This is a genomic window from Alteromonas sp. 5NS40-0096 (genome assembly GCF_057544385.1).
In genome coordinates, this window is record NZ_BAAJLQ010000008.1 from 1 (window position 1) to 115,343 (window position 115,343).

General features: G+C 46.1%; 102 protein-coding genes, 8 tRNA genes and 1 pseudogene (1 of these 111 running past the window's edge). 76 read left to right on the plus strand and 35 right to left on the minus strand.

What is annotated here, in order from left to right; translation table 11 throughout:
* From AC27G9_RS18810 to AC27G9_RS18820, 3 genes and pseudogenes are all read left to right on the plus strand, one after another.
* Positions 1-655 (plus strand): RHS repeat-associated core domain-containing protein (locus tag AC27G9_RS18810; protein ID WP_487076031.1); only part of this gene is annotated, 655 nt, incomplete at its 5' end.
* Entirely contained in the window at positions 656-1,219 is a 564-nt protein-coding gene (locus AC27G9_RS18815) for a hypothetical protein (RefSeq protein ID WP_487076032.1), read from the plus strand.
* 223 nt (positions 1,220-1,442) lie between these two features.
* Positions 1,443-1,646, plus strand: a pseudogene (locus AC27G9_RS18820) (hypothetical protein); the annotation flags it as partial.
* Positions 1,647-1,662: 16 nt separating this feature from the next.
* Here the strand turns inward: AC27G9_RS18820 and AC27G9_RS18825 are convergent.
* Positions 1,663-2,580 carry a LysR family transcriptional regulator gene (locus AC27G9_RS18825; protein WP_487076033.1) on the minus strand — a complete coding sequence of 306 codons (918 nt, stop codon included), beginning with the start codon at positions 2,578-2,580 and terminating at the stop codon, positions 1,663-1,665.
* A gap of 132 nt (positions 2,581-2,712) precedes the next feature.
* Here AC27G9_RS18825 and AC27G9_RS18830 point away from each other — a divergent pair, with 132 nt between their 5' ends.
* Complete coding sequence (locus AC27G9_RS18830) at positions 2,713-4,164, plus strand: NAD-dependent succinate-semialdehyde dehydrogenase (protein ID WP_487076034.1); 1,452 nt, start codon at positions 2,713-2,715, stop codon at positions 4,162-4,164.
* A 101-nt stretch (positions 4,165-4,265) separates the two neighbouring features.
* Here the strand turns inward: AC27G9_RS18830 and AC27G9_RS18835 are convergent, their stop codons facing one another.
* The 6 genes from AC27G9_RS18835 to AC27G9_RS18860 form a co-directional block, all read right to left on the minus strand.
* Positions 4,266-5,066 (minus strand): hypothetical protein, encoded by an 801-nt coding sequence (locus tag AC27G9_RS18835; protein WP_487076035.1) that lies wholly within the window; start codon positions 5,064-5,066, stop codon positions 4,266-4,268.
* Positions 5,067-5,141: 75 nt separating this feature from the next.
* On the minus strand, positions 5,142-6,017 hold the full coding sequence (gene nadK / locus AC27G9_RS18840) for an NAD(+) kinase (RefSeq protein WP_487076036.1): 876 nt from the start codon (positions 6,015-6,017) through the stop codon (positions 5,142-5,144).
* A 112-nt stretch (positions 6,018-6,129) separates the two neighbouring features.
* A complete protein-coding gene (locus AC27G9_RS18845; RefSeq protein WP_487076037.1) occupies positions 6,130-6,897 on the minus strand; it encodes a 3-hydroxybutyrate dehydrogenase in 768 nt (255 codons plus the stop codon).
* 8 nt (positions 6,898-6,905) lie between these two features.
* Positions 6,906-7,901 carry an extracellular catalytic domain type 2 short-chain-length polyhydroxyalkanoate depolymerase gene (locus AC27G9_RS18850; RefSeq protein WP_487076038.1) on the minus strand — a complete coding sequence of 332 codons (996 nt, stop codon included), beginning with the start codon at positions 7,899-7,901 and terminating at the stop codon, positions 6,906-6,908.
* A gap of 5 nt (positions 7,902-7,906) precedes the next feature.
* Positions 7,907-9,061: an E22 family MetX-like putative esterase gene (locus AC27G9_RS18855; protein WP_487076159.1), complete on the minus strand. Its 1,155-nt coding sequence runs from the start codon at positions 9,059-9,061 to the stop codon at positions 7,907-7,909.
* Between the two features lie 59 nt (positions 9,062-9,120).
* Positions 9,121-10,416, minus strand: a complete 1,296-nt coding sequence (locus AC27G9_RS18860) for a GntP family permease (protein ID WP_487076039.1) — start codon at positions 10,414-10,416, stop codon at positions 9,121-9,123.
* Between the two features lie 263 nt (positions 10,417-10,679).
* On the opposite strand from AC27G9_RS18860, the gene AC27G9_RS18865 reads away from it, so the two are divergent.
* Both AC27G9_RS18865 and AC27G9_RS18870 read left to right on the plus strand, forming a co-directional pair.
* A complete protein-coding gene (locus AC27G9_RS18865) occupies positions 10,680-12,944 on the plus strand; it encodes a TonB-dependent receptor (protein WP_487076160.1) in 2,265 nt (754 codons plus the stop codon).
* 123 nt (positions 12,945-13,067) lie between these two features.
* Positions 13,068-13,709, plus strand: coding sequence for a response regulator (locus AC27G9_RS18870; RefSeq protein ID WP_487076161.1), 642 nt, complete (start codon positions 13,068-13,070; stop codon positions 13,707-13,709).
* Positions 13,710-13,747: 38 nt separating this feature from the next.
* Here the strand turns inward: AC27G9_RS18870 and AC27G9_RS18875 are convergent.
* The 3 genes from AC27G9_RS18875 to AC27G9_RS18885 all read right to left on the minus strand — a co-directional run bounded on the left by AC27G9_RS18875 (position 13,748) and on the right by AC27G9_RS18885 (position 17,703).
* Positions 13,748-13,824, minus strand: a tRNA-Ile gene (locus AC27G9_RS18875).
* A gap of 6 nt (positions 13,825-13,830) precedes the next feature.
* Complete coding sequence (locus AC27G9_RS18880; RefSeq protein ID WP_487076040.1) at positions 13,831-14,049, minus strand: helix-turn-helix domain-containing protein; 219 nt, start codon at positions 14,047-14,049, stop codon at positions 13,831-13,833.
* 267 nt (positions 14,050-14,316) lie between these two features.
* A complete protein-coding gene (locus AC27G9_RS18885) occupies positions 14,317-17,703 on the minus strand; it encodes a hybrid sensor histidine kinase/response regulator (protein ID WP_487076041.1) in 3,387 nt (1,128 codons plus the stop codon).
* Between the two features lie 281 nt (positions 17,704-17,984).
* Between AC27G9_RS18885 and grpE the strand changes: the two genes are divergently transcribed.
* From grpE to AC27G9_RS18915, 6 genes are all read left to right on the plus strand, one after another.
* On the plus strand, positions 17,985-18,608 hold the full coding sequence (gene grpE, locus AC27G9_RS18890; protein WP_487076042.1) for a nucleotide exchange factor GrpE: 624 nt from the start codon (positions 17,985-17,987) through the stop codon (positions 18,606-18,608).
* A 96-nt stretch (positions 18,609-18,704) separates the two neighbouring features.
* The gene (gene dnaK / locus AC27G9_RS18895; protein ID WP_487076043.1) at positions 18,705-20,624 is read left to right on the plus strand and encodes a molecular chaperone DnaK; all 1,920 of its coding nucleotides are present in this window, start codon (positions 18,705-18,707) and stop codon (positions 20,622-20,624) included.
* 147 nt (positions 20,625-20,771) lie between these two features.
* Complete coding sequence (gene dnaJ / locus AC27G9_RS18900) at positions 20,772-21,908, plus strand: molecular chaperone DnaJ (RefSeq protein ID WP_487076044.1); 1,137 nt, start codon at positions 20,772-20,774, stop codon at positions 21,906-21,908.
* A gap of 277 nt (positions 21,909-22,185) precedes the next feature.
* Positions 22,186-22,656 (plus strand): c-type cytochrome, encoded by a 471-nt coding sequence (locus tag AC27G9_RS18905; protein WP_487076045.1) that lies wholly within the window; start codon positions 22,186-22,188, stop codon positions 22,654-22,656.
* 229 nt (positions 22,657-22,885) lie between these two features.
* Positions 22,886-25,459 (plus strand): putative bifunctional diguanylate cyclase/phosphodiesterase, encoded by a 2,574-nt coding sequence (locus AC27G9_RS18910; RefSeq protein WP_487076046.1) that lies wholly within the window; start codon positions 22,886-22,888, stop codon positions 25,457-25,459.
* 195 nt (positions 25,460-25,654) lie between these two features.
* Positions 25,655-27,547, plus strand: coding sequence for a propionyl-CoA synthetase (locus AC27G9_RS18915; protein WP_487076047.1), 1,893 nt, complete (start codon positions 25,655-25,657; stop codon positions 27,545-27,547).
* Here AC27G9_RS18915 and AC27G9_RS18920 read toward each other — a convergent pair.
* Complete coding sequence (locus tag AC27G9_RS18920; RefSeq protein ID WP_487076048.1) at positions 27,544-28,218, minus strand: cytochrome b/b6 domain-containing protein; 675 nt, start codon at positions 28,216-28,218, stop codon at positions 27,544-27,546. The genes AC27G9_RS18915 and AC27G9_RS18920 overlap by 4 nt on opposite strands.
* A 184-nt stretch (positions 28,219-28,402) precedes the next feature.
* Between AC27G9_RS18920 and dapB the strand changes: the two genes are divergently transcribed.
* The 7 genes from dapB (at position 28,403) to AC27G9_RS18955 (ending at position 35,896) form a co-directional block, all read left to right on the plus strand.
* Positions 28,403-29,206 carry a 4-hydroxy-tetrahydrodipicolinate reductase gene (gene dapB / locus AC27G9_RS18925; protein ID WP_487076049.1) on the plus strand — a complete coding sequence of 268 codons (804 nt, stop codon included), beginning with the start codon at positions 28,403-28,405 and terminating at the stop codon, positions 29,204-29,206.
* Positions 29,207-29,638: 432 nt separating this feature from the next.
* Positions 29,639-30,769: a glutamine-hydrolyzing carbamoyl-phosphate synthase small subunit gene (gene carA / locus AC27G9_RS18930; protein ID WP_487076050.1), complete on the plus strand. Its 1,131-nt coding sequence runs from the start codon at positions 29,639-29,641 to the stop codon at positions 30,767-30,769.
* A gap of 12 nt (positions 30,770-30,781) precedes the next feature.
* Positions 30,782-34,003, plus strand: coding sequence for a carbamoyl-phosphate synthase large subunit (gene carB, locus AC27G9_RS18935; protein ID WP_487076051.1), 3,222 nt, complete (start codon positions 30,782-30,784; stop codon positions 34,001-34,003).
* Between the two features lie 102 nt (positions 34,004-34,105).
* Positions 34,106-34,582: a transcription elongation factor GreA gene (greA, locus tag AC27G9_RS18940; protein WP_487076052.1), complete on the plus strand. Its 477-nt coding sequence runs from the start codon at positions 34,106-34,108 to the stop codon at positions 34,580-34,582.
* Between the two features lie 78 nt (positions 34,583-34,660).
* Positions 34,661-35,206, plus strand: coding sequence for an NUDIX domain-containing protein (locus tag AC27G9_RS18945; RefSeq protein WP_487076053.1), 546 nt, complete (start codon positions 34,661-34,663; stop codon positions 35,204-35,206).
* Between the two features lie 31 nt (positions 35,207-35,237).
* Positions 35,238-35,492 (plus strand): hypothetical protein, encoded by a 255-nt coding sequence (locus AC27G9_RS18950; protein WP_487076054.1) that lies wholly within the window; start codon positions 35,238-35,240, stop codon positions 35,490-35,492.
* Between the two features lie 44 nt (positions 35,493-35,536).
* Entirely contained in the window at positions 35,537-35,896 is a 360-nt protein-coding gene (locus AC27G9_RS18955; protein ID WP_487076055.1) for a hypothetical protein, read from the plus strand.
* Between the two features lie 71 nt (positions 35,897-35,967).
* Here the strand turns inward: AC27G9_RS18955 and AC27G9_RS18960 are convergent, their stop codons facing one another.
* A complete protein-coding gene (locus AC27G9_RS18960) occupies positions 35,968-36,879 on the minus strand; it encodes a 2OG-Fe(II) oxygenase family protein (RefSeq protein WP_487076056.1) in 912 nt (303 codons plus the stop codon).
* Positions 36,880-36,990: 111 nt separating this feature from the next.
* The gene (locus AC27G9_RS18965; RefSeq protein WP_487076057.1) at positions 36,991-37,935 is read right to left on the minus strand and encodes an SDR family oxidoreductase; all 945 of its coding nucleotides are present in this window, start codon (positions 37,933-37,935) and stop codon (positions 36,991-36,993) included.
* Positions 37,936-38,064: 129 nt separating this feature from the next.
* Here AC27G9_RS18965 and AC27G9_RS18970 point away from each other — a divergent pair, with 129 nt between their 5' ends.
* From AC27G9_RS18970 to AC27G9_RS18980, 3 genes are all read left to right on the plus strand, one after another.
* The gene (locus AC27G9_RS18970; RefSeq protein WP_487076058.1) at positions 38,065-38,970 is read left to right on the plus strand and encodes an AraC family transcriptional regulator; all 906 of its coding nucleotides are present in this window, start codon (positions 38,065-38,067) and stop codon (positions 38,968-38,970) included.
* 340 nt (positions 38,971-39,310) lie between these two features.
* On the plus strand, positions 39,311-40,930 hold the full coding sequence (locus tag AC27G9_RS18975; protein ID WP_487076059.1) for a methyl-accepting chemotaxis protein: 1,620 nt from the start codon (positions 39,311-39,313) through the stop codon (positions 40,928-40,930).
* 58 nt (positions 40,931-40,988) lie between these two features.
* Positions 40,989-41,903, plus strand: a complete 915-nt coding sequence (locus AC27G9_RS18980; RefSeq protein ID WP_487076060.1) for a histone deacetylase family protein — start codon at positions 40,989-40,991, stop codon at positions 41,901-41,903.
* Here AC27G9_RS18980 and AC27G9_RS18985 read toward each other — a convergent pair.
* The 3 genes from AC27G9_RS18985 to tsaA all read right to left on the minus strand — a co-directional run bounded on the left by AC27G9_RS18985 (position 41,893) and on the right by tsaA (position 45,301).
* The gene (locus tag AC27G9_RS18985) at positions 41,893-42,732 is read right to left on the minus strand and encodes an MBL fold metallo-hydrolase (protein ID WP_487076061.1); all 840 of its coding nucleotides are present in this window, start codon (positions 42,730-42,732) and stop codon (positions 41,893-41,895) included. The two genes, AC27G9_RS18980 and AC27G9_RS18985, sit on opposite strands and share 11 nt — an antisense overlap.
* A 46-nt stretch (positions 42,733-42,778) precedes the next feature.
* Complete coding sequence (locus tag AC27G9_RS18990; protein WP_487076062.1) at positions 42,779-44,461, minus strand: proline--tRNA ligase; 1,683 nt, start codon at positions 44,459-44,461, stop codon at positions 42,779-42,781.
* 114 nt (positions 44,462-44,575) lie between these two features.
* Positions 44,576-45,301 carry a tRNA (N6-threonylcarbamoyladenosine(37)-N6)-methyltransferase TrmO gene (gene tsaA / locus AC27G9_RS18995; RefSeq protein WP_487076063.1) on the minus strand — a complete coding sequence of 242 codons (726 nt, stop codon included), beginning with the start codon at positions 45,299-45,301 and terminating at the stop codon, positions 44,576-44,578.
* 428 nt (positions 45,302-45,729) lie between these two features.
* On the opposite strand from tsaA, the gene AC27G9_RS19000 reads away from it, so the two are divergent.
* The 4 genes from AC27G9_RS19000 to AC27G9_RS19015 are packed head-to-tail and all read left to right on the plus strand — an operon-like array spanning position 45,730 to position 50,211.
* Positions 45,730-46,656: an ABC transporter ATP-binding protein gene (locus AC27G9_RS19000; protein ID WP_487076064.1), complete on the plus strand. Its 927-nt coding sequence runs from the start codon at positions 45,730-45,732 to the stop codon at positions 46,654-46,656.
* A complete protein-coding gene (locus tag AC27G9_RS19005; protein ID WP_487076065.1) occupies positions 46,653-47,387 on the plus strand; it encodes an ABC transporter permease subunit in 735 nt (244 codons plus the stop codon). Before AC27G9_RS19000 ends, AC27G9_RS19005 begins: the two co-directional genes overlap by 4 nt.
* A 2-nt stretch (positions 47,388-47,389) precedes the next feature.
* The gene (locus tag AC27G9_RS19010) at positions 47,390-49,237 is read left to right on the plus strand and encodes a GldG family protein (protein ID WP_487076066.1); all 1,848 of its coding nucleotides are present in this window, start codon (positions 47,390-47,392) and stop codon (positions 49,235-49,237) included.
* Positions 49,237-50,211: a DUF4340 domain-containing protein gene (locus AC27G9_RS19015; protein WP_487076067.1), complete on the plus strand. Its 975-nt coding sequence runs from the start codon at positions 49,237-49,239 to the stop codon at positions 50,209-50,211. Before AC27G9_RS19010 ends, AC27G9_RS19015 begins: the two co-directional genes overlap by 1 nt.
* A gap of 28 nt (positions 50,212-50,239) precedes the next feature.
* Here the strand turns inward: AC27G9_RS19015 and AC27G9_RS19020 are convergent, their stop codons facing one another.
* The gene (locus AC27G9_RS19020; protein WP_487076068.1) at positions 50,240-50,794 is read right to left on the minus strand and encodes a DUF1415 domain-containing protein; all 555 of its coding nucleotides are present in this window, start codon (positions 50,792-50,794) and stop codon (positions 50,240-50,242) included.
* The gene (gene folD / locus AC27G9_RS19025; RefSeq protein ID WP_487076069.1) at positions 50,794-51,648 is read right to left on the minus strand and encodes a bifunctional methylenetetrahydrofolate dehydrogenase/methenyltetrahydrofolate cyclohydrolase FolD; all 855 of its coding nucleotides are present in this window, start codon (positions 51,646-51,648) and stop codon (positions 50,794-50,796) included. The genes AC27G9_RS19020 and folD overlap by 1 nt, the downstream gene beginning before the upstream one ends.
* 238 nt (positions 51,649-51,886) lie before the next feature.
* Here folD and AC27G9_RS19030 point away from each other — a divergent pair.
* The 17 genes from AC27G9_RS19030 (at position 51,887) to AC27G9_RS19110 (ending at position 64,082) form a co-directional block, all read left to right on the plus strand.
* Positions 51,887-51,963: transfer RNA gene (locus AC27G9_RS19030), tRNA-Pro, on the plus strand.
* A 26-nt stretch (positions 51,964-51,989) separates the two neighbouring features.
* A tRNA-Arg gene (locus AC27G9_RS19035) sits at positions 51,990-52,066 on the plus strand.
* A 30-nt stretch (positions 52,067-52,096) separates the two neighbouring features.
* Positions 52,097-52,172 (plus strand) — tRNA-His (locus AC27G9_RS19040).
* 6 nt (positions 52,173-52,178) lie between these two features.
* A tRNA-Leu gene (locus AC27G9_RS19045) sits at positions 52,179-52,263 on the plus strand.
* A gap of 23 nt (positions 52,264-52,286) precedes the next feature.
* Positions 52,287-52,363 (plus strand) — tRNA-Pro (locus AC27G9_RS19050).
* Between the two features lie 55 nt (positions 52,364-52,418).
* A tRNA-His gene (locus AC27G9_RS19055) sits at positions 52,419-52,494 on the plus strand.
* Positions 52,495-52,500: 6 nt separating this feature from the next.
* Positions 52,501-52,585, plus strand: a tRNA-Leu gene (locus AC27G9_RS19060).
* Between the two features lie 259 nt (positions 52,586-52,844).
* The gene (gene tig / locus AC27G9_RS19065) at positions 52,845-54,149 is read left to right on the plus strand and encodes a trigger factor (protein WP_487076070.1); all 1,305 of its coding nucleotides are present in this window, start codon (positions 52,845-52,847) and stop codon (positions 54,147-54,149) included.
* 98 nt (positions 54,150-54,247) lie between these two features.
* Complete coding sequence (gene clpP, locus AC27G9_RS19070) at positions 54,248-54,877, plus strand: ATP-dependent Clp endopeptidase proteolytic subunit ClpP (protein ID WP_487076071.1); 630 nt, start codon at positions 54,248-54,250, stop codon at positions 54,875-54,877.
* Positions 54,878-54,946: 69 nt separating this feature from the next.
* Positions 54,947-56,221 (plus strand): ATP-dependent protease ATP-binding subunit ClpX, encoded by a 1,275-nt coding sequence (gene clpX / locus AC27G9_RS19075; protein ID WP_487076072.1) that lies wholly within the window; start codon positions 54,947-54,949, stop codon positions 56,219-56,221.
* A 321-nt stretch (positions 56,222-56,542) separates the two neighbouring features.
* A complete protein-coding gene (lon, locus tag AC27G9_RS19080) occupies positions 56,543-58,897 on the plus strand; it encodes an endopeptidase La (RefSeq protein ID WP_487076073.1) in 2,355 nt (784 codons plus the stop codon).
* 318 nt (positions 58,898-59,215) lie between these two features.
* Complete coding sequence (gene hupB / locus AC27G9_RS19085; RefSeq protein ID WP_012518978.1) at positions 59,216-59,488, plus strand: nucleoid-associated protein HU-beta; 273 nt, start codon at positions 59,216-59,218, stop codon at positions 59,486-59,488.
* 244 nt (positions 59,489-59,732) lie between these two features.
* Positions 59,733-61,619: a SurA N-terminal domain-containing protein gene (locus AC27G9_RS19090; protein ID WP_487076074.1), complete on the plus strand. Its 1,887-nt coding sequence runs from the start codon at positions 59,733-59,735 to the stop codon at positions 61,617-61,619.
* A gap of 136 nt (positions 61,620-61,755) precedes the next feature.
* Positions 61,756-62,310, plus strand: coding sequence for a PH domain-containing protein (locus AC27G9_RS19095; RefSeq protein WP_487076075.1), 555 nt, complete (start codon positions 61,756-61,758; stop codon positions 62,308-62,310).
* A gap of 1 nt (position 62,311) precedes the next feature.
* Positions 62,312-62,722: an RDD family protein gene (locus AC27G9_RS19100; protein WP_487076076.1), complete on the plus strand. Its 411-nt coding sequence runs from the start codon at positions 62,312-62,314 to the stop codon at positions 62,720-62,722.
* Between the two features lie 191 nt (positions 62,723-62,913).
* Positions 62,914-63,354 carry a hypothetical protein gene (locus tag AC27G9_RS19105; protein WP_487076077.1) on the plus strand — a complete coding sequence of 147 codons (441 nt, stop codon included), beginning with the start codon at positions 62,914-62,916 and terminating at the stop codon, positions 63,352-63,354.
* An 86-nt stretch (positions 63,355-63,440) separates the two neighbouring features.
* Complete coding sequence (locus tag AC27G9_RS19110; RefSeq protein WP_487076078.1) at positions 63,441-64,082, plus strand: LysE family translocator; 642 nt, start codon at positions 63,441-63,443, stop codon at positions 64,080-64,082.
* Here AC27G9_RS19110 and AC27G9_RS19115 read toward each other — a convergent pair whose 3' ends face one another.
* Positions 64,083-64,253 (minus strand): hypothetical protein, encoded by a 171-nt coding sequence (locus tag AC27G9_RS19115; protein WP_487076079.1) that lies wholly within the window; start codon positions 64,251-64,253, stop codon positions 64,083-64,085. It abuts the gene before it with no gap.
* A 172-nt stretch (positions 64,254-64,425) separates the two neighbouring features.
* Here AC27G9_RS19115 and dapE point away from each other — a divergent pair, with 172 nt between their 5' ends.
* Positions 64,426-65,664: a succinyl-diaminopimelate desuccinylase gene (gene dapE / locus AC27G9_RS19120; protein ID WP_487076080.1), complete on the plus strand. Its 1,239-nt coding sequence runs from the start codon at positions 64,426-64,428 to the stop codon at positions 65,662-65,664.
* A 192-nt stretch (positions 65,665-65,856) separates the two neighbouring features.
* Here dapE and olsF read toward each other — a convergent pair whose 3' ends face one another.
* The 3 genes from olsF to rpsT all read right to left on the minus strand — a co-directional run bounded on the left by olsF (position 65,857) and on the right by rpsT (position 69,002).
* Positions 65,857-67,575, minus strand: coding sequence for a bifunctional ornithine lipid synthase OlsF (gene olsF / locus AC27G9_RS19125; RefSeq protein WP_487076081.1), 1,719 nt, complete (start codon positions 67,573-67,575; stop codon positions 65,857-65,859).
* Positions 67,576-67,754: 179 nt separating this feature from the next.
* Positions 67,755-68,555 carry a UDP-2,3-diacylglucosamine diphosphatase gene (locus AC27G9_RS19130; protein WP_487076082.1) on the minus strand — a complete coding sequence of 267 codons (801 nt, stop codon included), beginning with the start codon at positions 68,553-68,555 and terminating at the stop codon, positions 67,755-67,757.
* A 183-nt stretch (positions 68,556-68,738) separates the two neighbouring features.
* Positions 68,739-69,002: a 30S ribosomal protein S20 gene (gene rpsT / locus AC27G9_RS19135; protein WP_487076083.1), complete on the minus strand. Its 264-nt coding sequence runs from the start codon at positions 69,000-69,002 to the stop codon at positions 68,739-68,741.
* A gap of 191 nt (positions 69,003-69,193) precedes the next feature.
* Here rpsT and AC27G9_RS19140 point away from each other — a divergent pair, with 191 nt between their 5' ends.
* The 12 genes from AC27G9_RS19140 (at position 69,194) to AC27G9_RS19195 (ending at position 83,980) form a co-directional block, all read left to right on the plus strand.
* The gene (locus tag AC27G9_RS19140) at positions 69,194-69,628 is read left to right on the plus strand and encodes a CBS domain-containing protein (protein WP_487076084.1); all 435 of its coding nucleotides are present in this window, start codon (positions 69,194-69,196) and stop codon (positions 69,626-69,628) included.
* A gap of 108 nt (positions 69,629-69,736) precedes the next feature.
* A complete protein-coding gene (gene murJ, locus AC27G9_RS19145; RefSeq protein ID WP_487076085.1) occupies positions 69,737-71,293 on the plus strand; it encodes a murein biosynthesis integral membrane protein MurJ in 1,557 nt (518 codons plus the stop codon).
* Between the two features lie 152 nt (positions 71,294-71,445).
* A complete protein-coding gene (ribF, locus tag AC27G9_RS19150; RefSeq protein ID WP_487076086.1) occupies positions 71,446-72,369 on the plus strand; it encodes a bifunctional riboflavin kinase/FAD synthetase in 924 nt (307 codons plus the stop codon).
* Between the two features lie 56 nt (positions 72,370-72,425).
* Positions 72,426-75,248, plus strand: a complete 2,823-nt coding sequence (gene ileS / locus AC27G9_RS19155; protein WP_487076087.1) for an isoleucine--tRNA ligase — start codon at positions 72,426-72,428, stop codon at positions 75,246-75,248.
* A complete protein-coding gene (gene lspA / locus AC27G9_RS19160) occupies positions 75,241-75,759 on the plus strand; it encodes a signal peptidase II (RefSeq protein WP_487076088.1) in 519 nt (172 codons plus the stop codon). Before ileS ends, lspA begins: the two co-directional genes overlap by 8 nt.
* Positions 75,760-75,767: 8 nt before the next feature.
* A complete protein-coding gene (gene fkpB / locus AC27G9_RS19165; RefSeq protein ID WP_487076089.1) occupies positions 75,768-76,223 on the plus strand; it encodes an FKBP-type peptidyl-prolyl cis-trans isomerase in 456 nt (151 codons plus the stop codon).
* Positions 76,224-76,232: 9 nt separating this feature from the next.
* Entirely contained in the window at positions 76,233-77,177 is a 945-nt protein-coding gene (gene ispH / locus AC27G9_RS19170; RefSeq protein ID WP_487076090.1) for a 4-hydroxy-3-methylbut-2-enyl diphosphate reductase, read from the plus strand.
* Positions 77,178-77,352: 175 nt separating this feature from the next.
* Complete coding sequence (locus AC27G9_RS19175; protein ID WP_487076162.1) at positions 77,353-78,006, plus strand: pilus assembly protein PilV; 654 nt, start codon at positions 77,353-77,355, stop codon at positions 78,004-78,006.
* A complete protein-coding gene (locus tag AC27G9_RS19180) occupies positions 78,003-78,845 on the plus strand; it encodes a PilW family protein (RefSeq protein ID WP_487076091.1) in 843 nt (280 codons plus the stop codon). The genes AC27G9_RS19175 and AC27G9_RS19180 overlap by 4 nt, the downstream gene beginning before the upstream one ends.
* Positions 78,842-79,408, plus strand: coding sequence for a PilX N-terminal domain-containing pilus assembly protein (locus AC27G9_RS19185; RefSeq protein WP_487076092.1), 567 nt, complete (start codon positions 78,842-78,844; stop codon positions 79,406-79,408). The genes AC27G9_RS19180 and AC27G9_RS19185 overlap by 4 nt, the downstream gene beginning before the upstream one ends.
* Before the next feature lie 13 nt (positions 79,409-79,421).
* Positions 79,422-83,495, plus strand: coding sequence for a PilC/PilY family type IV pilus protein (locus AC27G9_RS19190; protein ID WP_487076093.1), 4,074 nt, complete (start codon positions 79,422-79,424; stop codon positions 83,493-83,495).
* An 8-nt stretch (positions 83,496-83,503) separates the two neighbouring features.
* On the plus strand, positions 83,504-83,980 hold the full coding sequence (locus AC27G9_RS19195) for a type IV pilin protein (RefSeq protein ID WP_487076094.1): 477 nt from the start codon (positions 83,504-83,506) through the stop codon (positions 83,978-83,980).
* 8 nt (positions 83,981-83,988) lie between these two features.
* Here AC27G9_RS19195 and AC27G9_RS19200 read toward each other — a convergent pair whose 3' ends face one another.
* The 5 genes from AC27G9_RS19200 to AC27G9_RS19220 all read right to left on the minus strand — a co-directional run bounded on the left by AC27G9_RS19200 (position 83,989) and on the right by AC27G9_RS19220 (position 87,016).
* A complete protein-coding gene (locus AC27G9_RS19200; protein ID WP_487076095.1) occupies positions 83,989-84,435 on the minus strand; it encodes a type IV pilus modification PilV family protein in 447 nt (148 codons plus the stop codon).
* Positions 84,420-85,250, minus strand: coding sequence for a hypothetical protein (locus AC27G9_RS19205; protein WP_487076096.1), 831 nt, complete (start codon positions 85,248-85,250; stop codon positions 84,420-84,422). Before AC27G9_RS19205 ends, AC27G9_RS19200 begins: the two co-directional genes overlap by 16 nt.
* A complete protein-coding gene (locus tag AC27G9_RS19210) occupies positions 85,247-85,831 on the minus strand; it encodes a hypothetical protein (protein ID WP_487076097.1) in 585 nt (194 codons plus the stop codon). Before AC27G9_RS19210 ends, AC27G9_RS19205 begins: the two co-directional genes overlap by 4 nt.
* Positions 85,821-86,345, minus strand: a complete 525-nt coding sequence (locus AC27G9_RS19215) for a GspH/FimT family protein (protein ID WP_487076098.1) — start codon at positions 86,343-86,345, stop codon at positions 85,821-85,823. Before AC27G9_RS19215 ends, AC27G9_RS19210 begins: the two co-directional genes overlap by 11 nt.
* 119 nt (positions 86,346-86,464) lie before the next feature.
* Positions 86,465-87,016, minus strand: a complete 552-nt coding sequence (locus tag AC27G9_RS19220) for a GspH/FimT family pseudopilin (protein ID WP_487076099.1) — start codon at positions 87,014-87,016, stop codon at positions 86,465-86,467.
* A 303-nt stretch (positions 87,017-87,319) separates the two neighbouring features.
* Here AC27G9_RS19220 and nadE point away from each other — a divergent pair, with 303 nt between their 5' ends.
* Positions 87,320-88,153, plus strand: a complete 834-nt coding sequence (nadE, locus tag AC27G9_RS19225) for an ammonia-dependent NAD(+) synthetase (protein WP_487076100.1) — start codon at positions 87,320-87,322, stop codon at positions 88,151-88,153.
* Positions 88,154-88,159: 6 nt separating this feature from the next.
* Entirely contained in the window at positions 88,160-88,498 is a 339-nt protein-coding gene (locus AC27G9_RS19230) for a P-II family nitrogen regulator (protein ID WP_487076101.1), read from the plus strand.
* A gap of 68 nt (positions 88,499-88,566) precedes the next feature.
* On the opposite strand, the gene AC27G9_RS19235 is transcribed toward AC27G9_RS19230, so the two are convergent.
* From AC27G9_RS19235 to ygfZ, 3 genes are all read right to left on the minus strand, one after another.
* Positions 88,567-89,319, minus strand: a complete 753-nt coding sequence (locus tag AC27G9_RS19235) for a MipA/OmpV family protein (protein ID WP_487076102.1) — start codon at positions 89,317-89,319, stop codon at positions 88,567-88,569.
* 143 nt (positions 89,320-89,462) lie between these two features.
* Positions 89,463-89,939, minus strand: a complete 477-nt coding sequence (locus AC27G9_RS19240) for an FKBP-type peptidyl-prolyl cis-trans isomerase (RefSeq protein ID WP_487076103.1) — start codon at positions 89,937-89,939, stop codon at positions 89,463-89,465.
* A gap of 62 nt (positions 89,940-90,001) precedes the next feature.
* Positions 90,002-90,961: a CAF17-like 4Fe-4S cluster assembly/insertion protein YgfZ gene (ygfZ, locus tag AC27G9_RS19245; protein WP_487076104.1), complete on the minus strand. Its 960-nt coding sequence runs from the start codon at positions 90,959-90,961 to the stop codon at positions 90,002-90,004.
* A gap of 201 nt (positions 90,962-91,162) precedes the next feature.
* On the opposite strand from ygfZ, the gene AC27G9_RS19250 reads away from it, so the two are divergent.
* Both AC27G9_RS19250 and AC27G9_RS19255 read left to right on the plus strand, forming a co-directional pair.
* A complete protein-coding gene (locus tag AC27G9_RS19250; RefSeq protein WP_487076105.1) occupies positions 91,163-91,414 on the plus strand; it encodes an FAD assembly factor SdhE in 252 nt (83 codons plus the stop codon).
* A gap of 423 nt (positions 91,415-91,837) precedes the next feature.
* Positions 91,838-92,752: a MaoC/PaaZ C-terminal domain-containing protein gene (locus AC27G9_RS19255; RefSeq protein ID WP_487076106.1), complete on the plus strand. Its 915-nt coding sequence runs from the start codon at positions 91,838-91,840 to the stop codon at positions 92,750-92,752.
* On the opposite strand, the gene nadB is transcribed toward AC27G9_RS19255, so the two are convergent.
* Positions 92,749-94,404, minus strand: a complete 1,656-nt coding sequence (gene nadB / locus AC27G9_RS19260) for an L-aspartate oxidase (RefSeq protein WP_487076107.1) — start codon at positions 94,402-94,404, stop codon at positions 92,749-92,751. The two genes, AC27G9_RS19255 and nadB, sit on opposite strands and share 4 nt — an antisense overlap.
* A 206-nt stretch (positions 94,405-94,610) precedes the next feature.
* Between nadB and rpoE the strand changes: the two genes are divergently transcribed.
* The 10 genes from rpoE (at position 94,611) to AC27G9_RS19310 (ending at position 103,408) form a co-directional block, all read left to right on the plus strand.
* Entirely contained in the window at positions 94,611-95,189 is a 579-nt protein-coding gene (gene rpoE / locus AC27G9_RS19265) for an RNA polymerase sigma factor RpoE (protein ID WP_487076108.1), read from the plus strand.
* 104 nt (positions 95,190-95,293) lie between these two features.
* Positions 95,294-95,875 carry a sigma-E factor negative regulatory protein gene (locus tag AC27G9_RS19270; RefSeq protein ID WP_487076109.1) on the plus strand — a complete coding sequence of 194 codons (582 nt, stop codon included), beginning with the start codon at positions 95,294-95,296 and terminating at the stop codon, positions 95,873-95,875.
* The gene (locus tag AC27G9_RS19275) at positions 95,875-96,936 is read left to right on the plus strand and encodes a MucB/RseB C-terminal domain-containing protein (RefSeq protein WP_487076110.1); all 1,062 of its coding nucleotides are present in this window, start codon (positions 95,875-95,877) and stop codon (positions 96,934-96,936) included. The genes AC27G9_RS19270 and AC27G9_RS19275 overlap by 1 nt, the downstream gene beginning before the upstream one ends.
* On the plus strand, positions 96,933-97,376 hold the full coding sequence (locus AC27G9_RS19280) for a SoxR reducing system RseC family protein (RefSeq protein ID WP_487076111.1): 444 nt from the start codon (positions 96,933-96,935) through the stop codon (positions 97,374-97,376). The genes AC27G9_RS19275 and AC27G9_RS19280 overlap by 4 nt, the downstream gene beginning before the upstream one ends.
* A 297-nt stretch (positions 97,377-97,673) precedes the next feature.
* Entirely contained in the window at positions 97,674-99,470 is a 1,797-nt protein-coding gene (lepA, locus tag AC27G9_RS19285; protein WP_487076112.1) for a translation elongation factor 4, read from the plus strand.
* The gene (lepB, locus tag AC27G9_RS19290; RefSeq protein ID WP_487076113.1) at positions 99,470-100,381 is read left to right on the plus strand and encodes a signal peptidase I; all 912 of its coding nucleotides are present in this window, start codon (positions 99,470-99,472) and stop codon (positions 100,379-100,381) included. Before lepA ends, lepB begins: the two co-directional genes overlap by 1 nt.
* Entirely contained in the window at positions 100,381-101,070 is a 690-nt protein-coding gene (rnc, locus tag AC27G9_RS19295) for a ribonuclease III (protein ID WP_487076114.1), read from the plus strand. The genes lepB and rnc overlap by 1 nt, the downstream gene beginning before the upstream one ends.
* Positions 101,063-101,971: a GTPase Era gene (gene era, locus AC27G9_RS19300; protein WP_487076115.1), complete on the plus strand. Its 909-nt coding sequence runs from the start codon at positions 101,063-101,065 to the stop codon at positions 101,969-101,971. The genes rnc and era overlap by 8 nt, the downstream gene beginning before the upstream one ends.
* Positions 101,972-101,976: 5 nt before the next feature.
* Positions 101,977-102,615, plus strand: coding sequence for a pyridoxamine 5'-phosphate oxidase (pdxH, locus tag AC27G9_RS19305; RefSeq protein WP_487076116.1), 639 nt, complete (start codon positions 101,977-101,979; stop codon positions 102,613-102,615).
* A 10-nt stretch (positions 102,616-102,625) separates the two neighbouring features.
* Entirely contained in the window at positions 102,626-103,408 is a 783-nt protein-coding gene (locus tag AC27G9_RS19310) for a TatD family hydrolase (protein ID WP_487076117.1), read from the plus strand.
* Here the strand turns inward: AC27G9_RS19310 and AC27G9_RS19315 are convergent.
* Positions 103,405-104,022 carry a hypothetical protein gene (locus AC27G9_RS19315; protein WP_487076118.1) on the minus strand — a complete coding sequence of 206 codons (618 nt, stop codon included), beginning with the start codon at positions 104,020-104,022 and terminating at the stop codon, positions 103,405-103,407. The genes AC27G9_RS19310 and AC27G9_RS19315 overlap by 4 nt on opposite strands.
* A 318-nt stretch (positions 104,023-104,340) precedes the next feature.
* Here AC27G9_RS19315 and serB point away from each other — a divergent pair, with 318 nt between their 5' ends.
* The gene (gene serB, locus AC27G9_RS19320; RefSeq protein ID WP_487076119.1) at positions 104,341-105,342 is read left to right on the plus strand and encodes a phosphoserine phosphatase SerB; all 1,002 of its coding nucleotides are present in this window, start codon (positions 104,341-104,343) and stop codon (positions 105,340-105,342) included.
* Positions 105,343-105,354: 12 nt separating this feature from the next.
* On the opposite strand, the gene AC27G9_RS19325 is transcribed toward serB, so the two are convergent.
* Positions 105,355-107,880 (minus strand): PilZ domain-containing protein, encoded by a 2,526-nt coding sequence (locus tag AC27G9_RS19325; RefSeq protein ID WP_487076120.1) that lies wholly within the window; start codon positions 107,878-107,880, stop codon positions 105,355-105,357.
* 193 nt (positions 107,881-108,073) lie between these two features.
* Between AC27G9_RS19325 and radA the strand changes: the two genes are divergently transcribed.
* A complete protein-coding gene (gene radA, locus AC27G9_RS19330) occupies positions 108,074-109,438 on the plus strand; it encodes a DNA repair protein RadA (protein ID WP_487076121.1) in 1,365 nt (454 codons plus the stop codon).
* On the opposite strand, the gene AC27G9_RS19335 is transcribed toward radA, so the two are convergent.
* Positions 109,405-109,827, minus strand: coding sequence for a PilZ domain-containing protein (locus AC27G9_RS19335; RefSeq protein WP_487076122.1), 423 nt, complete (start codon positions 109,825-109,827; stop codon positions 109,405-109,407). The two genes, radA and AC27G9_RS19335, sit on opposite strands and share 34 nt — an antisense overlap.
* A 311-nt stretch (positions 109,828-110,138) precedes the next feature.
* The gene (ettA, locus tag AC27G9_RS19340; protein WP_487076123.1) at positions 110,139-111,806 is read right to left on the minus strand and encodes an energy-dependent translational throttle protein EttA; all 1,668 of its coding nucleotides are present in this window, start codon (positions 111,804-111,806) and stop codon (positions 110,139-110,141) included.
* 215 nt (positions 111,807-112,021) lie between these two features.
* Between ettA and lpxD the strand changes: the two genes are divergently transcribed.
* From lpxD to ribD, 4 genes are all read left to right on the plus strand, one after another.
* Entirely contained in the window at positions 112,022-113,041 is a 1,020-nt protein-coding gene (lpxD, locus tag AC27G9_RS19345; protein WP_487076124.1) for a UDP-3-O-(3-hydroxymyristoyl)glucosamine N-acyltransferase, read from the plus strand.
* A 149-nt stretch (positions 113,042-113,190) separates the two neighbouring features.
* Entirely contained in the window at positions 113,191-114,447 is a 1,257-nt protein-coding gene (glyA, locus tag AC27G9_RS19350) for a serine hydroxymethyltransferase (RefSeq protein ID WP_487076125.1), read from the plus strand.
* 48 nt (positions 114,448-114,495) lie between these two features.
* Positions 114,496-114,945 (plus strand): transcriptional regulator NrdR, encoded by a 450-nt coding sequence (gene nrdR / locus AC27G9_RS19355; protein WP_487076126.1) that lies wholly within the window; start codon positions 114,496-114,498, stop codon positions 114,943-114,945.
* Positions 114,946-114,953: 8 nt separating this feature from the next.
* Positions 114,954-115,343 carry the 5' portion of a bifunctional diaminohydroxyphosphoribosylaminopyrimidine deaminase/5-amino-6-(5-phosphoribosylamino)uracil reductase RibD gene (gene ribD, locus AC27G9_RS19360; protein ID WP_487076127.1) on the plus strand. It continues 753 nt past the right edge of the window, so only the first 390 of its 1,143 coding nucleotides appear in the window; its start codon is at positions 114,954-114,956; its stop codon lies beyond the right edge, outside the window.

A 115,343-nucleotide genomic window follows, 5' to 3' on the forward strand; every position in this document is an offset into this window, starting at 1 on the left:
ACTGGTGTATATGCAAGCAAGGTACTATGATTCAGTGGTTGGGCGATTTTTGAGCAATGATCCTGTAGGGTATTCGCAAGAAAACCCAGTAATGTCATTCAATCGATACATGTATGTTAACAACAACCCACTCAACTATACTGATCCTGATGGCGAGTTCTTACAGTTCGTTGGCGCGATTATCGGTGCTGCCTCGTCATACAAAGCTGCAAGAAAAGCGGGAGCTACGCAAGGCCAGGCACTTACTGCCGCTGCTTTTGGCGGTGCTGTAGGTTTTTTCACTGGAGGCATAGGGAGTGCTGTAGCTTCGACTTCGATTAAGGCTACAATCTCGAGCGCTGTTAATGCTTCTGCAGGACAAGTTGCTACGACGCTTGTTAGTAGCACTGTAACCGGTGCTATATCAGGTGCAGCAGGTGAACTAATTGGTGGAGGTAATGGTTCTCAACCACCTTCACAGCAAGCCATAATTGATGCTGCTGTTTCTGGAGGCTTGACCGGCGCTTTAGGAGGGGGAGCTGCTACCGTCATTGGCGGTGCTGGAGGGTCAATTGCCGCGTTGTTGTTAACAAGTGATACATTGACTGGCGCGAACGCATCAGAGTCGACTCAACAACAGGAATCTCATGAAGAAGCTCAACGTGGAAATCAATAAATGAAAATTGGAACGAAATCTAAAGTATCACTACGGAGTATCTCAGACTGGTTGGAACAGACTTTCGATGGGTTTAGTATTCGTTCAAAATTGATAATAGGTTGGTTTGTTTTTGTTACTGGTCTAACTATTTCGACTGGGTTGTTGAGTAGTGTCCAACCGATGCCTGATAAATCGGAGCTATTTTGGGAAGCTGGAGATTTAAAATTTGATTACCTAACAGAATCTCTTACTTTTCGATCCTTCATTAGAGGGACTGTCACTCTTTGCCAAACAGATTGGATCAACTTTAAAGATGTTTCAGAAATATTGGAGGGCCACGAACATTCGAATGTAGAACTAAATCTATATGTCCGCGATTTAGAAAATGAAAATCTTCACTGCCTCAAAGCATATGGACTGACAGTAAACAACGATCCGTTAGTAAATATCGAAGATGTTAGAGATTCAAAAGTATTCACGAAACGGTTGCATAAAGTAATCGCATTGATAGTCATGCTATACGGTGTATATCAGATTCTTTCTGCAAGAAGAAACCAAGAACGGAGAAAAAACGAAGAATAGGCACTCCCTAATATAGATTTGAATCCCTGAGTCTTTAGTTAGAATTGCCCCCCAATAGTTGGATATTGCAACTATTGGGGCTTTTTATGTTTAAAGACATAAGAAAATTTGAGCGAGTAGTCACTGAATCAGCAAACATATTTGGTCAATATACGCTTTCAACACTGCCCAATCTCAGCTCTGCAACAATGAGATATTAGTGCTTTGTTATTTGCTGTCATGAGGCTTTACTCATCCAGAGTTGAATGCCAGTGCTTTGGCTATGTTGCAGCCTCAAGTTGAAGATTGCATGGCAGGGTATTCCACAAGTAGAACTTGTGAAATTGGCTTAAGCCATCATTCAGGCATTGATTATCAGTCTATTGTTTATTTAGTGGATAAGTGCACAACACCGATCAATTCAAAGATGCAACCCTTACCACAGTAATAGGATTGAAGGGGCCTCATTGATTGAAGTGTTGTTCAAACAGCGACTGAGCCAAGTGTACTTTTTTGACTTCCCTTGGGTTCTTGCGGGTCACTAAGCTCAGTGTAAATTGATAGTTGTTAACATCGGGCCCCAGAAGGCGTATTTGTTGGTTTTCCAATTCACTCTGTATGTAGCTTTTTGGCATGTATCCAATGTAGCTACCCGACATGATCAACGTTTTTCTGGTGCTGAATTGATAAGCGTTGGCAGCCAGGTTTAGCTTTTGTAGTTGTTCACGGCCAACGGGGTCGATATCCAGCCCAGGATGAATGGCGGGATATTGGCTGAGAATTGATTCTGTCACTTGTTGTTCAGGTAGGCCAAATAGCGGGTGCTGGCGCGAGCAGCACAAGTAAATTTCTTCAGAAGAGATTGCCTGATAATCCAAACCATCAATGCGATGATAAGGAGGAAGCAGGCCGATGTGTGCTTTGTCTTGCAGCAATTTACGCTCAATGTTGGCAACACTTTCTGTGTCAAAACTGATTCGCAAATTTGGTGCTTGCTCGTGCAGCGCGGCAATAACATTAGCGATAGTTTGTTGATTAGTGTCGCCAAACATGTCAGTACATAAAATCACAAGCTCGCCGTTGAGTTGATCTCCTAAATTACTCACCAGCAGAGCGAAATCATCCATGCTGTCAAACAAGTCAATTAGCCCATGATAAACTTGTTGGCCGTTGTCCGTTAGCGAAAATCCCCCTCGGCCACGCAAACATAGCTTAAAGCCCATGCGAGTTTCTAGGCTACTAATATGCACGCTGATTGTTGAGCGACCAACGCCTAGTACCGATTCTGCCGCTGCAAACCCACCACATTCCACAACGGTTTTGAAAATTCGGAGCAGGCGAATGTCATATTGGGCGAGTGGTTTGGCGTTTGAATGCTTCATATACAAAGTTTGATATACTTAAAACTAAACATTGAATGTTTGGTATTTAAACCTTTGCGGAGCTGGGTTTCAATAGTCAGATGAAAATTGGACGCTTTGTGTTCACGGTAATATCACTATTGGAGTGTTTGCATGATTAATTTGCACGACAACAACCTTTTAAAAACGTGCTCTTATGTCGATGGGCAATGGCTATCGAGTGAAACGACATTTACGGTAACCAACCCAGCTAACCCTGAGCAATCTATCGACGTTGCTGATGCTGGCGCAGATATTGCCGAACGAGCGGTAGTCGCCGCTGCTGCGGGATTAAAAACATGGCGTGAAAAAAGTGCCAACGACAGAGCGGTAATATTGCGTAAGTGGTTTGATTTGATGATCCAGGCCAAGGCTGATTTAGGTAAAATCCTAACGTGGGAGCAGGGTAAACCTTGGCTTGAGGCCCAAGGCGAAATAGCCTATGGCGCTTCTTTTATTGAGTGGTTTGCCGAAGAGGCCAAACGCGTTTATGGCGACACCATTCCCAGCCCTTCTGGCGATAAACGAATCGTCGTGATTAAACAACCAGTCGGCGTTGTGACTTCTATTACGCCGTGGAATTTCCCCAACGCAATGATTGCTCGCAAAGCCGCTGCTGCACTGGCGGCAGGGTGCAGCTTCGTTGTCAAACCCGCGTCAGAAACACCGCTTTCAGCGTTAGCTATGGCAGAACTTGCAGAGCGTGCGGGTGTACCTGCTGGCGTATTTAACGTCGTCGTAGGTACGCAATCTAGAGAAATTGGCAATGTCCTAACCCAGCATCCTGATGTCGCAAAATTCACTTTCACAGGGTCAACTGGCGTAGGTAAACAACTTATCAAACAGTGCGCTGACGGCGTTAAAAAGGTTTCTATGGAGCTTGGTGGCAATGCGCCATTTATCGTTTTTAACGATGCCGATGTTGCCGAAGCAGTAAAAGGTGCCATGGGCTCTAAGTATCGAAACGCTGGGCAAACTTGTGTATGTACAAACCGTATTTTTGTGCAATCCGGAGTACTCAGTGCGTTTGAAGAGGCTTTTGTAGAAGCCGTCAATCAACTTTCTATGGGCGATGGCATGGAACCGGGCACTGACATTGGTCCTTTGGTTAATGACAAGGCATGCAACGATGTACATCACTTGGTGACAGCGTCAGTGGCACAAGGAGCAAAAGTTTTAACTGGAGGAGAAGTGCCGCAACACGGCTTCTACCAGCCAACAGTACTCACCCAAGTTTCGAATGATATGCCAATTGCACGAGAAGAGATCTTTGGGCCAGTCTCACCAATCATTCCCTTTGAATCCGAAGAGGAAGCCATCGCTTTGGCCAATGATACGGAATATGGCTTAGCGGCTTATTTTTATTCCCGAGATATTGGCCGAATTTGGCGAGTGGCGGAAGCCCTTGACTACGGCATGGTTGGGATTAACGAAGGTATGATTTCTAACGCAGCCGCGCCGTTTGGCGGTGTTAAACAATCTGGGAATGGCCGTGAAGGCTCTAAATATGGCCTCGATGACTATTTAGAAGTGAAGTATTTGTGCCTCGGAGGTATACAAAAGTAAAGCCTGTGCCAAAGGAAAAGGGGAGAGGGAGTCATCGTTTCTAGTGTGTTACACCTCCCTATATCGCCTTCTTCCCCATTTTTACCCTAGCAGTCCACGTTTTACTGATAGCCAAGCATTTCAATGATGTAGTCTGCTTCAGGTAACGCTGGGGTATTTTGAAGTGCATTGATGACATAACCTTGATAACTGGGTGTTGCCATCACGTTTTGAATATCGAGAATAACCTGTTTGCCTACTGCGGATTTGGAACAGGCGATGTAGCCCTCTACTGGTGTTTTGGCCTCAACAAGCGCGTAGGTAAACACAGGCGTCGTATTTTTATCAACCAATTGGCGGCTCTTGAAAACCGAGGCATATTCAATAATGCCGTCGAGCTTGCCTTGTAAAAGCATAGTGTGGAGCCGTTCGGCCTTTTGGCTACCAGCGCCCTGGTAAAAGTGGCGACTGCCGTTTCGTATCAGCCTATCGATCTGCTCGGAATAGCGGCGCCCGTTTATCACGCCAATTTGCATCGGCCTATCTTCAAGGAGTTGACTCAGCGAAATCTCAGAAGTCCAAGGCAATGGCTTGGTAACGATGAGTCGGTTGGGTGGATAGATGATAAGCGGTGAGGCGGCATAGTAGGCAAGGTTGACGCGTTCTGGGGATTTTTGCTTGTTATATAGGCAGAGGTTACTGTTCTGCTCGAGCAATCGCCATTCTCTTTCTCTGCTGGCGAGTTCGTAGTTAAAATCGTATTTATCGCTCAGCGATTCGGTGATTTGGTACATAAACCCCGACACTAAGTCGGCTTTTTGAATACCGCCCTCTGGAATCAAATCCGTTGCTATATTAACGCGCTGTTTTGCTTCCACTGCACAGCTTAAGATCAATGAAGTGATCAATAAGATGTGTCGCATAGTTACCTCACTCAGACTACTTTGTAATCCTAGTGAACAATCGCGTTTATCGCTAGGTAAAAACGTCTGCGCTTCTTAGTATAGCTTGCTGCCCCAGCCGAGTTTGTTTCTCAATACGTTAAAGTAGTTGTAACCTTTTGGGTGCACGAGGGACAGGGTATCTTTGCTTTTCTGTACTCGAATTTCGTCTCCGGGCAGAACGGTAAGTACAATGTGGCTATCGCAACTTACTTGCAGGCTGTCACTGTTAACTTTCGACACACGCATGTGTATTGTACTGTCTGCGTCAACGACAATGGGACGGCTACTTAAAGTATGCGGGAACATAGGTACCAATGTCAGTGCATCGAGTTTCGGCATTAATATAGGGCCGCCACCAGAGAGAGAGTAGGCAGTCGATCCTGTCGGCGTGGCGATAATCAGGCCGTCCGAACGTTGGCTGAAGACAAAATTTTCGTCGATATAGACTTCGAACTCCATCATATGCGCCACTTTACCGTGGTGAAGCACAACCTCGTTTACTGCCGTGTTCAAGCTTTTCATTTTTTCATGTCGGAACACTGCAACTTCGAGAAGAAAACGCTTTTCAACAACCGTTTCACCCTCAAAAATCAAATCTAACTGCGCTTCAATATCATCGGGGTTGATGTCGGTAAGGAAGCCTAAATTTCCTCTATTTACGCCGACGACATGTATGTCAAATCGAGACAATACGCGCGCAGCACCGAGCATATTGCCGTCGCCTCCGACAACTATGGCCAAATCTGCACGCTTACCTATCGTGACTAAATCACAAACCTCGTGGCTGTTGTCGTCCATCTCTTGCGCGATATTGTCATCAACCAATACTTCGCATTGGCGGTTTTTGAGGTATGACGCCAGCTGGTTAAGGCTATCATGAGCGCCTTCATGTGCAGATTTGCCGATAAGGCCAACAGTTTTGTAGGTCATAGGTTTGGTGCTAAATCACTGATGCGTCAGACATTAGCACAAGACTGGTGATTTCGGCAAAAAATGCGAGGCAAATGGTGGGAGAGTGCGGTTTCACTCTCCCTATCGGGTATTAGCGGGCTGTCCAGCCACCATCGAGCACGAAGGTTTGGCCCGTAATGTTTCGAGCGTGAGAGCTCACTAAAAATAGCGCGGTTTCAGCGAGTTCTTCTTCGCTGATAAAGGCTTTTTTGGGCATAGGCTCTAACATGATTTTGTTGATCACATCTTCTTCAGAAAGATTATTTTCAATCGCTTGCGCCTTTATCTGCTTCTCTACGAGCGGCGTTTTTACATAAGCCGGGCACAGCGTATTGATAGTCACGTCGCAGTCACCGGTTTCTAGCGCGATGGTTTTAGCAAACCCAAGTAAGCCGTGCTTTGCCGCAACATATGCTGATTTGAAGGGTGATGCAACTAAGGAATGAATGGAGCCAACATTAATAATTCGACCGAAATTATTGGCACGCATTGATGGCATAAAGGCTTGAGTCAATAGCGCCGGGCCAACTAACATGATGTCGATTAGTTGTTGCCACTTCTCCGCGGGAAAATCTTCGATCTTTGAAACGTGTTGAATTCCGGCGTTGTTGATCAACACATCCACTGGTGTCGCTTCCAGTACGCCGGCTAACTCGGCAACTTGCTTGGCATCGCACACGTTGATTTCTATTGCGCGAGCACTGAGTCCAGCTGAAAGCAATTCATCAACAGCACGTTGAGCTGCAACCAAATTAATATCGGCAATGATGATATGGTGACCTTTTTCAGCCATTGATTTCGCGATACCAAAACCAATTCCGCTGGCACCACCTGTGACAAACACATTAAGTGATTTCATGAATTTTCCTATTGAGCTGACAAAGCGTTAATCATATTTTTCACTGCGGTTATTTGCTTACCCTCTTGGGTCGCATAGTCGGCGCCTGTGTATCCCCACCAGTCCCAACATGCTTGCGGGTTGAGTGGCAAAAACATCGATTTCTTGGTTTGCGGATACAAGACAACGGTTTCGTTTGCATCCGCCCAACGGTTAATGCCAGTTTGTTCAGCATAGGCCGTGCCAATCGCTTCAGCATTTTGGTTACAACCGTGAAAGCTCACATGCACTTTGCAAACTTCGCCTTGTTCACAAGTGCTAGGCACGTATAGATAACCCTCTTTCGCTAATGTGTTTGCAGGTTGGCCACCCAGTTTATGTTGATCAATTTTTACTAATGTTCCGCTCGCTTTGCTGTGTTCTGGTGCAGCTGCGCCAATCAGGTGGGTCAACATGGCACCCGCTGCGTCGTACTCACAGGCACCAATAAATGGCGAAGTAGAATCGGTACAATCATTACCATTGGTAAGCGTGGGGAAAACATGTGGAGTTGGTTGATCTGTAACCGCAACCACGTGATCGGGTTTGACGTAAGTCTGGTACTGCTTAATCAAAGCTTGAGTAACTGCTTCGTTGACACGTGTGTCGCGCTTGCCGTGGTAGATCCAAACTTTATCGCCTTCAAGGTGTTTGGTATTGGCTATCTTGCCGTCGTTGGCCCAAGTTGCCACTTGACTATTGATGACATCGAGTGGTATTTCGCTAGCGACTTTGTCCACACAACGCTCCAGAGCAGTGGTGATACTGTTTTGAGCGCAGTAAACCGGACCTGATGCTAATAGAGCTGCTCCAGAAACCCAATCTGAGTGAGCGAAATGAAATTGAGAAGCCATGTAACCACCCGATGATAAACCGCTAACAGTAATGGTTTGGGTATCGAGCGACAGCGGTATTGTATCTTCTGCATATGCCATGGGGACGATAGAGCAAGCAAGGATAGTGCTTACGGCAATAATGGATTTCAATGTGATTACTCCGAGTGATCGTTTAAAAAGGCAGAGATTGTGTTGGCATGTGCGCTAATACCGACAACACCGTCTAAATGACCCAATCCACCATTTAATTCTGCATACTGACTGTGTAAACCTTGTGACAACGCTAACTCATGGGCTTCTTTTGCAAGTTGGGGCATGAGTAAAAGGTCGTTGGACGAGGGAATAAATAAAGTTTTGGCTTTGATGTTTTTGATACCTGCAATAAGTGACTCGTCATGGCCGGCTAAGAACAATTGGCATGCTCTTACCAAGTAAAGTAAATGGTTTGGATCCATGTTTACCGCACGGCCTCTCGCCCGATTGTACAACCAAGACACTATTGAATGGTTTGCTCTAATATCGTTTAAAGGCGCGGTTTCGAGTTGAGAGAAATTTAGCCCCTTGGCAGTGCCATCAAAAAACACTGGCTCCAACGCATTTTGTGTAATCAGTGCGAGCGATGCCGTTAGCCCATCCATTGGGCGCTCGTCATGAGCGTAATTCCCGCTCTGCCATTTTGCATCGAGTTTAATAGGCGTGGCCCAGTGTTCCAGTGCTGCCACAGTCCAAGGGTCGCTTTGTGCAACGCCAATGACTGATATCATTCTCGGGACCCAGTCTGGGTAGGTCGCAGCCCAGTCAATCGCTTGCATCGAGCCCATCGAAGGCCCCACTACGGCGTGCAATTGCTGAATGCCTAAACTCTCTAATACCGCCTTTTGTACATTGACGAAATCGCGAATGGTTACCACAGGAAACGTTAGCCCATAGGGCTGTCCTGTCTCGGGATTGACCGATGCCGGGCCAGTTGTAATGACGTTCTTGTCATAGGCGTTGATATTGGCAAGACTGTCGACACTGATGACAAAATACTTATTGGTATCGATAGCTTTACCAGGACCGATAATGGCATCCCAGTATCCTGGTTGAGCGTCATCGTGGGCGTATTTACCCGCAGCATGAGAGTTACCGGTAAAGTAATGCGTGATCAAAATGGCGTTAGTCTTTTGAGCATTCAAATTGCCGTAGGACTCCCAACCCACTTGCACGTCTTTGATGATATTGCCGTTAAATGTCGTAAACGTATCTATGTGAAACCGTTGTTTTTCGACCAGCATTGTTTGTGACGCATTGGCCTGATGAACCCACATCAATACAGTGAACAGAACACCCAAGCTGAGTTGGAAAAAAGAATTCTTCATAGCGTGCCTTAGAAAATACTGAATAGCGCGATTGCCATTGCTACGCCTATTAATGGGATTAATACGGTCAGCTTAGCCATGGCAATATAAGCTGCTTGATGGGTTTCGTGGCAGATAGCGCGGATAGTAGTAACGACGTAGCCATTGTGTGGCAAAGAATCCAGTGCGCCGGATGAAATCGAGACTATGCGATGGAGTTCTTCAGGATCTACGCCTTGGTCCATGTAATGGGGCGCAACAAGTGGCAGGGCAATCGCTTGTCCTCCCGAGGCAGACCCCGTTAAACCTGCGATAACACTTACCGCAACGGCGGCGCCAATCAGCTCGTTGCCTGGAAGCTGAGTCATGATAGCAACGGCTTCTTGAAATGCTGTTGTGGATTTGGCAATACTCCCGAAACCGACCACCGCCGCCGTGTTGCCAATGGCGACAAGCGCACCGGTCGTGCCCAAGTTAATCGCGCCAGCTAGGTTGTGAAAGTGCTTGTAATTGATAACCAATAAGGACAATACCCCACCACCTAAGGCTACTATTAGTGCGAGTTGGGCCAAGGTGTCGTGAAAAGCGAACGACAAGACCAGTACAACGAGTAGTGAGATGAGTCCTGTTACTGGGTGAGGATAATCTCTTTCTGGAACATTGGGATCGTGATCTCTGGCTTCAAATCTTTCGCCATTGGCGACGGCTTTTCGAATCATTTTTGTAAGCCAAGCGTAGCCAAACACGGCCATAAAGATAGCCACAACTAAACTGACTTCCCATCCCGCAAACGGCGATGTACCCAGGTATTTAATTGGGATCCAGTTTTGAATTTCCGGCGAGCCTGCCGAGGTCATGGTGAAAGTAATCGAGCCAAACGCCAATGCTGCGGGAATAAAGCGTCTTGGTAAATTAGCGTCTTTGAACAAGCTCAGCGCCATAGGATAAACGGAAAATGCGACAACAAACACGCTGACGCCGCCGTAGGTTAAAACTGCACAAGCTGCGACAATGGCGAGTACTGCGCGCTGATGGCCGAGTTTACCGACGATCCAGCGAGCTAGCGAGTCGGCCGCACCGGTATCCTCCATGAACTTGCCGAAGATAGCTCCGAGTAAAAACATGAAAAACCAAGAGGCTATAAACCCAGAAAATCCATCCATGTACAAATTCACAAAGTGAGAATCCCCGGTAAAAAAGGGAATGCCACTGGTTGCTGCCACTATAATGGCGCATAGAGGCGCAGCGATGAATAAATTCATCCCTCGGATAGTTAAAACAATCAGTAACGCTAAGCCTCCAACGAGGCCAAGAAAACTCAACATAATGTATCCTTTAGTAAAAACCTGTGACCGCAGATCTTCAGGAATGGGTAAAGTTTGCGTCTAAGTCGCTGATTTTCCCATAGTACGATGGTACTACATACTAAGTGTTGTTTCTGTCCTAGAGTAATTTTCGACCGTAAGCTTCACGAAAAAAATAATACTAAGTGACTAAACATTAGGGACACGATATGAAAACAACACATCATAAACATCCTAGCGCAAAACGCTCATTGTGCGCGCTAGCGGTTGGTCTTGCTTGCGCCATGCCTAGTGCTGCACAGGAATCCAACAATAACGACGAGACTAAATTGGCGGGGTTAGAGAGAGTTGAAGTCACCGCTCGTAGAACGGTCGAAACCCTGCAAGAAGTGCCCGTTGCCATCACATCGGTGGGCGCAGCTGAATTAGCGGAAAAGGGCATAACCGTACTGACAGAGGTACAACAATTTTCGCCTAATACCACGCTACAAACGAGCCGTGGCACAAACTCAACGTTAACAGCGTTTATCCGAGGTGTTGGCCAGCAAGATCCGTTGTGGGGTTATGAGCCTGGTGTTGGTATCTATATCGATGATGTGTACGTTGCTCGTCCTCAAGGGGCGGTGCTTGATTTGCTTGACGTAGAACGGGTAGAGGTGCTTCGGGGTCCGCAAGGCACGCTTTATGGTAAGAACACCATAGGTGGTGCTATCAAGTATGTGACAAAAGAAATGTCAGGAGATACTACGTTTAATCTCGAGGGCACCGTAGGGTCTTACAATCAACGTGATGTCAGAGTAACGGGGCAAGTCCCACTGGTTGAAGATGTGGTTTATTTAGGTGTTGGTTATGCCAACCTGAACCGAGATGGTTTTGGTGAATTTCTCGAATCGGCGTTACCTAATCAAGACCGCGAAAACTACAACAAAGATTTGTGGGCTGGCCGCATATCCCTCGAGGTCCATCCTACGGACGACTTATTTTTCCGTTTAACGTGGGACAAAACAGAAGATACGTCGAATGCCAAAGGCGGGTACCGCTTGCTCCCAAGCTTATTGACCAATGCGCCGGTTCCCGATTCAGTTTACGATTCGTACACCAGTTTACCGACGTCGAACTTAGTTGAGTTGGAGGGTTACAGCTGGATGGTACGCTACGATGTGTCCGATGCACTTGAGCTCAAATATATAGGTTCACATCGCGAAAGTTATTCACCGACTAACATTGATTTTGACAATACGCCCCTCGATATTTTTGATGTGCCAGCAGAATATGATGATGAAAACGATACGCATGAATTCCAAGCGAACTATCTTGGCGAGTCATTTTCACTCGTCAGTGGTCTGTATTTCTACGACGGTGAATCCTGCGGTAACTTCGACGCAATCTTAGGTGTATTGGGTCGATTAGCGTTCCAAACGCCGGGGTTAACTCGGGAAGTCACCGGTTGCAACAACAGTGAAAGCTGGGCTGCGTATGCTCAACTGAATTATGATATTAGCGAGCGACTATCCATGTCATTGGGCGCGCGCTATACCGATGAAGAAAAACAAGCCGTCGTCAATAACGGGCTTATTTTTGATAACGTGTATCCATCAACGGGGTGGATTCCGGGTTACGTGCGTCCCGATGGTCAGCTAGTCCCTCAAGTTCTTGGTAGCGATACAGACGGAGATGGTGTATTGGATGCTCCGAGTGTTGAAAGCTGGTCGCGTTTTACACCAAGATTAGGGTTGGAGTATCAATACTCCGACGACATTATGTTTTTCACGAGTTACAGCCAAGGGTTTAAATCAGGCACATTTAACCCGCGTGCGACAATTAACGAACCCGCGGTTAACCCTGAAATCGTCGATTCTTTTGAGTTGGGTATGAAAGCCGATTGGTCGGATAAACTCAGAACCAACATTACCTTGTTCTCGCTTGACCACAAAGACCGTCAGTACATTTCAGTTTTACCGGGGCAGAGTTCTACCGATCTCCAGCAGATCTTGGGTAACGTCGGCGAATCTAATGCCAAGGGTATTGAAGCTGAGATAACTTTCGCTGCAACCGATAATTTGGTTTTAGATGCCGCTATCGGCTTCATCGATGCTGAATTTGAAGAAGTGCTCGAGCAAACCGCTAATGGACCAATCAATATTGCTGATCAGTTCTCAATTTCCAATACGCCGGATTACACAGCAAACTTTAATGCAACGTATCTGATTGAATCGTCGATGGGAGATTTTGTCGTAAATGCAAACTACTACTATCGCGACGATTACTCATTGTTTGAGCAAAATAACCTGCTCAATCAAGATGGATATGGATTACTTAATTTCAGTGTGACTTGGCAAAGTATGGAAGGCGACTGGTATGCGGGCTTGCATGCTAAAAACCTCACTGATGAAGAGTATCTTGTTGGCGGTTATCAGTTTGTTACCCCCGACCCAGCTGATCCGACAGACATCTCTCGTTACACGCCGGGTTTAGGCGGGGATAACACCTTGATTGGTTATTACGGCGACCCTCGTACGATTCATTTAACGGTGGGTTACCGCTTCTAATGTGTGTAAGTTAGTCGGTAACATGGTAAGTTACTGACCTAACATTTGGGTGGCATTGGAGGGCAGTGCCACCTTTTTTTCTGTTCTACAACAGCCTGTTGATACGTTGGCGGCAAGTACATGATGCAATCAAAAATACTCATCGCAGATGATCATCCACTTTTTCGAGGCGCGATGCGTCAAGCGTTGTCGAATGTCGTGGGTAACAATCTCGTAGAGGCCGCCAACTTTCACGACGCATTAGACGCATTACAGCAGGATGAAGACATTGATTTGGTCTTCTTGGATTTAAAGATGCCGGGCAATTCTGGTTTGGCAGGGCTGACGCAAATCAGGACCCAGTATCCTAATGTACTCGTAGTTATTGTGTCAGCGGAAGAAGACCCCAGCCTTATCGTACGAGCGGTTAAGCTCGGTGCAAGTGGCTACATTCCCAAATCGTCGTCATTGCCCGATATCGTCAACGCAGTAGAAAAAGTGCTGGATGGAGAACAATGGCTGCCAGATGGCATCGATGTCGATGCTGATAGCAGCGAGGACGATGAGGCCCATGATTTCGCTCAGCGCATGGCACAATTGACCCCACATCAATTCAAAGTATTGCAAATGATGGCCGATGGCCTACTCAATAAACAAATTGCGTATGAACTGGACATCTCAGAATCGACAGTCAAACAACATGCTTCTGCGGTGTTACGCAAGCTCAACGTTATCAACCGCACTCAGGCTGGTGTGTTGTTTAAGCAGCTCATGGGTACTGATTAAGCGCCTATTGATATCTAGCATCGAGATCGTTGCGTAAGTGGTGGACCGTGTGGGACTCGAACCCACATCCGCTCGCTTATGAGGCGAGTGCATTAACTAATTATGCTAACGGTCCGCTTTTCTACACGGTAAAACGCGTGCCATCTGACAAGATAATCTCAATGTTCATTAGGCCGCCAGTCGCCTCAACGAAGCGTTTGAGCTTTCGCAAGTGAATGTCTCCTAGCGTCTTATTGCTGAGTTTACTGACTGTCGATTTGTCGACGTTGAGTTCATGTGCAAGGGCTTCCAGCTTCACCTGCTCGCCATTCAGTGCCTTTAATGGGGTATCAATGCCCATGGTTTCCTCTACTTTACGGGCATAAAAAAGCCCAGATTTCCTGGGCTAAATAAAGTGCGTTTGCCCGAGAATATGGTTAACCACACTCTCGGATAGAATTATGAGAGTGATGCGAATGTGTATCCTTGTAGGTTTATTGATATTCGTATCATGTTGTTTGGCTTCGTATTGTCTCGATTTGATAGGTGCATTGTAGGGGCTTTAGCACCAAAGATAAATAAAAACGGGTTGCGATTTTGGCAACCCATAATCAGTAGTTCGCACCGACTAACCAAGACGGGCTAGTCCATTTTGTTTGAGCAAGCGCTTCAAGGCTGCGGGTTTGACCGGTTTGGGTAAGTAGAGCAATTGGCTCTGTTGCGCTTCTTCTTGGATCGTATCGCTGCGATTTGCAGTATTGAGCACGCCAGGCACTGTGCTTCGCCATTTTTCTCTTAACATTGCTACGGCATTAATGCCGTTTTCACCGTGGTCTAGGTGATAGTCTATGAGCATGAGGTCTGGTGGAGAGGGGCAGTTTTTGCTGGCTTCTTGCCCTGATTTGGCGAAGACAACGGTTGCCCCCCAATCACTGAGAAGCGTCCCCATGGCTTTCGCGACAGAAACATCGTTTTCCAATAACAAAACCGTTTTTCCGCCGAGCATACTGTGTTGATTGTCTTGTCGCGTCGGAAGTATCGATTTTGCCGATTCTTTTGTTTCAACACTGCCTGTGACTCTTGGGAGTTCAACGTAGAACCCTGTACCTCTTCCAACTTCTGAGACGAGAGAAACGTGATGGTTGAGTAGATGGCTGATCCGCTCGACTATGGTTAGCCCAAGCCCCAACCCTTGAGTGTGCTCACTTTGTGCAAGGCGATGGAATTCGGCGAAAATTTCAGTTTGTTGGTGTTCAGGAATGCCCGGGCCAGTATCCAAAACACAAAGTTTGATAGTGTTATGGCCTGAGCGTTTTACACCAATAACAATTTTACCTTGCTCTGTGTACCTCACGGCATTCGACAATAAGTTTTGTGCAATTCTGCGAAGTAACTTTTTATCTGAGTACACTACTGTGTTGGTGGGAACGTATTTTAGCTCTACCTGCTTTTGTTGACTGAATAGCGTGAATTCTCTGACCAGAGGCGCTAGCACTTCATCGATAGCAAAAGCCGAGGGTTTAGGTGTCATCACACCCGATTCTAGCTTTGTCATGTCCAGTAACATAGACAACAGACTTTCGGCATTGCTCAGTGAATCCACCACGCCATGACTGAGTTCATAAAGAGGAGTACCAGACGTTTTTTGTTCTAGCATGGAAGCAAACAGCGTAGCCGCGTTAAATGGTTGCATTAGGTCATGTCCCGCAGCAGCGAGAAATTTGGTTTTACTCTCATTGGCTTTGTCGGCAGCTTGTTTGGCCTCGTTTAGCTCTGTGGTTCGCTTGGCAACTCGGTCTTCTAACTGTTCTTTCGATTCTGTCAGGGCTTCTTGAATTTGAATGTATTCGGTAATGTCAGAATAAGTCGTGACAAAACCGCCGCCAGGTAAAGGGCTGCCATTGAGTTCTATGACTCTGCCATCTATCTGACGCCGAACATATTTATAACGACTCCCGTCGAGAATGTAGTTTACCCGCTTGGTAATTTCCGACTCTGCATCCACGACGCTGCCCATTAGACCTCGTTGTATGTTGAAAGCCAGTAGTTCTCTTATGGGTTTACCAACGCAGATATAACCCGGAGGATAATCGAACATTTCGAGGTATTTGTCATTCCAAGCCAGCAGTGAAAGGTTTTGGTCCAGCACGCAAATGCCTTGCTCAATATGTTGAACAGACGATTGCAGGACTTCATGGTTAAACTGAAAGGACTGGGACGCTTCTTCGACCAGCTCCACTAATTCTGTTAGCGCTTCTTTGGGCGTTTGCGCAATGGCAGACAAAAGGATACGGGCGCTGGGGCTACCGACTTGAGAAGCGAGTAAGTTTTCTACGCGCCTTACCAAGCTTTGGCTAGCCACAGCATGCTTGTTTTGTAACGAATCGGCACTGAGTTGGCGCTGCAATTTCTTGTGTGATGCATCGGGAAGCACTTTAGCTGTTAGTGCCATCAAGTCGCCAATGCGAATGGCAAAGTCCGGGGAGACTCGGCGGTTGCTATTATGAGCGGGTATGTCGTTATTGGCGTGAGATGGCTTGAGCCAGGTCACGATTAAATACACCACGCAATTGGCCAATAGACTTAAAACGAACCCCAGCCCCAGTTGCCCGTCGGATGGGACTGGGTCAAAATAGTAGCTAGACATCACACTGGGGTAAAGCAACCACGCAAGCCAGCAGATAAACCCTGCGCTCATGGCCAAAATAGCTGCCAAGGTACTGCGTTGTTTGAGGTACAAACCAAATAGCAAGATGGGAAAGGTTTGAGCCAGCAAGGCGATGGCTATTGTCCCGCTTTTTACCAGAGGAGCGGTTTGACTCACATTGGTGTGATACCAGTACGCAATGCTCAATACGACAACAACGCTGACTCTTCGTATCGTAAGCACTCTGGCAGACGACATAGTGTTGCTGGGATTGTTTTTCAATCTGGCCTTAAGCCAAAGGGGCGTTACAAGGTTGTTGGAAATCATTATGCCTAAGGCCAATGTCGCCACTATCACCATACTCGTTGTGGCAGACAGTCCACCGATAAACGCCATAACACTTAGCCCGATGTTTTCTTGATATAGCGGGATCGCCAATACGTAAACATCGGATTCGACACTTGTCCCTTCAAATAGCATATTACCGGCCATAGCAATGGGGAGAACAAATAGACTCATTCCCACTAAATAAGCAGGGAAAAGCCAACGTGCGGTTCGCAATTCACCTTCGCCATTTAACTCAACAAAGTTCATATGAAATTGTCTAGGTAAAATGAACAGAGAGCAGATACCAAGTAAAATGTGACTCAGATAGACCCAAGGGCTACTGTCAGCCTCAAGCACTTTTCTGCCCGCACTGCTTTGAGCAGCCTGAACAAAGAGGTCCCAAACGCCATCATACATCCAAAAACACACGTACAATCCGACAATGAGGATACCTAACAATTTGACGATAGATTCCACGGCGATAGTTAGCATTAGGCCTGGGTGTTTTTCAGTTAAACTCAATGTTCGAGTACCGAAAAGCAAAGCGAATATAGCGATAATGACGGCAACGTAAAAGCCAATGCTGCCGGTTAATGTGCTATCCGCGACTGTGATAAAACGAATACTTTCAGTAATCGCATCAAGTTGTAATGCGATATAGGGTGTGACACCGACACAGCACAGCACGGTAATCGAGCCAGAGAGCCAATGGGAGTTTTGATAGCGAATGCCAATGAAGTCTGCCAACGAGCTCGCACTATACTGTTGCGTAAGGCGGGCCATCTTGAGCATCACAGAGAATCCAAACATCATAGCCAAAACAATTCCCATGTAAGTGGGAATAAATGCCCAACCAAATTCTGCTGCTTGTGTGGTCGTACCGAAAAACGCCCAAGAGGTACAGTGAATACCCAATGCGAGAGAATAGATAATCGGGTGCTGGCTGGAGTCTTTTAATCGGCTATCTCCCCAGAACGCAAGTAGGAAAAGGGTTCCCAAATACAGGGCGATGATGGTTCCAACAGTCCAAAGGCTAAGCAAAACAACTCCAGTCTAGTTTTAACAACGGCCGACCCCAGCTTACACTAAAAAAGCCAATTGGCGTCATAGCACTTTGGTGCTACCGATTAAGGGGATAAAACCGCGTTTTTTGCCGTCACTGAATCATGCTGAAAAGAGACGAATTGCCGATTGAAATTTGGGGTTACTAAAAAGTGACCACAAAAAAACAAAGGTTACCCTTGAACCCGCTAAAACTAACCCCATAAATAGGCCAACGAACTTTTAGAATCACGTGCAAACGATCATTTGTGGAGGATAGCATGAGCGAAGAGCGCGACGTGCAGGCACAAGAATCTCAAGATGAAAATACAACAGTTGAGATTAACGAAGCGGTAGAAACTGTGGATGCAGACAACGTTGAGGTCATTACTGACAGCAACGAAGAGCGCATTTATGAACTTGAAAAAGCGTTAGCTGATGCCGAAGCAAAAATTAAAGAGCAGCAAGAGGGCGTGTTGCGCGCTCGTGCTGACGTGGAGAATGCACGACGCCGTGCTGAGACGGAAGTAGAAAAAGCACGCAAGTTCGCGTTAGAGCGCTTCGCTGGCGAGCTTCTACCCGTGGTAGACAACCTTGAACGCGCTATTGACGTCGCTGATTCAGACAACGACGTGGTGAAGCCACTGCTTGAAGGTGTCGAAATGACCCTTAAGTCCTTCGTTGGCACTTTGGATAAGTTCGAGCTCAAACAAGTTAACCCACAAGGCGAAACGTTTGATCCTGAACTACATCAAGCAATGTCAATGCAGGAGAGTGCTGATTTTGCACCAAATACTGTGATGGCGGTCATGCAGAAAGGTTACACCTTGAACGGCAGACTGCTCAGACCCGCTATGGTGATGGTTTCTCGCGCACCAGAAGGTGGCGTAGATACACAAGCGTAAAATTGCCGTCGGAAATTTTTCTGACCACTATTGAAAAAATGTGGAATAACCCCACAACTAATGCAGATTAAAGATTAAGTTATTTGGAGACACACAATGGGTAAAATCATTGGTATCGATTTAGGTACAACAAATTCTTGTGTCGCAGTTCTAGACGGCGACGCAGCACGAGTAATTGAAAATGCTGAAGGTGATCGTACAACGCCTTCTATCATTGCTTACACAGGCGAAGGTGAAACCCTTGTTGGTCAACCAGCAAAACGCCAAGCAGTGACAAACCCTCAGAACACATTGTTCGCAATCAAGCGTTTGATCGGTCGTCGTTTCGAAGATAAAGAAGTACAGCGTGATATCGATATCATGCCTTACAACATTGCGAAAGCCGACAATGGTGATGCATGGGTTGAAGCGAAAGGCGAAAAAATGGCGCCACCACAAATCTCTGCAGAAGTCTTAAAGAAAATGAAGAAGACTGCTGAAGATTTCTTGGGCGAAGAAGTAACAGGCGCGGTAATCACAGTACCTGCTTACTTTAATGACTCTCAGCGTCAAGCTACAAAAGATGCTGGTCGTATTGCGGGCCTAGAAGTGAAGCGTATCATCAACGAGCCGACTGCGGCAGCGTTGGCATACGGCATGGACAAGAAGCAAGGCGATAACGTTGTTGCGGTATATGACTTAGGTGGTGGTACATTCGATATTTCTATCATCGAAATTGATGAAGTTGATGGCGAGCACACATTTGAAGTACTAGCAACCAACGGTGATACTCACTTGGGTGGTGAAGACTTCGATAACCGCATGATCAACTACCTAGTAGAAGAGTTCCAAAAGGAACAAGGTATCGATTTGCGTAAAGATCCGCTAGCAATGCAGCGCTTGAAAGAAGCTGGTGAGAAAGCGAAAATTGAATTGTCTTCTGCGCAACAAACAGAAGTTAACTTGCCATACATCACTGCTGATGCAACGGGTCCTAAGCACTTAGCCATTAAAGTGACTCGCGCTAAGCTTGAGTCTTTAGTTGAAGACATGGTGAAAGCCTCTCTTGACCCAGTTAAGCAAGCCCTAGCAGACGCTGACCTTTCTGTGAGCGACGTACAAGATATCATCCTAGTGGGTGGTCAAACGCGTATGCCTCTAGTACAGAAGTATGTGACTGAATTCTTCGGTAAAGAGCCACGTAAAGACGTTAACCCTGATGAAGCGGTTGCGGTTGGCGCGGCAATTCAAGGTGGTGTTCTGTCTGGTGACGTGAAAGACGTATTACTCCTAGACGTAACGCCTCTATCATTGGGTATCGAGACGATGGGCGGCGTTATGACGGCGTTAATCGAGAAGAACACGACTATCCCAACGAAGAAATCGCAAACGTTCTCTACAGCGGAAGACAACCAATCTGCAGTAACGGTTCACGTACTGCAAGGTGAGCGTAAGCAGGCGTCTGGTAACAAGTCTCTTGGTCAGTTCAACCTTGAAGGTATCCGTCCTGCACAACGCGGCGTGCCTCAAATCGAAGTGACATTCGACATCGATGCCGATGGTATTCTTCACGTGTCTGCTAAAGACAAAGACACTGGCAAAGAACAGAAGATTACGATTCAAGCTTCTTCAGGTTTGAGTGATGCAGAAGTTGAGCAAATGGTTGCTGACGCTGAAGCAAACAAAGACGCTGATGCGAAGTTCGAAGAACTAATCCAGGCGCGTAACCAAGCTGATGGCATGATTCACGCGACTCGTAAGCAACTTGAAGAAGTAGGCGATGCGTTGAGCGCAGATGATAAAGCGCCAATCGAAGCTGCCGTTTCTGCATTAGAAACCGCGATTAAAGGCGACGACAAAGCGGAAATCGAAGCGAAGACTCAAGAGTTGATTCAAGCGTCTTCTAAATTGATGGAAGCAGCGCAAGCTCAGCAAGCAGCTCAAGGCGGTGAAGAACAGCCTCAAGCTGATGCACAAGCTGATGATGACGTTGTTGACGCTGAGTTTGAAGAAGTTAAAGACGACGACAAGAAGTAAGTTGTTGTTGAGCCCCAAGACTGGGGCTACTTCGTGATTTTAGGCGCATCAAGTCATACTTGCTGCGCCTTTGTGTTGTATTAGAAAGTAAAAATTTGCTGGGCCATGTTGTTGCGCAGTAAATAAAGGGTAGGAATAAACAGCGATATGTCTAAACGTGACTACTACGAAGTCTTAGGTGTTGATAAGGGCGCCGGTGAACGCGAAATCAAGAAAGCGTATAAAAAGCTGGCGATGAAATATCACCCGGACCGTACACAAGGTGATAAAGCGCTCGAAGAGAAATTCAAAGAGATTCAAGAAGCCTACGAAGTACTGACGGATTCTCAGAAGCGTGCCGCATATGACCAATATGGCCATGCGGGAGTAGATCCTAATCGTGGTGGTGCAGGATTCGGCGGTGGTGCTGATTTCGGTGATATATTTGGCGATGTGTTTGGCGACATTTTCGGTGGCGGCGGTCGTGGTGGCAGGCAGTCTAGAGCGAGACAAGGCTCAGATTTGCGCTACAACCTTGAAATGAGTTTAGAAGAAGCGGTTCGAGGCAAAGAAGTCGAGATTCGCGTACCTACACTGGTTGAATGTGAAGTGTGTGACGGTTCAGGTGCCAAGAAAGGCTCTAAACCAACCACATGTCCAACTTGCCATGGCGCTGGCCAAGTACAAATGCGTCAGGGCTTTTTTGCAGTTCAGCAAACTTGTCCAACGTGTTCTGGTCGCGGGAAAATCATCAGTGATCCGTGTAACAGCTGCCGCGGTCAAGGCCGTGTTGAAAAAACCAAAACTCTCTCTGTTAAAGTGCCTGCAGGCGTTGATACTGGCGATCGCATTCGCTTAAGTGGTGAAGGTGAAGCGGGTGAAAACGGTGCACCTCCTGGCGACTTGTACGTGCAAGTGCACGTGCGCGACCACGATATTTTCGCCCGTGACGGTAACAACTTGTATTGCGAAGTGCCTTTGAGTTTCACAACTGCCGCATTGGGTGGCGAACTGGATGTGCCGACGCTCGATGGTAAAGTAAAACTGAAAATTACCCCAGAAACGCAAACCGGTCGTATGTTCCGTTTGCGAGGAAAGGGAGTGAAGTCAGTTCGCAGTGGGCAAGTTGGCGACTTGATGTGTAAAGTCGTGGTGGAGACACCGGTGAATTTGTCTTCACGCCAAAAAGAATTGCTTCAAGAATTTGAGTCTTCTATGGGCGGAGCCGACGCAGGTCGACATAGGCCAAAAGAACACGGCTTCTTTGAAGGCGTCAAAAAATTCTTCGACGATTTGACCAATTAATCTAAAGCCCTCATTTTGAGGGCTTTTTTCTTGGAATTTATAATTACCAAATATTTATTGTAATAAATTTATTAAAAGCACTAAGTTCGGTGTACTGTCTGAGAAAACAAGCAATTACTCGTATTAATACTTGCACTTAAATGGACGATTGTTCAATATCAATACTTCGCTGTACCCACGCAGCACGCGCCGATAGGCGGGCTATACTAGAGCGTGCACACCAAAGGTTAGCACGACATAATAATATTTATTCATACAGGCTATACGGAGACGATCAATGCGACGTTTTTATATTCAAGCAGCACTAGTGACTTCTCTTTTATGTGCCGGCGGTGTTAGTGCTGAAGAGGCGAAATCTGAAAAGCACGCGAAAACCGCGACGCACTATCGTCAATCATTGTTTCAGTTAATTCGCAGCAATATGGGGCCATTAGGTGGAATGGCGAAGGGAGCGATTCCTTACGACGCCGCGGTGATGGAAAAAAATGGCATGCGTCTAGAGCAGCTCGCTACCATGATGTCTGATTATTTTGTGGTTGATACGCGTAAATTTGACGTCGATACCAGTGCTAAAGACAAAATTTGGCAAGAAATGGGGGCTTTTGATGCCAAGGCTCAAGATTTGGTTAAAGCAGCCCAAGCATTGCAGTTAGCAGCAAAAGCAGGTGATGAAAAAGCCTATCGTAAAGCCATTGGCGGTGTCGGCGCGACTTGTAAGTCATGTCACGATGATTATAAAGCCGACTAAACGGGCGAAAATTTGTAAATATACGTAACAAAGCACGGTTTTCAGGCCGTGCTTTGTTGTTGTTAATACAAGCTTTTTTTCAATTTTAGATGAAAATATAGCCGTGAAAGCGCGCTATTTAGGCTACTTTTATATAGATTGTCGTGCGAACAGGGCGCAACGCACTATACTAAAGTATAGCTGAGATGGGAGTTGTGTTAAGAGAGCAGGGTCGTAGGGAGAACGATGAATGCTAAAGTCGTCAGTCGACTACATTGAATTTTCAACAAAAGCGCTAGAGAGCCTAAGCGTTGTGGTAGATGATTTACTTTCTATCACCGGGGCAACAGGCGCTGCATTGGTGCAGAACAGTGCTTCTGGCCAAGCCAATATTGTTATCGGCAAAGATCGAGACGTTTGCCTTTTTGGCGATCTCGCCTGTACTCCTGATTTACTTACCCTTCAATGTGGAAAAGAATTGATAGTGTCTTCTGATACTCCTTTGTTTTCCTCGCCTTATATCCATATCAATAAATCACATCAGATCCGAGCGGCTTGTATGGCATGCTCTGATAATTTTGATACGGTAAAAATTCTTTTGGTGATTTGGGGGGAAGAGGTAGGCAACGAAGCGGCAACGTCTGCATTGGAACTTTCTAAACGACCGATACAAGCGCTGTTCGATAATCAGAAGAAAGAATTAGAGCAGGAACACCAGTTCCTACAACAAGAGCAAAATGATCTTGCTGATAAGGTAGAGCTGCTTAACGAAATTGGCAGTATTTCGCGTACAGGTGGTTGGGAGTTCGATATTGAAACCCAATCCATTGAATGGACCGCTGAAACTTATCGATTATATGGGATAAAACCAGGGCGCAAAATCAGTTTTCCGCTAGCTTTAAAACCCTTTAGTCCCGAAGCTCGCGACAAGATCATTCAGCACCTCGATGAGGCAATTAATCAAGGCAAAAGCTATGAGGTAGAGGCCGACTTTATCTCCTATGACGGGCGCGAGCTAGTATTAAGGGCTAGCGGGCGCTCTCGTATTCAAAATGGCAAGATTACCCACGTCTACGGTGCATTGGAAGACATCACTGAACAGCGTCGTTTGTCCGACATGCAGCACAGTTACCTGACTTATGTGACTGCAATACTTGATAACCTGAATGATGCAGTGCTTACCGCCGATACCAGCGGAATGATAATTACAGCGAACGAAACCGTCGAACGCATATTTGGCTATTCGCCTGATGAACTGATTGGAGAAGATGTTTCTTTACTCATGAGTGACTATCACGCTCAGAGACATCAACACTATGTTGAGCATTACTTGCTGACGGGGGAACACTCAATTTTTGGCGTGAGCAGAGAACTCAGTGCCAAACGAAAGGATGGAACCGTTTTTCCGATTGAATTGTCTTTGTCAGAAGTTGATTTAGATGGCCAAAAGCAGTTCGTCAGTATTATCCGTGATATTACCGAACGTAAACAAGCAACGGATCATATATATCGCGTAGCATTTTTCGATGAGGTCACTAAACTCCCCAATTTGAAATCGTTTGAGCGTGATGTGAAGACGCTTATCGAAGAGGCAAAAGAACTAGGCCAAGACCTGTATTGCTGTATGGTCGATGTCGACAACTTTGCTCAATACAATGTGTCATTCGGTAAAGAAACCGGTGATTACATTCTAAAAGTGGTCTCCGAGCGTATTCAAAATGCCCTATCGCAACACTTTGCTGCTTATCGAGGCATTGGCGACAATTTCTTTATTCTGTATCGCGAATGTGTGTCTGAACAGCAAGAGTGTTTGCAACAGCTCAACAATATGGAATGGCGGTTACACAGTGATATCATGAGTGAAATGACGATACATGGTCACTCTCATGTGGTTACCTCAGCGGTGGCGTCTGCCCATATCCAAGGCGAAAGTGCAACGTACGAAAAAGTCATCGGTATTTTGGAGTTTGGAAAACGCCGGGCGAAATCTCAGGGCCACGGTGGCCGAGTATCACTTGAAAAGTCGGCGTTTGCCGATTATGAGCGGCATAATTTCATCAGTCAGTCTTTTTCACAAGCGATTGACGACAACGAATTTTATATCATGTTGCAGCCGCAGTATGACGCCAATCAAAATTTGATTGCGTCAGAAGCACTGTTGCGATGGGAGCACGGACAGTTGGGCTTTATCAGCCCCGGCGAATTTATTCCCATTGCCGAGTCGAGTGATGCAATAGTGGATATCGGTCTTTGGGTACTCAACGAAGCGTGTCGCTTGCTCGCCGAAATGAAAAAAATGGGAATCGAAACCGCGATTGCAGTGAATATCAGCGGCAGGCACATAGCGCGCCCTGATTTCAGTCAAACACTATTGGACATTACCAATCAATGGGGAATAGAGCCCAATTGTATCATTCTGGAAATTACCGAAACCACACTCGTTAGCGGCATAGATTTAGTGCGGCGCAGGATAGAACGGCTATCAGAAATTGGTTTCGAGTTTTCGATTGATGACTTTGGCACGGGTTACTCAAGCTTGAGCTACTTGAAGGAACTGCCGATCAAAGAGTTAAAAATAGACCGTTATTTTGTTGATGAAATCAATTTCGCTGGGGAGGACGTCCCAATCGTCAATACCATAATTGACATGGCCCACGCTATGGGAGTCAGAACGGTTGCGGAAGGTATCGAGAACGATATACAAATGACTTACCTCAAACACAAAGGGTGTGATATTTATCAGGGCTTTTTCCTCGATAAACCACTTCCTGTAGAGCAATGGATGTCTTTGCTTACATTACGGCATCGCTCAATCGCCGGGTAGCGTTTGAACTCGACCAAACTTTTTGGCCATATAAGCCTGAAGTCTTATCTCAAAATCAATTTTATTCCTCTAGGCTGGTTGACAGAATTGTTGAACAGGCGATGACAGCTCGGGGGAGATGACCCATTTGCCTGCCAACACCGTCAATCAAATAAAATACGCGCGTGCTCGCGTTTTTGTTAAGGAGATAGGGCAATGGGTTATCAGACAGAATATCAATCTTCAATAAAAGATCCCGCACATTTCTGGCAATCACAGGCAAGGGCGCTTCCTTGGTTCAAGCCGCCTTTTACGATACTAAGCAAAGACAAAAATGGGGTTGAGAGGTGGTTTGCGGATGGTGAGTTAAACACGTCATACATGGCTTTGGACTATCATGTAGATCAAGGAAGGGGCGAACAGGACGCGCTCATCTATGAATCGCCGGTAACTGGTACCTCGTATCGCTATACCTACCAAGAATTGTTGGATGAGGTGGCATTGTTTGCTGGTGCGCTCAAGGCTAAAGGTGTGAGTAAAGGTGACAGGGTTGTCATTTATATGCCCATGATTCCACAGGCCGTCATTGCCATGCTAGCCGTTGCCAGGTTGGGGGCTATCCATTCCGTAGTGTTTGGTGGATTTGCGCCGAACGAACTCGCGGTCAGAATCGAAGATGCCACACCTAAAGTGATTGTCACTGCGTCATGTGGTATCGAGGGACAAAAAACAATTCCGTATATACCTCTGGTGGCGAGTGCAATGGATTACAGCAATCACAAACCACAAACGTGTATCGTTTTTCAGCGCCCTCAATATGTGGCCGATCTTGATTCTGATGTATTTGCTGACTGGACGGAATTGACTGAGTCGGCACAGCCGGCCTCTTGTGTTGCTGTCAAAGCTACGGACCCGCTCTATATTCTTTACACTTCTGGCACAACGGGTAAGCCAAAAGGCGTGGTTCGCGACAATGGTGGGCATGCCGTCGCGCTTCACTACTCACTCAAAAATGTTTACGACATAGAGCCGGGAGACGTATTTTGGGCAGCGTCTGATGTGGGCTGGGTCGTTGGGCATTCTTATATCGTTTACGGGCCTTTGTTGAAAGGTGCCACGACGTTAATGTATGAGGGAAAACCCGTAGGCACACCGAATGCTGGGGCGTTTTGGCGCGTAGCGGAACAATATCAAGTCAAAGTGCTTTTTGCTGCACCGACAGCCTTTCGTGCTATTCGCAAAGAAGACCCTGAAGGCTTACTCATTAATGAATACGATTTATCAAAACTAAAACGAATCTTTATGGCGGGAGAGCGGTTAGATCCACCGACGTATGAGTGGACCGTCGAAAAAACAGGTAAACCCGTTATCGACCATTGGTGGCAAACCGAAACCGGCTGGCCGATATGTGCCAATCCAACAGGACTCGGAGAGCTGCCGCCTAAGGCAGGGTCGTCTACCGTACCTGTCCCCGGTTTTGACGTGCAGGTGTTGAATGAAGAGGGTGAAGCACTCGCCCCAAACACCCAAGGGGCTATTGCAATCAAGCGGCCTTTACCTCCGGGTTGCTTACCCACAATCTGGGGCGACTGTGATCGCTTTAAATCCTCTTACTTAAATCAGTTTGACGGCTATTACACTTCGGGTGATGGTGGTTATATCGATGAAGACGGTTACGTCTTTATTATGGGGAGAACGGATGACGTCATTAACGTGGCTGGCCATAGGCTATCCACAGGCGAAATGGAAGAAGTGGTTGCCGCTCATCCTAGCGTTGCAGAATGCTCAGTTATAGCAATCCCAGACGCATTAAAAGGCCAGCTTCCTGTTGGGCTAGTGATTCTCAAAGATGGCATTGTGGTTGATGAGCAAGTACTTGAAAAAGAATTAGTCGCCAGTGTACGTTCAAAAATTGGTCCGATTGCCTGTTTTAAGCGGGCGATAATCGTCCCACGCTTACCGAAAACGCGGTCGGGTAAGATTCTCCGCAAACTCTTGCGTCAATTGGCATCGGCAGAGGAAGTTGTTGTGCCGTCAACAATTGACGCTCCGGAGTGCGTGGACGAAATTGCCACGCTCATGAAAGACAACGGACTAATGACGAGTTAGTAGTACTCGTCGAGTTCCTGCACCGGTGGTGCAACCGCAACTAGGTAATAGACGATTAGCGCTACAACGACAACGACTGCAAGGGCCAATAGCCATTTAGAGTGGGCGATGGCTGGCTCTTCAGTTGTTTTTTTTCCGTGGATCATGGCGCTGATCAGTGGTTGTCGTTTATAAATTACATAAAAAACAACCGCGAGTATGTGCAGTAAAACGACGCCTTGAATGATGGTAAAGCCCCGATGGTGAATGGTACTCATTAAGCTGGCTACCTCTTGTGATACCGCACTGTAATAGGGGCCATCGAGAAAAATATCATCTGTCATAAATAGTCCGCTAATCGCTTGCGCGAGCAAAATGACCAACATTATCACCACCATCCATCCCCCCATAGGGTTGTGTCCAGCATGAGGTGTGGCGTTTTTGTCTAGCATAGTGCGGGCGTAAGATATCGTTGTCGACGGCGTGGTAACAAATTGGCTGAACTTGGCGTAACGAGTACCAATGACTCCCCAGCATAGCCTAAACGCAACCAACCCGAGGGTGAAATAACCGATGTAGAAGTGCCATTGCATGGCGTCTTCTAGTATTTCCGCCGTTAACCATTGTCCGACAATTGCAATCACGAGCAACCAATGAAACAGTCGAGTCGGCACGTCCCATATCAGACGCATAAATCTTGCTCCTAAAATTTGCGCAGACGTCTATACTTACGCCAGCTAGTATCACCCACTAAAGGGTATAGCGATATATCAAGTGACAAATAAACATTAGCCCTAAAGGCCAATGTGATGGTAGGTTGCAATCACAATACCATTTGGCAAAATGCCTAGCAAAGTCAGTAATAGTAAAAAGTATATGAAAATAGGAATTTTTGGGGCAAACGGCCGTATGGGCCGTGTGTTGATAGAAGCAATTAATGAAAACGAGACAACCCAACTATCGCTAGCGACAGTGCGTGACGATTCACCATGGGTTGCTATGGATGTTGGCGAACTGGCTGGGATTGGACAAATGGGAGTGACATGTTCTGCATTGTCTAGCATCTCGGCCAGCGACGTTGATGTAATGATCGATTTCACCCTGCCTGCGGCATTCGAGCAAAATCTAAATTGGTGCATCGAGAATAAAAAGCCGATGGTCATTGGTACGACTGGGCTCGAAGACGCCGAGTTAGCGTTACTGGAGCAGGCAGCTACTCAGATTCCAATCGTCTTTGCGGCAAATTACAGTGTCGGCGTAAACTTAATGTTGTCTCTAGTAAGACTAGCGGCGAAAACACTTGGCGATACCGCGGATATAGAAATCCTTGAAGCACATCATAGGTTTAAATTGGACTCGCCTTCGGGTACGGCAATGGCAATTGGCGAGGCAATTGCCGATGAACTTGGGCGCGATTTGAAAGAATGCGCGGTGTATGGACGCGAAGGCAAAGAGCCAGCTAGAGCCCACGAAACCATAGGTTTTGCCACGGTTAGAGCCGGTGATGTTGTAGGTGAACACACCGCACTATTTGCCGATATCGGAGAGCGGTTTGAAATTACCCATAAGGCTTCAAGTCGTTTGACATTTGCTCGAGGCGCGGTGAAGGCGGCGTTGTGGCTGGCAGAAAAACCTGCAGGAAAATACGGTATGTCAGACGTTATTGGTCTAGAGTTATAGCCCAAACAGCAATTGATAATTTATAAGAGTAAAACGCTATATTTAGGGTACATAGCGATTAACTACTTGTCTGTATTGAGAACGGCTTTGGCGATAACAAGCGCCGTTCTTGTGAGGGTTTAAGTGGAATAGGTGCTACACAGTACAGATCGCGTTACCCTAATAACCCTTATAAATGTGTGTTTGATAGCGAATTCTGTGTTAAAGGTCTATTTTTCATATTTTTGTAAAAGAAAATTAGACCTCAATGAATAATCCGTATATACTCTGCGGAATTTGCCAAAATTTTGCGATATCTGGCCCTATATCGCTATTTTATTAGCTGCAAATACGTTTGGTTTTTGCTTGTTTTTAGCATTAATCGCTGTTTTTTTGTGGGGTTTGAACAATTTGGTTTAAACACTCGGTTATCCTTACTATCTGGAGGTTGACTTGGCTAATTCCGCCCTATTGGTGTTAGAAGATGGTTCTGTATTTAAAGGCACTGCTATTGGTGCTACTGGTACCGCCGTCGGGGAAGTGGTTTTTAACACGTCCATGACTGGCTACCAAGAAATACTGACTGATCCTTCTTACGCTGAACAAATTATTACACTTACTTATCCACACATCGGTAATACCGGTACCAACGAAGAAGACGTCGAGTCTGACAATATTTGGGCCAAAGGCCTAATCATTCGTGATCTCCCCCTCATTGCTTCAAACTTCCGTTCCCAACTCTCTTTATCTGATTACCTCAAAACCAAAAACGTCGTAGGCATCGCTGATATCGATACTCGTCGTTTGACAAGAATTTTACGAGATAAAGGTGCACAAAACGGATGTATTGTTTGCGTTGATGACGTGAACGAAGCACAAGCGTTGGAACAGGCGAAAGCTTTCCCTGGATTGAAGGGCATGGATTTGGCCAAAGTGGTTTCGACCACTGAGACTGCACAGTGGACTGGCGGTGTTTGGGAATTAGGTGAAGGTTACCGTGAGCTAGCGGATGCTAAGTACCACGTCGTGGCATATGACTTTGGCGCAAAACACAACATTCTTCGAATGTTAGTCGACAGAGGCTGCCAGTTGACTGTCGTGCCGGCGCAGACGCCTGCAGAAGATGTACTGGCAATGAACCCTGATGGTGTGTTCTTGTCAAATGGCCCGGGTGACCCTGAGCCATGTGATTATGCAATCGAAGCTATCAAAACCATCGTCGATACTGGCTTGCCAGTATTCGGAATTTGCTTGGGCCACCAATTGCTTGCACTAGCTAGTGGCGCGAAAACTGTCAAAATGAAATTTGGTCACCATGGTGCAAACCATCCGGTAAAAGACCTAGACCGCGATGTAGTGATGATTACCAGCCAAAACCACGGTTTTGCTGTTGATGAAGCTTCACTTCCAGATAACTTGCGTGTCACACATGTTTCATTGTTCGATAAGTCGCTTCAAGGTATCCACCGTACAGACAAGCCTGCGTTTAGTTTCCAAGGCCACCCAGAAGCAAGCCCTGGCCCACACGATGCGGCAGCGCTTTTCGACCACTTTATTGAATTGATTGAAGAATCTAAGCAGTAGGACTAGCCCAAGATGCCAAAACGTACCGACATAAAAAGTATTTTGATTTTAGGCGCTGGCCCTATTGTTATTGGCCAAGCCTGTGAATTTGACTACTCAGGTGCGCAAGCGTGTAAAGCGCTGCGCGAAGAAGGTTACCGAGTGATTCTCGTTAACTCTAACCCTGCGACAATCATGACCGACCCAGAGATGGCTGATGCAACCTACATCGAGCCAATTCACTGGGAAGTCGTTCGCAAGATTATTGAAAAAGAACAGCCAGACGCGATTTTGCCCACTATGGGCGGACAAACGGCCCTAAACTGTGCGCTTGATCTCGAAAAACACGGTGTTTTAGAAGAACTTGGGGTTGAGTTAATCGGTGCAACTGCTGATGCCATCGATAAAGCGGAAGACCGCGAGCGATTCGATAAAGCCATGAAATCCATTGGTCTAGAATGTCCTCGCGCTGAAATCGCGCATACGATGGAGCAGGCCAAAGACGTTCTCACTCGTATCGGCTTCCCTTGTATCATTCGCCCATCATTCACAATGGGTGGTACAGGTGGCGGTATCGCTTACAACATCGATGAGTTTGAAGAGATTTGTCGACGCGGTTTGGATTTATCGCCAACCAGCGAACTATTGATTGATGAATCACTGATTGGTTGGAAAGAGTACGAGATGGAAGTGGTTCGCGACAAAGCGGACAACTGTATCATCGTTTGTACGATTGAAAACTTTGACCCGATGGGCGTTCACACTGGTGACTCGATTACTGTTGCACCAGCGCAGACGTTGACCGACAAAGAATTCCAAATCATGCGTAATGCGGCCATGGCGGTGTTGCGCGAAATCGGTGTTGAGACTGGCGGTTCTAACGTACAGTTCGGTATTTGTCCAAACACTGGCCGTATGGTTATCATCGAAATGAACCCTCGGGTGTCTCGCTCGTCAGCATTGGCGTCGAAAGCGACAGGTTTCCCGATTGCAAAAGTGGCTGCTAAATTGGCGGTGGGCTTTACACTTGATGAGTTAGCGAATGACATCACGGGTGGTTTGACCCCAGCTTCTTTCGAACCAGCAATCGACTACGTTGTTACCAAGATCCCTCGTTTCAACTTCGAAAAATTCGCCGGCGCAAATGATCGACTCACGACTCAAATGAAGTCAGTGGGTGAGGTAATGGCTATTGGCCGCAACCAACAAGAATCTCTGCAAAAAGCACTGCGAGGACTTGAAGTTGGTGCTACGGGCCTCAACCCCATTGTTGACCTAGACGACCCTGATGCACGCAGCAAAATCGTTTACGAGCTACGGGAGCCAGGCGCCGAGCGTATTTGGTACATTGCTGATGCCTTTAGAATGGGCATGACGGTAGACGAAGTATTCGAGTTGACCAATGTGGACCGTTGGTATTTGGTACAACTAGAAGAATTGATCGCGCTCGAAAACACAGTAGCGGAACTCGGTATTAGCGGCCTTGACGAGAACTTCATGCGTACATTAAAACGCAAAGGTTTCTCTGATGCCCGCCTTGCTGAACTCATCAATGTTGCAGAGTCGGATATTCGCGACGTGCGTCGTGGTTTTGATATCAGTCCGGTTTATAAACGCGTTGATACTTGTGCTGCTGAGTTCTCAACGAGTACTGCGTACATGTATTCAACGTACGATGAAGAGTGCGAGGCGCTGCCTTCTGATAAAGACAAAATCATGGTATTGGGCGGCGGTCCTAACCGAATCGGTCAAGGTATCGAATTCGATTACTGCTGTGTACACGCTGCATTATCGATGCGTGAAGACGGTTACGAAACCATCATGGTTAACTGTAATCCAGAGACGGTATCGACAGACTACGACACGTCTGACCGTTTGTATTTTGAGCCTGTCACATTAGAAGACGTACTTGAAATTGTTGCGGTAGAGAAGCCTAAGGGCGTTATTGTTCAGTACGGTGGTCAGACGCCGCTGAAGCTTGCCCGAGCATTGGAAGCCAATGGCGTTCCGATTATTGGTACATCGCCTGATGCAATCGATAGAGCCGAAGACCGCGAACGCTTCCAGCAGATGGTGAATAAGCTAGGTCTTAAACAGCCTGCGAATGCGACCGTCAGTAATATGGAAGAAGCGTTGGCTCGTGCCGAAGAGATAGGCTTCCCGCTCGTCGTTCGTCCGTCATACGTACTTGGCGGCCGCGCGATGGAAATCGTGTACGACATGAAAGACTTAAAACGTTATTTGAACGAAGCGGTAAAAGTCTCTAATGACTCTCCAGTATTACTTGACCGTTTCCTAGACGATGCGATTGAAGTCGATATCGATGCAGTCAGTGACGGCGAAACTGTTGTGATTGGCGGTATCATGGAACACATCGAACAAGCAGGTGTTCACTCTGGTGACTCAGCCTGTTCTTTGCCGCCACATTCGTTGTCTACCGATATTCAAAACACAATGCGTGAGCAAGTGAAGGCGATGGCGCTAGAACTTGGCGTTGTTGGCTTGATGAATACTCAGTTTGCGATTAAAGACGGTGAAGTGTACTTGATTGAGGTTAACCCTCGTGCAGCACGTACCATTCCATTTGTGTCAAAAGCGACGAGTGTGCCGTTGGCAAAAGTGGCAGCACGTGCCATGGCGGGTAAAACACTGGCTGAACAAGGTTTTACGCAAGAAGTGATTCCTCCGTTCTATTCTGTGAAAGAAGTGGTATTACCGTTCGCTAAGTTCCAAGGTGTCGACCCCTTACTCGGGCCAGAAATGCGTTCTACAGGTGAGGTAATGGGCGTTGGCGATACGTTTGAAGAAGCGTATGCGAAAGCCAACCTTGGCGCAGGTGCGCCGCTGCCAAAAGACGGTAAAGCACTGATTTCAGTTCGCCAAACTGACAAAGCTCGCGTTGTTGAATTAGCGAAGTTGCTTGACGAAAGCGGATTTGAGATTGTTGCAACTCGCGGTACCGCCACCGTATTGTACGATGCAGGTATCATGAGTACGGTTGTTAACAAACTCTCTGAAGGTCGCCCTAACTTGGTCGATGGTCTGAAGAATGGTGAATACAACTACGTGGTGAATACCACCGAAGGTCGTCAAGCCATTACTGACTCAACCTACATTCGTCGTGAAGCGCTTGTGAATAAAGCGACTTACACCACGACAATGAATGCGGCGTTTGCCACAGTAAGAGCTAAATCTGCTGATGACCGTGGTCGTGTGACTTCTGTACAGGAATTACACGCTCGTATTAAACAGTAATGACATCAGGCGGGATACATTGTATCCTGCCGTATTAGGCTAGATATGCGCCTCTTTTGGCGCATTTTTTATTTCTAGAGTACAAGCAAGCGAGAAGGATAAATGAGTCAGTATCCAATGACTGCACGTGGCGCTGAAATGTTGCGTGAGGAATTAAATGAATTAAAGTCGGTGGTGCGTCCTCGTATTATCGAAGCCATTGCTGAAGCACGTGAACACGGTGATTTGAAAGAAAATGCCGAGTATCATGCAGCCCGCGAGCAACAGAGCTTCTGTGAAGGTCGAATTCAAGATATCGAAGGCAAACTGTCTAATGCACAAATCATTGATGTCACCAAAATGACTAACAATGGTAAAGTGATTTTTGGCGCGACTGTGACTATCATCAATTTAGACACAGATGAAGAAACCACATACCGAATCGTTGGCGATGATGAAGCAGACATTAAGAATAACTTGATATCTGTTAATTCACCGATTGCCAGAGGGCTGATCGGCAAAGAACTCGATGATGTGGTGAATATTCAAACACCTGCTGGGGTGGTAGAGTACGAAATCTCTGAAGTAAACTACGACTAGTTTGACGTTACGGATTATCTAAAAAGCCAGGTTTTTACCTGGCTTTTTTGTTGAGCATTCTCACTAAAAGGAAGCGCGATGAGTAAACCAGAATACACAACATTATCCAGCCGAGAAGTGTACAAAAACCGTTGGATGCGGTTACGAGAGGACGAAATCGAGCGAGCAAGTGGGCAAAAAGGATTGTACAGCGTAGTGGAAAAGCCCACTTTTGCGATTGTCATTGCTACTGATGGGCACCACGTTTATATGGTCGAGCAATATCGTTATACGACGGGGCAACGGCATTTGGAATTTCCCCAAGGTGCTAATGAGGATGACCACAATATTGACCCATTGGCACTCGCTCAGCAGGAGCTGAGAGAAGAAACTGGCGTTATTGCGAGTGAATGGCACCATGTAGGCTTTCAGTATCTCGCTTATGGATTTTGTGACCAAGGATACAATATCTACGTAGCTAAAGGGCTCAAACAAGGGGAGCAGGCTCTTGAGCCAGAAGAGGAAGGGCTTGAATTGAAAAAAGTCAAATTGGACGATGTCGAGTCAATGATTAGAAATGGCGAGATTAGTGATGCAACAACTTGTAACGCTTTTGGTCTGGCGCGATTACAGGGCTTGATTTAATCTACAGACCGTTAATTGACAGGAGGGCGTTATGGTTCGAGGTTTTTTATTGGCTTTGGCGGCGGCCATCTGTTGGATATTTGCCGATGTGGATTCTACTGACAAGCTCTACTCTCACGTGTTACCTATCGCAGGTACACTGTTGGGGTTAGTCGCCTTTTTGATCTTTGCAATGTCGACCGGTAAAGGTCGTAATACGAACACGAGAGATGTGTCATCAGGTGCTGGTATTTTTACCTCTGGCGGTGATGCTGGCAGCGACGGTGGGGGCGGTGGAGATTGTTAGTTTCCCGCCATGGCTAATTCCTTTAAAATGGAGATGGCCTCTGAATGAACACGAGGCTATTTGTTAAAGGTAATGGAATCATGTTACACCCCGCAGTAAAAATACTGAATGAACATTTAACGTCTCTTCGAAACACCCCGCCATTCGAATCTCTTGAAGCCGAGGCACAACATCAAAATACGATTGCTGATATTGAAAATGCAATCAAACAGATTGTGTTATGCGAACAATATGGTATCCACGGCGACGCAGTCATCAACAAGCTACCAGAAACCGAGAGTATCCTGCAGTGCTACAAGGTAGTACATGACAATGGTGGCTCCGATAAATCTCAGTGGGAAGAGGTAGCCTTAGACGGGGAAAACATCCTTTTTGCCCCCGGTGATTGTGTTGTTCGAGTGTAAGGTATATGCGCTAAAGCGCTGAGTAAAACCAATCCGCATAGGTAAATGAACTATTCAGCGCAACGCACTTATCAAAATGGGGCGAAACTGTCTGCTACCGTTGCTGGAATCGTCCATCGTTGCTCAGGTGGTATTGATAAGTCTGTCGAATCAAACCTAGGGACGTAGCCATTTTCACCATATAACCACAGTACCAAGTTGGAACGTGTGCCACTCGTAATGGGTTGAGCCGCATGGGGCACATTCCCTCTATGGATAACCGCCGTTCCTGGTTCAAATGTTAACGCATGGGTTTTACCCGTTTCGGGATTAAAAAAGTCCACCGTACTGCCGCTGAATGTTTCTCCCGGAGCATTCAAGTTAATGTTTAATGTGACTGCAGACGCATCCGTATGAGGCCGGATTGACGTGTCTTTTGACGGTTGATACTGAATAGAGAATCCAAAACTTTGTGTATCATGCCCAGTGACCTCTGGGAACAAAAGTCGTGAAATCGGCCTCATGTAAACATCAATAAGCATCTGATAAAACGCTTGGAAGTGGGGTGTTGCCAGATACCCTTGTGAACGTCTATCCAACATCATTCCTCGTCGGTTCAAAACAATCCCATAAGGGGGGCGAAGCGGGATCTTGGCGTCCGCGACGTGATCTAAATATTGGTTTAACAAAGGCAGTTTATCCGGTGCGAAAAATTGGCACTGGTATACGCCCGGCACGACTTCTTGCCACAACTCCTTGACGGCATTTTCAGTGAGTGGCTGTTTCCATGCATTGTCTACGGCATTTTTAATCACAGGATTTATGAGGCTATCGCTAAGTTGTGGCAAGGTGTCGCTCTGAAGGTTTTCCCATTCGCTCCATGCTTCGCTCAGCAGTGTTTGGTGTTCAAGCCAAAACGCTTGAACAGAGGGGGCTCGTTGAAGCATAGCTTCACGAGAGGGTAGAGTTAAAGTACGCGCTTGTTCTAGTGCAGTGGTCGACATTAGTTAACACTCCGGTTGCCAGATTACAGTGTGCGTACTTTATTGGTTTTATTTTTGTTGATAAAGGTCTTGATTTGATAAACAGAATTTAGTTTATGTTTATAATTATGCCTAAAGAGACCACTTAAAACCGGTTTCTAGCTCTGAGACTTGCCATAATCTAGTCGCGGTACTGTGATCAAGCACGAGTGGGTCAAGTTTACATTCACCTACTGGGCCGACGGTATCAGCTCGTTTTGTTGGCCCGTATAATGTGTATGGGGCCAAAGGCTTGTCAGTTGCACACATCACTTCCGGCCACGCTCCACGGTGGGCAGATTGAGCGATAAAACGGGAAAGCACTGCCCATAACGCTTTGTTAAAACCACTTGCCGTGTCTTTGAGTAAGTTTGTTTTAGATGCGCCAGGGTGACAAACGTGAACTTGTACGGGGCTATTTTTTGCTGATAAGCGTCTTTGTAGTTCGTAGGCGAACATCATCTGTGCAAGCTTACTTTGTGCGTAGGCATTCCACGCGGTATAGTTTTTCTCGAAATTGAGGTCGTCAAATTGAATGGTTTTAAGGCCCATTTTATATGCATTACTGCCCACTACGACGATTCGGCCTTGTGCTTTAGCGATGAGATCAAAAAGTAAGCCGCATAATAAAAAATGCCCAAAGTGGTTTACGCCTAATTGGCTTTCAAAACCATCTTTGGTTTTCTGGAGCGAGGCGACCTGTGCGATGGCACCATTGCACAACAAGCCGTCTATTTGCGTAACTTGACTCTTTATCATATGCGCGGCGAGTCGCACAGATTCGAGATCGCCCAAATCGAGATGTACCACATCGACGTCGATATGACTGCCTAATTCCGCTTTGAGTGATGCTATCGCTTCAGCTGATTTATGCGGGTTGCGGTTGAGCATGATGACTTTTGCCCCTTTCGATAGCAGAATTTTCGACGCTTCAAATCCAGTGCCAGAGTTCGCTCCCGTAATTAAAAATGTTTTGGTCGTCAGCGAGTGTAAGCGTGCGGGGGTCCAACCCAAGGAGCCAAATGGAAGAGTTGTCATTGTTTGTACCTTGTTGTGAGTCAATAAAATTTGCGAAAAATGTAATATAAGTCTCATTAGCCTTGTTAAATAGACGGATTGGTCTCTATAATTTGCCAATTTGTATCATTTTTAGGTTTTGAGAATGTCGTGAAATATAAAAGTTTGGTGAAGCAGCAGGTGTTATCGAATGTCACAGAAGAAGGACTAGTGGCTACCTGTATTCCCGGTGTTAGTTTGTTCAGAGTGACGACTGCAATACCTTGTTCACCGGCGGTGTATGAACCTGCGGTTATCGTTATTCTCAATGGTACAAAAGAGGCGATTTATGATGGCAATCGTCACCTTTATGATCACAATCAGTATTTGTGTTGCTCAGTGACGTTACCGATAGAAACCGGTACACCTCAGGCATCTGAAGACGACCCACTTGTCGGCGTCTACATTTCACTAGATACCGAAGTGATGACCTCCTTGGTACTCGCATTGGAGGGCGGGACAGCGACTACTCACATGGAGTCAGCCTCAGTTGGCGACGAACACCAAGGGATCGTCCTTGCGGACTGGGATGACGCCTTTGCCGAAGCCTTGTATCGGCTTCTAGCACTAATAGGCAATGAGATGGATGCCAGTGTGCTTGCATCTAGTCGACTTCGAGAGTTTTACTACACCTTGTTAACGGGCGACATGGCACTACCACTGCGACGCGCGTTTGGCGTGGGGAATGATATGGGCAAAGTTATCCAATATTTATCTTCCCGTCTCTCTGAAACAATCACGATTGAGCAGTTAGCCGAACAGGTAAATATGAGTCGTGCGGTTTTCCATCGCAAGTTTAAGCACGTGACTTCTATGTCGCCACTTCAATATGTCAAATCTATGCGGCTGAACACCGCTGCTATGAAGATAGCTGTTGGGGAAAGTGTAACCCAAGCTGCGTTGGGCGTCGGGTATGAGAGTGCATCTCAATTTAGCCGGGACTTTAAGCGCACATTTGGACAGTCACCGAAACGCTGGGGGCAAAAGCAAAGAGAATTTGAGCAATTCCTTTCTTAGGTCGCCGATTAAATTTGTCATAAAACTGTCTAAAATCTTTCACACTAGCTTAAGCAATATCTTCTAGCCTTAGTGTGAAAGGTATATGTTTAACTTCGGTAGTGTTGTAAATGCTGATTGCAATTTTGTTTTATGTTGTCGCAAGTGCCGCGCTCATTGGCGTAGCTGAATGGTTTTATCACAGGCAGAGTGGTCATTGGTGAGCGATTCGCCAAGACACAGGGACAGTGTTAACTCAAGACACTTTTTTCCTTCCCTTCTTACACAGGTGTCATGTCACTGTCATAAAACTATCATCTAATGTTAGCGCTTTTTTTAAGTGTATGGATGAGGTGTGATTGTGAACTATACGAGTATTAGTCGCTTGGTCATGGTACCGGTGCTTTTCAGTATATTAATTCTAGTGGTGTTAAACGCCTCGTCTATCTATAAATCTTTTGTTGTCCTCAGCAGTTTTGACGAACTCGAAGCGACTTTGGTCCAAACAGAAAGAGATGTAAACGAAGGCCTAAGCGCGTTTAAGACCCAGGTGCAAGAATGGAAAAATGTACTTTTAAGAGGCCACAAGGACAGTGATCGTGAGAAATATTGGAAACGCTTTCAGCAACGGGAAGAGGAAATTCAATCCCTGTTCAAGTCCTTGTTGAATAATCCGGTTATGACGGCAGAAGACAAACGCGATATTCAACGTTTTTTGTCTGCACACCAAATGATGGCGCAAAAGTATCGCGAGGGCTATCAAGCATTTATCGACTCAGGATACGATCCTAAGACAGGCGACAGTGCCGTAAGAGGGATCGACAGAGAGCCGGCAAAGCTCATAGCGAGTATTGCGGATTCCGTCGCGTCGCAATCGAAATTTGCGGTGAAAGACCTAAAATCGTCTACTCGACAAACCCTCTGGTGGATACTCAGCGCGGCCATAGTCTTGTCTGCTATTTGTGTTTTCTACGTGGTTCAACGTCTGCGCTCACAAGTCATTAAGCCAACTAAAGATATCGCTAGGACCATTTCTCAGTTATCCAAGAGTCAGTATAACGAATCACTCAATTACACAAGCCGTCATGAATTAGGCGTACTCGCTGATTCGGCGCGCAAGCTACAAAGTAAACTTGCACAGTCGGTGGAACAGCTCAAGCATGCGGAGTCGGAGATGGACACAGCAAAACTGACACTTTCTGATGTCAGTGAGGCAATAGAATCCGGAGCACAAGAACAAAGGTCGACGTCTGAAAAGTTAGAGTTCAGTACCGATAAACTGCGCGAAATTGTACAAAGCTTAGTGGCGATTACAGACCAAGTTGCTGTTGCAACCGACAATTCGGACAAAAATGTCGCGACTTGCTACCAAACGTTTGAAAAAGCCAATGCAGGCTTTGAACAGCTAGCGCAAACCGTGACGCAATCTAGCCATGTTGTCGACGCGCTGCAAGCTCGTAGTGCTAACATCCTGAAAGTGGTTAATGTGATCAATGAAATTGCTGACCAAACCAACTTATTAGCGTTGAACGCTGCGATTGAAGCCGCTCGTGCCGGTGAGCACGGAAGAGGTTTCGCTGTCGTTGCTGAAGAAGTCCGTGCGCTAGCGGCTAAAACACAGCAATCGACGCAAGAAATCAATGATATTTTGACCAGTTTTGAGCAAGAAGCCCGTGGTGCGGTCGATAGTATGCGTGAAGGCCGGGAAATGTCTGAAATTAATGCCCGTGAAGCACAGATGGCATTGGGCATATTGAATAACGTGGTCAGTGATATCAAAGAAACAGCGAGTGTTGTTGTGGCGTTAAATGATGCGGCGGACGAACAAGAGGAAGTACTTGGCTCGGTTGAACGTATTATTAGTGATGTCGTTGACTCTTCTAAACGCTATCACGACTTAGCGCAGAGTAACTCTATTGGCGTATCCATTTCGAGTATGGCTAAAAACGTCGATACGGTCGTAAGTGCCTTGACTCGCTAAGGATTGATAATGTCAGTGTGGTCGCAATCTGGCCACACTGGCTGTTATACTATGAAGTATGACGTATCCATCTCTCGTATTTGACCCTATCTATAGTCAGTTGCCATTGCCAAAGCAACACCGATTTCCCATCGAAAAATATCAAGGCATACACGATGCCCTAGTGCACAGAGGTATTCCACCGTCTCGTTTCGTCAGGCCAGAAAAAATCACGGTTGCAGCGCTCAATAGCGTGTTTGACCCCAACTATGTGGATAAACTGATTGATGGCCAGCTTGATAGGAAAGCGATGCGTAGGATCGGGTTTGAGTGGTCACAGCATCTGATTGCTCGGAGTCTGACGGCAGTCGGTGGAACTGTGCTGACTGCGAAGTTAGCCTTAGAAAATGGCAGAGCACTCAATTTGACTGGTGGTTACCACCATGCGTTTGCCGATTTTGGTTCAGGATTTTGTTTGTTCAACGATTTGTATCTTGCTGCAAAAGAAATGCTCAGCCATGACCATATTGATAGTGTGCTCATTATTGACTGTGATGTGCATCAAGGTGATGGTACGGCACTGTTAGCTAGCCAAGACGACGATATTTACACGGTGTCATTACACGGCGAGAAGAACTTTCCGCATCGCAAGCAGCAATCAGATATTGACTTGGGTTTCGATAAGGGAACCAAAGATGATGAGTACTTAACCTACCTTGAATCGACCTTGTCGCTGGCGTTTTCCTGTTCGAGACCTGATGCAGTCATATACGATGCTGGGGTAGATGTGCATGAAAATGACGACCTAGGCCATCTATTGATTTCCACCAACGGTGTCTACACCCGGGATAAGATGGTCATCGATCGCTGTGAGCGAGAAGGGGTACCGGTAGCCTGTGTCATCGGCGGTGGCTACCAACGCGACATCCCGGCTTTGGTTGATGCCCATCTTCAATTATTCATCGCTGCTGGCGTTGATAACCTTAAAACGTAAGTGTCATGCCTTCAGCAGAGGCAAACATTTCCAAAGGCGATTCGGCGATTTCTATGTACTGATTGCAATGCTCGATGATGGCATCGATATCACTGTCCGTTCGTTCGGGATCGTGACTGTACAGCGCGAGGCGTTTGCAATTACTGGCCATGGCCAATTTAACGGCTTCCTCAGCCACTGAGTGGCCCCATCCTGCCTTTTTTGGCATATCAGATAACATGTACTGTGCGTCATGTATGACGACTTCAGCGTCTCTTACAAATTCCACAAATGTTAGGAAGTCAGTTTCCTTTTTATAAGGCGGATAAAGCTCGTTATCCGTTACATAAGCAATTTTGCGGTTGCCTTCTGTGATGGTGTAAGCGCTGCCTTTGCCTGGGTGATTCATGGGCAAGCGCTGAATCGTTGCGCAGCCGATTTGCCACGTATCAATCTCTGCGGGTATGGGTTCAATGCTTATTTCAGACGCAAGTGCAGTATGAGGAACGGGGAATACCGACCCTGACATTTGCTTTAATATTGCATCATACTCGGGCAAGTTGGTTTGCCCTGGCGTAATTAAAATTTTGCGGCCTGGTTGGAAAATGGGGACGAAAAAGGGAAAACCTTGGATGTGATCCCAATGATTATGGGAGAGCAACAAATAGATAGGCGTATCTTTCGCCGCCAATTTCATGCCTAACTGACGTATGCCAGTACCTGCGTCTAGTACTATATCAGTTCCATCTGACAGCTCGACGTGTACACAAGCAGTGTTACCCCCGTAGCGAGCGTAGTCCGCACCGGGGGTAGGAATTGAACCTCTAACACCGTAAAACGTTAATTGCATAGGAGCTCCCTATACCGCCGTGTGAGAGGCCAATTCATATTATCCCTTACAAGTTTGCTACGAACTCACTCACAGCATCAAGAGATAACATTTGCTTCTCGCCAGTACGACGGTTTTTATATTCAACCTCTTGATTGTCTAGGTTTCTTTCACCAATAACAATGCTATGAGGTATGCCAATTAATTCCATGTCATTAAACATTACACCCGGGCGCTCTTTTCTGTCGTCGAAAAGTACTTCTATACCCTGTTCCACTAAGGCGTTATAAATACTCTCTGCTGCATCCTTGATACGCTGCGACTTATGCATGTTCATTGGAATAAGTGCAATTTTAAACGGTGCAATTGGATCTGGCCACATAATGCCAAATTTATCGTGATTTTGCTCAATCGCTGCGGCAACGATACGCGAAACACCGATGCCATAACAACCCATGGTTAATGTTTGATGTTTACCTGTTTCGCTCAATACACCACAGTTCATTGCCGACGAATACTTATCGCCCAGTTGGAAAATGTGGCCGACTTCGATACCGCGCTTGATATCCAACGTTCCTTTCCCGTCTGGTGAAGCGTCTCCAGCAACGGCATTGCGCAAGTCTTCGCTCTCAGGCTTGCTCTCCCAATTGGCATTGACCATTGCTTTGCCGTTCTCTCCCGCACCACAAGCAAAATCAACGAGTGTAGCTGCACTGTGGTCAACAATTACTGGCAAGGCAACAGCCAAAGGATTGATCTGTGCGGCACTGCAACCCAACAATTGATTCGCTTTTTCGTCACTGGCAACAATTAACGGACTTTCGATGCTCGGTAGTTTTTCGACTTTGATATCGTTAAGTTCGTGATCACCACGAAGCACCAGCACAACCCACTGATCTTCACTTTCTTCAGTCGATTGACCTTTGACCAAAATGGTTTGTAAGCGCTTGGCGGGTTTGGTGTCTAAAGCAGACAAGGGCATATCTAATGTTGCGACAGGTTTGCCACTTGGTGTATTTGTCTCGTCCAATGATGACAGTGGTGCCATTTCAACATTAGCCGCATAGTCTGATTCGTTGGAAAATGCGATTGCGTCTTCACCTGAGTCAGCTAGTACGTGGAATTCATGTGAAACACTTCCGCCGATCGATCCTGAATCTGCAATGACGGCTCTGAACTCGAGGCCCATACGCGTAAAAATGTTGCTATAGGCTTCGTACATCTTGTCATATGTATTACTCAAGCAAGCTTCGTCAAGGTGGAAGCTGTAGGAGTCTTTCATCGTGAATTCACGACCACGCATAATGCCAAAACGGGGGCGAACTTCGTCGCGGAACTTGGTTTGAATTTGATACAGGTTTAGCGGTAACTGTTTATAGCTACTCACCTCATTGCGAACTAAGGCCGTTATGACTTCTTCATGAGTTGGCCCCAGTACAAAGTCACGATGATGACGGTCTTTAATGCGAAGCAACTCCGGACCGTATTCTTCCCAACGACCAGACTCTTCCCACAAATCAGCTGGTTGCACAACAGGCATCAAGACTTCAATTGCGCCAGCTTTGTTCATTTCTTCACGTACGATATTGGCCACTTTATTTAGCACTCGCAAGCCAGTCGGCAGCCATGTGTACAAACCAGAAGCGAGTTTTCTGATCATGCCAGCTCTCAGCATTAGCTGGTGGCTGATAACTTCAGCGTCTGCAGGCGTTTCTTTTTGCGTTGACAATAAATACTGACTCGTACGCATGAGGTGATGTATTCCTTTGTAGATATAAATTTAACCGCGGTATTCTAGCAGTGTTGAAACTTGCCACAAATAAAAATTCACCTTGCTTGAGGATTTAATTGTTGGACGTCTTGTTCAGTTTGGAGATTTCTCTTCAAGTGAGTGTAGTGCAAGCACCACAATACAACCGCGTTCAACTCGCCATTCTACGTCGAAATTGTAGAGTTGCACCCGATAGTGTTTGGGGTCGTCATCAATACGCTGTTTATATGCAGGGCGCGGGTCTTGACGCAATACCGCGTGAATGAGTTGCGCCACATTCGCGTCTTGGTCGGAGAATTGTTCAACCTGAACATCGGCTAGCGAGGTAAACCGTACCTCGCGCTCTGGTATGGTGTTAATGGTTTCGATTGCGGCGTGAGCATTGGGCACACTGTCGGCGTAGGGTAAGTAGGGTTTGATATCCAATATTGGTGTGCCGTCAAGTAGGTCTACTCCAGAGACTTCTAAAACTGTATTGCCGCCGACTTTCGTAACGCCGAGGTTTTCTACCACAGACATGCCTATGCCGTTGGGGCGATGGGTACTGCGCGTAGCAAGTACACCCATCGTTTTATTACCGCCGAGGCGGGGTGCTTTTACTTTTGCCTTCCAGCCCCTTTCGACGGTTTGATGAAATTGAAAGAGGATCCACAAATGACTATAGCCTTCCAATCCTTCTAACATGTCAGCATTATCGTATTCTCCGATAAATTGGATTTTGCCCTTCGCTTTTGCAAGGCCAGGTTGGCGTGGAATAGCAAATTTCTGCTTGTATGGCGTCGCTATTGTCGCGATAGGGCTGATGGATATTGATGTCATGTCTCTCGATTTCGGCCTTAAAAATGGAGTGAAAAACTAACGGTAACACGCGCTACCGTAACGCATTTGGGTATGTCCTCTGGTGGAAACACAGTCATTACCCTTGTCATATATTTCTCACATTCATCTTATATATTCTTCGCGCTGGTGAAAACTGGCGCTGTATCCGGCTTGGGATATCGAATGCAGTTTCCCTGGATCCCATTTTTCAGGCTTGCCACAGTGCAAGCCTTTTTTATTTGAGCGGAATCCGTCGGAATTTTGACGTTTAAAGGATGATTGAAAAGTCACTCTATGTCACTATATTGCCTTTTGAAAATCGGGGCTATTGATTGGCTGCCAGAGCTAAGCGATGTTGTCGCTGTTTTACTGATGTAAGATGAGCTCAAAACCCCAAATACCACAAGAGGTTTTCTGATAGGACGACTATGATCTCTGTAAAACATCTTTCTAAATCTTTTGGGCAATTCGAAGCCGTCAAAGACTTGAGTTTTGACGTCAACCCAGGAGATATTGTTGGTTTTCTCGGTCCCAATGGGGCAGGGAAATCCACCACGATGAAAATGCTGACCGGTTTTTTATCGCCCAGTAGTGGCCATATTGAAATCAACGGTTTGGCACTTGAAAAGCACCTAAAAGCGATTCAATCGCAAATTGGTTACTTACCAGAAGGTGCCCCTGCCTATGGTGATATGACGGTCTATCAATTTTTACTTTTCATCGCAAACGTTCGCAAGTTGAAAGGGGATGCTCGCAAGCAACGCTTGGCCAAAGTAATTGAGCAAACCCAGTTAGGTGAGGTGTTAGACAAACCCATCGAACAACTTTCAAAAGGATTTAAACGCAGGGTAGGTCTGGCCCAAGCTATCATTCATGATCCACAAATACTGATTTTAGATGAGCCTACAGACGGACTTGACCCGAACCAAAAGCATCAGGTGAGACAACTGATTCAAACACTGGCGCTAGATAAAATCGTCATAGTGTCTACACACATTCTCGAAGAAGTGGCAGCTGTGTGCAATCGCGTAATGATCATTGCTGATGGTGAGATGCGTTTCAACGACACCCCTATGGCATTGCAGCAGACATCCCGTTATTTCAATGCAGTAACCATTACATTGAGTTATGCGGCAGATATCTCTGGTTTGGCAGAAGTAGAAGGTGTGGAAGAGATGGAAGTTGACCGATTGACAGGTGCCGTGACCCTGTTTCCCGAGCCGGGTGTCGCCATTTTACCTGCGATTAGTGAGCATATTCAGCACAGGCGGCTACCCGTGGACAGTATTCACGTCGAAACCGGTCGCCTAGACGAGATCTTCCGCACGATAACAAGCAAGGAGAGCGTCGAATGAGGAACGTTTTCATTATTACTCAGCGCGAATTTTCTAGTTTCTTTGCCACCCCAGTGGCCTATGTGTTCATCGCTATCTTTTTAATGCTAAATGGTATTTTTAGCTTTTTTGTCGGCGGGTTTTTCGAACGAGGCCAGGCTGACTTACTGCCGTTTTTTAATTTTCATCCTTGGTTGTTCTTGTTCTTGGTTCCTGCCATAGCAATGCGGACCTGGTCCGAAGAGCGTCGAACTGGCACTATCGAATTACTGATGACGCTTCCGATCTCCATCGCAGAAGCCGTGCTTGGCAAGTTCCTTGCGGCATGGGCTGTGATTGCTTTGTCGCTCGCATTGACATTCCCAATATGGCTAACAGTGAATTACCTCGGCTCGCCAGACAATGGCATTATAGTGGCGGCCTATTTGGGTAGCTGGTTGATGGCTGGCGCCTTTTTGGCAATCAGTATGTGTATGTCTGCACTGACTAAAAACCAAGTCGTGGCGTTTATTTTAGCCATCGTGGTTTGCTTCTTATTCGTGATAAGTGGCAGCAGTATGGTGTTAGAGCCCTTTCAGCATTGGGCGGGGAACCTCGTGATAGACACTGTTGCCTCATTCAGTTTTCTCAGTCATTTTGAGTCAATGGCAAAGGGCGTTATTGCTTTAAATAACGTCGCTTATTTCTGCATCGTGATTGGGATTTGGTTATACGCCAGTTTGGTAGTCATTGAGCAAAGGAAGGCAAATTAATTATGTTCAAGCGAATTGCATTGCTCCTGACAACCGTTCTTCTGGCACTCTTGTTCGTCGGCTTGGTATTACTCAACAACCAATTGTTAGACGACTATCGCGTAGACCTGACTGAGAACAAAGTTTACACCTTGTCTGAGGGAACACAGCAGGTATTGACCGACTTAAAGGAACCGGTAACGCTGTACTATTTTTTCTCACAAGAAACTTCGAAAGGCATGACGAGTTTGCGCAACTATGCAAACCGAGTAGAGAGCTTGTTACGAGAATTTGAAAAAGCGGCTGAGGGTAAGGTGAGGCTCAATATTATTGATCCTAAAGCCTTCTCTGAGTCAGAAGACCAAGCTGCACAATTTGGATTGACTGGCGCCACTCTTGGGCCTATTGGCGAAGCGGTGTATTTCGGATTGGCAGGAACAAATATGGTTGATGAACAGTTAACCATCCCGTTTTTTGATCCCCAAAAAGAGCAGTTTCTAGAGTACGACATTGCCAAAATGGTGTATCAGTTGAGCATTTCTGAACCCGTCACTGTAACCTTACTGACCGATCTGGCGGTAGCAGGCGGCCAGAATCCAATGACAGGTCAAGTGGACGCGCCGATGGTGTTTTACACCCAGTTGACTCAACTGTTTAACGTAGAATTAATTAATTCTTCGGCTTCTGCTTTACCTGAATCAACCAAACTGCTGATTGTTGCTCACCCTCAACAAGTGTCAGATGCACTCGCTTACGCTATTGATCAGTACGCGATGGCAGGAGGGCGTATATTGGCGTTCGTAGACCCTCATTTTGAGTCTGATGCGATGACAATGATGGGAGGGGCCGGAGCCAATGCCTCATCATTCGATTTATTGTCTGCGTGGGGGATTGAAGTTGACCTACAACAAGTCGTACTCGATGCGCAATTGGGGCTCGACATCCGAGGACCCCAAGGAGGCGTAGTCAAACACCCCGGTATCTTAGGTGTTACCCAAGAGAACTTTCCTTCTGATGGGGTCATTACGACTCACTTAGAAATTATCAATATCGCGAGCGCGGGCCATTTGTCTCGTTTGAGAAATAGCGGGTTGAAACAAGAAGTACTGGTGCAGAGTTCCAAATTTGCAACGCTCGCGGACGCCGCTTTTGTCGCCGGCGAACAAGACCCTCTTGTGCTGCAACGGTTGCTCGGCGAAGAGAACCAATACATTCTAGCGGCGAGATACACAGGACGTGCATCGTCCGCCTATGACGGGGCGCCTGAAGAATACAATCAGTCACATGTTGGCAAGACAGATAGACTCAACGTGACTGCTGTGACAGACAGCGATATGTTGACAGATAGATTCTGGGTTCAACAAACTAACTTTTTTGGTGAAACTCTCTACACGCCTTTTGCCAACAATGGTGATTTTATCAGCAACGCCGTTGAAAACATGAGTGGCAGTGACGCGTTAGTGAGTATTCGTAGCCGTGGTACTTTCGTTAGGCCATTCAGCGTTGTGCAAGATTTAGAACGTATTGCCGAAGCCAAGTTCCTTGAACAGGAAGAGGTATTGCAAAACCAATTGGAACAAACTGAAGCACAATTGGCACAGCTACAAAGTTCTCAGGAGCAAAGTAGTGCATTAGTCGTGACACCAGAGCAACAAAAGGCAATCGACCAGTTTATTGCTCAAAGAGTGGAAATTAGAAAGGCATTGCGGGATGTACGTTATCAACTAGAGCGAGATATTGATGAACTGGGCAATATTCTAAAAGTCATTAATATTGCCATTGCACCATTGGTTTTGGTGCTCATTCTGATTCTGTTCAGGTGGGCATTGAAACGCAGAGCGGGAAATAAGTTTAAGGAAGAGGCAGCCTAATGCAGCAAAGAATTATTGTGTTGGCAGTCCTAGTGGTTGCCACACTGAGTGCCAATGTATACCTGTACCAACGTGACATGCCCGAGGACTTAGCACCGGAAAAAGTGTTGTTGGGAGAGTTGGTGGCGTCGGCCAATCTATTAAACCAAGTCGCAATAGAGTCGGCTGATGGCGTCGTTTTTGAAGCGGTTAAGGATGGTGATAATTGGGTCGCGACCCATTTAGATGCATCGTTAACCTTCCCAGTGTCAGAGCAAGCAATGAAAGACTTAGTGTCTGCGTTGAGTCAAGCACGCGTTGTCGAAGAGAAAACGGCTAACCCTAACCTATACAGTAAGCTCGGTGTTGAAGGACTCGATTCAGCCAATGCACAAGCCAGTTTAGTGAGGTTATCTTCGCCAAATAAACAATGGCGGTTGCTCATCGGCAATATCGCGAGTAGCGGAATCGGACACTTTGTCAGGCAGCCCAATCAAGCGCGAAGTTTTCTTATCGATCAAACCATAGAACTACCGTTAACGAGAGTTGACTGGCTTGATAACACAATCAATGTTGTTGATATGGAAAACATTGTTACTATCACTTGGTCGCAAAATCGAACGAATGAGCTGACAATCCGTCGAAACGAACAGGACGATACGCAATGGGTGTTGGAGGAAATGACAGCGTCTGAATTGCCAACTTACCCAGAAGTCTTTGCCGCGCAAGTTGAGAAGATACAGAAGTTACAATTCAACGATGTCAAAGTTAGCTTGCCGGAAGATGTTGTTGGACAACCATCCTACGGTATTACGTTGACCGATTCCCAGGGTTTTCAATATGAATACAAGCTATTTGGCGGCCAGGACGACAACGGATATCAGTTGTATATCAGTTCTGATGATAAAGAGCTTTGGACCAGCTACTGGTTGTTTGATATCGACAGCTTTGAAAGCAGTGTGTTTAAGTTGTCCAGGCAAGATTTAGTTCAATAAAAGTGAGAAAGGCAGCGGGCGCTGCCTTTTATGATTTGAGTGTATGCTTACAACGCTCGAGTATCTGCGCAAAATGCGCACACCCTTTTTGCTCGGTCAACTCAATATTGTTGACCGGAATGGATTCCGGGTCGCCATAGTCGCTCAGCGCTCGCTCTATGTCGTTTTCACGTATAAGGTGAAACAGTGGTAGAGGGGAGCGGTTGGTGTAGTGACTGGGCGAGTCTTCAGCTTCACCTTCAAACACATAGTCTGGATGAAAGCTTGCTAATTGAAATTGCCCTCGATAGCCTGTTTTATCAAGCATATCGTTCGCCTTATCCAGCAACGCTAAGTAGTCAAAGAAGTCTTCATAACCTCTAGCTAATATGACCAGTGTGGTGCTGATTGCAGCTTCACTTTCCAGCGTTAGGCATTCTTGTTCCAACGCTTTGATCACAGCTTTAGGTGCAGTGGCTTCCAACACAGCATAGCGAATCGTTTCAGGCGAACGAACAAACTGGGCAAAGGGGCAAAAGTTATGGGAGATGACAACGTCATCTACCCATTGCCGCGTTGCGGTGATTCTCGGATCTTCTTGCATTAAGAATGATACTTTACGTACGCTTCTAACGTATTTTCGATGAGGCTCGCCACTGTCATTGGGCCTACACCGCCAGGTACTGGCGTGATCCAACCGGCACGCTGTACTGCGTTGTCAAAATCCACGTCACCGACTAAGTGTCCGTCTTCAAGTCTGTTGATACCGACATCGATAACGATAGCCCCTTCTTTAATCCAATCTCCGGGAATAAAGTTCGGCTTACCCACGGCGACTACGAGTAAATCAGCGCGTTTGACATGGGCTTTTAAATCTTTTGTGAATTTATGGCAGGTGGTGACCGTGCAACCAGCCAGCAATAATTCCAATGACATGGGACGTCCAACGATATTTGACGCTCCAACGATAACGGCGTCTAAGCCTTTGATTGGGCGTTTTGTTGATTCAATCATTGTCATTATCCCTTTTGGAGTACAGGGACGGAGAGCAGGAATACGCTGCGCCAATCGACCTATGTTGTAGGGATGGAAGCCATCGACATCTTTATGAGGATGAATGCGTTCTAAGATGGCCTCAGCGTTTAACCCGGCTGGTAATGGTAATTGAACGAGAATTCCATCGATATCTGGATCCCCATTGAGTTCGTCGACAAGAGAAATCAGAGCGTCTTGCTCGCTGTCTGCGGGGAGATCATAAGAGCGTGACACGAAACCAACTTCTTCACACGCTTTGCGTTTATTTGAAACGTAGACTTGAGAGGCTGGATCGCTACCAACTAACACCACTGCGAGCCCGGGTTGGCGCTTTTTGGCTTTGGTGAGAGTGTCGACATAAGAGGCGACATGTTGGCGAACTTGTTTGGAAATTACTTTACCGTCGATGAGATGAGCAGTCATAAGGAATATCGATTATCATTTGTTAGGTTGTGTGCACTGATATAATATTGTTTCACAAGTGACGTTTAGTTGCCAAAAATGTGTCACTATTTTATTCAGATTGCACAAAAAAATGACGGATTGCTCTGTTTGTGAGCGGTTGACAAAAATCCTGAAAAAAGTGTTTGACGAGGTAGGGGCAAGTCGGTAATATGCGCCACCCGTAGCGGCAGTGAACTTCACCGCCCTACAGCAGAGTCGGTGAGTGGCGCAGCTTGGTAGCGCACTTGGTTTGGGTCCAAGGGGTCGCAGGTTCAAATCCTGTCTCACCGACCACTTTTTTGCTAGCGATGATTCGCCGAGCGTCCGTAGCTCAGCTGGATAGAGCAACGGCCTTCTAAGCCGTGGGTCGCAGGTTCGAATCCTGCCGGACGCGCCATTGGCTAGTCAGGCAAGCAAAAAAACAATGGTGGGCGTAGCTCAGTTGGTAGAGCCCCGGATTGTGATTCCGGTTGTCGTGGGTTCAAATCCCATCGTCCACCCCACTTTTTGCGGAAGTGGTGGAATTGGTAGACACGCTGGATTTAGGTTCCAGTGCTTCACGGCGTGAGAGTTCAAGTCTCTCCTTCCGCACCATTCTTTTTTAAAGAATACAAGATCGGTGAGTGGCGCAGCTTGGTAGCGCACTTGGTTTGGGTCCAAGGGGTCGCAGGTTCAAATCCTGTCTCACCGACCATCTTTCTAGGGTGTTTGTCCCTACACATTTGTGGAATCAAACATGTAATACGACGGTGGGCGTAGCTCAGTTGGTAGAGCCCCGGATTGTGATTCCGGTTGTCGTGGGTTCAAATCCCATCGTCCACCCCAGTTTACGCGGAAGTGGTGGAATTGGTAGACACGCTGGATTTAGGTTCCAGTGCTTCACGGCGTGAGAGTTCAAGTCTCTCCTTCCGCACCATCTATTTGTTTCTTTTTTGCGCATATCCGCGCGTCGATTCTCAAAAGTTTTAAAAAACCACGGAAAAGCGCCGATCTGGCTCTGTTTTTCTCTCGACTCTGATATTTACTGGCTGTATACTACCGCGTCTTTTTTTAACCAACGTGATACACAACGTTGAACCATGGCCACTTTGAGTGCAACTGCATTAACGCATTCGCACTGTACGAAGTGGTTTGAAATAAAGCGTCATTTATAGACGTAAAGTTGAGGTAACAGAATGCAAGTTTCAGTCGAGACGACCCAGGGTTTAGAACGCCGTCTTACGATTACTGTGCCTGCTGAGTCAGTTGATTCTGCAGTTAAAGCACGCCTACAACAATTAGCGAAAACACAACGCATTAACGGTTTCCGCCCTGGCAAAGTACCAGTAAACGTAATTAAAAAGCGTTTCGGGCAAGCTGTTCGCCAAGAAGTGTCTGGCGACGTAATGCAACAGAATTTCTATCAGGCGATTATCCAAGAGAAAATCACGCCTGCTGGCATGCCTTCATTTGAACTTACAAATGACAAAGACGGCGAAGACTTTGTGTTTGTCGCCTCTTTTGAAGTTTACCCAGAAGTCGAAGTAAAAGGCGTTGAAGAAATTGAAATCGAAAAGCCAACGGTTGAAATCAACGATGAAGACTTGGCTAACATGATGGAAACGCTTCAAAAGCAACATTCAGAGTGGAAAGAAGTTCGCCGTAAAGCGAAGAAAGATGACCGCGTTGTTATCGATTTCGTTGGTACTATCGACGGTGAAGAGTTCGAAGGTGGAAAAGCTGAAGATTTCACACTTGAACTTGGCCAAGGTCGTATGATTCCAGGTTTTGAAAAGCCACTAGTTGGTGCTAAGAAAGGTGAAGATGTTACTGTTGAAGTGACTTTCCCGGAAGATTACCACGCTGAAAACCTAAAAGGTAAAGACGCGGTTTTCCAAGTCGCTGTGAAGAAAGTTGAAGGCCAGAAACTACCTACAGTAGACGAAGAATTTGCAAAGCTGTTCGGTGTTGAAGAAGGTGGTGTTGAAGCGCTAAACGCTGAAGTTCGTAAGAACATGCAGCGCGAGCTTGACCAGACGCTGAAAGCTCAAGTCAAAGAAGACGTGATTGCTAAACTACTTGAGAAGAACGAGTTTGATATCCCTCAAGCGCTTATCGACCAAGAAGTTAACGCATTGCGCGAGCAAGCTAAGCAACGTTTTGGCGCTCAAGCTGGTGGCCAAGAAATGCCTGAGCTACCTGCAGACTTGTTCACTGACAACGCTAAACGTCGTGTAAGCATTGGTTTGCTTCTTGGCGAAATCATCAAAACTGCAGAGCTAAAAGCGGATGAAGATAAAGTGAAAGCGCTTATCGAAACAGCTGCATCTGCATACGAAGACCCACAAGAAGTTATTGATTACTACAACAATAACCAAGAGCTTATGCAACAAATGCAAAATGTTGCACTAGAAGAACAAGCTATCGATTGGGTACTTGAAAACGCAAAAACAACCGATGTTGCTAAAGCGTTTGATGATGTAATGAACAAACAGGCGTAAATTTCGTTTGTATAATTGACTTTATTAGTCAGCACCTGATTAAATGCTCGGACTCGTCCGAGCATTTTTGTTTTTAACGAAGAGAATTCAAGGTAGCTATGATAAATCCACCTAATGATCCAATGAACGCCCTAGTTCCTATGGTTGTTGAGCAAACTTCTAAAGGGGAACGCTCTTACGATATTTATTCTCGACTACTGAAAGAAAACGTTATTTTCTTAGTGGGTCAGGTTGAAGATCACATGGCAAACTTAATTGTTGCACAGATGCTGTTCTTAGAAGCAGAAAATCCTGACAAAGACATCTTCTTGTACATCAACTCACCGGGCGGCTCAGTAACCGCTGGCATGGCTATCTACGACACGATGCAGTTCATTAAGCCTGACGTGAGTACAGTTTGTATTGGCCAAGCGGCAAGTATGGGCGCTTTCTTGTTGTCCGGTGGCGCGAAAGGTAAGCGTTACTGCCTGCCCAATTCACGAGTCATGATTCACCAACCACTTGGTGGATTCCAAGGTCAAGCATCTGATTTTGAAATTCATGCAAAGGAAATCCTGTCTATTAAAGAGAAGCTCAACCGCTTGATGGCCCAACACACAGGTCAGGATTATGAGAAGGTCGCACATGACACAGATAGAGACAATTTCTTAAGTGCAACTGAAGCCATGGAATACGGTTTGATCGATCAAGTAATTCAAAATCGATCTGACGCGGGCGCAACTAAGTAGTATAGTTATAAGACCTGAGCACGATTTTATTCTTTGTTGTGTGCTCAGGAACGCTAGAGGCAATAGATAATGAGTGATAAACAGAACGGTGATGGCGATAACAAGCTGCTGTATTGTTCTTTTTGTGGCAAAAGCCAACATGAAGTCAGAAAGCTAATCGCAGGCCCTTCCGTCTTTATTTGTGATGAGTGCGTCGAGTTATGCAACGACATCATCCGGGAAGAAATCAAAGAGATTGCTCCGAAACAAAAGCAGGATGCGTTACCTAAGCCCCACGAAATTCACGACCATTTGAATGATTATGTGATTGGACAAGAGCACGCTAAGAAAGTCCTTTCTGTTGCGGTATACAATCACTATAAGCGTCTACGCAATGGCGATACCCATGATGGTGTTGAATTAGGTAAAAGTAACATTCTGCTGATTGGTCCAACGGGTAGTGGTAAGACGCTATTGGCTGAGACTTTGGCTCGATTACTTGATGTGCCATTTACTATGGCAGACGCTACGACGCTGACCGAAGCCGGTTACGTGGGTGAAGACGTTGAGAATATTATTCAGAAACTATTGCAGAAATGCGATTACGATGTAGAAAAAGCCCAGCGCGGTATTGTTTACATCGACGAAATCGACAAGATTTCTAGAAAGTCTGACAATCCGTCTATTACTCGTGATGTATCCGGAGAGGGTGTCCAACAGGCGCTTCTCAAGTTGATTGAAGGTACGGTTGCATCGGTCCCGCCTCAAGGTGGTCGCAAGCACCCTCAGCAAGAATTTTTGCAAGTAGATACGTCTAAAATTTTGTTTATCTGCGGTGGTGCCTTTGCCGGACTAGACAAAGTTATAGAACAGCGTGCACAAACGGGCACGGGAATTGGTTTTGGTGCGGAAGTGAAATCCGCTGAAAATACCAAGCAGCTCAGTGAACTTTTCAAACAAGTAGAGCCAGAAGATTTGGTGAAATACGGTTTGATTCCGGAGTTTATTGGTCGTCTACCGGTAGTGACCAGTTTGGAAGAACTCAGCGAAGATGCATTGATCCAAATCCTTCGTGAGCCTAAAAATGCTATCACTAAGCAGTACGCAGCACTGTTTGCTATCGAAGACACTGAACTCGAGTTCAGAGACGATGCTCTACATGCTATCGCGAAAAAGGCGATGGATCGTAAAACGGGTGCAAGGGGCTTGCGTTCGATTGTTGAAGCAGTATTGCTCGACACCATGTACGACCTGCCATCGACTGATGATGTGAGTAAAGTGGTCATCGATGAGACTGTCATCAAAGGGGAGTCCAACCCTATCTTGATTTATGACAGTGCCGATAAGAAAGCGGCATCAGAATAAAAAAGGCCCTCAGGGCCTTTTTTGTTGGCGCCGTGCGAATAGCGCCATGTTTCGAAATTTGCTTCATCAATCTTCTTTTTTCTTTTTGATTTACACATAAACCCTTGCGAAAGCAGAAAAAAACAATATTGTTAAGTTAGAGCCGAGACGGGTAGGTAAGTATTGTTGAGGATGCACTTTTTGCAATTCGATGGAACGATATCACTTTCTGCCTTTTTTATGGACGCGAAGGCATCATATATAACAACAAATCAATTCAATAATTGAACTTTGTCTCCGTATCCCCATATAACACTTATCAGTAATAAATAGAGTACACGTATGACAGTTGAGCGTGAAAATCGCATAGAAATTCCGGTGTTGGCCTTAAGAGATGTGGTGGTTTATCCGCATATGGTCATACCATTGTTTGTCGGTCGTGAAAAATCGATTCGTTGCCTCGAAGCTGCGATGGACAACGATAAGCAAATCTTCCTTGTGGCTCAAAAAGATGCCAGTGTTGACGAACCCAGTAGTGAGGATATCTACAGCGTAGGGACTATCGCTACTATTTTGCAGCTGTTGAAGCTACCGGATGGTACAGTAAAAGTGCTAGTGGAAGGGAATGTGAGAGGCGAGATCGATACGCTTTCCCAATTAGACCCTTACTTTTTAGCGACGGTTGATAAAACGGCTGATGAAGAACTACCGGAAACTGAGCACGAAGTCTTGATTCGTTCTTCCGTTTCGCAGTTCGAGGGTTACGTCAAGCTCAACAAAAAGATTCCTCCCGAAGTCTTAACTTCACTTAACGGTATCGAGGATGCAGCTCGCCTAGCTGACACCATGGCGGCGCATATGCCACTGAAGCTTGCTGAAAAGCAGAAAGTGCTCGAGATGAAAGGCATAAATGATCGTCTAGAATACCTCATGGCACTAATGGAAGGTGAAATCGATTTACTTCAAGTCGAGAAGAAAATCCGAACTCGTGTCAAAAAACAAATGGAAAAAAGCCAGCGTGAGTACTATTTGAATGAGCAAATGAAGGCCATTCAAAAAGAACTCGGTGAGTTGGATGAAGCGCCTGATGAGTTTGAAGCGTTGTCGAAGAAAATTGATGATGCCAAGATGCCTAAAGAGGCAGAAGAAAAAGCCAAGTCAGAATTGCAAAAGCTAAAAATGATGTCGCCGATGTCAGCGGAAGCGACAGTTGTGAGAAGCTACATTGACTGGTTAGCGAATGTACCATGGACGAAACGCAGTGTAGTTAAGAAAGACTTAGCACGTGCAGAAGACGTACTGAATGCGGATCACTATGGTCTAGATAAAGTCAAAGAGCGCATTGTGGAATACCTCGCAGTGCAGCAACGAGTGAAGAAGCTCAAAGGTCCAATTCTTTGTTTAGTTGGTCCTCCTGGTGTAGGTAAAACGTCGCTAGGGCAATCTATTGCGAAAGCGACGGGCCGAAAGTACATTAGGATGGCTTTGGGAGGCGTGAGAGATGAAGCGGAAATCCGCGGTCACCGCCGGACCTACATAGGTTCTATGCCCGGCAAATTGATTCAAAAAATGGCCAAAGTGGAAGTGAAAAACCCACTGTTCTTGTTGGATGAAATTGACAAGATGTCGTCAGACATGCGTGGTGACCCTGCATCTGCTCTGTTAGAAGTGTTGGACCCAGAGCAAAACAGTAGCTTTAGCGACCACTACCTAGAAGTGGATTACGACCTGTCAGACGTAATGTTTGTTGCAACGTCAAACAGTATGAACATGCCAGAGCCTTTGATGGATAGAATGGAAATTATTCGTCTGTCGGGGTATACGGAAGATGAAAAACTCAATATTGCCCAGCGCCATCTCATTTCAAAACAGATGGAGCGAAATGGCTTGAAGAACAATGAGCTGACGATTGAAGAGTCTGCCATTGTTGGCGTGATTCGATATTACACACGTGAAGCTGGTGTACGCGGTCTTGAAAGAGAAATTTCTAAGATTTGTCGCAAAGCAGTGAAACACATACTGCTGAGCAAAGACAAATCGCCAGTTGTGGTTAACCAAGATAATCTCAATGAGTTCTTGGGTGTGCAGCGCTTTGACTATGGAAAGGCGGACAAAGATAACCAAATTGGTCAGGTGACGGGCTTGGCTTGGACACAAGTCGGCGGCGACCTGTTGACGATAGAGACAACGTCAGTGCCTGGTAAAGGTAAAACAACGTTTACGGGCTCTCTCGGTGATGTCATGCAGGAGTCAATCCAAACCGCTATGACGGTTGTGAGAAGTCGTACCGAAAAGTTACGAATCAATGATGATTTTTATGAAAAACGGGACATTCATGTTCACGTTCCAGAAGGCGCGACACCCAAAGATGGTCCAAGTGCGGGCATCGGTATGTGTACCGCATTGGTCTCCTCACTGACGGGTAATCCGGTAAAATGCGATGTGGCGATGACAGGCGAAATCACACTGCGCGGTGAAGTGTTGGCGATCGGCGGCTTGAAGGAAAAACTACTGGCTGCTCATCGAGGTGGCATCAAAACCGTTGTCATTCCGAAAGACAATGAGCGTGATTTGGAGGAAATCCCTGATAACGTTAAGCAGGATCTCGCGATTCACCCTGTTAAATGGATTGATGAAGTTTTGGACATCGCGTTAGAAGAGCCGGTTGAGAGTTTCTCTATTTCGAATACTCATTAACCTAGTATCTACGGCTACAGGCCCGATAAATCATGGGCTGTAGCTTATTTTTTATAAAAATTGTTCAAAATTTGTGCATGTGTTGTGATAAATCTGATTTTTTTTAGATTTAGGGCTTCCAAGTGTAAAAAGTTGTGATACCTTTACTTAGTACTCGCTTGAAGCCTTGTCACTAAAGGGATAGCAGCGATTCACTTAAAGTTAAAAAATTGTAACACAGTGCTTGATGTTAACATTCAAGCTTGTTATAAAGTTTGAGTAATCAAAAACAGATTGTCAGACAAGACAGTATAATAACAAACGAAGGGGATTATAATTGTGAACAAGTCTCAACTTATCGACCAAATCGCTGCTGGTGCAGACATTTCTAAAGCTGCAGCTGGACGTGCTCTTGACGCATTCACAGACTCAGTAACTGCGGCACTTAAAGACGGTGATCAGGTTGCACTAGTTGGTTTTGGTACTTTCTCAGTAAGAGAGCGTTCTGCACGTAGCGGCCGTAACCCTCAAACTGGTGAGACTATTCAGATTTCTGCAGCAAAAGTGCCTTCTTTCAAAGCTGGTAAAGCTCTTAAAGACGCTTGCAACTAAGCAAATCTTTGTTAAAAAAGGCGATGGGATACCATCGCCTTTTTTGTATCTGCAAGGTTCCAAGTTCAAATGATGCTCTAGCATTAACATCTCAAAGACCTGTGCGATATAACAACAAAAACATCGCGTCCTTATGTGAGATTGCGCTATAATCTGCCCTCAAAATATTCAGGCCTATAACCAGTTTTTATACGGATAAAACGTCACCTGAATAAGTGTTGTACAACGGAGTTAAAGTAAAGTCATGTTAGAAAGAATTCGAGAAGGGTCTCAAGGGCCTTGGGCGATGGCAATCATTGCTCTTATCGTCTTGAGTTTCGTGTTCGCGGGAGTAGGAAGCTATGTTAGTTCTTCTGGCTCTAATGCTGCCGCTGTCGTAAACGGCGACGAAATAAGCCTAGTAGAGCTTGAACGCGCCTACCAAAATCAGCGTGCGCGCATGGAATCTCAGTATGGTGAGACGATTGCTACCTTGTTTTCCGATGAAAGCTATCTCGCAGATTTCCGCAGGAACGTGCTAGATCAGTTGATTGCTGAAAAACTCATGGAGCAAAAAGCGACTGACATGGGTTTACGCATTAGCGACCAGCAAATCAAAGACGCTATCGTCAGCATGCCGGAATTTCAGTTAGCGGGTAAATTTGATAACGAGCGTTATAAAATTTTATTGCGTCAAAATGGTCTTCAGCCTAGTGGTTTCAGAGACATGTTGCGTTCGCAAATGACAAGAGAGCAATTAACTCGTTCGCTGCAAGGCAGTGGTTTCGCATTGCCGTCTGAGGTGGCTAGGGTCAATGCCCTGCAGTTGCAAACCAGAGATGCCAAATATATGACCATCAACGCGGAGCCCTTTAAAGCCCTTGTCGAAGTAACAGAGCAGGATATCGAAGCCTATTATCAGGCGAATATTACTCGCTACGATACTGAGGAAGAAGTGAAGGTTGCCTACGTTGAGTTGAATGCTGAGAAGCTACGAGATGAAGTTACCGTATCTGACCAGCAAGTCGCCGAGTACTATGAAGCGAACAAAGCATTGTATCAATCCGAAGAGCAGCGTCGTTTGTCGCACATTTTGGTTGAACTAGGTGATGACGAAGATGCCGCTCAAGCACGTGCAGAGGCTTTACTAGATAGATTGCAAGCGGGCGAAGAGTTTGCTGCATTGGCCGCGTCAGAGTCGGACGATACGTTCTCCGCTGAAAATGGTGGTGACTTAGAGTTTATTGCAGTGGGCGATATGGACCCGGCATTTGAAGAAGCTGCATTTGCATTGGCAAATGTAGGTGACACGACTCAAGTAGTGAAATCCGAATTTGGTTTCCACATTATTAAGTTGACCGAGTTAATTGCAGAGCAAACAAAATCACTTGAAGAAGTACAAGGCGATATCAAAGCACAGCTAATTGCTGATGCAGCCTCTGAAAAATTCTACCAGTTACAGTCAACAATGGAACAATTGGCGTTTGAAATTCCCGATACATTGGAAGACGTTGCAGCCGAGCTGAACACGGAAATAGCGGAAACGGCGATGTTCTCTCGCAATGCCTTGCCGGTAGAGTTGGACAACCCTGAATTAGCAACTGTGGTCTTTTCTTCTGAGCTTATCGAGGAAGGCGTAAACAGTGATCTTATTGAATTAGGCAACGAACATGTTGTTGTTGTACGTGTCGTTGAACATAAACCACAGCGCACTCAAAGCCTAGATGAAGTCAAAACCGATATTGATGTCGCACTGAAGTCAGAAAAAGCGCAGCAGGCTGCAGAAAGCTGGGCTTTGGACATTGTTGAGAAACTCAACGCTGGTGAAGATGTGGCTGGGGATTTGGCAACATACAGCTTGGCTTGGGAAACGGCTGATACCGTATCTCGTGCCGACACCCGAGTGCCCCGTAACCTAGTGACAGAGCTGTTTAAGTTGTCACCAAATGCCGGTGAGAATCGCCAAGTGGCAACATTGTTTTCTGGTGATGTAGGCATCGTTGAACTTGTAAAAGTTAACGCTGCACCAGAAGCCGATGAGGCTATCTCTGAGCAGATTACGCAACAACTTGCGGCAGCAGTGAGTTCTCAAAGCTATCAACAGCTTATCGAACAATTGCGTTCAGAAGCCGATATCTCGGTGAATATCTAGTACCGACCGCATGTGAAAAGCCCGGTGTCACCGGGCTTTTTTGTATCTGCGGAAAACACCTGTTACCACAACGCGCTTGTATTCTGCTTTGACCAATGCCATAACAGAACACACTGTTGGAAATGGAAATTCAAAAATGAAAGAAGCAATACTACAAGAAGCGCAATTTAATCCGTCGGTAAAGTCGTATTGGTTGGTTGTATTTGCCATTGTGTCCGGTCTTACCGTTATCGGTATACCTTTACTCATCGTCACTTTGCCTATCGTCTATCTCGTGTGTAAACGCATTCTCGAAGCGATGTCAGCCACCTTGTTTGAGCGAAAACTGGTGGTAAAGCGCGGTGTATTTTTCAAAGTCGAAAAATCGATACCGCTCGAAAAAATTACCGATGTCGCACTAGTTCAAGGGCCTCTTATGCGCGCATTTGGACTCCAGCAGTTGAGCTTCGAAACCGCCGGGCAATCAGACGCTGGAGCCTTGGTTTCGTTGCTTGGTGTTGAAGGTGCTGAAGGCTTTCGAGAAGCCATCTTGGCGCAAAAAGATGCGTTGATGTTAAGCTCGAGTGATAACGCTCCAAATGAGGCTGTGCCATTGCCTAGCGATATTCAAACTTTAACGGAAAGTGTTCAGCGTATTGAGGCGTTGCTGACTCAGCTTGTTGATGCAAAATCGACAAGTAACGGAGAGTAATATGGCTTTATCAAACAACGGTTGGGAGCTCGCTAGCCCCAGGAAGCGTTATCTGGGACAAATTATCGATGGCGCAATTGCATGGGGCATTTTTCTCCTCGCTTTAGATTTTGAGAGTCGATTGGCGTTCTCTCAGGAAGGGCGTGGACTGGTGGCTGCGATACTGGCGCTTGGCTACTTTGTTCTGTCCGATGCCTTACCTAGAGGTCAAAGTATTGGAAAACGTTTGTTGAAGCTATCAGTTATCAACGAAAATGGGCAGGGGTACTGTACCGTTTGGCAAGCCTGTTTACGCAATCTGTTAACGCCTATATTGGGGGCGATTGATGCCGTGTTTATTTTGTCGAAAAAACGTCAGCGAATCGGTGATATGATGGCAAAAACGCTCGTTGTGTCAGCAAAAAGCCAATAGTTTACAGAGAGTATTCTCGTGGATGGTAAAAGCGCGAGAATAGCCAATGCGGCAACAAAGTAAGGTGTACCGGGCGTAATTCCATTATCTAGACAAAAATGGCTAAGAAGTAAAAAACAGTCGTGAAAGCGGGGAGTGTCACTAGGAGGCAAGCTTTTACTTATAGTCTCTTTTTATCGTCGGAGGGCAAGATGCAGGGGCGTAAACAGTTGGTTATAGCAGGTAGTTTGAGCCTACTTGCTGGGTTCGCCCATGTGTTAATTGTGTTTGGCGGCCCGAGTTGGTATCGCTTCTTTGGGGCTGGCGAAGAGATGGCTAGATTGGCTGAAACCGGCAGTCTTCAACCCGCATTGATTACCTTTTTCATAGCCATCGTGTTGATGTTGTGGGGGGCATTGGCATTTTCAGCGGCGGGCCTTATTGCGCGCTTACCATTGTTAAAAGTTTCACTTGTCTTGATTTCCGGTGTTTATCTTAGTCGAGGGTTACTCGGCTTGATATTACCTTTTGTCATCACTCACCCAATACTGGCGCAAAATTCGTTAGGGTTTTGGTTGGTTAGTTCTTCCATTTGTTGTGTATATGGCTTTTTTTATTCGTTAGGAACGTGGAAGGCTTGGCAGCATTTGTGAGTTGATAGTCAGTCTATCAATTGGCTCTGAAAACCAAGAGAAAAAGTGGGGTGTGTTCATACTGGCGTTAAATAGAGGAGCGTATTGTGGAATTCAGTAGCATATTAACTTTCATGGCGGTCGCCGCACTTTTAGTTGTATCACCAGGGCCCAACGGTCTACTCATCGCCAAAACGGTGCCTTTGAATGGCTACAGAGCAGGGCTGGCCAATGTCTTTGGTTTTGTAACGGCGTTTTATATTCATGGGACGTTATCAGTATTTGGACTTGCTATCATTCTGGTCCAGTCGGGGCAGGCTTTTTTTGTCTTTAAGATGCTAGGTGCCATCTACTTGATGTGGCTAGGAATAAAGGCATTAAAAAATGCAATAATCCAACCAAGTGAGACTCCAGCCGATACTAAACAACCAGTGTCGTTTTCGTCATCGTTAAGACGAGCTTTTGCAGAAGGGCTTCTTACTAATTTGCTCAATCCAAAAGTATCAGTATTTTATCTTGCCGCTTTCCCGCAATTTTTGTCTGGCGGAGATAGTGTGCTTGAGGCTTATACACTCATAAGCGCGCATGCTTTTCTCAATATAGTGTGGTTTTCGGCTATGGTCTTTGCCTTCACAAAGGTTACAAACGTAGCAATCAGTCCGAGGCTGAAAACATGGTTCCACTCGCTGACTGGCGCGATATTCATCGGGTTTGGTGCAAAGTTGGCGCTGACAAAAAGCAGCTTGTAATCATCGCGTTAAAAACAACATTACAACGAAGAACATGCCAATCGTAGAACTGATTGCCAAAATATACCCGAAGCCTTGCTTACCTTGAGCTAACGAGTAGCCATTCAATTTAAGGTAAATGACCCACAACAATGAGAGTAGTAGAGGAACGAGGACGACTATCTTAATCATACAATTCGTCTGTTTTGTTCAAAACCATAACATCAGTTTAGCAATGTTCCCTATAAAAATACCGACTTTCTCGTCAAATTTGTCTGTCACGATAATGTCTTAGTTTCGTTATGTAAGTGTCATCTGGTTTAGGTGTAATACACAATGTGTGTTGGTCCATCGGAGTTAAACCATGTCACTACAGCCTGCATTGCTCTCAACACGTGAGCACGGATTAAGTTTAGATTACGCCGCTATACTCATGGCGAGAGAATCGGTAACCCCAACGGATGCGGGCTGTCAGACTTTTTTAATGCACAGGCTCACCAAGCTTGGATTTACCTGTGAGCAACACGCAGTGAATGGCGTTTCCAACTTAATTGCTCGTTGGGGGCAAGGTAGCCATCATCTCGCCTTTTGTGGTCACACTGATGTCGTCCCGCCAGGGCCACTTGAAAAGTGGAATACGGATCCGTTTTGCCCCACAGTCAATAGTAATCGTTTGTATGGTCGAGGCGCTGCTGACATGAAAACGGGTGTGGCAGCCATGCTCGCGGCGACAGAGAGAAGCCTCAAAGGAGTCTCTCCTGGGGAAACGAGCTTTTGGTGGCTAATCACCAGCGATGAAGAAGGTGAGGCCGAATATGGAAGCCAGTGGATATACGGCTATTTGAAGCGACAAGGAATAGTCATGGATCAGTGTATCGTCGGTGAACCCACGGCAGCTAAGGTGACGGGAGACACAATAAAAGTTGGCCGCCGAGGTTCATTGTCGGCCAGTATCCGTGTGACGGGCAAGCAGGGGCACGTGGCCTATCCCCATAGTGCGATTAATGCGATTCATTCAAGCGCAAAGATCATCAATGCCTTGACTGATTATGAATGGGACGAGGGAAGTCATGACTTTCCCGGTACTACCTTACAGATCACTCACATTGATTCTGGGTCCTTTACTGATAATTTAGTTCCTGGCCAATGCGAAATTCAATTTAATGTCAGATATTCCCATTGTTATTCTGAAACAACGCTAAAGGCCCATTTAACTTCACTGATCCACGAGGCAGATAACAGCGCATTAATAAGTTGGTCTCGGCCTTGTGAAGCTTATTTGAGTAAGCCAAGAGAAGCACATTGCCTGATCAATTCCATTGAACAAGCCATCTTTCGTGCGACTGGTCGTTACCCTGTATTAAGTACATCTGGAGGTACTTCCGATGGTCGTTTTTTTGCCGGCCATCATACACAAGTGGTAGAAGTGGGCGTGCCAAACGAGACCATTCATCAAGTCAATGAATCCATTCACGTGTCTGATCTCATGACCCTTGAAGATATCTATACTGATTTAATTGCTAGCTTGGTCGCCACTAAGGCAAGGCAGTGTACTTTGCCATTCAGAACGGGCTGCCAAGTAAGCCAACAGAGTGTCACCTGAGTTCTCAAAGTCGCCTTCCGGATGAAATCCATCATTAATGATTGGCGGTCATTAGACCGAGTAAGAAGGGATGGCAACGTTGGCTCGTCTTGGAGACAATTTTGGTGAAGGCCAAAGTAACCTAGAAAGATAAACACCCTCAATACGTCGAGAGCATCATATCTGCTCTCGACTTTGTGCTCCTGATTTGTGCTACGCCGACGTTTGTAATTGAATTTGGGGTAAATAACGCTTGCGTTTCTTCTCGGTCAATTGGGTCAAGTCGACCACAATCAAGCCATCAATACAGTCGCAAAAATCAGGATCGACGTTAAAGTCGAGGAATGCCGCGCCTGGTGCATGGCATATTTCTGTGTACTGCTTATAGAGGGTAGGGACATTTACGCCCATATTAGCGAGTAGATGTTTGAGCTCGGTAAACTCCGCTTTGTAGTCTTTGCCGTCAAACGTGTTAAGCGCCTCAGCACTTGGACGATAGGGGATTTTGGATGTGGCTTTACCAAACTTCGCTGGGAAATGTGTTTGATAGAAGCTGACTAACAAGTCTTTTGCGGGCTCTGGAAAAGTGTTGCTGATGCTCACTGGCCCAAATAGATAGCGATATTTGGGGTAGCGACTGAGAAAAGCGCCAATGCCAAACCACAGATAGTCTAAGCTGCGCTTGCCCCAATATCTGGGCTGGACAAAACTTCTGCCAAGTTCTAAGCCTTGCGAGAACATCGCTTCGTTTTGTTTGTCGTAGTTAAACAGGGTGGAAGAGTATAAACCCGTTGGGTGGCCTTCACGAGATAGACTTTGTGCATCGCCAAAGCGATACGCTCCGGCGATCTCTAAATCCTCATCATCCCACAGCACAAGATGGAAATAGTGACTGTCATACGAATCGATATCTCGGCGTTTGTTCGTCCCTTCACCCACTGCTCGAAACGCAATTTCTCTCAACCTGCCAATTTCACGCATGACCGGAGAATACCCAGTGTGTTTGTACAAATAGATTTGTTTACCGTCAGACGTCTCGCCGAGTCGCTCACAGGCTTTTACGGCTCGGCTTAGTTCTTTTCTGTCCTCAGGGAGCGCCACCGAGGCCTGAGTCGCAAAAATCCCTTTTTTGTTACTACCAATTCGATAAAGGTGGCGTTTGAATAATTTAACTTGGTCTTTCAACCCAATACTGAGGTTTTGATAGGCTTCATGTGGTATCAGCTCTCCTATACGCATTGGCAAGTGTTTGCGACGTTGCTTGAACATTTCTTTAACCAACAGCGCAGTGGCAAGAGGCTTGTATATCATAGAAACGCTGTAAAACATCGGCGAATTTTTTGCATCGATAAACACGGGTAAAACAGGCGATTTCGCTTGTCTCGCAATGCGTAAAAATCCAGTATGCCATCGCGTGTCTCTGACACCCTGCGGCCGCAATCGCGATACTTCTCCTGCAGGGAAAATCAAAATCGCGCCGTCATCGTTCAAGTGATTTTGTATGTTGGTAAGATGTTGTTTAGGTGTACCGCCTTGCATATTGTTTACTGGCAGTAACATGTCGTGAAGTGGTTCAATCGCCATCAACATTTGGTTGGCGACAACTTTGAGGTCGTGGCGCACTTCACTGACGAGCTTGATTAAAGCCAGTGCATCGAGAGAACCAATAGGGTGGTTTGCAACAATAACAACTCGCCCTTCAGTCGGGATACGCTCTTTTTCGACATCGCGAATGGAATAACTGATGTTAAAAAATTCGAGTACTTGCTCAACGAAATCTATATCTTGGTGATGCGGATAGGTTTCGCCAAATTCCTTTATTTCGCGCTCGTGCAACAAGTGGCGTAAGACAAAGCTTAAGGGCTTGCAAAGTAACGGATTACTTGCCACTTGCGGGTAGTGTTTATTTAGAACGTCATCAACTGTGAACATGGTTATCCCCCATTTTTTCGCGAACGATAGCAAGGAAATATGACGCTTTGTGCACAGTTTGATTGCAGTTAGTTTACATTTTGTGCAGCGGTATGCTGATATGGTTCGCCGTTGTCATTGTTGTGTCACCGATTTCAGAGCCGCAAACAGCCAGAATACGGTGACACAAAGTACAGGATTTACGCGGCGCGACTCGGTTTTGATTTCTGAGGAAATCGAGCAATGGCTTGCTCAGCTCGCAGAACTTCTACCCAGTGCACGAGTTCTAGATTGCCATTGTTGTCTTCACAAAGTGCTGAGCAATTTTCTATCCAATCACCATCATTGATATAGTGGATACCGTTAATGACATGTTCCTCGGGATGGTGAATATGGCCACAGATGACCCCGTCCAACCCCATTTCTGCTGCGCGTTTGCATGTGGCGTTTCGGTATCGAGCGATGGCTTCATTTGCGCCCTTGATATGCTGTTTTATGTAACCTGCAAGTGACCAGTAGTGATTGTTCCTCCAAGAGCGAAAGCGGTTGTACCAGCGATTGACAAATAGCAACAGGTCGTAGCCCTTGTCGCCGAGCCAAGCTTCAAATCGTCCAAGAGTTACATCGGCATCAAACTGATCGCCGTGGAGGACGAGGTAGCGTTTACCGGCTTGTGTGGTGTGAATGATTTCTCGCTCTACTTCGATATCGCCAAATGCCATACCTGAATAGGACTGAATAGGTTGGTCATGATTACCCGGTAAGTAGACAACGCGTGTGCCTTTACCACTCATTTCCATCACCTTGTGCATTACTTTGTTATGGGCTTCAGGCCAGCGAAATTGCTTTGTCATTTGCCACATATCAAAAATGTCACCGACCAGATAAAGGGTGTCGCAAGTGTTGTAGTTGAGGAAATTGAGCAAAAACTCGGCCTTACAGTCTTTATTGCCCAAGTGGAGGTCAGAGAGCCAAATTGTTTTGTGGTGAGTTGTTTTCATCGCGCTTCCCAAGGAGGTTACCTTGGAATGTCACGATAGAATTAGCGCTTTACAATACGGTGACGAAACCTTGAACAGTTCGTTAAGGTTCTTTTAAAACTAGATTACAAAGAGATGTGATTTAAATGACAGACATAAAAAAAGCGCCTGAAGGCGCTTTTTTGAAACGTTCACACAAAGTGCTTAGCCAAGTGCTTTAACTTGAGCAGCCAAACGGCTCTTATGACGAGCAGCTTTGTTTTTGTGGATCAAACCTTTGGTAGCCATTCTGTCAAGAATCGGAGTAGCAGCAGCTAGTGCAGCTTGAGCGCCTTCTTTGTCACCCGCAGCGATTGCCGCAACTACTTTTTTGATACTTGTACGAGTCATGGAGCGGCGGCTGGCATTATGCTGGCGACGCTTTTCGGCTTGAATTGCACGTTTCTTAGCAGACTTAATGTTAGCCAAGGTGTAACTCCCAAAATAAATTCATGTCAAAATCGAGGGTGCGGATTATGCTCATCAATCGCGCAATTGTCAAATGCTTTTAAACAAAAGTAATGAAAAAACGTAACCGATCATAAAACTGCACCACCAGCCGTGTATGTTACCGCATTTTGCGTCACAATGTCTGTACGATTATTGAGCTGGAGCAAGTCATGTTGAAGGTAGAAGATATAATGACGCGAGACGTTGTGGCGTTAGCGCCAGAACAATCGCTAGCAGATGCCCATCATTTGACGAAATCTCGAGGCATTAGGCACATACCTGTAGTCGAGCCACAATCGGGCGCGTTAGTAGGAATCGTTACTCAAAAAATCATGATGGCCAAAGTTATCCATTTGTTAACCTTATATGGCAAAGACGAAATGGAAGAACACGAGAGCAGTATCAATATTATGGACTTGGCCGCTGTCGATTTTGATGTTGTTGATGCATCCCAACCACTTAACGACATCGCGCCTTTCTTTTTGAAGAACAAACACGGCTGCCTGCCCGTAACCGACGAATCCCATAAGCTTATTGGTATTATTACGTCGTCTGACTTTGTGAAACTTTCTGTGACCTTACTCGAAGCGCAAAGACAGGCGTAACAAAGGCAAAGATGCTGTTGATTTCTTCAATATTTTCAATGTCTCGCATTTAAACCAGTAGGAGAACGCGGTATATTTTGACCTTGATATAGGTCGTTGGAAAAAATCGTGTCAGGAAAGCTGTTAAAATCAGGGTTAATCGTCAGTTTTATGACCCTCATTTCTCGGATCTTAGGGCTGGTGAGAGATGTCGTTGTTGCCAAGCTGATGGGTGATGGCGCAGCTGCAGACGTTTTTTTCTTCGCGAATAAAATCCCAAACTTTTTACGCAGGTTGTTCGCCGAAGGGGCATTTGCCCAAGCCTTCATCCCGGTGCTGACCGAGGTCAGTCACGAACAAGACAAACAGGCGTTAAAAGAATTTATCGCAAAAGTCTCTGGTACCCTAGGTGCCATTGTGTTTGTCGTATCGATTATCGGCGTTATTGCCTCACCGGTTTTAACCGCGTTGTTTGGTATGGGCTGGTTTATTGAATACGTCAATAATGACGAGGGGAAAGTGAAATTTGAGCTGGCGTCTTTAATGCTCAAAATAACGTTTCCCTATCTTGCCTTTATTTCGTTAGCGGGCCTTGCTGGTGCGATTCTGAATACGCTCAACAAGTTTGGTGTAGCCGCATTTACGCCTGTATTGCTTAACGTTTGTATTATTTCGATGGCTATGTTTGCTGGCCCTCATATGGAACAACCCGCTTTTGCTTTGGCATGGGGAGTATTTATCGGTGGCATTGTTCAACTGGGGTTTCAGCTACCTTTCTTGTATCGGGCAGGTTTGTTGGTTAAGCCTAAATGGGGCTGGCGAGATCCTGGCGTCGTTAAAGTCAGAACGCTCATGATCCCGGCGCTCTTTGGCGTGTCAGTCGGGCAAATCAACCTGTTACTCGACACTTTGATTGCGAGCTTCCTTGTCACTGGCTCGATAAGTTGGCTGTACTATTCAGACCGGTTGTTAGAATTTCCATTGGGCTTGTTTGGTATCGCCATTGCCACCGTGATTCTGCCCACACTTTCGAAGAATCATGTATCCAAAGATCCGGAAGCGTTTGCTGCGAATATTGACTGGGGTATTAAAATGGTGACCTTGTTGGGATTGCCAGCAGCCGTCGGGCTAGCCATGTTGGCAGAACCTATTCTCACTGTCATATTTCAACGTGGTGCTTTTACTGCCGAAACTGCAAGGATGGCATCATACAGCCTGATTGCTTATGCCTTTGGATTATTGAGTTTTATGCTGGTTAAGGTGCTTGCACCCGGCTTTTATTCTCGCCAGGACACAAAAACACCGGTGAAATTTGGTATTTGGTGTATGGCTGCCAATATGATTTTTAACCTCATCTTTGCCATTCCCTATGGTTATATTGGTCTCGCTATCGCAACCAGCTTATCGGCAACTTTGAATGCGGCTTTGCTCTACAGCACACTGTACAAACAACAAACTATAAAACTGTTTCCTCGATCCATTTCAACGTTGTTGAGGGTGACAATAGCCAGTGTAGTCATGGGAGGCGGACTGTACTTCTTGCGACAGGAGCTTATCGTTTACGGTGTATCGACGATAGCTCAAGTGTGGCAGCTAGTTTTGACTATCGGAGCGGGCGCTAGCTTGTTTGTTTGTTGCTTATTTCTTTTGGGTGCACGACCCAGTCACTTCAAGCCCGCGGGTTAGGGTTTTGATGAAATTTTCGTACAAAAAATAGCCGAACGCTTTACTTCCCTAGAATCCCGACTGAGATACTCTGTTCTAGGCATTGGTATTAACCTCAGGCTCGTTTATAATCGCGAGCTTTAACATGAATCCATAGACAAGGTTTTTGAGTAGTGGAGTTAATTCGCGGGATACACAATTTGCGTTCTCATCACGCTGGTTGCGTATTAACCATTGGTAAGTTTGATGGTGTTCACTTGGGCCATCAGGCCGTGTTATCAAACGTGAAGCAACACGCAGCTAAATTGGGGTTGCCTGCTACTGTAATGGTATTTGAGCCACAACCTGAAGAGTTGTTTAGCCCAGACTCAGCGCCTGCGAGGTTGAGTCCGTTACGGGAAAAATACCAAAAGTTAGCGGCGTTGGGCGTGGACCGACTGTTGTGCGTGAGATTTACCAAAGAGTTTGCTCAGTTATCTGCCGAACAGTTTGTGGATGAGTTAATTGTTAAACAGCTAGGGGTTAAATACCTTGTTGTTGGCGACGACTTTCGTTTCGGTAAAATGCGCAAAGGCGACTTCGACATGCTAAAAGTTCAAGGCAATGCCAAGGGCTTTGATGTTGCGAGTACGCAGAGTTTTCGCATGCATGAGTGTCGCATTAGTTCTACTGCGATTCGCCAAGCACTGGCAGAGGGCAATATGCCACTTGCCGAACAAATGTTAGGTATGCCTTTCTACATCGAAGGCAAGGTAGTACATGGCGAGAAAAAAGGCAGAACCATCGGCTTTCCCACCGCGAACGTGCTGTTGAATCGATTTAACGCACCCATTGGCGGTGTGTTTGCGGTAAAAGCCAGTGTTGAAGGACAAGAGCTGACTGGGGTAGCCAATGTAGGCTATCGACCGACATTAAATGGTCAGCATATGCAATTGGAAGTGCATTTTTTTGATTATGATGGCGACCTTTACGGCAAGCCGATTCGAGTTTTTCCGGTGAAGAAAATTCGAAATGAAATGAAATTTGCGTCTTTTGAGGCGTTGAAACAACAGATTGAGCAGGACGCGTTAGCGGCGCGTCAGCTTTTTGCAGAATAATGGGAGCAATCCCCAACGGTCACATGACCAAACCGGTGGACGGAAAAAACAGAGATATGAGCGATTACAAAGCCACATTGAACCTACCTGAAACGCCTTTCCCTATGCGTGGAAACCTTGCTCAGCGTGAACCAAACATGCTGAAAGACTGGCAAAGTAAGGATTTGTACCAGAAAATTCGCGATGCAAAGCAAGGCAAGAAGCCTTTCATTTTGCACGATGGCCCTCCTTACGCGAACGGTAATATTCACATCGGTCATGCGGTAAACAAAATCCTAAAAGATATCATTGTAAAGTCAAAAACACTGTCTGATTTTGATGCGCCTTATGTGCCGGGTTGGGATTGCCATGGTTTGCCTATCGAACTCATGGTCGAAAAGAAAGTCGGCAAGCCAGGCAAGAAAGTAACCGCCGCTGAGTTTAGACAAAAATGCCGCGAATACGCGCAACGTCAGATTGATGGCCAAATGGCTGATTTTAAGCGCTTGGGTGTATTTGGTAGCTGGGATAACCCTTATAAGACCATGGATTTTAAGTCTGAAGCCGACATCATTCGCGCTTTGGGTAAAATTGTAGAATCTGGCCATTTAGAGAAAGGCTTCAAACCTGTTCATTGGTGTACCGATTGTGGTTCAGCGCTGGCAGAAGCGGAAGTTGAATACCAAGACAAAGTGTCACCGGCAATCGATGTGAAGTTTCCCGTGGCTGACACTGCCAAAGCGGCAAGTGCTTTTGGCGTTGAAGAAAGCAAGCTTGCGGACGCTAAGGCCGCTGTAGTCATTTGGACAACAACACCGTGGACGTTACCTGCTAACCGCGCGGTAAGCTTGCACCCAGAACTCAATTATTCACTTGTTGATCTAGGCGAAGGTCAAGGCTGGGTCATCTTAGCAGAGGATTTGGTTGAAGCTTGTGCCAAGCGCTACGGCTTGGACAACGTCAATATCATTGCAAGCTGCGTAGGTCAGGACCTTGAGTTATTGCCTTTAAATCATCCATTTTTAGAGCTGCAAGTACCAGTCATTTTGGGTGAACACGTTACGACCGAGTCGGGTACGGGGTGTGTACATACCGCGCCAGCACACGGTGTTGACGACTTCAATGTCGGTAAAAAATATGATCTAGAGGTTTACAACCCAGTGGGTGGCAATGGGGTATACCTTGAAAATACGCCGTTGTTTGCGGGTCAGCATGTGTTCAAAGCGAATGATTCAGTCATTGAAGTTGTAAAAGAACACGGTAACTTGCTACTTAACGTCAAGTACGAACACAGCTATCCTCATTGCTGGCGTCACAAAACGCCTATCTTGTTCCGTGCGACGCCACAATGGTTTGTCAGTATGGACAAGAAAGGGCTGAGAGCTGAATCGCTCAAACAAATTGAAAATACCAAATGGATTCCGGATTGGGGTCAAAATCGAATCGAGAAGATGGTCGAGGGGCGTCCCGATTGGTGTATCTCACGTCAGCGTACATGGGGTGTACCGATTCCTTTGTACGTGAACAAGCTAACTGGTGAATTGCATCCTCAGTCTGCAGACTTTATTGAAGCTGTAGCAGCGCAAGTTGAGCAAAAAGGGATTCAAGCATGGTGGGATCTCGATGATGCTGCATTGTTGGGCGCAGATGTTGATAACTATGACAAAGTCACTGATACCTTAGACGTGTGGTTTGACTCTGGTGTAACGCATTACTTCGTAGTGGATCGCCGTGATGATATTCCTGCAAGTGCAGATTTGTACCTAGAAGGGTCAGACCAACACCGTGGCTGGTTTATGTCATCTTTGATGTCCTCAACAGCAATGCACGGTCATGCACCTTATAAAGAAGTATTAACCCACGGCTTCACTGTAGACGCACAAGGCAAGAAGATGTCTAAGTCGCTCGGTAACGTTGTGTCGCCTCAAGAAGTGACAAATAAACTCGGTGCAGACATTTTGAGACTATGGGTAGCGTCTACCGATTATCGCGGCGAAATTGCCGTGTCTGACGAAATCCTCAAGCGTGCAGCCGACGCATATCGCCGTGTGAGAAACACAGCGCGCTTCTTGTTGGCCAACCTCAATGGTTTTGAGCCTCAAAATGATTCACTACCACAAGAACAGATGGTAGCGCTAGATCGCTGGATTGTTGCGAGAACGAAGGCGGTTCAAGCCGAGATAATCGAAGCATACGAGCGTTATGATTTGTTGGCAGTATCTCAAAGGTTGACGCATTTCTGTTCGATAGAGCTAGGCAGTTTTTACTTAGATATTATCAAGGACCGTCAGTACACGGCGAAAGGAGATAGCCAAGCTCGTCGCTCTTGTCAAACAGCCCTGTACCATATCATCGAAGCCTTGGTTCGTTGGATGGCGCCTATCACCAGCTTTACGGCACAGGAAATCTGGCAAGCAATGCCGGGAGAGCGCAGTGAATTTGTATTCACTGAAGCGTGGTATGAAGGCTTAGAGGTGTTCGAGTCTGCGCAAGGCTTTGATGACGCGTACTGGCAGTCTGTGATGTCAGTCAAAGATGCGGCCAACCAAGCCATGGAACAAGCGCGTAAAGATGGCGAGCTCGGTGGTTCACTTGAAGCTGAAGTTCACCTTTATGCTGACGACGCTTTGTTCGCAGAGCTGCAAAAGCTTGAAGATGAGCTGCGCTTTGTATTGATTACCTCTGCTGTGGTACTCAAACCGTTGGCCGAGAAAACGCAAAGCGCTACCGAAACCGATGTTGCTGGATTATTCGTCGAAGTTGCTAAGAGCAAGGGCACAAAATGTGTGAGATGTTGGCATCATCGCGAAGACGTGGGTAGCAATGCCGAACACCCTGAGTTATGTGGTCGTTGTATTACCAATGTTGATGGTGAGGGAGAATCTCGTCACTATGCTTAAGCTTTTGCGTGAAACTGGACTTCGCTTTTTATGGATTAGCGTGATTGTCATCGCTGTAGATTTATGGACGAAATATGCGGTTCTTGGCTCGATGAAATTATTCGAGTCAATTCAGTTAACGTCTTTTTTCAACCTCACCTATGTGAGGAATTACGGGGCAGCCTTCAGCTTTTTACATGAAGCGGGAGGCTGGCAACGCTGGTTGTTCACCGGTATCGCCGTGGCTGTGAGTGTCATGATTTTGTGGTATCTACGACAAATGTCAAAACAGCAATTGCGCCTTCCTATCGCATTTTCTTTTATCCTCGGTGGTGCAATTGGTAATGTTTATGACAGGCTAGTGCACGGTTACGTGGTCGATTTTCTTGATTTTTATGTGGGCACCTACCACTGGCCTGCGTTCAATATTGCAGACAGTGCAATATTTATTGGCGCAGCACTTTTGATCCTCGACATGCTAGTAAGCGGTAAAGATAGCAATCCTCCAGCACAAACCGACGAACAGAAGTAGGTAATACCATGTCAGAAAACCCAATTACGATTGGTCAAAATTGTGAAGTCATAATGCATTTTGACCTTAAATTAGAAGACGGCTCAGCAGCAGACTCGACCCGTGTAAACAATAAGCCTGCAAAACTGGTTATTGGCGACGGCAGCCTTACGCCAAACTTCGAACAGTGTTTATTGGGCTTAAAAGCTGGTGATAAGAAGTCATTTACGCTTGAGGCTAATGATGCGTTTGGTATGCCTAACCCTGACAACGTGCATCACATGGATCGCACTCGATTCGCCAGTGATATGGCATTGGAAGAAGGCATGATAATGGCCTTTGCTCAGCCGGATGGCAGTGAAATCCCCGGTATTATCCGCAGTGTTGCCGGTGATTCAGTGACGGTAGATTTTAATCATCCACTAGCAGGCCAAACTGTAGTCTTTGATGTTGAAATATTGGATGTGTCTGACGCATCTGCGTAAGGAGTAGGTATGCAAATTCATCTCGCTAATCCTCGTGGTTTTTGTGCCGGTGTTGACAGAGCCATTACGATTGTTGAACGCGCGCTTGAGATGTTTAAGCCGCCCATCTATGTTCGACACGAAGTCGTTCACAATAAATTTGTTGTCGACGGTCTCAAAGAACGAGGGGCAATATTTGTCGATGAACTCGAGGAAGTACCTGATGATTGTATCGTTATTTTCTCCGCTCATGGTGTGTCTCAAGCCGTTAGGAACGAAGCCGCTAACCGAGGCCTAAAAGTGTTTGACGCAACCTGTCCACTTGTTACTAAGGTCCATATGGAAGTGACACGAGCAAGTAAATCCGGCACCGAGTGTGTGCTGATAGGGCATGCTGGTCACCCAGAGGTAGAAGGCACCATGGGGCAGTACGATAATGAGCAAGGTGGAATTTACCTTGTTGAGTCAGCAGATGATGTGGCTTCTTTAGAAGTGAAAGATCCGGAAAATCTCTACTATTGTAGCCAAACGACATTGTCGGTAGACGATACCGCTGATGTCATTGATGCACTTCGCGCTAAGTTCCCTGCAATACAAGGTCCGAGAAAAGATGATATCTGTTATGCCACACAGAATCGTCAAGACGCGGTAAGAGATCTAGCCAGTGATTGCCAAGTACTTCTCGTTGTTGGTGCACAAAATAGCTCAAACTCTAATAGATTGCGCGAACTTGCCGAAAAAGTAGGGGCGACAAGTTATTTGATTGCTGATGCTAACTGTTTGAAAACCGAATGGTTTGAAGACGTTCAGCACGTCGGTGTAACGGCCGGCGCGTCGGCTCCCGAAGTATTGGTTCAAGGTGTCATCGAAAAGTTGACCGACTGGGGAGCTGTCAAAGCATCAGAGCGTCCCGGACGTGAGGAAAATGTAGAATTTGCCGTGCCAAAAGAATTGAGAGTGAAGCTGGTCAGCTAAAAACTGTCGATTTTTCAATGGTACATAAAAAGGCACTCTACGTTTGAGTGCCTTTTTTTATGGTGATTGAAATCCAGTTTGTGGGAAACTGAACGAATCCGCATCAGGCATCATTTTCAATACGCAGTAAGTTGGGCTAATACTTTATCATTGCAAATAGTGAGTTAGCATGCACTTGATAGAAGATCGATTGGTAATCACTCGGATGAAAATTCGGCAAACAAAAACGAAACAAACTGGCGTCGGCATGATCGAGATCCTCGTGACCTTGTTCATCCTGTCTGTGGGGTTGCTTGGCGTGGCCTCTTTACAGTTCGTTGGATCGTTTGCCAATGTCAATGCCATCAGCCGAACACAGGCGGAAATGGTGGCTAAGCAAACTGCTGAGCGACTCAGAGCGGCGGCTCGAATATCCACGGTGGGCGATGGTTTTGTCGTAACTGGGAATTACTTCGAAAATGGCTTTTACAATTTTGCTAACTTGAGTTGTGCTTCTTCAGCTTCTCCATATCAGTGCTTTTGTCTCGCAAGGCCAGCAGGGGTACCAGACTGTCAAAGCGGTACCTGTAACGAAGATAACATGGCTGTTTATGACGCTTGGGCTATGTCGTGTTCTGCGGTTCAAGCCAATCCCAAAACGACAATCAGTGTGTCATGTGCTGACAGCAACACAGGTGATACTGATGCCTGCAGCGTGGGCTCGCGTATCGGCATAATGTTGCGGTGGCCTGTTAGTGTGTCCGAAAGTAGAAGTTACTCGTTAGTGTCTCGATGTAACCCAAATACAGGTGACAGCTTTGCGTGCGTTTATAAGGACATTACCTTATGAATCAGCGAGGCTTCTCTCTTGTCGAGCTAATGATTTCTTTGGCACTGGGTTTGGTGATAACCGCTGCGGTTATTCAGATTATGGTCAGTAATCAGGTGACAAATCGCTTCAATACCGCCGTTGCCCAAGTTCAAGAAAGTGGCCGTTTTATTATGTTGCGATTGCAACGAGACCTACTTGAAACCGGTCGTTATGATTTAGTAACGGCCCAAATTGATAATACCGTTGACCCCATCGTTGAAGCCGCGTTCGTTCAAAACAATCCCGTGGGCATCGTAGGGCAATACACGGGGAATGGCACCTTGGGTTCAACACAAGGCGCGACGGGTGGAAATGACCAATTGGTCGTTAATCTACTGGGTGATACAGACTGTAACGGAAATCGTCACGGCTATACTGTGGGGGATCAGTTCCACGTGGTGAATCACTATTATGTCACTAACGATTCTTTGTATTGTCGCGGTTTTGATGGACGCGCGTTACGCGGGCTCAGAGTAGACCCATCTCCGTCTTCTGGGCAGATTTTGATCGACAACGTTGATAGTTTTCAAGTCCAGTACGGTGTAACCGCCCCTGTCGGCGGAACTGAAGCGCAAGCCGTTAGATACATTACAGCAGATGAATTAGACGATATTGCGGCCGCAAACCAACAGGTAGTGGCCTTGCGAATAGGTTTGTTGCTTTACAGTGACGATGGTGCAGTAAACCAGCTCACCGCGCCAAGGTTTGCGGTATTAAATGAAACCGCAGTGACAAAAGATACACAACATTATTATCAGGTGTTTTCACACACCATGACATTGCGGAATATGAAGAATTTTGTGAGGAGCATCGAATGAAACAACAACAAGGTTTAGTTTTGGTGCTCTCGTTACTGATATTGGTTTCTCTTACGATTCTTGGTATCAGCGCCGTATCAAGCAGTCTGGCGCAAAATAAAATGTCGACTTCTATGCAGCAGTCGGGATTGGCATTTGATGCTGCTGAGGCGGCACTTGCAGGGGTTTTCTTTGAATCAGAAGATGAGGTGCTGTTAGCCAACAATGCGTTAACTGACCCTTTGTCAGAGGCTCGTCAAGGTACTCAGTACCTACCAGGTACCGATGATATGAGCTGTTTCGAGGATGATAATTGGACGAACCGTCGCATTACAGCTGGTGGGTTGTCTACCGGTACTCGGCACATCTCTGAAGGCACTTATCAAACGTCACCTGCCACAAACAGTTGGTCGCGAACAGCCTTTGTCAGAGAGCAGGCATGTAGAGGTTCGAGCAACGTAATCGGCGGCAGTAACATTAACTGTCACGTATTTATCGTGAGAGGTTGCGGCCAAGTTGCCGGAAAATCTCGGGTCGTAGCGAATACTATATCTGCATCAGTGTACGCTCCGGCCTCCCAATAAGAGAGGCTTCATTATGAAAAAGCTTTCCCACTTTTTTTCTTTTAGTGCCCTTTGGTTTTGTATTGGTTTTTCTGCCATCGGCGACGATCTCGATATCTATATCGGTACCTCTTCTTCCGCGGTAACTTACAACCCTAATGTACTATTTATTATGGATACGTCGGGCAGTATGAGAGCCACAGATGGTGGCAGTCAAACTAGGATGTTACGTGTTCAGAATGCACTGAAAGAAACACTAGCCTCTTCGACCAACATCAATGCAGGCTTAATGCGTTTTTCTGACTTCGGTGGCCCTATCTTATTTCCCGTTAGAGGAATTGATAATTCAATTAGCCCTGAAATCATCGTATCGACGGCTGATGATGACGACGATGCCTATGAAATAAATGGTGTTGTAACCTTGAACACGAACCGTATCAAGCTCAGTTCTGGTACTGATACGGTGTTAACTGGCATGCGTTATCGCGATTTAATGATTCCACAAGGGGCAACGATTACCAGCGCTTATTTCCGTTTAACGACCAGTAATTTTAATATCGCGCCAACCACTTTTACCATTTCTGGGGAGCTAGAGAGCGATGCTGCGGTGTATAGCAGTAATAGCAATGACCTCAGCTCGCGAACTCAGACAACTAACCAAGTGGTTTGGGATAGTGAGAATGAGTTTGATTCTTCAGGGGCAGTGGTAGTGTCTCCTGATTTTACTTCAGTTATCCAAGAAATAGTCGACCAATCGGATTGGTGTGGTGGTCAATCGTTAGGCTTGTTTATCGAGGGCACAAGTACGGATGTCGCCAGTGATCGTCAAACGAGAGCTTACGATGACGGAGAAGGGTTATCACCACAACTAGTGATAACCTATGATGATACTACCGCCACGGGGTGTGTAAGTGGAACTGAATATCATCAAGTGTCGGCCAATAGAGATAATGTAGAAGAAAAAGCAGCAGGTTATGACTCCACAGGGTCAGAATTGACCATGTCATCATCCTCAAACGCATATATTGGTATTCGTTTCCCAGGGGTTAATATTCCCCAAGGTGCAACGATCAATCGTGCGTATATCAAGTTTACCGCGTATACCACGGATGCATGGGGCAGTGCGTCGACTCTGATTCAAGGTGTAGCCGAAGACGATGTGAATGACTTTGACCCTCACTATAACTTTATGGTTCGCAACCTGCCAAAAACCAGCGGGCTCACTTGGTCCATGCCCTATTTCTACCGAAATAACGAATATGACACGCCAGACTTAACGACAATGGTTCAGTCTATTGTGGACAGAAGTGGTTGGGCTCCGGGCAATGCGATGGGGTTTGTGCTCAGTAATTTTGTCGGAAAACGCGGTGCTTATACGTATCGCGGTAAACCATCTGGTGCCCCACAATTGATTATTGAATACAAAGGGAGTGCGACGCCGGGAGTGACCTCAACGGTACGCGACCACTTGATCAGTAAGGTAGATGAGTTGGCGGCGAGTGGTTTTACGCCCATTGTCGACACACTTTATGAGGCATCATTATATTACGGTGGTCTTGGTGTTGATTATGGTGCAGCTAGGGGTACGTCGAGTGTGTCTTCGACGGTTAGGCGAAACACGCGGGTGAGCCACCGTGCCTCTTATGTCGGTCCTGACGCCGTAAGGCCTTCTGGGTGTTCTGAGGATAACCTAAGTGATTCTGACTGTATCAATGAATACATTCCCAAACCTGCGACATATCTCAGCCCGGTTGAGAATCTCCAGTGTCAAACCAACAACCACATTGTGCTTTTGTCTGACGGTGAGGCGAACAACAACCACAGTGTCAGTAAGATCCAAGCGCTGCTAGGAGAGTCTTGTGCAAGTGGCAGAAGTGGAGAAATCTGCGGTTTAGAATTGGTTCGCAATATTAGTCGGTCTGACACTTCGGCTATTGATGCTAGGGTGATAACCCATACCATTGGGTTTGCCGCAAATAGCACCGCAAACAACTTTTTAAATCAAATTGCTGTTCAAAGTGGTGGTGGTTTCTACCAGGCGGAGAACAGTGAGCAGTTATTGAATGCATTTAATACCATCCTGCGATCGGTGAAAGATATCAACGCAACGTTTGTTTCCCCGGGAGTCGCGGTTAACCAGCTAAACCGCTTGACGCACAGAGATGAACTGTATTTTGCCCTGTTCAAACCTGCAGAAGGTGCTGTTTGGCCGGGTAACTTAAAAAAATACAAAATTAATGGCGATGTCATTCTAGATCAACGTGGCCGAGATGCGGTTGACAGTGTCACTGGATTCTTTTCTGACACGGCACAAAGCTACTGGTCAATCCTGACTGACGGTAACGACGTACGAGAGGGCGGAGCAGCTAGCCTGCTAACGACAACGCGCAATATGTACTTCTTTGAAGGCAACGGCAATATTATTCGCTCGGACAACTTAGTTCACGAAAATAATACCGCTATTACCACATCTGATTTATCTATCGACGCATTGGTTGATGCAGAGGCATTGCGAACCACTATTTTAAAATGGGCTAGGGGTGTTGATGTGCGAGATTTTGATGGTGACGGTGACACGACTGATTCACGCATGCAGATGGGAGACCCTATTCACTCACAACCCGTTGTTATCAACTACAGTGAGTCAGACTCAGCGATATTGGTTGCGACTAACCACGGTTTCTTGCATTCGTTCGATAGTGAAACGGGCGTTGAGAATTTCGCGATCGCGCCAAAGGACATGTTGCAAAACGCTTATGAATTCTACCAAGACAATTCAACCTTAAATCATATCTATGGTTTAGATGGTGACATGGTGGTGCGGTCGTTTGAGGACAAGATTTATTTGTATCTCGGGATGCGTCGGGGTGGCAGAAACTATTACGTTTTTGATATTACTAATAAAACTTCTCCGTCGTTAGTGTATTCGATTGAAGGCGGTAGTACAGGTTTTGAGAAGCTAGGACAAAGTTGGTCGCGTCCAACTATCACAAAAGTGAGAATGGGCTCAACGGAAAGAAATGTCGTTATTATTGGTGGCGGATACGATGAGGACCAAGACAGTAAAACGGTGAGAGCACCTGATAGCGTTGGCAATGCCGTTTACATGTTTGACGCTGACACAGGGCAGTTACTTTGGTCCGCTAGCAATGAAGAAGCCGATTTGGTGATTCCTGAGATGCAGTACAGTATACCGGGCCGTATATCCGTAATCGATAGAGACAATGATGGCTTTGCTGATCATATGTATGTTGCGGATATGGGCGGGCAGATATTCCGCATGGACATCTACAATGGCGAAGCAGGGGCCGATTTTGTTAAAGGTAAGCGCTTGGCCGACTTAGGCGGCGATACCGCTGAAAACAATCGTCGATTCTTCTATGGTCCGGATGTGTCGGAAGTAGCACTTGCCGATGAGCTCTATTATGCCGTCGCTGTAGGCAGCGGTTGGAGAGCATCTCCTCTGGATGAGGTGATTGATGACAGATTTTACATGTTAAAAGACAAAGGCGTGTTCGCGCTGGATGAGAACGAATTATGGACATTCGAAACAGGGTTAACAGAGTCAAACTTCTTTGATGCGACTGATCACTTGTTAAACAGCAGTGATGAAACACAAAGAAACCTAGCCGCAGCCGCTTTTGCCGATAAAAACGGATGGATGATCAGGCTTACGATTGGAGGAGAAAAGGTGCTGTCATCTCCACTGATCATTGACTACAAAGTATTCTTTACCACTTACATCCCTGCCAATAGCAGTGAAAGCTTGTGTGCGCCACCATCGGGGAACAGCCGTGCCTATTTGGTAAACCTATTTAACGGCAATGCAATTGACGATTTAAATCAAGATGGATTTGTTGATGAGAAAGATCGATCAGCGCAACTCAAACAGACAGGTATCGCGCCAGATACTAAAATACTGATTGAAGAGATCATACAACCGGTGGTGTGTTTGGGCACCGAGTGTGTGTCTGCCGTCGTGAAAACCGACGAAAATGGCAATGAGCAAGCATGTGGATCGGACTTCGAGTGCTTGGCTCGTAATATTTATGGTCGATTTGAGCGGGTGACCAAAGGTAGCTGGCAATCCGAGACAGAAAAACAATAGGAACAAACATGACAAGTCGAACGCCTAACCAAAATAATGGCTTTACGCTAGTGGAGCTGATGATCGTTGTGGCAATCGTGGGAATCATCACCGCGATTGCCTATCCGTCATATCAGAACTTAATGAATGGCAGCTACCGGTCTACAGCCCAGTCGGACTTGATGGGGTTGGCGTCGGCGATGGAACGTCATTACAGTGCGACATTCTCATATGAGGGGGCTGCGGCATCTGGGGCTAATACAGGCTCGCCTGCTATTTTTAAAACCTATTCTCCTTCAAGTGAACCCGCGGCAAACAAACGCTATGACTTAAGCATTGTCTCAGTCGGAACAAATGGTACTGAGTTTCAAATCAAAGCGACACCCGTAAGCTCAAGCGCATCGAAAGATGATGGTAGTTTGTTTTATTTCAGTGACGGCCGCAAAGGCTGGGACCAAAACAACAATGGTACGCTCGAAACCAGTGAATATTGCTGGACTTGTTGAGGTGACGATTAGTCAATGAGGTAAGTCCGATTTAACGATATGGTGTGAGGCGTATTGGCGAGTTGCCAACTAAGTGTCACTTGCGCTTCACACTGACTGATGATTGCGGCTCCCTTGGGGAGCTGTGTCAGATCGCTTGACCAAACTGGTGCGACATCATCATACACCACCTGAGCGTAGGATGATTTAAACGATAAGTTCACTTGGTACGTGCCGCTAGTACTGGACGCAATACTGGCAGAGGGCCGTGCTTTACAAGATTGGCTTGCTTCCAACGCGTTCAAGATGGAAATTGAATGTTGAATCGCCTCATACCTAGAATGAACATACACAAAGTCTGTGAATAATATGGCCTGATGGCGCACCAAAGATACGATAGTCAAACCCAACAGCGCTATGGCAATTAAAGCCTCTATCAGCGCAAAGCCTCGAACATGAATCACTGTCTGGACCATGAGTTGGCCTGTAAATACATCAGCGGCTTGTGCTCTAGTTTAAGTAATTCAGAGAGTACCCCTTGGTCGTAATTAGCAAAGTTATGGCCTGATATTGCAGTATTTGTTGTGGCAATAGCACCGACAATTTTAACGCTATTGTCGACGTACACGGTGTTTTGAGCTTTGCTGCTGGCCCGTAAAACGATCAATCCGAACAGTTCTGTATGAGCGTTGAAGTGAACATTTACGCCGTCAAAAATCACAATCGCTGGTTGGCTTCGACTTCCCACTTTTTGCCCGACCTCGGTGGTACAGTCTTGTTTAACCACGATAACCGCGCCAGATTGCTTCTCAATGTCTTTACAATCGTCTAAGACCCAGTCGGCCGCAGTTTCAACGCCAGTATAGTTTTGGATGTGTGGATGAAACAGCGCAGATAGTAGTGAATGATCACTGTCGTAAACAGTGAGAGCAGAGTCGGGCAGGGCCTTAACTAAAGCTGTTTTTATCACGGTTTGCTGCAGTGTGACACTGTCGCTACGGCCTGGCGTAATTGGCACCGAAATAATGCGAAAGTACTCATCGTTTGCCACTGTGTCAAAGGCATACTCTTCGGAAAATGGTGCAGCAAGCTGGTTGTATAGCTGCCGATGAAGTTCGTTTTGCGCAGTATTTTGGGCTAATGCCGCTTTCGATATGGCCGTCATATGTTTAACTAACATCAGCTGGGTGTCATTCAGGGTTATTGCCATCATACCTAAAAGCGCAATCATTAATACCAAGGGTGCAATCATCGCCATTCCCGAATGTGAAGGACCGACGCTCTTTTTCATTGCAGTGAATTCCTCAATATCATTTTACGAGATAGTGTCACGAAAATCGGCGTCGTTGTTTTGGTGTGTGCTTGGATATTCACATCAATAACGGATGCATCGAGTGAAACGTGAAACTCGAGTTTATCTACTAGCAAGGTGCCTGTATGGGTGAGGTCTTGCCAATGGCCCTGATCGCAAGTTTTAGCATCCAGCCGATATTCAATTGCTTTTTTATTTAATCGAAAACCGTAGTGTTCTACTGGTGATAGACGTGAAATGTGGCCATCTCTATTCCCATCGAAGGCAAAGACGACACAGGAAGCAGTGGCCTCATTTTTGTATTGGCCAACGGCTAAATAGGCCGTTGAACTATCGACAGCAATAGGCTTTTTGTAGCCGTGAGCACCACTTAGCGTATTGGTTATTATGGTACTAATTTGATTGAGCTCAGTTAGGGCCTGAGCGTGTTGTATCTGTTGAAACTGAATACGTGTGTAATGACTAAAGAAATGGATGCAGGCCGTTGTAATCGAAGCGATAAGAGCGACACCAAGAAGTTGCTCTAGCACAGCAAACCCATGCTGTCGTCTAGCACTCACGGGTAAAAACGCTCGGGGAAATACTACAGTGGCGAATTCGGCCTAAATTACTGATCACAATGCGGTGTTGCCGTTGCTGATAAGACAGGGTCAAAGTTGTCGCAGAACCTAGACTTGTGGCTGTGACGGGTTGAAACACAATATTTCGCACAGGGGCAGGGTTAGACAAGGCTATACCGAGATGACGAGCACTGTGAACGATATGTGTAGCATTTTTCTCTGCACATTCTTTGTCAGTTATGCAGTTACATGTTTTTCCTTTCAATAAAACCGCACACCATTGAGACCCAGAATGAACACTGACTTGAGAAACCGAGCCCGTGGTGACGGCTTGGTTTTTAGCTCGCTTGAATAATAATACAAGTTCTTGACCAGCTTGGCTTAACTTAAGCTGCTGATACGTTGAATATAAAGAACCACCGCTCGACGTTATGATGATCAATAAAATGGAAAGTGCCAGCATAAACTCAATAAGAGTAAAGCCGTGGGGCGTCGTATTGGAAGTTGTGTGCATGAACGTCTATCGCCCAAAGTGGTTGAAATATGGGCAAAGGATGGCATGAAATGTCATCCAATTGTGCTGTCCAGATGGTCGTGTTTTAGTTCAGCCGTGAGGGGGAGTATTCTAACGCGCTAACTGCAAGCGAGTTTGGCGCCAGCCGTCGTCTCTTTGACACCATCATTGTCGCTATCCACAGCAACACTGATTCTACCGTAACCACTAATGAACAAGGCGCTGGCATTTTCAACCGTGCCACTTTGCGGGCAAATGACAATATCAGCACTCGGCGCAATACTGCCGTCGTCAGAAAAAACAAGACTGCCGCTGACACCCAAAACCTTCACATTGGCACTCATGGCATCAGTGGCGAGGACCAATACCTCAGCGTCTTCTTTTGCGCCATTTCCGTTGTCGTCGACAAATACCATTTTCGCTTGTGACCAACTTGACACGCAGGCTTTAAAATCTGTTGTTGGGCACAATACAACTGATGTTTCATCGTCAATGGCTCGAAAGCGCGCAAGCTGCGCCGCGGAGCTTAGAGTATTGATCTCTGCTGCCACGCGATTTGACTGCAAAATTGATTGCAAATTGGGGGCGACAACACTGATAAGTATTGACACGATTGCAAGGCCAATCATCATTTCGACAATGGTTAGACCCTGTTGTGCGTGTATTTTCAATCTCGTCTCCACAGTTAAACACACTTGCTTCATATTAGCGTAAACTAAAAAACGGTGATATGGGTATACTATTAAGGGCAACCGCCTTAATTGAGATAACTTTTTCGTCACTCTTGCAGTAATACGCGCAATGGTATCGTTTTTTTCAGCCATATTGTGTGCTAAACCTGACATTTTTTAACGACTTAGCGTAAACTGCTAACGACAATCTCTTTTGGTGTGCTGGTTGGTGAACGCTGCAATTTATCGAGTGTTGCCCAGCAATTCAAAGCGAGACGGATTACTTTACGATTGGATGTGGACATGCAAAAACAGACAGTGATTGATGAAATGAGGGTGTTACCCGAAATTGATGTCGCCTTCGAAGTGACCAGAAGGGTCAATTTTATCAAGCAACAGCTCCAGAATTCTGGACTAAAAACGCTCGTGCTCGGCATTAGCGGCGGCATTGATTCCTGCACGTTAGGACGCCTTGCACAACTTGCAGTGAATGAATTAAACGAGAGCGGGCCCGATAGTTACAAATTCATTGCAGTAAGATTGCCATACCAAGTTCAAGCTGATGAAGATGATGCTCAAGCATCGATTGACTTTATCCAACCCTCAGAGTCGGTCACTGTTAATGTACAACCGGGTGCTGATGCTATTCACAGCTCGACAGTTGATGCTCTCTCTGGCACTGAATTGCTGCCTTCGGATGAAAGTAAAATTGATTTTGTTAAAGGAAACGTCAAGGCCCGAACCCGAATGGTTATTCAGTATGAAATCGCGGGTATGGTAAATGGTTTGGTATTGGGCACGGATCATTCTGCAGAAAACATCACTGGTTTCTACACCAAGTACGGTGATGGTGCTTGTGACTTAGCGCCTTTGTTTGGATTGAGCAAACGGCAAGTAAGGCAAGTGGCTGAGCATTTAGGTGCGCCGTCTACTATTATCCACAAAGCGCCGACAGCGGACCTAGAAACATTAAACCCGCAAAAAGCAGATGAACAAGCTTTAGGCCTGACTTATGACCAAATCGACGACTTCTTGGAAGGGAAGCCTGTTGCTGGTGAAGTGGAAGCAAAATTGATTAAGATATACACAAACACGCAACACAAACGTGTTCCAATCCCAACGGTTTATGACGAGTAGTCAACGATGAAGAAAATTGAAGCAATTATCAAACCTTTCAAAATGGATGATGTTAGAGATGCATTGGCTGATGTCGGCATTGCGGGAATGACAGTAACCGAAGTCAAAGGCTTTGGACGCCAGAAAGGCCATACAGAGCTCTATCGCGGCGCGGAATATCAAGTCGATTTTTTACCCAAGATAAAAATTGAATTAGCGCTGCCTGATGATTTAGTCGAACAAGCTGTTGAGGCGATATCGAATGCCGCCAAAACTGGCAAAATTGGCGATGGCAAAATTTTCGTTTATGAGCTTGAATCTGCATTGCGCATTCGAACCGGTGAGAGTAACGAAGAGGCGCTGTAAGCCATCTACTCACGGTATGCCAAATAACAAGGTGGCACTGCAATTGGGCCACCTTTTTCTGCAACGAGCTAAAAGTTGTAAATAATACCTATCAAGCCAGTAGGTACGCCACTTTGGTCGACAATTGGACTATCCTTGATGTCACTTGCCAAAAACTGCCAGCCAAGATTTCCAATGACTTGCCAGTTTTCCGAAATATTGTAATATCCGCTGAGTGTTAAAGATGGCTGTATGACACTACCTGATGTGTAGGTTGAAAACCGTGATTGGTTGGCCTCAGTGTCTGATATGCCAAAGTAATAGTTTGCGTAATCTTCGCTTAAATATTCCAATTCCGCTCCTGCAAACAATTGCCAACTGCGGTTTGTCGCGCTGAGTACTGGCCGCTGCCAGGCGAGTAAGGCTCGCTGCCCTTGATGTTCATTGGTCAAATCCGTGGTTAAACTCGCGCTAATGGTACCGCCCCAAATAGCGTAGGCCACTTTCACGCCGCCTAATACGCTGCCATTTCTATCCTCTATGCCCAGTAGTGTCCCATCGCCGTCTACTTCAAGCTGGTTTGGTCCAAGACCAACAGTGATCGACACTGACGGAAGCGCTCTTTCGCTGCCAACTAAGTAGTAATCCGCGAACGGCCCTCTCAACACCAATTTTTCTCCCTGATAGGCTATGGCTGGGAATACGGTTGCGCCGCTTTCCCCGCCTGAATAAGGGGTAGATTGCAAAATTCCGACAGCACCGGCTGACCATTGGTCTGCTTGTGCGTGGGTGGCGTAGATTAAACAGGCGATTAACGCACAAGCAAAGTAGTTAGCTTTCATTGATTTTTCCATTGTATAAACTAGACGGTATAGTTTGGTTTTACGGAAGTTTTCCAGTGAAGATCAAAGATAGCATTTAAAAACAAAGAGGAAGTCGTCACGGCTCAACATAATGTATTTTGCTAAGCCATGACCGAAAGGGCTTAGTGATTACATTCTGGGCCGTGCACGTGGCCGTGCTCTAATTCATCTTCTGTGGCTTCTCTAACGTCAACCACTTCAACTTCAAATGACAAGTTTAAACCTGCAAGCGGATGATTACCGTCAACCACGACAACCTCGTCGTTCGCGTCTATGATAATGACCGATTGTTCACCTTGATCCGTGGTCGCTCGAAAGGACATGCCCACTTCTACGTCGAGGCCCTCAAACATTGCTCGAGGGACTTCTTGAACTAACTGATCTACACGCTCTCCATAGGCTTGCTCTGCTTCGACATCCAAGTCAAATTTATCGCCGGGGGCTTTACCGATGAGAGCGGAATCTAAGCCCGGAATCAAGAAGCCTGTGCCTTGAATAAAAACTAAAGGCTCTTGTCCGAATGAGGAATCTAACTCGGTTCCGTCTTCGGTTGATACGGTGTAGTGAAGAGTCACTACGTTGTTTTGAGAAATGATCATGGATAATCCTGATTGAATTGGATGTCGATAGTTCATCGATACATCAACCCGTTATCACCAACTCACTCAATAGAGTAGGGGATGTCGAGCGTTTTAAAAATAGTTGGCTGGTCTTCACCTAATCTGAGTTCATCACCGGTTTGCGTATCGTTTGCTAACACGGCAAGTAGCCAAGTTTCGTTTGTTAAACTGGCTTCACGCAAAACTGTGCCACCTTTACGCCAGTTGTCGCCAACCTGTTTGTCAATGGTAGCGCCTATTGTACATTTAACATAGTGGTTTGTAACAAGCGGATAGGCTGCTCGTTTATTTTTACCAAGGTAACGAGTCCGCGCGACAACCTCTTGGCCCATGTAACAGCCTTTGTCGAAATCAATCGCATTTAGAGCTTGTAGATTCATCATTTGAGGAACGAATTGGTTTACCGTATCAAACGCGACACTGGGCAGTCCCGCGCGAATCGACAATGCTTCAAATACGACAGAGTCATATTCATCTACAGTGTTTGACTTTGCGTCTGCTATTAAAGCGGAGTAATTATCGTCGCCAAGTATCAATAAATAATGTTCAGCTAGACCGGGTAGCTCACAGCAAAAGTCACTTCCCTTGCTGAGACTTTGACCTTCAGCACTGGGTATGCCGCCAAAAATTTGGGTCATGAATTGTGTCGCCCACGGACCTCTGACAATACATTGCTTTTGGGCGGTGGTGGCGAATGTCACTTTTGAAAAAACGCCGTATTTCTGAAGTTGTTCAAGCGATGCTTCATTCGCCGACGCGTTAGCACTGAGTACAAAGCCACTTGGATTGCTCTGTATCAGCTGAATTGCCCATGTCTTACCTTTGAAATCGCAATGTGCACTCCATCGTGCTGATTGATGATCAAATGACTTGGTGTTGACAGTAAGCTGGCCGTGCAGGTAGTCGGCCGCATCTTCGCCTGTTACCGAAACAACAGAATAATCGCTCAATTCAATGAAAAAATTGTCAGATAATGCTGCAAGTGAGGAAATAGAAGTCATGGGCTCTCCAAATTGACGCCAGTTCAGTGCTTTATACACTCGATACTGCAAACTGTCGCTTTGAGATGGGGTAAAATCGTCAATAAACAAGGTTTGAAGTGCGAGTTAATCGAAAAACTAAACCACCTGATGCCAAGTCCAGTAAACAGCAAGGACGTAACATGTTATATTCCAATTTAAACCATTAAAAAAGACTGATTTATGTTTGAACCAAAAAGACGTGCGCGCCTGAAGTGGGCTTGTCGACGCGGTATGCTTGAACTTGATGTGCTTTTCCTGCCATTTGTTGATGAAGCGTTTGATAGCTTGTCCTATGAACAACAAGAAATTTTTGAAAATTTGTTAACCTGCGATGATCCAGACTTATTCGCCTGGTTTATGGGCCATCAGAAGTGTCCTGATCCGGTGTTAGCCGAGATGGTCGCGCTCATCCTCAATCGTGTCAAAGTATAGGCTTGATATCTTTGCTCGACGCGTTTGTGCGTATCGCGTTATCGTACATATTATTGTGGGGATGTTGATTTGGTTAAACCTTCCCCACGATCTTCGTCAATCCGTTGTTCTCTATTACCTACTTATACCGAGCATAACCGCCTATGCTTTGTGGTGTAGTTACGCTCTGCACTTTTCTGCTCCCAACCATACTGTGATAAATATTGATGAAGAAGGGTTTTGCAGCCTAAATTCAGCTCCGCCGTTGATTATCTGTCAGCGCTCCCGTGTTACTCGTTTTTTCATTTATCTGGTTTTGCAACGACCGCTAGACAAACAAACCAAAAATTATTGTTTTTTTGCAAGTGAAATGTCAGAGGTGGACTTTCGCCGTTTAGCCCGTATTATTAAATTATCTGGTTTGCGCAACCGCAAAGGAATGTCATGACTTCGGTTAATGTAGGTCTGTTATTGAAAGCATTGGTTAAAAAAGCCAATAAGCCGCTTTTATCTCATTTTAAACCGCCAAACCTTAACGGCATTGACCCCATTGAAACCTCAATTTGTATTGACCCAGAACATTGGAAACGTTACGCGCAGTGCACGGGGTGGTTGATTGACGAATCTATGCCCAGTCGCCTTCATCCCTGTTATTTACAGACGTTGTCTTTAACCTCTCAGTTAACCTTGCTCGTTTCCCCTAGCAGCCCGTTTCCAACAATGGGCTTAGTCCATATTGGCAATCGCATACGCCAGAGTCAGGCCCTTGATGTGTCAAAAGAAATTGCAATGGTATGCAATTTTGGCGAAGTAAAAGCGCATCCCAAAGGTTGGCAATTCGAGGTTCATGTTTCAGGGGTACAGTCTGGTGAAGAGGTTTATCACGCGATTGGTAGGTACTTTTGTCGGTGGAAAGCGCCTCATGTGGGGGCGTCTGGCACAAATGACAAGCAAGATGTTCAGTGCCCAGATGTCGGTATGTTGAGGCTAGATGCAAGTCGAGAAATTGGCTTTCAATACGCCAAAATTTCCGGCGACTTCAATCCTATCCATTTACATCCGGTTTGCGCGAGATGGTTTGGTTTTCAATCCAACATCGCTCACGGAATGTGGAGTTTAGCAAGCGCGTATAGCGCACTCATCACCCATTTACCTGAGATGGCTTACGCGCTAGATGAAGGCGGGGTAGTAGTTGAAACAGACTTTATGAAACCTTGGTTCCTACCGGGGCAAGGAGAACTTCACTATTGTGACAGGTCGGGTAATGGACTCGATATCATGCTAAAGGATGAAGCGACGGCCTCTTCGTTGTTTGCGGGCAACATCAGGCCTATCGATTCATCTACATCTGGCGATTAAGGCTTAAGCGTTCCCGCAGAAACTTTCGTCGCCGGTGTTAAAAACGTCGGTTTTGGGTTGTCGAGCTGTTCTGGGTAGTCTAGGTTGAAGTGCAGCCCGCGGCTTTCTTTGCGCTCCATTGCACATCGTACAATCAGCTCAGCGACAGTAACAAGGTTACGTAGCTCTAACAGGTTGTTGCTGACTTTGAAATGAGCGTAATACTCTTCAATTTCTTGGGCGAGTAACTGGATGCGGCGCAATGCTCGTTCAAGGCGCTTGGTTGTGCGAACGATACCAACGTAATCCCACATAAACAGGCGTAGTTCATGCCAATTGTGTTGAATGATGACCTCTTCGTCTGAGTCCGTGACTTGGCTTTCATCCCAAGGTGCAATCGCTTCTTCTTCACACGTATCTTGCAGCCTTGCAGTAATGTCTTGAGCAGCTGCTCTGGCAAACACCACGCACTCTAGCAAAGAATTGGAAGCCATACGGTTTGCGCCATGCAAACCAGTATACGCCACTTCACCTATGGCGTAGACATTGTCCAAATCGGTTTTGGCATTGAAGTCTGTAACGACACCACCACAACTGTAATGCGCTGCAGGCACCACTGGGATAGGCTCTCGCGTGATATCGATACCAAGTGAGCGACAGCGTCGATAGATATTGGGGAAGTGTTTTACAATGAAATCTGCTGGCTTGTGGCTGATATCAAGGTACATGCAATCCGCACCTAAGCGTTTCATTTCGAAGTCGATAGCTCTTGCAACGATATCTCGGGGGGCTAAATCGCCTCTTTCATCAAATTTGTGCATGAAACGAGTGCCGTCTTCATGACACAGGTTTGCGCCTTCTCCCCGCAGCGCCTCGGTAATCAAAAAGTTTCGAGCTTGCGGATGAAACAAACAAGTTGGATGGAACTGATTGAATTCCATGTTGGCAACACGACACCCTGCGCGCCATGCCATGGCAATACCGTCACCGCTTGATACGTCGGGGTTAGACGTATACTGGTACACTTTACTTGCCCCGCCAGATGCAAGAGTAACAAACTTGGCTCTGATGACTTCTACGTGCTCTTGAGCGCGGTTCCAAACATATAAACCATTACACTGCTTATTGTTAGACTTCGACATTATTAAATCGATAGCATTGTAGCGCTCAAAGATATGAATGTTGGGGTGGGAAGAGGCCGCATCATTGAGTGTCACTTGCAAGGCTTCCCCGGTGGCGTCGGCAGCGTGAAGAATGCGTCTGTGACTGTGGCCACCCTCTCGGGTCAAATGATAGCGCTTTTCACCATTCTTGTCGGTTTCAGTGTCAAAGGGCACACCATAATTAATTAGCCATTCGAGACTTTCTTTTGCGCGTTCGGCGGTAAATCTCACACTGGCTTCATCACAAAGCCCAGCTCCCGCGTCTAATGTATCGGCAACATGAGCATCTGTAGAGTCTTGCTCATCAAATACTGCCGCAATACCACCTTGTGCATAACGAGTAGAACCTTCATTGCGGTCGCTTTTACTCAACACAATGACTTGGCAGTGCTCGGCGAGCTTTAACGCGAGACTCAAACCCGCTGCACCACTGCCAATGATTAATACATCACAACGGTGTTCAATTGAAGATTTTGGCATGGTAGAAGGTGAAGACAACGTAGATTTCATGTATTTTAGCGCACAAACCTAATAGCGAACGTCCGGCAAGTCTATCCTATAGAGGGTAAAAGACAACGCTGAATTCTCGAAGGCCGAGGCATTTTTGAGTTTTTTTGTATTTTTTTTAAAGTTCTGCGAACTTTTTGAAAAAGGTACAGTCTACTCATTTGCTTGCATGAGCTGTGAGAAGTAGATGTAAAGGAGATATGGCTCGAATGAGCGAGCAAATAACAGATCAACAATTAGTTGAACGGGTGCAGCGCGGTGATAAAAATGCGTTTAACTTGCTGGTAACAAGATATCAGCACAAGGTTATGCATTTAGTCGCGCGATATGTAAAAAATACTGGCGATGTTGCAGATGTTACGCAAGATGCATTTATTAAAGCATATCGGGCACTTCCCAATTTTCGGGGAGACAGTGCGTTTTACACCTGGTTGTACAGAATTGCAGTTAACAGTGCGAAAAACTATTTAGTATCGCAGGGCCGGAAACCTCCTGCGAGTGATGTTGATGCAGATGAAGCAGATTATTACGAAGGTAGTGATGCGCTGAAAGAGCATTCAACACCAGAAAGGGACTTGCTCTCTGATGAGCTAGAAGCAACATTGTTTCGTGCAGTAGAAAAGTTACCCGATGACCTGCGAATGGCGATAACGTTGCGGGAAATTGAGGGGCTCAGTTACGAAGAAATTGCGACTGTAATGGGGTGTCCCGTGGGGACGGTACGCTCGAGAATATTCAGAGCACGAGAAGCAATCGATAAAGTGATTCAACCGCTTCTGGAAAGTTAGGCTTACAAATCTTTTTAGTCGGTAAGTTGAACTTTTGGATAGTGAATGTAATCCAATAATTATGTTATTGTATTTGGGTTGGCGTTAATTCGGGAAAATGTTATATGACGCATCAGCATGAAAATTTATCAGCATTTATGGATGGCGAACTGTCCAATTCGGACACCATAGATGCGGTAAAAAATGACGCAGCATTGCAAGAAAAGTGGCGTAGATACCATCTTATTCGCAGTGGTTTAAGAAAAGAAGCGTCAGTGGCGCCAATGCTAGATTTGACTGCACAGATTGCTGCGCAAATCGAGCAAGAACCCACGGTGATGGCACCAAAACGCAGCTGGGCTTCTTTGCCGGTTGTCGGTAGTGTTATTCCTTTCGCGAAACAGACCGGGCAGTTTGCAGTAGCAGCATCGGTTGCCGCCGCGGTTATTTTAGGCTATCAGCAAATGAATCAACCTGCGCCGGTTGAACCTTTCATGACGGCACCGACCAATAACAGTATTGGTGGTTTGGCACCAGTAAGTCTTGAACAGTCACGCACGATTCCCAGAAATGATATGGCTGAGTTTCTTGAGAAACGTCGTCAGGTGAATGCGTTACTTGAAGATCATCAACAACAGATAAAACTGAAGCAGTCTGACCGCGAGGAAGACAGCAACAACGAGAAAGACGTATCAGACAATCACTAATGAATCCATGCCGTAATAGTCGCTGGTCGAGAACGACTCGACCAGCAACCCTTATTCTTTCCCTTTTTTCATTTTTACTTCCCATACCATCCGCTCTCGCAACACAAGAATCCACTGTTGGTGATGGTGCGGTTGTGGAAGAATTGCGAACAACGCAACGCAATTTACCCACGGCCACAGCGTTATTAGAACGAATGTCTCAAGCGGTGAAGACGCAAAACTATCAGGTTTCTTTTGTGCAAAGTCGAGCGGGGAGTGAGACGGTGCCTTTTTTATGGCGTCACGGGGTGATGCCAGATGGCTCGCACATGGAACAGTTAAATCTACAAAATGGTCCAGGTCGGGAACTCATTCGCGTAGGCGACGTAGTCAGTGTATTTGAGCCTGATGTGCCGCCGTATTCGATTCAAAGCTCTTACATTAACGGCCCGATTCCCAATGAGTTGCTCTACAACCCATTGGTACTAAAAGCGAGCTATGACTTCGTTGTGGTTGGCCGCGCAAGGGTATCTGGTCGTCCTGCACAGCAGTTGCGCATCGTCAGCCGGGATAATTCCCGATTCAACTATCATGTATGGCTTGATGAAGAAACGGGGATGTTACTCAAGCTCAACATGTTCGATTTAAAAGGGGTGTTGCTTGAGCAGATTCAGGTAACCCATTTGACGATGTTAGAGCAGCCCCATGAGTATTTTTCTCGGGTCAATCAGGCACTGCTTCCTCAACCCATGATAGTGACTCCTAACCAGCCTAAGCGACACAACTGGTACTTCTCTCAGCTTCCCGCTGGGATGGAAGAAACGCGACGCGAAGTGCGACGATTAGCGGTAACAGGGCAGGTGGTAGAGTATCTAATGTTGAGTGACGGCTTGGTTGACGTATCGGTATACATTCAAGCTGCCAAGGATGCGATAGGTTCTGACGTCGTACTCCGACATGATCTAAACACCTTCCTGACGTTAACGGACGGCAATTATCAGGTGACGATAGTAGGGGAGATACCCTTAAAAACGGCCAATATCCTGGCATCTTCTCTCACACGTGTTGCTCAGCAGCCATGATTCTAGAAAAAGCGCAAGTGACGAATGTTGATGGTGACAAGGTTACCGTCTCAGCACAAATCAAAACAACGTGTAATGCGTGCCAAGCCCAAGCAGACTGTGGGACGGGTGTTATCGCCAATGCGTTTGTTAACAAACATCAAACGATTAGTCTAACGTCCCCTGTACCGGTAAAAGTCGGGGACGTAGTGACAATTGGCTTACCTGAAGCCCGCGTACTAAGTGCATCATTTTGGCTCTATTTACTGCCCTTGCTTGTATTGATTGGCGGCATGCTCAGTTTGAATTCACTCTTTTCCCATTTCGGCTTTGGTCATGAGCTGTTGGCGTTCGCAGGCGCTATTGTGCTGACGTTTGGCTGTTTTATTTGGGTTTCTGGGCATCTAAAATCGAAAGACAATCGCCATTTTCAGCCTGTTATCATTCCTCCCTCTAAATAATCCTTTGTTTAGTCGCTTTCTGTGCAATAAATAGGTAAAATCCGCGGGCTCTTTGTACGCGTATCTAAAACCGATAAACTACAAGCGGATTGTCTCGTAAACTCGGTTTTTTGTTGTACGGAGTAACGTCGCGTTTAATTCGGCGCAATGACTAGTGATAAATGTGTTCTCTTTTGCAATCGACGTAAGATAGGGCGCGGATTTATCACTGTTCGTTGTGTGCCGAATTTTCACAGCGTTTCACGAACCTGATTTCAGGTGGAGTTTTAGTTTTTCTTGCAGGTGATTTCCAGCGTTATGCAACATAAGCACATTCGTAACTTTAGTATTATTGCTCACATTGACCACGGTAAATCGACATTGTCTGATCGATTGATTCAGCATTGTGGTGGTTTAACCGAGCGTGAAATGGCAGACCAGGTTCTCGACTCTATGGATATCGAGCGAGAGCGAGGCATAACCATCAAAGCACAAAGTGTTACGCTAAATTACACCGCCCAAGATGGTGAGACTTACCAGCTGAATTTCATCGATACACCTGGGCACGTTGATTTTACCTATGAAGTGTCGCGTTCTCTCGCCGCTTGCGAAGGCGCCTTACTGGTTGTTGATGCAGGACAAGGTGTAGAAGCGCAAACACTAGCAAACTGCTACACGGCGATAGACATGGATATGGAAGTAGTTCCAATCCTGAATAAAATCGACTTGCCCCAAGCTGAACCAGAGCGCGTTGCTGAAGAAATTGAAGATATCGTAGGTATCGATGCCATCGACGCCGTCCGTTGTTCTGCAAAAACAGGCATCGGTATTGAGGATGTTCTCGAAGTCATTGTTAATCAAGTCCCGTCTCCAGAAGGCGACGTTGAAGCGCCGTTAAAAGCCCTTATCATTGACTCTTGGTTCGATAACTACCAAGGCGTTGTATCTCTTGTACGTATTATCGATGGGCAACTGAATGCCAAAGATAAGATTCAAATTATGTCTAATGGTGACGTGCATCAGGTCGATAAGGTCGGTATTTTTACGCCGAAGCAAACCGATACTGGTGTGCTAAAGTCAGGTGAAGTGGGCTACATCATTGCTGGCATTAAAGAGATTCATGGCGCGCCTGTCGGTGACACTATTACATTAGCTCGCCAGCCCGCTACAGAAGCGTTACCTGGGTTCCAAAAAGTGAAGCCACAGGTCTATGCCGGTGTATTCCCAATCAGTTCTGATGACTATGAAGATTTTAGAGATGCGCTAGCAAAACTCAGTCTTAACGATGCATCTTTGTTTTATGAGCCAGAGAGTTCGGCCGCCCTTGGTTTTGGGTTCCGCATTGGTTTCCTAGGCATGCTTCACATGGAAATCATTCAAGAGCGACTTGAACGCGAGTACAATCTTGACCTCATAACCACAGCCCCAACGGTAATTTACCAGGTGCTGACGACCAAAGGCGAAACGGTTCAGGTTGATAATCCGTCAAAGTTACCACCGATAAATGATATCGAAGAGATACGAGAACCTATAGTCGAAGCCAATATTCTGGTACCTCAAGAGTTTCTTGGTAATGTTATTACACTTTGTGTTGAGAAGCGCGGTGTGCAAACCAACATGGCATACCATGGCAAGCAAGTCGCCATTACGTATGAACTGCCGATGGCTGAGGTCGTATTGGACTTCTTCGATCGGTTGAAGTCGACGAGTCGTGGGTTTGCGTCGTTGGACTATAATTTCAAGAAGTTCGTCGGATCTGACATGGTGCGTTTGGATATTTTGATCAACGGTGAAAGAGTAGATGCGTTGGCCGTCATTACTCATAAAGAAAACGCGCAGTATCGCGGCCGTGATTTGGTTGAGAAGCTTCGAGAATTGATTCCAAGACAGATGTTTGATATCGCCATTCAGGCCGCAGTGGGTAACCATATTATTGCGCGTAGTACAGTCAAACAATTACGTAAAAACGTCATCGCTAAATGTTATGGTGGTGATGTGAGCCGTAAGAAGAAACTATTGCAGAAGCAAAAGGAAGGTAAGAAACGTATGAAACAAGTAGGAAACGTTGAGCTGCCGCAGGATGCATTCCTTGCTGTATTGAAGGTTGATAAATAATGGCGAATTACTTTTCTCTTATTTTGGTGTTTCTAACCCTAGGATCAGGGTTGATATGGCTTGTTGATTCGTTGGTATTTGCACCGAAGCGCAAAGCTTCAGCAGAAGCGATTCGCGCTGCGGCGACAGGTGAAATTGAAGGGAACGTGGGTGATGAGCTACCGTATTTGGTTGATACTGCCCAACAAATCTTTCCGGTAATTGCCTTTGTTTTGGTTCTCCGTTCCTTTATCTACGAACCGTTCCAGATACCTTCGGGCTCGATGATGCCAACGTTGTTGGTCGGTGATTTCATTTTAGTTGAAAAGTATGCTTACGGTTTGAAAGACCCAGTGTTTAGACACAAGTTTTACGAAACTGGTGAGCCAGAGCGCGGCGACGTCGTGGTGTTCAAATACCCTGAAAAAACCAATGTAGACTACATCAAGCGAGTTGTCGGCTTGCCTGGCGACACTGTGGTTTATCAAAATGAACAAGTCTATATCAAACCTAAGTGTACTGATGAAATGACAACGTGTCCTAAGTTAGAGGCGGTAAGTAAAACGTTCGTGAATCAGGGAGATTTTGTACAACATATGACGCCGTTGGCTCAGTATACCGAGCATTTAGGCGATATCTCTCACGATATTCTCGTGAATCCAGAGATCGAGGCTCACCCTTCTAAATTTTACACCCAACCGGGTACGCGTCGAAACGAGTGGGTTGTGCCAGAAAATCAATATTTTGTATTGGGTGACAATCGAGACAACAGTCGAGATAGCCGTTTCTGGGGATTTGTCCCAGATGAAAACTTAGTCGGAAAAGCTGTCGCAATATGGATAAGCTTTGAATTTGAGCGCGGTGAGGATGAATGGTTACCGACTTGGGTTCCGACTGGAGTGCGGTTTGACAGAGTAGGTGGTATCGATTGATGCAAGGTATCAATCCTTACCTCAAACTATACAAAGCAATTGGTTATATCTTTAAAGAAGAAGCACTACTCAAACAAGCTTTGACCCATCGAAGTGCGTCTAAATTGCACAATGAGCGCTTAGAATTTTTGGGTGACGCCGTGCTTGGTATGGTGGTTGCCGATGCGCTGTATCAAAAATATCCCAACCAACCTGAGGGTAAGCTCACGAGAATGCGTTCCACTCTAGTGAAAGGTGAAACGCTCACTGAGTTGGCTCAGGAAGCAAATCTCGGTGAACTATTGAAGCTGGGCCCCGGTGAGTTGAAAAGTGGTGGGCACAGACGCAGTTCTATTTTAGCCGATGCCGTTGAAGCCATACTTGGTGCTATATATTTAGAGGCGGGCATCGATAAAGTGACAGAGGTGATTCACGCGTTGTGGAAATCGCGCTTTGATACCCTCAACCCCGATGCTCACGCCAAAGACAGCAAAACAAGTTTACAAGAACGACTGCAATCTCGAAAACAACCTCTTCCTGAATATGAAGTAGTTCGGATTACTGGTAAAGATCACGCTCAAACCTTCGAAGTCAGCTGCAGGGTTGCTGCGCTGAAAAATCCAATTATTGGAACAGGAAATAGCCGAAGAAAAGCAGAACAAGAAGCGGCGAGGCTAACATTGCAGAAGTTGGAGCAAAAAAATGACTGAAGAACTTGAAACAACGTATTGTGGTTTAGTTGCCATAGTCGGGCGTCCGAATGTGGGTAAGTCGACGATATTGAATCGTTTGTTAGGTCAAAAGGTCAGTATTACCTCGCGCAAGCCTCAAACAACAAGGCACCGCATTCTAGGGATTGATAGCGAGGACAATAGACAAGCCATTTACGTCGATACTCCAGGACTGCACCAAGAAGAAAAACGAGCGATTAACCGCTACATGAACCGAGCCGCATCGAGCTCGCTAGCTGAAGTGGGTTTGGTATTGATGGTGGTTGAGGGAACCCGTTGGAACGATGATGATGCGATGGTTCTTGAAAAAGTCAAAGCGTCAAAATTGCCAGCGTATCTTGTTGTGAATAAAGTCGACAAAGTCGAGGATAAACAGGCGTTAATGACCCAACTACAATGGTTGAATGAGCAACACCCTTTCGACCATATTATTCCTGTTAGCGCTAAGCAAGGTAAGCAAATTCCAGAGTTGCGCAACTTGGTTTTGGAAGCGTTGCCTGAAAGCGAGTTTTTCTTTCCTGAAGACTATATTACCGACCGTTCTAGCCGTTTTATGGCTGCAGAGATTATCCGTGAAAAACTGATGCGGTATACCGGTGATGAATTACCTTATTCAACCACAGTAGAGATTGAACAGTTTAAGATGGGCGACAACGGCGTTTATCGCATTAATGGCTTGATCCTAGTCGAACGCGAAACACAAAAACGCATGGTCATCGGAAAAGGTGGTAAACATCTTAAAACTATTGGCGAGCAAGCGCGTATAGATATGGAGAACTTATTTGACAACAAAGTCTTTTTAGAACTTTGGGTCAAAGTGAGGTCTGGATGGGCTGACGATGAGAGAGCCTTGCGGTCACTGGGATACGGAGAAGAATAGAAACAATGGCAATTAAAGATCTGAGACGTCAATACACACTTTCGACATTGTCGGAAGATGCGCTTACCGCGAACCCCATTACCTTATTCGACCAATGGTTGAAAGACGCGATTGAAGCGGATGTTCCAGATCCAACTGCCATGACAGTGGCGACAGTAGACTCAACCGGCCAACCTTCACAACGTATTGTATTGTTGAAACAGGTTGATGAGTCGGGTTTTGTTTTTTTCACCAATCTTGGCAGTCGAAAAGCCCAAGAGCTAAAAGCAAATCCAAAAGTGTCGCTGCACTTTCCTTGGCACTTTATGGAAAGGCAAGTGCGAGTTTGTGGTGAGGCCCAACCGCTAACATTGAAAGAAAATGCCGACTATTTTTTCTCTCGACCTAAAGATAGCCAGCTCGCTGCTTACGCCTCTAAGCAAAGCCAACCCATCTCAACAAGAGAACTGTTGATGACACAATTTCATCAACTCAAGGAAAAGTTTGCGAATAAGAGTTTACCCGTGCCTGACTTTTGGGGCGGCTTCAAAGTCGTACCTAGCCAAATAGAATTTTGGCAGGGAGGCGCCGATAGATTGCACGATAGGTTCGAATATCAGCGCCAATCTGATAACTCATGGACTACGCAGCGGCTAATGCCTTAGGACAGAAGCCGTGATTGATGCCCACTGCCACCTCGATTTCCCGATTTTCGAAAATGACAGGGCTGAGGTGGTGGCAAAAAGTATCGCTGCTGAGGTCACCCAATGGCACATTCCCGGTACTCAACGACAAAGTTGGGCGCATCAAATACGCACTGCTAAGCAATGGTCCGCCGATTTCTCACTTGGGTTACATCCCTATTTTTTATCCTCATTCGAGGCTTCTCATTTGAGCCAACTTGCGCTATTGCTTCAAAATGAAAAGAGCCAGGTGTGTGGCGTTGGTGAAATTGGTCTAGATGGCGCTATTAATGTTGATAAAGCCGAACAAGTTAAAGTCTTCGAAGCGCAGCTGTCTATTGCGCAAAACGCCCGATTACCTGTAGTCATTCATCATCGAAAAACGCATAGCGACATCTTGGCAAGTTTAAAGAAAACACAGTTTAACTGTGGCGGTTTAATCCATGCATTTAACGGTAGTGAGCCCCTCGCTTTGGATTATATAAACAAAGGATACATCCTTGGCGTTGGTGGCTTGGTAACGTATCCTCGCGGTGAAAAACTGCGGCGTGTTATCTCTCGCTTGCCCCAGTCTGCCATCGTACTAGAGACGGATTCTCCGGATATGCCAATCAATGAGTATCAAGGGCAACGTAATGAACCTTGTCGACTGAGAATTATCGCAAAAGTGTTGGCAGACATTTGGCAAGTTGACCTAGCAGAAGTAAGTCGAATTACCAGTGAGAATTACTTCAGAGTGTTTTCGCAATCCGTACTTTCGAGGACCACTGGTTAGCGACGCAACTTATAAAAAATACGCACGCAATAAGCACCGATTATCCCTCCGAGTAACAAGACTAATGCCATGGTCTTGCGGTTTCGGTCTACTGACGACTGGGCAAAAGCGAAGCTGGTTTGTATATCAAATATCACAGACAAATAACCGATTTGCTGTTCATCGTGGACAATTGGTTTAATTCGGGTTAACAAAAACTGTTCGTCAACCAAGTCTCGATAGTTCGGTGACTCATAGCCAAAAACACGCTCACCTTCGGTCGTATAAAGTTCTAGGCCAACCAAGTTAGGTGAGCTTATTAAAGCCCCTCGAATGTGCTCGAGTTGCGCTAAGTCGCTTTTTGCTAAAGAGGGGGCTAAGAGAACGGCATACTGGTCTAGTATACTGTCACTTGCTGTGACATATGGCATGGTTTGCCATTGTTGGCGATGTTGAGTTGCAGTGACGATTAAGACAAGGCTAACACTTATAAAAACAAGCACAAACAATGCATGAGTCATTCGTTTTATCGCTTTGTAGCTACTGTGTACCGGAATTGACCACGCAGCGGAAACACCAGCGCTTCTGCTAGTATCTGTATTCTGCTCGTTTTGCTTGGCCGATACGTCTGGCATTGTTAGTCCTGATTCCCTCTCTATCATTGAGGCACATGCTCCTCATTTTATGCGTTCGCAAAGGTTTATGCTTCAGGTATTCGGTGTAGAAACACGATTCGGGAGGTATTCCACATAACGAAAAGTGAAGCGCAGAACTGAACTAAACGTCTTGTTCAAGAAGTGTGCGTGAACGAAACTTGCCGAGTACAGGTCCAAAGCCTTAAAACCATCACAATAGGTTAATTATAAATTATTGCCAAGTGGTTATTTTCACCTATTGCAACTTAGGCTAGGATGACCCCACTTAGATTTATTCTTACCAAAAAGTTTCCAACTATGATTAGCCCCGAGTTTGTTCATTCATCTTCAGCACTTGTTGAATTCCTCTCAGACAACGACGTCGCGACATTTAGCGACGGAAAATGGCAAAGCCAATCACAAGGTTCAGACCAAGCTGTCGTTGCGACCCTCACTGTATTTTCTCAAGCTCTCACATTTTCACAGCTCAATGCGGTGGTTGTTGCACTGTCTGAGTATGTAGAATTCAGTGAGTTTTCACTTCATAAGTTTAATCAGAAATGGGGTGACGTTGTTGTTGTCGCAGGCTTAACACGTGTTAACAGGGAATCGGATTTGAACGATGTCTTGGGAGCGTTGGCTAAGCAGTATTGTCTAGAGGTCGCTATTCATAGCGAGGCGCCAACACTAGCGGAGCCGGGCCTATTGATAATGGATATGGACAGTACGGTGATTCAAATTGAATGTATCGATGAAATCGCCAAACTGGCTGGCGTTGGAGAACAGGTCGCCGAAGTGACGGCTCAGGCTATGCAAGGGGCACTGCCCTTTAGTGAAAGTTTGTTGACTCGAGTGGCATGTCTGGCAGGCGTTGAGGTAAGTAAATTAGCGCAGATTCGAGATGCGATTCCTCTAATGCCTGGCGTTGCAATACTGGTAGATGAGTTAAAACGCCACAATTGGAAGTTGGGTATTGCCTCAGGCGGTTTTACCTACTTTGCAGACCATGTGCAATCTCGTTTGTCTCTAGACGTAGCGGTGTCTAATCAATTGGATATCGAAGACGGGGTACTGACTGGAAAAGTCAACGGCCGCATTATCGATGCGCATGTGAAAGCCGAAACAGTCAAACAACTCGCAACGCAGTGGTCAATACCAATGAGTCAAACCATGGCGATGGGCGATGGTGCTAATGATTTGGTGATGATGGATGTGGCGGCGCTGGGTGTTGCTTTTCACGCTAAGCCCATTGTCAGTGCCAAGGCAGATGTTGCTGTTCGAAATGGTGGTTTGTATCGGGCTTTGTATTTCCTGCTCTAGCACTCGGGATAGTTATTGTTTCAATAACTGTTCGATGCCGCTGTTCTTCATCTTAACAGGAGAAGGGCGGCTTTGATTACTTTCTATGAGGTCATTATCTATGCGGTAACGCAGTAATACTTCATCGGTGATGTCGGTTAAATAAACGCAACCCACCACACTCCACAACCTCTCCTCCAGTTCTTTTGCTCTGTGAATGGCGTACACGCTAACGTAGTTGATCTCGGCTTGCAATTGCTCTAAATCAGGTTTGTTGGTCGTTGTCAGTAAAACACTTATCGCAATAAATTGTCCTCGAGTGAGGGCTTCTTTGATGAAGTTATAGCGCATTTCATCTGAGGCAAATCGGCTGTTAAACCGTGGAATAATTGCCATCCGACTTTCTTTTTGGCCAGGGTCATAAGCGATGAACATCTCCTGTCTGACCGGTTGATTTTCGACTTTAACCTGTTTTAAGCCAAGCTGGATGAAAGGGTCTTCCAAATTGCGGTCGCGAAACAAAAATTCGACGTTCGTATTGCCCTGCGAGGCAAAATGATTAGCAACCGCGTTGAGACGATGTTCTGTTGCACTGGTAACCGCAGCTTGGGGCACAAACCTAGCCCCTTCTTTTTGCAGTACAAAAGCCATATTGGAGGTGTTTTTGGCGTTGATACAGCGCAACGCGTGACCAATACCTGGTATTTCTTCTTCATCTGGATACGCCTTCAACTGACTGCGATTCTGCTTTATCAACTCGTCGAAGAAATGCCGAGCGGTTTGGCCTTCCTCGCCTGAGACGGCTTTTAAATGAAGAATGTTTTTATCAAAAGAGATGTGTACCACACGATACTGCAAGTTCATCACATTGTGTTTGTTTGTGATTTCTTGCAACCTTGGAAAGCCCAAAAAGACGCGGTGATTCACTTCACCTTCGAACTCGCCTTGAATTTCTACGCGCAGGCCATGTACGGATATATCTTCGCTGATACCGACAAACTCTTGATCTTTAAATGTCATTGTCAACGCAGAACGGAGCAAATAGCGGGTCTCCATTCGCTGTTCTTGATATTTATAGCGAAACGGTTTGATTTGCGCTGGCATTCTGTTTCTCGGATGACCAAATGCCCGCAAATGAGCAAGGTTATCTCGGCGCAGTTTCAGCCGTGCATAACGCTGTTGTCCGTAGTCTGAGGTAACGTCGGTGATTTGAGCAATGTATTTTAAGTTTTTCAGCCTTGCCATTAAACGCGGGGCAGGGGGCGCATTTTGTCGTTTAATTTTCGTCCCAACGGAGTCCGGCAAAGACAATGGCGCATGGGCTTGATTGGGATCCATATCGCTCAAGCTAATTTTGAATACACGCCAACTCACCTTACGAGAACCGAAAGACAGATATAGGTCTCTTAACTGGGCTTTTTCTGCTAACTCTTGTGCAGTCGCAGAATAAAAGTACACCTTGCCGTCTTGAATGTGATTGAAGGCGTATACATAAATGTCGCGATTTGGCAGTGCTTTGTTGACGAGGTACTTAAGACGCTTCTCGTTGAGCATGAAACCAATTTTTAACTCATCATTCTCGTCATTCCAGTAGGAAATAATGTCCCGATTCACCTCATTGAGCATGGCGTATCTGGGAGCAGGGATACCGTCCACTACCTCGACAAAAACAGGCAGCGTTGGACTCCGCGGTGAGAAATACTGTTCGCAAGACTTATTGATGATAGCGTCAATGGTGTTAGTCATATTGACTTTATAACGCCGTTTATTACCGTGAATAAACTTCTCTAAAAATTGGTCAAATCCGGCATTGGGAAAGTCGGGGGCCCGCTTCAGCATCAAAAACTGAAAGTCTCGCTCACGAACAATCTTGACGATGTGATAGACAATCCCTTGCTTTTTATCGAGGGCAAATTCCGACTCAATTCCACGAAAATAGAGAGATAAGCGCTCTCCTGATTTGAAAATATGCTCAACCCCGATTCTTACTTTCAAGCCATCTTTCGAAATATCTACACTCGTACCACGGGTGCTGGTGTTATCTTCGCTGAATATCTCAATTGCACTTGCAAAGTTCATACGCTCTTGAGAGCGCTGAGCGTATTCCAGCAAATTGACAACAGGAACATCGTATTTACTGAGCACGGTGCCGACTTTATCTTCTTCTGCGCGCTTTTCTTCTTTAGCTTGGCGTTTTTCCGCTTTTTCCCGTAAAACTTTGAAGTTGTTTTCAGTTTGAAGGGTTTTTTCATATACACCAAAGGTGTAGCCACCAAAGATTCTGGCTTGATTTTCAAAGACTTCTATTGCGACATCATCGAGATAATGACTGATGCCGGCATATTGATAAATGCGACACTCGCCGTCGACTTGACCGCGCAAATCAATCGCTCTCAAGCACGGTTTCGCTAAGCGCTTGAGTTCCATTTTTAGCAGAAAGCGCTTTTCTTTTGGCAACTCACTGGCCATTTGGTTGAGCACCTGATTGAATTCAGGCTCTTTCACCATAGGCTTTAGTTGTTCAATGATTTGAGCATATTGCTGCAGATCTTGGCTCATGAATCGCGTTCTAATCTCAATAGAAAAAGTAGACTAACCCGTATCGGCAAGTTTGTCCCTAAACTAAAGTAAATTGTAGGCAAATCTTGCCTTTATGTGTGAATGAAAAATGGCTTGCCTATTCAGACAGTATGCACTGAACCGAATATCGGTGTTAAACTACCGCCATTCTTATCAAAGTTATACCTTATTTATGGCTAAACGTAAAACCGCTTATGTTTGCTCTGAGTGTGGCGCTGAGTTTGCTCGTTGGCAAGGCCAGTGTACCGAATGTAAAGCGTGGAATACCATCTCTGAATTTGTCATCAGCTCGGCAAAGCAAAGCCGAGCATCGACCAGTGGGTATGCAGGACAAACTCAGGCGAAAATTGAAAAATTGTCAGAAATCGACCTTGCGGCATTACCTCGATTTAGTTCGGGCTTTAAAGAACTTGACCGCGTTTTAGGTGGCGGTATTGTGCCCGGTGGTGCCATGCTGATTGGTGGTTCACCTGGTGCCGGTAAGAGTACTTTACTGCTTCAAGTCATGTGCCACCTCGCTCGTAATGAATCAGCCCTGTATGTAACTGGTGAAGAATCTCTTCAACAGGTTGCGATGAGGGCTAATCGATTGGGGTTACCTGACGACAAATTGCTAATGCTAGCGGAAACCAATGTTGAGACTATTTGCGATTTGGCGAAAACAGCCAATCCGAGAATTATGGTGATAGACTCCATTCAGGTTATGCATGTAAGTGATGTGCAATCTGCTCCCGGTAGCGTGTCGCAAGTTAGAGAAAGTGCTGCCTATTTGACTCGGTTTGCCAAGCAACATCACATAGCGATGTTTATCGTTGGACACGTCACGAAAGACGGTAATCTCGCCGGACCAAAAGTACTTGAACACTGTATCGATTGTTCAATGATGTTGGAAGGGGATGCTGACGGCAGATATCGCACCTTGCGCAGCCACAAAAATCGCTTTGGTGCAGTCAATGAGCTAGGTGTCTTTGCGATGACGGAAAAGGGGCTGAAGGAGGTAAACAACCCATCAGCAATTTTTCTAAGTCGGGGTGAAAAACAGGCCCCTGGCTCCAGTGTGATGGTGATATGGGAGGGGACGCGTCCACTTCTGGTTGAAATACAAGCACTAGTCGATTACTCACAATTATCTAACCCAAGGCGAATCGCTGTTGGTTTAGAACAAAATCGATTGGCTATGTTACTTGCCGTCATGCACCGTCATGGTAATCTGCAAATGAGTGACCAAGACGTGTTCGTCAATGTCGTCGGTGGCGTAAAAGTGTCGGAGACCAGCGCAGATTTGGCGCTTTTACTTGCGATGGTATCGAGTTTCAAGAATCAAGCACTACCAAGGGAGCTAATCGTATTCGGTGAAGTTGGTCTTGCAGGTGAAATTCGTCCAGTGCCAAACGGTAATGAACGTTTGATTGAGGCAGCGAAACACGGCTTCAAACGAGCTATCGTACCCAAAGCTAATGCGCCTAAAGCCCCGATTGAGGGATTAACCGTGATTCCTGTGGCTCAGCTTTCAGAGGCGCTTGACGCCTTGTCATAAACCGCATCGAGCAATGTGGCTAGTTCTATATCACTGAGGTTGTCGTCGCCTGCATTCAGCATGATCAGGCGGCGCAGCATGGCGATATCGTCAACAGAAATAGCCGTGAGCTTACAACCTACCGACACAGCTGGTGACATGTCACCGGTGGCTGGCAGCATATGTGTGACTTGAACCCAAGCTTTGAGTTCGGGGAGGGCTTCATTCAACGATAGTACAACCCGCATTGGTTTGTTGGGAATGCCGTCGGAAAGAGAAGCAACATTGACATTGAGTCGTAGCCCTTGCAGGGAAATATCGACGACATCTACATTCCACTCATGATTGTCTTGAATCAGTTTGCCACTTCCATGAATGGCAACTCGGTAAAATTGTCTTTGTTCCGACATCGGCTCTCTACATGTTGATTGATTAAAATAATGCCAATACCAACCCAAATGGGCAATTGGGCTACTTGCATACTGCAAAGGGCCTAAGAGCAAGGCACGATTTTGTAGCCATACACACTTCCATTCCCGTCAATACAAAAGGGGTTAATGAAAGTGCTTAGTCATCCAGCTCGACTATTCAGGCCGAGGGATGATTTATCTGTTTGGATTGGTCTAAGTGTAGTCTATGAATAGGCACCACGTCGATGACATTTTCGTTAGGCTAACGCGCACAAAAAAGGCGCCGCGTGGCGCCTTTTCAAGACAATAGATTACTTTGCAATCTTCTTGTATTTTAATCTATGAGGTTCAACGACATCATGACCAAAGGTGTCTTTCAACCAGGATTCATAGTCTGTGTAGTTGCCTTCATAAAAATTGATTTTGCCCTCATCGCGATAGTCGAGGATGTGAGTAGCGACCCTATCCAAGAACCATCTATCGTGCGAGATGACCATGGCACAGCCTGGGAACTCGAGCAACGCCTCTTCCAGTGCCCGTAATGTCTCTACGTCGAGGTCATTCGTCGGCTCATCCAGAAGTAATACATTACCGCCAGCTTTTAGCAGTTTGGCGAGATGTACACGGTTGCGCTCACCGCCTGATAAGTCCTTGATAAACTTCTGTTGGTCGGTCCCTTTGAAGTTGAATCGACTACAATAAGCTCGGCTATTAATTTCAAAGTTGCCAATGCGAATCACATCAGAATCATCGGAAATTTCCTTCCAAACCGTGTTGTTTTCATTCATGTGATCACGGAACTGCTCCACACTGGCAAGTTGAACAGTATCACCGATATCAATGTTACCCGAATCGGCTTGCTCTTGACCTGACAGCATTCTGAACAAGGTAGATTTACCTGCTCCATTGGGCCCAATAATACCGACGATCGCGCCCTTAGGCACTTTAAACTCTAGGTTGTCGATAAGTACGCGGTCGCCATATGACTTGTTTAGCCCACTCACTTCAATCACTTTATCACCTAGGCGCTCACCCGGTGGGATAAAGAGTTCGTTGGTTTCATTGCGCTTTTGATAGTCGCCTGTAGACAACTCTTCAAAACGTGCCATACGCGCTTTACTTTTCGCTTGTCGTCCTTTTGGATTGGTTCGCACCCATTCCAATTCTTGCTTGATGGATTTTTGACGAGCGTTTTCCGCTTTCTCTTCTTGCTCTAGACGTTTGTCTTTTTGTTCCAGCCAAGAAGAGTAGTTGCCTTCCCACGGTATACCATGGCCGCGGTCAAGTTCTAAGATCCACCCCGCCACATTGTCTAGGAAGTACCTATCGTGGGTAATCGCGACGACGGTGCCCTCATAGTCATGGAGGAAACGCTCTAGCCAAGCCACAGATTCAGCATCTAAGTGGTTGGTTGGTTCATCGAGTAGCAGCATGTCTGGCTTCTCAAGTAGTAAGCGGCACAGCGCTACACGTCTGCGTTCACCACCGGAAAGCTTCGATACATCAGCGTCCCAAGGCGGCAGGCGCAAAGCATCGGCAGCACGCTCTAATGCGTTTTCGAGATTATGCCCATCTTTTGCTTGAATAATAGCTTCGAGCTCACCTTGCTCTTTGGCCAATGCGTCGAAGTCTGCATCTGGTTCCGCATAGGCGGCGTAAACTTCGTCCAAACGAGTGATGGCATGCGCTACATCGGCAACGGCTTCTTCGATATTCCCGCGGACGTCTTTGGATTCATCCAGTTTCGGCTCTTGGGGCAAGTAGCCGATTTTAATGCCGGGCTGAGGACGAGCTTCACCTTCAATTTCAGTATCAACACCAGCCATGATTCGTAGCAGCGTTGATTTACCTGCGCCGTTCAAGCCCAGCACGCCTATTTTTGCGCCAGGAAAAAAGCTGAGAGAGATATCTTTTAAAATATGACGATTGGGAGGAACGATTTTACCTACCCGGTGCATTGTGTATACGTATTGTGACATGACATGTCCTTGAATAAATAATGGCGTATTTTACTTATCTGCTATTGGTATGCCAGTCTCATACCGCAATTCACAGCGTTATCTTTTGAAGTTGTTGTAAATTTAGCCATTTATTGAAAAATCACCAAGATAACACCATATGCGACAGGACGATGTCTACAAAATACAGTAGGATCAACCTAAACAATGAAACACATACAGAGGATTTGACGGCTATGGGACACAAGTCATATTCACTCGCTGAACTTGCTAGCCATGTCGGTGGCGAAGCCAAAGGTGATGAAAATACAATTATCCAAGGGGTGGGGACGTTGTCGAATGCGGCTAGCAATGACATATCATTTCTCACCAACCCTAAATACAAAGGGCAATTGCAAACGACAAAGGCGGCTGCAGTAATCCTTAATGAAAAAGCCGCCGCGGACTATGAGGCAACGGCTTTGGTTCATGCAAATCCTCATGCCGCATTTGCACGCATTGCCCAGTTGTTCGATACCACCCCTGTATTGGCAAGCGATATTCACCCTTCTGCAGTCGTTCACCCGTCGGCAAAAATAGGTGCAGGCGTTGCATTAGGGGCAAATGTGGTTGTTGAAGCGGAAGTTGTTATTGGTGATCACTCGATAATCGGCGCCAACTCTTACATCGGGCATCAAACGACGTTGGGGGAAAAGTGTGTCATTAACCCGAACGTGACCCTATATCACAACGTAAAATTAGGTAATCGAGTTAAAGTACACAGTCAGAGTGTGATAGGTGCAGACGGTTTCGGTTATGCCAATGATGCGGGTACTTGGATTCCTATCCCACAGACCGGAAGTGTTGTAGTGGGGGATGATACGCAGATTGGTGCTTCGACAACTATTGATCGGGGGGCAATCGAAGATACCGTTATTGGCAAAAATGTCATTATCGATAATCAAGTACAGATAGCGCACAATGTCATCATTGATGACCATAGCTGTATTTGTGGTTCAACGGGCATTGCTGGTAGCTGCCATATCGGTAAATACGTTGTCATTGGTGGTGGGTGTGGAATAAATGGTCACATCAGTATCTGTGACAAAGTACAAATTACCGGTTACACCATGGTTATTGCCGATATTACAGAGCCGGGCGTTTATTCATCTGGGCAACCAGCGATGAAGAACCGAGACTGGTTGAAAAATGCAGCTCGCCTGCGCAGTATCGACAGTGTTATTCAACGAGTCAAAGCCCTAGAACAAACCAAATAAGCGGGTATTTTCGATGATCACAATCGGTTTGCTGGGCGTACCAGTAACGATTGTGATAAATCAGCCACAAATCAGTATACATAACGGCCAAAATGACTAGAATAGGCCTTCGATTTATGCCATCTGTAACTCGCAGTTAAGGAGCCCCCATGTTACCTCGCGAAATGACTATTGCCGATTTTGACCCAGAATTAGCCGCCGCAATGGCGAAAGAGACGGAGCGCCAAGAGCATCACATTGAGCTCATCGCTTCAGAAAACTATTGCAGCCCACGAGTTATGGAAGCACAGGGTTCTCAACTTACCAATAAATACGCTGAAGGTTATCCGGGTAAGCGTTACTACGGTGGTTGTGAGCATGTTGATATCGCCGAAGATCTCGCGATTGAAAGAGCGAAACAACTTTTTGGTGCAGAATACGCCAATGTACAACCTCACTCTGGCTCACAAGCCAATGCAGCAGCCTTTATGGCGATGTTGGCAGCGGGAGATACGGTTCTTGGTATGAGCCTATCAGAAGGCGGCCACCTTACTCATGGTTCGCACGTAAATTTCTCTGGTAAGACATACAAAGCCGTTCAATACGGTTTGAACCAAGAAACTGGCGAAATTGACTATGCGCAAGTTGAGGCGTTAGCAGACGAACATCAACCTAAGATGATCATTGCAGGTTTCTCTGCATATTCAGGTGTTGTAGATTGGGCCAAATTCCGTGAAATTGCTGACAAAGTCGGTGCTTTCTTGTTGGTCGATATGGCTCATGTTGCGGGCTTGGTTGCCGCTGGCGTTTATCCTAACCCGTTACCTCACGCACACGTTGTTACGACGACAACGCATAAAACCCTTGCTGGTCCTCGCGGTGGATTGATTCTATCTGCGTGTGGTGATGAAGATTTGTACAAGAAACTCAACAGCTCAGTGTTCCCTGGTAATCAAGGTGGACCTTTGTGTCATGTGATTGCAGCGAAAGCAGTGGCATTCAAAGAAGCCCTTGAACCAGAGTTTAAAACGTATCAGCAACAAGTTGTTGTGAACGCCAAGGCAATGGTTGAAGTCATGCAATCTCGTGGTTACAAAATTGTATCGAACGGCACAGAAAATCACTTGTTCTTACTTGATTTGATCGACAAAGACATCACAGGTAAAGATGCAGACGCTGCGCTGGGTCGTGCGAATATCACGGTAAACAAAAACTCGGTTCCTAACGATCCTCGCTCTCCCTTTGTCACCAGTGGTTTGCGTATCGGTAGCCCGGCAATTACGCGCCGTGGTTTCGGTACGGAAGAAGCGAAGCAAGTTGCATCTTGGATTTGCGACGTATTGGATAACATGGGTGATGAGAGTGTCGTCGAGAGAGTTCAAAGCGAAGTGGTTGCACTTTGCGCTCAATTCCCTGTCTACGCTTAAATACCTGCCGGGGCGGCGTCCACCGCCCCTTTAATTAAGAGGGTATATATGTTTTGCCCATTTTGTTCTGCTCAAGAAACCAAAGTTATTGATTCTCGTCTTGTCGCTGAAGGACAACAAGTTCGTCGTCGCCGCGAATGTGTGATTTGCCACGAAAGGTTTACCACCTTCGAAGGCGCAGAGTTAGTGATGCCCAGAGTGATTAAGCGAGATGGTTCTCGCGAACCCTTTAATGAGGATAAGTTGAGGGCAGGGCTGCAACGAGCGCTTGAAAAACGTCCAGTCAGTACCGAACAAATCGAAAAATGTGTGTTGGGTCTGAAATCCGCACTGCGAGCGACGGGCGAACGGGAAATCAGCAGCGAGCTATTAGGTAACTTGATAATGGATGCGCTGAAAGAACTCGACAAAGTCGCTTATGTGCGTTTTGCATCCGTTTATCGTTCGTTTGAAGATATCCGAGAGTTTGGCGAAGAAATTGCGAAACTCGGCGATTAACCCATCCTATGGAAAATAACCCTCACATGATGAGTGACGAATTATGCCAAGATGAAACTTGGATGCTACAAGCACTCGCTATTGCCAAAAAGGGCCGATATACCACTACACCTAATCCAAGAGTAGGATGCGTCATTTTAGATAAAAATGCTAAAAAGGTAGGTGAGGGGTTCCATATTCAAGCGGGTACTCCCCACGCCGAGGTGCATGCACTTCGTATGGCGGGTGATAAAGCTGCGGGTGGCACGGCCTATGTTACACTCGAGCCCTGTAGTCATTACGGGCGAACGCCTCCCTGTGCTGATGCTCTCATTGCTGCGTCATTGTCACGGGTTGTGGTCGCGATTAAAGATCCCTTTGAGCAAGTTTGCGGACGCGGTATTGCCAAACTTGAAAAT

Coding starts and splice junctions, on each gene's coding strand:
- AC27G9_RS18815 (WP_487076032.1), top strand. CDS start 656: ATGAAAATTGGAACGAAATCTAAAGTATCACTACGGAGTATCTCAGAC.
- AC27G9_RS18825 (WP_487076033.1), bottom strand. CDS start 2,580: ATGAAGCATTCAAACGCCAAACCACTCGCCCAATATGACATTCGCCTG.
- AC27G9_RS18830 (WP_487076034.1), top strand. CDS start 2,713: ATGATTAATTTGCACGACAACAACCTTTTAAAAACGTGCTCTTATGTC.
- AC27G9_RS18835 (WP_487076035.1), bottom strand. CDS start 5,066: ATGCGACACATCTTATTGATCACTTCATTGATCTTAAGCTGTGCAGTG.
- nadK (WP_487076036.1), bottom strand. CDS start 6,017: ATGACCTACAAAACTGTTGGCCTTATCGGCAAATCTGCACATGAAGGC.
- AC27G9_RS18845 (WP_487076037.1), bottom strand. CDS start 6,897: ATGAAATCACTTAATGTGTTTGTCACAGGTGGTGCCAGCGGAATTGGT.
- AC27G9_RS18855 (WP_487076159.1), bottom strand. CDS start 9,061: ATGTGGGTTCATCAGGCCAATGCGTCACAAACAATGCTGGTCGAAAAA.
- AC27G9_RS18860 (WP_487076039.1), bottom strand. CDS start 10,416: ATGTTGAGTTTTCTTGGCCTCGTTGGAGGCTTAGCGTTACTGATTGTT.
- AC27G9_RS18865 (WP_487076160.1), top strand. CDS start 10,680: ATGCCTAGTGCTGCACAGGAATCCAACAATAACGACGAGACTAAATTG.
- AC27G9_RS18870 (WP_487076161.1), top strand. CDS start 13,068: ATGCAATCAAAAATACTCATCGCAGATGATCATCCACTTTTTCGAGGC.
- AC27G9_RS18880 (WP_487076040.1), bottom strand. CDS start 14,049: ATGGGCATTGATACCCCATTAAAGGCACTGAATGGCGAGCAGGTGAAG.
- grpE (WP_487076042.1), top strand. CDS start 17,985: ATGAGCGAAGAGCGCGACGTGCAGGCACAAGAATCTCAAGATGAAAAT.
- dnaK (WP_487076043.1), top strand. CDS start 18,705: ATGGGTAAAATCATTGGTATCGATTTAGGTACAACAAATTCTTGTGTC.
- dnaJ (WP_487076044.1), top strand. CDS start 20,772: ATGTCTAAACGTGACTACTACGAAGTCTTAGGTGTTGATAAGGGCGCC.
- AC27G9_RS18905 (WP_487076045.1), top strand. CDS start 22,186: ATGCGACGTTTTTATATTCAAGCAGCACTAGTGACTTCTCTTTTATGT.
- AC27G9_RS18910 (WP_487076046.1), top strand. CDS start 22,886: ATGCTAAAGTCGTCAGTCGACTACATTGAATTTTCAACAAAAGCGCTA.
- AC27G9_RS18915 (WP_487076047.1), top strand. CDS start 25,655: ATGGGTTATCAGACAGAATATCAATCTTCAATAAAAGATCCCGCACAT.
- AC27G9_RS18920 (WP_487076048.1), bottom strand. CDS start 28,218: ATGCGTCTGATATGGGACGTGCCGACTCGACTGTTTCATTGGTTGCTC.
- dapB (WP_487076049.1), top strand. CDS start 28,403: ATGAAAATAGGAATTTTTGGGGCAAACGGCCGTATGGGCCGTGTGTTG.
- carB (WP_487076051.1), top strand. CDS start 30,782: ATGCCAAAACGTACCGACATAAAAAGTATTTTGATTTTAGGCGCTGGC.
- greA (WP_487076052.1), top strand. CDS start 34,106: ATGAGTCAGTATCCAATGACTGCACGTGGCGCTGAAATGTTGCGTGAG.
- AC27G9_RS18945 (WP_487076053.1), top strand. CDS start 34,661: ATGAGTAAACCAGAATACACAACATTATCCAGCCGAGAAGTGTACAAA.
- AC27G9_RS18950 (WP_487076054.1), top strand. CDS start 35,238: ATGGTTCGAGGTTTTTTATTGGCTTTGGCGGCGGCCATCTGTTGGATA.
- AC27G9_RS18955 (WP_487076055.1), top strand. CDS start 35,537: ATGAACACGAGGCTATTTGTTAAAGGTAATGGAATCATGTTACACCCC.
- AC27G9_RS18960 (WP_487076056.1), bottom strand. CDS start 36,879: ATGTCGACCACTGCACTAGAACAAGCGCGTACTTTAACTCTACCCTCT.
- AC27G9_RS18965 (WP_487076057.1), bottom strand. CDS start 37,935: ATGACAACTCTTCCATTTGGCTCCTTGGGTTGGACCCCCGCACGCTTA.
- AC27G9_RS18980 (WP_487076060.1), top strand. CDS start 40,989: ATGACGTATCCATCTCTCGTATTTGACCCTATCTATAGTCAGTTGCCA.
- AC27G9_RS18985 (WP_487076061.1), bottom strand. CDS start 42,732: ATGCAATTAACGTTTTACGGTGTTAGAGGTTCAATTCCTACCCCCGGT.
- AC27G9_RS18990 (WP_487076062.1), bottom strand. CDS start 44,461: ATGCGTACGAGTCAGTATTTATTGTCAACGCAAAAAGAAACGCCTGCA.
- tsaA (WP_487076063.1), bottom strand. CDS start 45,301: ATGACATCAATATCCATCAGCCCTATCGCGACAATAGCGACGCCATAC.
- AC27G9_RS19000 (WP_487076064.1), top strand. CDS start 45,730: ATGATCTCTGTAAAACATCTTTCTAAATCTTTTGGGCAATTCGAAGCC.
- AC27G9_RS19005 (WP_487076065.1), top strand. CDS start 46,653: ATGAGGAACGTTTTCATTATTACTCAGCGCGAATTTTCTAGTTTCTTT.
- AC27G9_RS19010 (WP_487076066.1), top strand. CDS start 47,390: ATGTTCAAGCGAATTGCATTGCTCCTGACAACCGTTCTTCTGGCACTC.
- AC27G9_RS19015 (WP_487076067.1), top strand. CDS start 49,237: ATGCAGCAAAGAATTATTGTGTTGGCAGTCCTAGTGGTTGCCACACTG.
- AC27G9_RS19020 (WP_487076068.1), bottom strand. CDS start 50,794: ATGCAAGAAGATCCGAGAATCACCGCAACGCGGCAATGGGTAGATGAC.
- folD (WP_487076069.1), bottom strand. CDS start 51,648: ATGACTGCTCATCTCATCGACGGTAAAGTAATTTCCAAACAAGTTCGC.
- tig (WP_487076070.1), top strand. CDS start 52,845: ATGCAAGTTTCAGTCGAGACGACCCAGGGTTTAGAACGCCGTCTTACG.
- clpP (WP_487076071.1), top strand. CDS start 54,248: ATGATAAATCCACCTAATGATCCAATGAACGCCCTAGTTCCTATGGTT.
- clpX (WP_487076072.1), top strand. CDS start 54,947: ATGAGTGATAAACAGAACGGTGATGGCGATAACAAGCTGCTGTATTGT.
- lon (WP_487076073.1), top strand. CDS start 56,543: ATGACAGTTGAGCGTGAAAATCGCATAGAAATTCCGGTGTTGGCCTTA.
- AC27G9_RS19090 (WP_487076074.1), top strand. CDS start 59,733: ATGTTAGAAAGAATTCGAGAAGGGTCTCAAGGGCCTTGGGCGATGGCA.
- AC27G9_RS19095 (WP_487076075.1), top strand. CDS start 61,756: ATGAAAGAAGCAATACTACAAGAAGCGCAATTTAATCCGTCGGTAAAG.
- AC27G9_RS19100 (WP_487076076.1), top strand. CDS start 62,312: ATGGCTTTATCAAACAACGGTTGGGAGCTCGCTAGCCCCAGGAAGCGT.
- AC27G9_RS19105 (WP_487076077.1), top strand. CDS start 62,914: ATGCAGGGGCGTAAACAGTTGGTTATAGCAGGTAGTTTGAGCCTACTT.
- AC27G9_RS19115 (WP_487076079.1), bottom strand. CDS start 64,253: ATGATTAAGATAGTCGTCCTCGTTCCTCTACTACTCTCATTGTTGTGG.
- dapE (WP_487076080.1), top strand. CDS start 64,426: ATGTCACTACAGCCTGCATTGCTCTCAACACGTGAGCACGGATTAAGT.
- olsF (WP_487076081.1), bottom strand. CDS start 67,575: ATGTTCACAGTTGATGACGTTCTAAATAAACACTACCCGCAAGTGGCA.
- AC27G9_RS19130 (WP_487076082.1), bottom strand. CDS start 68,555: ATGAAAACAACTCACCACAAAACAATTTGGCTCTCTGACCTCCACTTG.
- AC27G9_RS19140 (WP_487076084.1), top strand. CDS start 69,194: ATGTTGAAGGTAGAAGATATAATGACGCGAGACGTTGTGGCGTTAGCG.
- ileS (WP_487076087.1), top strand. CDS start 72,426: ATGAGCGATTACAAAGCCACATTGAACCTACCTGAAACGCCTTTCCCT.
- lspA (WP_487076088.1), top strand. CDS start 75,241: ATGCTTAAGCTTTTGCGTGAAACTGGACTTCGCTTTTTATGGATTAGC.
- fkpB (WP_487076089.1), top strand. CDS start 75,768: ATGTCAGAAAACCCAATTACGATTGGTCAAAATTGTGAAGTCATAATG.
- ispH (WP_487076090.1), top strand. CDS start 76,233: ATGCAAATTCATCTCGCTAATCCTCGTGGTTTTTGTGCCGGTGTTGAC.
- AC27G9_RS19180 (WP_487076091.1), top strand. CDS start 78,003: ATGAATCAGCGAGGCTTCTCTCTTGTCGAGCTAATGATTTCTTTGGCA.
- AC27G9_RS19185 (WP_487076092.1), top strand. CDS start 78,842: ATGAAACAACAACAAGGTTTAGTTTTGGTGCTCTCGTTACTGATATTG.
- AC27G9_RS19190 (WP_487076093.1), top strand. CDS start 79,422: ATGAAAAAGCTTTCCCACTTTTTTTCTTTTAGTGCCCTTTGGTTTTGT.
- AC27G9_RS19195 (WP_487076094.1), top strand. CDS start 83,504: ATGACAAGTCGAACGCCTAACCAAAATAATGGCTTTACGCTAGTGGAG.
- AC27G9_RS19200 (WP_487076095.1), bottom strand. CDS start 84,435: ATGGTCCAGACAGTGATTCATGTTCGAGGCTTTGCGCTGATAGAGGCT.
- AC27G9_RS19205 (WP_487076096.1), bottom strand. CDS start 85,250: ATGAAAAAGAGCGTCGGTCCTTCACATTCGGGAATGGCGATGATTGCA.
- AC27G9_RS19215 (WP_487076098.1), bottom strand. CDS start 86,345: ATGCACACAACTTCCAATACGACGCCCCACGGCTTTACTCTTATTGAG.
- nadE (WP_487076100.1), top strand. CDS start 87,320: ATGCAAAAACAGACAGTGATTGATGAAATGAGGGTGTTACCCGAAATT.
- AC27G9_RS19230 (WP_487076101.1), top strand. CDS start 88,160: ATGAAGAAAATTGAAGCAATTATCAAACCTTTCAAAATGGATGATGTT.
- AC27G9_RS19235 (WP_487076102.1), bottom strand. CDS start 89,319: ATGAAAGCTAACTACTTTGCTTGTGCGTTAATCGCCTGTTTAATCTAC.
- AC27G9_RS19240 (WP_487076103.1), bottom strand. CDS start 89,939: ATGATCATTTCTCAAAACAACGTAGTGACTCTTCACTACACCGTATCA.
- ygfZ (WP_487076104.1), bottom strand. CDS start 90,961: ATGACTTCTATTTCCTCACTTGCAGCATTATCTGACAATTTTTTCATT.
- AC27G9_RS19250 (WP_487076105.1), top strand. CDS start 91,163: ATGTTTGAACCAAAAAGACGTGCGCGCCTGAAGTGGGCTTGTCGACGC.
- AC27G9_RS19255 (WP_487076106.1), top strand. CDS start 91,838: ATGACTTCGGTTAATGTAGGTCTGTTATTGAAAGCATTGGTTAAAAAA.
- nadB (WP_487076107.1), bottom strand. CDS start 94,404: ATGAAATCTACGTTGTCTTCACCTTCTACCATGCCAAAATCTTCAATT.
- rpoE (WP_487076108.1), top strand. CDS start 94,611: ATGAGCGAGCAAATAACAGATCAACAATTAGTTGAACGGGTGCAGCGC.
- AC27G9_RS19270 (WP_487076109.1), top strand. CDS start 95,294: ATGACGCATCAGCATGAAAATTTATCAGCATTTATGGATGGCGAACTG.
- AC27G9_RS19275 (WP_487076110.1), top strand. CDS start 95,875: ATGAATCCATGCCGTAATAGTCGCTGGTCGAGAACGACTCGACCAGCA.
- AC27G9_RS19280 (WP_487076111.1), top strand. CDS start 96,933: ATGATTCTAGAAAAAGCGCAAGTGACGAATGTTGATGGTGACAAGGTT.
- lepA (WP_487076112.1), top strand. CDS start 97,674: ATGCAACATAAGCACATTCGTAACTTTAGTATTATTGCTCACATTGAC.
- lepB (WP_487076113.1), top strand. CDS start 99,470: ATGGCGAATTACTTTTCTCTTATTTTGGTGTTTCTAACCCTAGGATCA.
- rnc (WP_487076114.1), top strand. CDS start 100,381: ATGCAAGGTATCAATCCTTACCTCAAACTATACAAAGCAATTGGTTAT.
- era (WP_487076115.1), top strand. CDS start 101,063: ATGACTGAAGAACTTGAAACAACGTATTGTGGTTTAGTTGCCATAGTC.
- pdxH (WP_487076116.1), top strand. CDS start 101,977: ATGGCAATTAAAGATCTGAGACGTCAATACACACTTTCGACATTGTCG.
- AC27G9_RS19315 (WP_487076118.1), bottom strand. CDS start 104,022: ATGCCAGACGTATCGGCCAAGCAAAACGAGCAGAATACAGATACTAGC.
- serB (WP_487076119.1), top strand. CDS start 104,341: ATGATTAGCCCCGAGTTTGTTCATTCATCTTCAGCACTTGTTGAATTC.
- AC27G9_RS19325 (WP_487076120.1), bottom strand. CDS start 107,880: ATGAGCCAAGATCTGCAGCAATATGCTCAAATCATTGAACAACTAAAG.
- radA (WP_487076121.1), top strand. CDS start 108,074: ATGGCTAAACGTAAAACCGCTTATGTTTGCTCTGAGTGTGGCGCTGAG.
- AC27G9_RS19335 (WP_487076122.1), bottom strand. CDS start 109,827: ATGTCGGAACAAAGACAATTTTACCGAGTTGCCATTCATGGAAGTGGC.
- ettA (WP_487076123.1), bottom strand. CDS start 111,806: ATGTCACAATACGTATACACAATGCACCGGGTAGGTAAAATCGTTCCT.
- lpxD (WP_487076124.1), top strand. CDS start 112,022: ATGGGACACAAGTCATATTCACTCGCTGAACTTGCTAGCCATGTCGGT.
- glyA (WP_487076125.1), top strand. CDS start 113,191: ATGTTACCTCGCGAAATGACTATTGCCGATTTTGACCCAGAATTAGCC.
- nrdR (WP_487076126.1), top strand. CDS start 114,496: ATGTTTTGCCCATTTTGTTCTGCTCAAGAAACCAAAGTTATTGATTCT.